General features: G+C 60.5%; 108 protein-coding genes. 45 read left to right on the forward strand and 63 right to left on the reverse strand.

Translation table 11 applies throughout. The features are described 5' to 3' along the window. Both C8K63_RS17440 and C8K63_RS17445 read left to right on the forward strand, forming a co-directional pair. Positions 1 to 1,050 (forward strand): PAAR domain-containing protein (locus C8K63_RS17440; protein ID WP_256594968.1); only part of this gene is annotated, 1,050 nt, incomplete at its 5' end. Beyond that, positions 1,047 to 1,436 carry a hypothetical protein gene (locus tag C8K63_RS17445; protein ID WP_108217842.1) on the forward strand — a complete coding sequence of 130 codons (390 nt, stop codon included), beginning with the start codon at positions 1,047 to 1,049 and terminating at the stop codon, positions 1,434 to 1,436. The genes C8K63_RS17440 and C8K63_RS17445, both read left to right, overlap by 4 nt. Positions 1,437 to 1,510: 74 nt before the next feature. Here the strand turns inward: C8K63_RS17445 and nuoN are convergent, their stop codons facing one another. The 23 genes from nuoN to C8K63_RS30495 all read right to left on the reverse strand — a co-directional run bounded on the left by nuoN (position 1,511) and on the right by C8K63_RS30495 (position 28,291). Beyond that, positions 1,511 to 2,974 carry an NADH-quinone oxidoreductase subunit NuoN gene (nuoN, locus tag C8K63_RS17450; RefSeq protein ID WP_108217843.1) on the reverse strand — a complete coding sequence of 488 codons (1,464 nt, stop codon included), beginning with the start codon at positions 2,972 to 2,974 and terminating at the stop codon, positions 1,511 to 1,513. A 7-nt stretch (positions 2,975 to 2,981) separates the two neighbouring features. Further along, positions 2,982 to 4,514 carry an NADH-quinone oxidoreductase subunit M gene (nuoM, locus tag C8K63_RS17455; protein ID WP_108217844.1) on the reverse strand — a complete coding sequence of 511 codons (1,533 nt, stop codon included), beginning with the start codon at positions 4,512 to 4,514 and terminating at the stop codon, positions 2,982 to 2,984. Positions 4,515 to 4,553: 39 nt separating this feature from the next. Next, complete coding sequence (gene nuoL, locus C8K63_RS17460) at positions 4,554 to 6,407, reverse strand: NADH-quinone oxidoreductase subunit L (RefSeq protein ID WP_108217845.1); 1,854 nt, start codon at positions 6,405 to 6,407, stop codon at positions 4,554 to 4,556. Next, positions 6,404 to 6,712: an NADH-quinone oxidoreductase subunit NuoK gene (gene nuoK / locus C8K63_RS17465; RefSeq protein WP_007946416.1), complete on the reverse strand. Its 309-nt coding sequence runs from the start codon at positions 6,710 to 6,712 to the stop codon at positions 6,404 to 6,406. The genes nuoL and nuoK overlap by 4 nt, the downstream gene beginning before the upstream one ends. A gap of 2 nt (positions 6,713 to 6,714) precedes the next feature. Continuing rightward, on the reverse strand, positions 6,715 to 7,218 hold the full coding sequence (gene nuoJ / locus C8K63_RS17470; protein WP_108217846.1) for an NADH-quinone oxidoreductase subunit J: 504 nt from the start codon (positions 7,216 to 7,218) through the stop codon (positions 6,715 to 6,717). A 9-nt stretch (positions 7,219 to 7,227) separates the two neighbouring features. Beyond that, positions 7,228 to 7,773, reverse strand: a complete 546-nt coding sequence (gene nuoI / locus C8K63_RS17475; RefSeq protein WP_015094374.1) for an NADH-quinone oxidoreductase subunit NuoI — start codon at positions 7,771 to 7,773, stop codon at positions 7,228 to 7,230. A gap of 10 nt (positions 7,774 to 7,783) precedes the next feature. Next, complete coding sequence (gene nuoH, locus C8K63_RS17480; RefSeq protein ID WP_046037838.1) at positions 7,784 to 8,791, reverse strand: NADH-quinone oxidoreductase subunit NuoH; 1,008 nt, start codon at positions 8,789 to 8,791, stop codon at positions 7,784 to 7,786. Next, positions 8,788 to 11,502: an NADH-quinone oxidoreductase subunit NuoG gene (gene nuoG, locus C8K63_RS17485; RefSeq protein ID WP_108217847.1), complete on the reverse strand. Its 2,715-nt coding sequence runs from the start codon at positions 11,500 to 11,502 to the stop codon at positions 8,788 to 8,790. The genes nuoH and nuoG overlap by 4 nt, the downstream gene beginning before the upstream one ends. Positions 11,503 to 11,639: 137 nt before the next feature. Beyond that, positions 11,640 to 12,995, reverse strand: coding sequence for an NADH-quinone oxidoreductase subunit NuoF (nuoF, locus tag C8K63_RS17490; protein ID WP_108217848.1), 1,356 nt, complete (start codon positions 12,993 to 12,995; stop codon positions 11,640 to 11,642). After that, positions 12,992 to 13,489 (reverse strand): NADH-quinone oxidoreductase subunit NuoE, encoded by a 498-nt coding sequence (nuoE, locus tag C8K63_RS17495; protein WP_108217849.1) that lies wholly within the window; start codon positions 13,487 to 13,489, stop codon positions 12,992 to 12,994. The genes nuoF and nuoE overlap by 4 nt, the downstream gene beginning before the upstream one ends. A 2-nt stretch (positions 13,490 to 13,491) precedes the next feature. Further along, a complete protein-coding gene (gene nuoC, locus C8K63_RS17500; protein ID WP_108217850.1) occupies positions 13,492 to 15,276 on the reverse strand; it encodes an NADH-quinone oxidoreductase subunit C/D in 1,785 nt (594 codons plus the stop codon). A 74-nt stretch (positions 15,277 to 15,350) separates the two neighbouring features. Beyond that, entirely contained in the window at positions 15,351 to 16,025 is a 675-nt protein-coding gene (locus C8K63_RS17505) for an NADH-quinone oxidoreductase subunit B family protein (RefSeq protein ID WP_046037844.1), read from the reverse strand. Positions 16,026 to 16,035: 10 nt separating this feature from the next. After that, positions 16,036 to 16,449: an NADH-quinone oxidoreductase subunit A gene (locus C8K63_RS17510; RefSeq protein ID WP_003223812.1), complete on the reverse strand. Its 414-nt coding sequence runs from the start codon at positions 16,447 to 16,449 to the stop codon at positions 16,036 to 16,038. A gap of 644 nt (positions 16,450 to 17,093) precedes the next feature. Further along, positions 17,094 to 18,419 (reverse strand): isocitrate lyase, encoded by a 1,326-nt coding sequence (gene aceA, locus C8K63_RS17515; RefSeq protein ID WP_007970439.1) that lies wholly within the window; start codon positions 18,417 to 18,419, stop codon positions 17,094 to 17,096. Between the two features lie 473 nt (positions 18,420 to 18,892). After that, the gene (locus tag C8K63_RS17520) at positions 18,893 to 19,654 is read right to left on the reverse strand and encodes a secretin N-terminal domain-containing protein (protein WP_108217851.1); all 762 of its coding nucleotides are present in this window, start codon (positions 19,652 to 19,654) and stop codon (positions 18,893 to 18,895) included. Between the two features lie 276 nt (positions 19,655 to 19,930). Beyond that, complete coding sequence (locus C8K63_RS17525) at positions 19,931 to 20,356, reverse strand: GNAT family N-acetyltransferase (RefSeq protein ID WP_108217852.1); 426 nt, start codon at positions 20,354 to 20,356, stop codon at positions 19,931 to 19,933. Further along, positions 20,349 to 21,518: a cupin domain-containing protein gene (locus tag C8K63_RS17530; protein WP_108217853.1), complete on the reverse strand. Its 1,170-nt coding sequence runs from the start codon at positions 21,516 to 21,518 to the stop codon at positions 20,349 to 20,351. Before C8K63_RS17530 ends, C8K63_RS17525 begins: the two co-directional genes overlap by 8 nt. Positions 21,519 to 21,604: 86 nt before the next feature. Further along, positions 21,605 to 22,975 carry an adenylosuccinate lyase gene (purB, locus tag C8K63_RS17535; protein ID WP_108217854.1) on the reverse strand — a complete coding sequence of 457 codons (1,371 nt, stop codon included), beginning with the start codon at positions 22,973 to 22,975 and terminating at the stop codon, positions 21,605 to 21,607. Between the two features lie 125 nt (positions 22,976 to 23,100). Next, the gene (gene hflD / locus C8K63_RS17540; RefSeq protein WP_108217855.1) at positions 23,101 to 23,724 is read right to left on the reverse strand and encodes a high frequency lysogenization protein HflD; all 624 of its coding nucleotides are present in this window, start codon (positions 23,722 to 23,724) and stop codon (positions 23,101 to 23,103) included. Next, entirely contained in the window at positions 23,721 to 24,854 is a 1,134-nt protein-coding gene (gene mnmA, locus C8K63_RS17545) for a tRNA 2-thiouridine(34) synthase MnmA (protein WP_108217856.1), read from the reverse strand. Before mnmA ends, hflD begins: the two co-directional genes overlap by 4 nt. A gap of 59 nt (positions 24,855 to 24,913) precedes the next feature. Beyond that, positions 24,914 to 25,360 (reverse strand): NUDIX hydrolase, encoded by a 447-nt coding sequence (locus C8K63_RS17550; protein WP_108217857.1) that lies wholly within the window; start codon positions 25,358 to 25,360, stop codon positions 24,914 to 24,916. A gap of 198 nt (positions 25,361 to 25,558) precedes the next feature. Further along, positions 25,559 to 27,784 (reverse strand): NADP-dependent isocitrate dehydrogenase, encoded by a 2,226-nt coding sequence (locus tag C8K63_RS17560; protein WP_108217858.1) that lies wholly within the window; start codon positions 27,782 to 27,784, stop codon positions 25,559 to 25,561. Between the two features lie 339 nt (positions 27,785 to 28,123). Further along, on the reverse strand, positions 28,124 to 28,291 hold the full coding sequence (locus C8K63_RS30495) for a hypothetical protein (RefSeq protein ID WP_177413231.1): 168 nt from the start codon (positions 28,289 to 28,291) through the stop codon (positions 28,124 to 28,126). On the opposite strand from C8K63_RS30495, the gene icd reads away from it, so the two are divergent. Beyond that, positions 28,290 to 29,546 (forward strand): NADP-dependent isocitrate dehydrogenase, encoded by a 1,257-nt coding sequence (gene icd, locus C8K63_RS17565; RefSeq protein ID WP_057399856.1) that lies wholly within the window; start codon positions 28,290 to 28,292, stop codon positions 29,544 to 29,546. The genes C8K63_RS30495 and icd overlap by 2 nt on opposite strands. 80 nt (positions 29,547 to 29,626) lie before the next feature. On the opposite strand, the gene cspD is transcribed toward icd, so the two are convergent. Then, complete coding sequence (gene cspD / locus C8K63_RS17570; protein WP_108217859.1) at positions 29,627 to 29,881, reverse strand: cold shock domain-containing protein CspD; 255 nt, start codon at positions 29,879 to 29,881, stop codon at positions 29,627 to 29,629. 224 nt (positions 29,882 to 30,105) lie between these two features. On the opposite strand from cspD, the gene clpS reads away from it, so the two are divergent. Continuing rightward, positions 30,106 to 30,468, forward strand: a complete 363-nt coding sequence (gene clpS / locus C8K63_RS17575) for an ATP-dependent Clp protease adapter ClpS (RefSeq protein ID WP_032829596.1) — start codon at positions 30,106 to 30,108, stop codon at positions 30,466 to 30,468. Between the two features lie 30 nt (positions 30,469 to 30,498). After that, positions 30,499 to 32,769 (forward strand): ATP-dependent Clp protease ATP-binding subunit ClpA, encoded by a 2,271-nt coding sequence (gene clpA / locus C8K63_RS17580; RefSeq protein ID WP_108217860.1) that lies wholly within the window; start codon positions 30,499 to 30,501, stop codon positions 32,767 to 32,769. A gap of 329 nt (positions 32,770 to 33,098) precedes the next feature. On the opposite strand, the gene infA is transcribed toward clpA, so the two are convergent. The 4 genes from infA to trxB form a co-directional block, all read right to left on the reverse strand. Continuing rightward, entirely contained in the window at positions 33,099 to 33,317 is a 219-nt protein-coding gene (infA, locus tag C8K63_RS17590) for a translation initiation factor IF-1 (protein ID WP_002553999.1), read from the reverse strand. Between the two features lie 111 nt (positions 33,318 to 33,428). Continuing rightward, on the reverse strand, positions 33,429 to 34,136 hold the full coding sequence (locus tag C8K63_RS17595; RefSeq protein ID WP_108217861.1) for an arginyltransferase: 708 nt from the start codon (positions 34,134 to 34,136) through the stop codon (positions 33,429 to 33,431). A 57-nt stretch (positions 34,137 to 34,193) separates the two neighbouring features. After that, positions 34,194 to 34,874, reverse strand: coding sequence for a leucyl/phenylalanyl-tRNA--protein transferase (aat, locus tag C8K63_RS17600; RefSeq protein ID WP_108217862.1), 681 nt, complete (start codon positions 34,872 to 34,874; stop codon positions 34,194 to 34,196). Positions 34,875 to 34,936: 62 nt separating this feature from the next. Continuing rightward, complete coding sequence (trxB, locus tag C8K63_RS17605) at positions 34,937 to 35,896, reverse strand: thioredoxin-disulfide reductase (protein WP_108217863.1); 960 nt, start codon at positions 35,894 to 35,896, stop codon at positions 34,937 to 34,939. 306 nt (positions 35,897 to 36,202) lie between these two features. On the opposite strand from trxB, the gene C8K63_RS17610 reads away from it, so the two are divergent. The 6 genes from C8K63_RS17610 to cysG all read left to right on the forward strand — a co-directional run bounded on the left by C8K63_RS17610 (position 36,203) and on the right by cysG (position 43,845). Beyond that, positions 36,203 to 38,614, forward strand: a complete 2,412-nt coding sequence (locus tag C8K63_RS17610) for a DNA translocase FtsK (protein WP_108217864.1) — start codon at positions 36,203 to 36,205, stop codon at positions 38,612 to 38,614. A gap of 67 nt (positions 38,615 to 38,681) precedes the next feature. Beyond that, complete coding sequence (lolA, locus tag C8K63_RS17615) at positions 38,682 to 39,305, forward strand: outer membrane lipoprotein chaperone LolA (RefSeq protein WP_057399851.1); 624 nt, start codon at positions 38,682 to 38,684, stop codon at positions 39,303 to 39,305. Positions 39,306 to 39,456: 151 nt separating this feature from the next. Beyond that, a complete protein-coding gene (locus tag C8K63_RS17620) occupies positions 39,457 to 40,779 on the forward strand; it encodes a replication-associated recombination protein A (RefSeq protein ID WP_108217865.1) in 1,323 nt (440 codons plus the stop codon). Then, positions 40,779 to 41,153, forward strand: a complete 375-nt coding sequence (gene crcB / locus C8K63_RS17625; protein WP_108217866.1) for a fluoride efflux transporter CrcB — start codon at positions 40,779 to 40,781, stop codon at positions 41,151 to 41,153. Before C8K63_RS17620 ends, crcB begins: the two co-directional genes overlap by 1 nt. Positions 41,154 to 41,169: 16 nt before the next feature. After that, on the forward strand, positions 41,170 to 42,450 hold the full coding sequence (gene serS, locus C8K63_RS17630; protein WP_108217867.1) for a serine--tRNA ligase: 1,281 nt from the start codon (positions 41,170 to 41,172) through the stop codon (positions 42,448 to 42,450). Then, positions 42,451 to 43,845, forward strand: a complete 1,395-nt coding sequence (gene cysG / locus C8K63_RS17635) for a siroheme synthase CysG (protein WP_108217868.1) — start codon at positions 42,451 to 42,453, stop codon at positions 43,843 to 43,845. A gap of 115 nt (positions 43,846 to 43,960) precedes the next feature. Here the strand turns inward: cysG and C8K63_RS17640 are convergent, their stop codons facing one another. The 8 genes from C8K63_RS17640 to C8K63_RS17675 form a co-directional block, all read right to left on the reverse strand. Continuing rightward, complete coding sequence (locus C8K63_RS17640) at positions 43,961 to 44,962, reverse strand: glutathione S-transferase family protein (protein WP_108217869.1); 1,002 nt, start codon at positions 44,960 to 44,962, stop codon at positions 43,961 to 43,963. 91 nt (positions 44,963 to 45,053) lie between these two features. Then, the gene (locus tag C8K63_RS17645) at positions 45,054 to 46,055 is read right to left on the reverse strand and encodes a glycosyl transferase family protein (protein ID WP_108217870.1); all 1,002 of its coding nucleotides are present in this window, start codon (positions 46,053 to 46,055) and stop codon (positions 45,054 to 45,056) included. After that, complete coding sequence (locus C8K63_RS17650) at positions 46,052 to 46,387, reverse strand: TusE/DsrC/DsvC family sulfur relay protein (RefSeq protein ID WP_108217871.1); 336 nt, start codon at positions 46,385 to 46,387, stop codon at positions 46,052 to 46,054. The genes C8K63_RS17645 and C8K63_RS17650 overlap by 4 nt, the downstream gene beginning before the upstream one ends. Continuing rightward, a complete protein-coding gene (gene tusB / locus C8K63_RS17655) occupies positions 46,384 to 46,677 on the reverse strand; it encodes a sulfurtransferase complex subunit TusB (protein ID WP_108217872.1) in 294 nt (97 codons plus the stop codon). The genes C8K63_RS17650 and tusB overlap by 4 nt, the downstream gene beginning before the upstream one ends. Then, on the reverse strand, positions 46,677 to 47,039 hold the full coding sequence (gene tusC, locus C8K63_RS17660) for a sulfurtransferase complex subunit TusC (protein WP_108217873.1): 363 nt from the start codon (positions 47,037 to 47,039) through the stop codon (positions 46,677 to 46,679). The genes tusB and tusC overlap by 1 nt, the downstream gene beginning before the upstream one ends. 1 nt (position 47,040) lies before the next feature. Beyond that, the gene (gene tusD / locus C8K63_RS17665; protein WP_108218114.1) at positions 47,041 to 47,433 is read right to left on the reverse strand and encodes a sulfurtransferase complex subunit TusD; all 393 of its coding nucleotides are present in this window, start codon (positions 47,431 to 47,433) and stop codon (positions 47,041 to 47,043) included. Positions 47,434 to 47,660: 227 nt separating this feature from the next. After that, complete coding sequence (locus C8K63_RS17670; protein WP_108217874.1) at positions 47,661 to 47,990, reverse strand: DUF6388 family protein; 330 nt, start codon at positions 47,988 to 47,990, stop codon at positions 47,661 to 47,663. Between the two features lie 20 nt (positions 47,991 to 48,010). Next, complete coding sequence (locus tag C8K63_RS17675; RefSeq protein ID WP_008049352.1) at positions 48,011 to 48,259, reverse strand: hypothetical protein; 249 nt, start codon at positions 48,257 to 48,259, stop codon at positions 48,011 to 48,013. A 148-nt stretch (positions 48,260 to 48,407) separates the two neighbouring features. Here C8K63_RS17675 and C8K63_RS17685 point away from each other — a divergent pair, with 148 nt between their 5' ends. Beyond that, positions 48,408 to 48,758 (forward strand): hypothetical protein, encoded by a 351-nt coding sequence (locus tag C8K63_RS17685; RefSeq protein WP_108217876.1) that lies wholly within the window; start codon positions 48,408 to 48,410, stop codon positions 48,756 to 48,758. Positions 48,759 to 48,887: 129 nt separating this feature from the next. Here the strand turns inward: C8K63_RS17685 and C8K63_RS17690 are convergent, their stop codons facing one another. After that, positions 48,888 to 49,313 (reverse strand): GNAT family N-acetyltransferase, encoded by a 426-nt coding sequence (locus C8K63_RS17690; protein ID WP_108217877.1) that lies wholly within the window; start codon positions 49,311 to 49,313, stop codon positions 48,888 to 48,890. 166 nt (positions 49,314 to 49,479) lie between these two features. Here C8K63_RS17690 and C8K63_RS17695 point away from each other — a divergent pair, with 166 nt between their 5' ends. Continuing rightward, complete coding sequence (locus tag C8K63_RS17695) at positions 49,480 to 50,067, forward strand: NUDIX domain-containing protein (protein ID WP_108217878.1); 588 nt, start codon at positions 49,480 to 49,482, stop codon at positions 50,065 to 50,067. A 27-nt stretch (positions 50,068 to 50,094) separates the two neighbouring features. Here the strand turns inward: C8K63_RS17695 and C8K63_RS17700 are convergent, their stop codons facing one another. Continuing rightward, positions 50,095 to 50,607 carry a methylated-DNA--[protein]-cysteine S-methyltransferase gene (locus C8K63_RS17700; protein WP_108217879.1) on the reverse strand — a complete coding sequence of 171 codons (513 nt, stop codon included), beginning with the start codon at positions 50,605 to 50,607 and terminating at the stop codon, positions 50,095 to 50,097. Positions 50,608 to 50,743: 136 nt separating this feature from the next. Here C8K63_RS17700 and ggt point away from each other — a divergent pair, with 136 nt between their 5' ends. Together ggt and C8K63_RS17710 are read left to right on the forward strand one after the other, a co-directional pair. Then, positions 50,744 to 52,471, forward strand: a complete 1,728-nt coding sequence (gene ggt / locus C8K63_RS17705; protein WP_108217880.1) for a gamma-glutamyltransferase — start codon at positions 50,744 to 50,746, stop codon at positions 52,469 to 52,471. A 69-nt stretch (positions 52,472 to 52,540) separates the two neighbouring features. Continuing rightward, a complete protein-coding gene (locus C8K63_RS17710) occupies positions 52,541 to 53,074 on the forward strand; it encodes a cysteine hydrolase family protein (protein ID WP_108217881.1) in 534 nt (177 codons plus the stop codon). A gap of 94 nt (positions 53,075 to 53,168) precedes the next feature. Here C8K63_RS17710 and C8K63_RS17715 read toward each other — a convergent pair whose 3' ends face one another. After that, entirely contained in the window at positions 53,169 to 54,071 is a 903-nt protein-coding gene (locus C8K63_RS17715) for a LysR family transcriptional regulator (protein ID WP_108217882.1), read from the reverse strand. Positions 54,072 to 54,270: 199 nt separating this feature from the next. Between C8K63_RS17715 and C8K63_RS17720 the strand changes: the two genes are divergently transcribed. The 7 genes from C8K63_RS17720 to C8K63_RS17750 all read left to right on the forward strand — a co-directional run bounded on the left by C8K63_RS17720 (position 54,271) and on the right by C8K63_RS17750 (position 63,756). After that, on the forward strand, positions 54,271 to 55,770 hold the full coding sequence (locus C8K63_RS17720; protein ID WP_108217883.1) for a cytosine permease: 1,500 nt from the start codon (positions 54,271 to 54,273) through the stop codon (positions 55,768 to 55,770). Beyond that, positions 55,767 to 56,609, forward strand: coding sequence for a nitrilase family protein (locus tag C8K63_RS17725; protein WP_108217884.1), 843 nt, complete (start codon positions 55,767 to 55,769; stop codon positions 56,607 to 56,609). Before C8K63_RS17720 ends, C8K63_RS17725 begins: the two co-directional genes overlap by 4 nt. An 87-nt stretch (positions 56,610 to 56,696) precedes the next feature. Then, positions 56,697 to 57,716 carry a helix-turn-helix transcriptional regulator gene (locus C8K63_RS17730; RefSeq protein ID WP_371920777.1) on the forward strand — a complete coding sequence of 340 codons (1,020 nt, stop codon included), beginning with the start codon at positions 56,697 to 56,699 and terminating at the stop codon, positions 57,714 to 57,716. 201 nt (positions 57,717 to 57,917) lie between these two features. Then, a complete protein-coding gene (locus C8K63_RS17735) occupies positions 57,918 to 59,714 on the forward strand; it encodes an amidohydrolase (RefSeq protein ID WP_108217886.1) in 1,797 nt (598 codons plus the stop codon). Positions 59,715 to 59,732: 18 nt separating this feature from the next. Then, the gene (locus tag C8K63_RS17740; protein WP_108217887.1) at positions 59,733 to 61,472 is read left to right on the forward strand and encodes an amidohydrolase; all 1,740 of its coding nucleotides are present in this window, start codon (positions 59,733 to 59,735) and stop codon (positions 61,470 to 61,472) included. 108 nt (positions 61,473 to 61,580) lie between these two features. Then, positions 61,581 to 62,321 carry a TorF family putative porin gene (locus tag C8K63_RS17745; RefSeq protein WP_108217888.1) on the forward strand — a complete coding sequence of 247 codons (741 nt, stop codon included), beginning with the start codon at positions 61,581 to 61,583 and terminating at the stop codon, positions 62,319 to 62,321. Positions 62,322 to 62,367: 46 nt separating this feature from the next. Beyond that, positions 62,368 to 63,756 carry a cytosine permease gene (locus C8K63_RS17750; protein WP_108217889.1) on the forward strand — a complete coding sequence of 463 codons (1,389 nt, stop codon included), beginning with the start codon at positions 62,368 to 62,370 and terminating at the stop codon, positions 63,754 to 63,756. A gap of 120 nt (positions 63,757 to 63,876) precedes the next feature. Here C8K63_RS17750 and C8K63_RS17755 read toward each other — a convergent pair whose 3' ends face one another. The 7 genes from C8K63_RS17755 to C8K63_RS17790 all read right to left on the reverse strand — a co-directional run bounded on the left by C8K63_RS17755 (position 63,877) and on the right by C8K63_RS17790 (position 71,065). Then, on the reverse strand, positions 63,877 to 64,593 hold the full coding sequence (locus C8K63_RS17755) for a L,D-transpeptidase (protein WP_108217890.1): 717 nt from the start codon (positions 64,591 to 64,593) through the stop codon (positions 63,877 to 63,879). Then, positions 64,590 to 65,348 (reverse strand): M15 family metallopeptidase, encoded by a 759-nt coding sequence (locus tag C8K63_RS17760; protein ID WP_108217891.1) that lies wholly within the window; start codon positions 65,346 to 65,348, stop codon positions 64,590 to 64,592. The genes C8K63_RS17755 and C8K63_RS17760 overlap by 4 nt, the downstream gene beginning before the upstream one ends. A gap of 33 nt (positions 65,349 to 65,381) precedes the next feature. Further along, a complete protein-coding gene (gene lipA / locus C8K63_RS17765) occupies positions 65,382 to 66,371 on the reverse strand; it encodes a lipoyl synthase (RefSeq protein ID WP_108217892.1) in 990 nt (329 codons plus the stop codon). A 144-nt stretch (positions 66,372 to 66,515) separates the two neighbouring features. Continuing rightward, complete coding sequence (gene glyA / locus C8K63_RS17770; RefSeq protein WP_108217893.1) at positions 66,516 to 67,772, reverse strand: serine hydroxymethyltransferase; 1,257 nt, start codon at positions 67,770 to 67,772, stop codon at positions 66,516 to 66,518. Between the two features lie 30 nt (positions 67,773 to 67,802). Further along, positions 67,803 to 68,186 (reverse strand): glycine cleavage system protein GcvH, encoded by a 384-nt coding sequence (gene gcvH / locus C8K63_RS17775; RefSeq protein ID WP_108217894.1) that lies wholly within the window; start codon positions 68,184 to 68,186, stop codon positions 67,803 to 67,805. Positions 68,187 to 68,573: 387 nt separating this feature from the next. Continuing rightward, a complete protein-coding gene (locus C8K63_RS17785; RefSeq protein WP_108217896.1) occupies positions 68,574 to 70,082 on the reverse strand; it encodes a sigma-54-dependent transcriptional regulator in 1,509 nt (502 codons plus the stop codon). Between the two features lie 68 nt (positions 70,083 to 70,150). Continuing rightward, positions 70,151 to 71,065, reverse strand: coding sequence for a LysR family transcriptional regulator (locus C8K63_RS17790; protein WP_008049321.1), 915 nt, complete (start codon positions 71,063 to 71,065; stop codon positions 70,151 to 70,153). A 151-nt stretch (positions 71,066 to 71,216) separates the two neighbouring features. Here C8K63_RS17790 and speB point away from each other — a divergent pair, with 151 nt between their 5' ends. The 5 genes from speB to C8K63_RS17815 all read left to right on the forward strand — a co-directional run bounded on the left by speB (position 71,217) and on the right by C8K63_RS17815 (position 78,018). Beyond that, positions 71,217 to 72,218, forward strand: coding sequence for an agmatinase (speB, locus tag C8K63_RS17795; protein ID WP_108217897.1), 1,002 nt, complete (start codon positions 71,217 to 71,219; stop codon positions 72,216 to 72,218). A 53-nt stretch (positions 72,219 to 72,271) separates the two neighbouring features. Beyond that, positions 72,272 to 73,783 carry an aldehyde dehydrogenase gene (locus C8K63_RS17800; protein WP_108217898.1) on the forward strand — a complete coding sequence of 504 codons (1,512 nt, stop codon included), beginning with the start codon at positions 72,272 to 72,274 and terminating at the stop codon, positions 73,781 to 73,783. Positions 73,784 to 74,113: 330 nt separating this feature from the next. Then, the gene (locus C8K63_RS17805) at positions 74,114 to 75,688 is read left to right on the forward strand and encodes a cytosine permease (RefSeq protein ID WP_108217899.1); all 1,575 of its coding nucleotides are present in this window, start codon (positions 74,114 to 74,116) and stop codon (positions 75,686 to 75,688) included. Positions 75,689 to 75,705: 17 nt separating this feature from the next. Next, a complete protein-coding gene (betA, locus tag C8K63_RS17810) occupies positions 75,706 to 77,394 on the forward strand; it encodes a choline dehydrogenase (RefSeq protein WP_108218115.1) in 1,689 nt (562 codons plus the stop codon). Positions 77,395 to 77,559: 165 nt separating this feature from the next. After that, the gene (locus C8K63_RS17815; RefSeq protein ID WP_108217900.1) at positions 77,560 to 78,018 is read left to right on the forward strand and encodes a GNAT family N-acetyltransferase; all 459 of its coding nucleotides are present in this window, start codon (positions 77,560 to 77,562) and stop codon (positions 78,016 to 78,018) included. A gap of 1 nt (position 78,019) precedes the next feature. Here C8K63_RS17815 and C8K63_RS17820 read toward each other — a convergent pair whose 3' ends face one another. Then, positions 78,020 to 78,337: an NIPSNAP family protein gene (locus tag C8K63_RS17820; protein ID WP_108217901.1), complete on the reverse strand. Its 318-nt coding sequence runs from the start codon at positions 78,335 to 78,337 to the stop codon at positions 78,020 to 78,022. A 230-nt stretch (positions 78,338 to 78,567) separates the two neighbouring features. Between C8K63_RS17820 and C8K63_RS17825 the strand changes: the two genes are divergently transcribed. Further along, positions 78,568 to 79,230 carry an ATPase gene (locus C8K63_RS17825; protein ID WP_108217902.1) on the forward strand — a complete coding sequence of 221 codons (663 nt, stop codon included), beginning with the start codon at positions 78,568 to 78,570 and terminating at the stop codon, positions 79,228 to 79,230. 67 nt (positions 79,231 to 79,297) lie between these two features. Then, a complete protein-coding gene (locus tag C8K63_RS17830; protein WP_108217903.1) occupies positions 79,298 to 79,636 on the forward strand; it encodes a hypothetical protein in 339 nt (112 codons plus the stop codon). A gap of 317 nt (positions 79,637 to 79,953) precedes the next feature. Here C8K63_RS17830 and ppk2 read toward each other — a convergent pair whose 3' ends face one another. After that, positions 79,954 to 80,871: a polyphosphate kinase 2 gene (gene ppk2, locus C8K63_RS17835; RefSeq protein ID WP_108217904.1), complete on the reverse strand. Its 918-nt coding sequence runs from the start codon at positions 80,869 to 80,871 to the stop codon at positions 79,954 to 79,956. Between the two features lie 177 nt (positions 80,872 to 81,048). Between ppk2 and C8K63_RS17840 the strand changes: the two genes are divergently transcribed. From C8K63_RS17840 to C8K63_RS17855, 4 genes are all read left to right on the forward strand, one after another. After that, positions 81,049 to 81,978 (forward strand): Ppx/GppA family phosphatase, encoded by a 930-nt coding sequence (locus C8K63_RS17840; RefSeq protein ID WP_108217905.1) that lies wholly within the window; start codon positions 81,049 to 81,051, stop codon positions 81,976 to 81,978. Positions 81,979 to 82,001: 23 nt separating this feature from the next. After that, positions 82,002 to 82,445, forward strand: coding sequence for an arsenate reductase ArsC (locus C8K63_RS17845; RefSeq protein ID WP_108217906.1), 444 nt, complete (start codon positions 82,002 to 82,004; stop codon positions 82,443 to 82,445). A 62-nt stretch (positions 82,446 to 82,507) separates the two neighbouring features. Next, positions 82,508 to 82,909 (forward strand): DUF1801 domain-containing protein, encoded by a 402-nt coding sequence (locus tag C8K63_RS17850; protein ID WP_108218116.1) that lies wholly within the window; start codon positions 82,508 to 82,510, stop codon positions 82,907 to 82,909. A gap of 191 nt (positions 82,910 to 83,100) precedes the next feature. After that, positions 83,101 to 83,490, forward strand: coding sequence for a cytochrome c family protein (locus C8K63_RS17855; protein ID WP_108217907.1), 390 nt, complete (start codon positions 83,101 to 83,103; stop codon positions 83,488 to 83,490). Positions 83,491 to 83,740: 250 nt separating this feature from the next. Here the strand turns inward: C8K63_RS17855 and C8K63_RS17860 are convergent, their stop codons facing one another. The 8 genes from C8K63_RS17860 to C8K63_RS17900 form a co-directional block, all read right to left on the reverse strand. Then, positions 83,741 to 84,169, reverse strand: a complete 429-nt coding sequence (locus C8K63_RS17860; protein ID WP_108217908.1) for a nuclear transport factor 2 family protein — start codon at positions 84,167 to 84,169, stop codon at positions 83,741 to 83,743. 76 nt (positions 84,170 to 84,245) lie between these two features. Continuing rightward, the gene (locus C8K63_RS17870; protein ID WP_108217909.1) at positions 84,246 to 84,818 is read right to left on the reverse strand and encodes a chorismate mutase; all 573 of its coding nucleotides are present in this window, start codon (positions 84,816 to 84,818) and stop codon (positions 84,246 to 84,248) included. A gap of 81 nt (positions 84,819 to 84,899) precedes the next feature. Continuing rightward, positions 84,900 to 85,184: a hypothetical protein gene (locus tag C8K63_RS17875; RefSeq protein WP_108217910.1), complete on the reverse strand. Its 285-nt coding sequence runs from the start codon at positions 85,182 to 85,184 to the stop codon at positions 84,900 to 84,902. A gap of 199 nt (positions 85,185 to 85,383) precedes the next feature. Beyond that, positions 85,384 to 86,937 (reverse strand): amino acid permease, encoded by a 1,554-nt coding sequence (locus C8K63_RS17880; protein ID WP_108217911.1) that lies wholly within the window; start codon positions 86,935 to 86,937, stop codon positions 85,384 to 85,386. Positions 86,938 to 87,098: 161 nt separating this feature from the next. After that, positions 87,099 to 88,259 (reverse strand): iron-containing alcohol dehydrogenase, encoded by a 1,161-nt coding sequence (locus C8K63_RS17885; protein ID WP_108217912.1) that lies wholly within the window; start codon positions 88,257 to 88,259, stop codon positions 87,099 to 87,101. 3 nt (positions 88,260 to 88,262) lie between these two features. Beyond that, positions 88,263 to 89,654, reverse strand: a complete 1,392-nt coding sequence (locus tag C8K63_RS17890; protein ID WP_108217913.1) for an aldehyde dehydrogenase family protein — start codon at positions 89,652 to 89,654, stop codon at positions 88,263 to 88,265. Positions 89,655 to 89,661: 7 nt separating this feature from the next. Further along, positions 89,662 to 91,035: a glutamine synthetase family protein gene (locus C8K63_RS17895; protein WP_108217914.1), complete on the reverse strand. Its 1,374-nt coding sequence runs from the start codon at positions 91,033 to 91,035 to the stop codon at positions 89,662 to 89,664. Between the two features lie 244 nt (positions 91,036 to 91,279). Beyond that, the gene (locus C8K63_RS17900; protein ID WP_108218117.1) at positions 91,280 to 92,869 is read right to left on the reverse strand and encodes a winged helix-turn-helix domain-containing tetratricopeptide repeat protein; all 1,590 of its coding nucleotides are present in this window, start codon (positions 92,867 to 92,869) and stop codon (positions 91,280 to 91,282) included. Between the two features lie 261 nt (positions 92,870 to 93,130). Here C8K63_RS17900 and C8K63_RS17905 point away from each other — a divergent pair, with 261 nt between their 5' ends. From C8K63_RS17905 to C8K63_RS17920, 4 genes are all read left to right on the forward strand, one after another. Further along, positions 93,131 to 93,883, forward strand: coding sequence for an SDR family oxidoreductase (locus C8K63_RS17905; RefSeq protein ID WP_108217915.1), 753 nt, complete (start codon positions 93,131 to 93,133; stop codon positions 93,881 to 93,883). Between the two features lie 44 nt (positions 93,884 to 93,927). Further along, positions 93,928 to 94,341: a cupin domain-containing protein gene (locus C8K63_RS17910; protein ID WP_108217916.1), complete on the forward strand. Its 414-nt coding sequence runs from the start codon at positions 93,928 to 93,930 to the stop codon at positions 94,339 to 94,341. 92 nt (positions 94,342 to 94,433) lie between these two features. Then, complete coding sequence (locus C8K63_RS17915; RefSeq protein WP_108217917.1) at positions 94,434 to 95,531, forward strand: HlyD family secretion protein; 1,098 nt, start codon at positions 94,434 to 94,436, stop codon at positions 95,529 to 95,531. Beyond that, complete coding sequence (locus tag C8K63_RS17920) at positions 95,528 to 97,111, forward strand: MFS transporter (protein ID WP_108217918.1); 1,584 nt, start codon at positions 95,528 to 95,530, stop codon at positions 97,109 to 97,111. The genes C8K63_RS17915 and C8K63_RS17920 overlap by 4 nt, the downstream gene beginning before the upstream one ends. Positions 97,112 to 97,180: 69 nt before the next feature. Here C8K63_RS17920 and C8K63_RS17925 read toward each other — a convergent pair whose 3' ends face one another. From C8K63_RS17925 to C8K63_RS30500, 4 genes are all read right to left on the reverse strand, one after another. After that, positions 97,181 to 97,699 carry a phage infection protein gene (locus tag C8K63_RS17925; protein WP_108217919.1) on the reverse strand — a complete coding sequence of 173 codons (519 nt, stop codon included), beginning with the start codon at positions 97,697 to 97,699 and terminating at the stop codon, positions 97,181 to 97,183. A gap of 248 nt (positions 97,700 to 97,947) precedes the next feature. Further along, positions 97,948 to 98,640, reverse strand: coding sequence for an RES family NAD+ phosphorylase (locus tag C8K63_RS17930; protein ID WP_108217920.1), 693 nt, complete (start codon positions 98,638 to 98,640; stop codon positions 97,948 to 97,950). Beyond that, positions 98,634 to 99,038 carry an antitoxin Xre-like helix-turn-helix domain-containing protein gene (locus tag C8K63_RS17935; protein WP_108217921.1) on the reverse strand — a complete coding sequence of 135 codons (405 nt, stop codon included), beginning with the start codon at positions 99,036 to 99,038 and terminating at the stop codon, positions 98,634 to 98,636. Before C8K63_RS17935 ends, C8K63_RS17930 begins: the two co-directional genes overlap by 7 nt. Positions 99,039 to 99,940: 902 nt before the next feature. Beyond that, positions 99,941 to 100,078, reverse strand: a complete 138-nt coding sequence (locus C8K63_RS30500) for a hypothetical protein (protein ID WP_177413232.1) — start codon at positions 100,076 to 100,078, stop codon at positions 99,941 to 99,943. A 294-nt stretch (positions 100,079 to 100,372) separates the two neighbouring features. Between C8K63_RS30500 and C8K63_RS17945 the strand changes: the two genes are divergently transcribed. From C8K63_RS17945 to C8K63_RS17960, 4 genes are all read left to right on the forward strand, one after another. Continuing rightward, positions 100,373 to 100,567 (forward strand): hypothetical protein, encoded by a 195-nt coding sequence (locus C8K63_RS17945; RefSeq protein ID WP_108217923.1) that lies wholly within the window; start codon positions 100,373 to 100,375, stop codon positions 100,565 to 100,567. Between the two features lie 55 nt (positions 100,568 to 100,622). Further along, positions 100,623 to 100,808, forward strand: a complete 186-nt coding sequence (locus C8K63_RS17950; RefSeq protein ID WP_108217924.1) for a hypothetical protein — start codon at positions 100,623 to 100,625, stop codon at positions 100,806 to 100,808. Between the two features lie 259 nt (positions 100,809 to 101,067). Next, entirely contained in the window at positions 101,068 to 102,840 is a 1,773-nt protein-coding gene (locus C8K63_RS17955) for an S-type pyocin domain-containing protein (RefSeq protein WP_108217925.1), read from the forward strand. Further along, a complete protein-coding gene (locus C8K63_RS17960) occupies positions 102,840 to 103,112 on the forward strand; it encodes a hypothetical protein (RefSeq protein WP_108217926.1) in 273 nt (90 codons plus the stop codon). The genes C8K63_RS17955 and C8K63_RS17960 overlap by 1 nt, the downstream gene beginning before the upstream one ends. Before the next feature lie 257 nt (positions 103,113 to 103,369). On the opposite strand, the gene C8K63_RS17965 is transcribed toward C8K63_RS17960, so the two are convergent. Then, the gene (locus tag C8K63_RS17965; protein ID WP_108217927.1) at positions 103,370 to 103,642 is read right to left on the reverse strand and encodes a hypothetical protein; all 273 of its coding nucleotides are present in this window, start codon (positions 103,640 to 103,642) and stop codon (positions 103,370 to 103,372) included. 296 nt (positions 103,643 to 103,938) lie between these two features. On the opposite strand from C8K63_RS17965, the gene C8K63_RS17970 reads away from it, so the two are divergent. The 3 genes from C8K63_RS17970 (at position 103,939) to C8K63_RS17980 (ending at position 106,874) form a co-directional block, all read left to right on the forward strand. After that, positions 103,939 to 105,297 carry an MATE family efflux transporter gene (locus C8K63_RS17970; protein WP_108217928.1) on the forward strand — a complete coding sequence of 453 codons (1,359 nt, stop codon included), beginning with the start codon at positions 103,939 to 103,941 and terminating at the stop codon, positions 105,295 to 105,297. Positions 105,298 to 105,489: 192 nt separating this feature from the next. Then, on the forward strand, positions 105,490 to 106,158 hold the full coding sequence (locus tag C8K63_RS17975; protein WP_108217929.1) for a phosphoribosyltransferase: 669 nt from the start codon (positions 105,490 to 105,492) through the stop codon (positions 106,156 to 106,158). A 131-nt stretch (positions 106,159 to 106,289) separates the two neighbouring features. Next, a complete protein-coding gene (locus C8K63_RS17980) occupies positions 106,290 to 106,874 on the forward strand; it encodes a YceI family protein (RefSeq protein WP_108217930.1) in 585 nt (194 codons plus the stop codon). Between the two features lie 162 nt (positions 106,875 to 107,036). Here the strand turns inward: C8K63_RS17980 and C8K63_RS17985 are convergent, their stop codons facing one another. Next, positions 107,037 to 110,435 (reverse strand): Ig-like domain-containing protein, encoded by a 3,399-nt coding sequence (locus C8K63_RS17985; RefSeq protein ID WP_108217931.1) that lies wholly within the window; start codon positions 110,433 to 110,435, stop codon positions 107,037 to 107,039. Positions 110,436 to 110,945: 510 nt separating this feature from the next. Here C8K63_RS17985 and C8K63_RS17990 point away from each other — a divergent pair. Next, entirely contained in the window at positions 110,946 to 111,668 is a 723-nt protein-coding gene (locus C8K63_RS17990; RefSeq protein ID WP_108217932.1) for a GNAT family N-acetyltransferase, read from the forward strand. 324 nt (positions 111,669 to 111,992) lie between these two features. On the opposite strand, the gene C8K63_RS17995 is transcribed toward C8K63_RS17990, so the two are convergent. Next, positions 111,993 to 113,123, reverse strand: coding sequence for a P1 family peptidase (locus C8K63_RS17995; protein WP_108217933.1), 1,131 nt, complete (start codon positions 113,121 to 113,123; stop codon positions 111,993 to 111,995). Positions 113,124 to 113,249 lie beyond the last annotated feature (126 nt).

The following is a 113,249-nucleotide window of genomic DNA, read 5'->3' on the forward strand; positions in this document are numbered from 1 at the left end:
GGTTTCGCCCCTTCGTACCCACCGGCGCCTGTCATATTCGCCCGCGTAGACCCTCAAGAACCGGGCTTCTATGTGGTGCCCAAACGCATGACCCGGGAGGCATTGGAGGCCACGCTGTTTGCCACGCCCGATGCCGCCGTGATGCGCAAGTTTCGGGCACTCAATCCTGAGCAAGGTGATATCAAGGCCGGCTCGTTGATCGTGCTGAGCGACCCGAACAACACCTCCTGCACCTATCAGGAAGCGCAGCTGATGCAGGCCGCGCAGCAGGTCAAGGCAGCCCTTGATCCCCTGACGCCGGTGGAGGCCGAATTTATGCACCGCCACGGCGCTGAAATCGCCAGTTTTACCGGTGAGACTTCGACCTGGCTCGGCGTCAGCGCGGCGGTAATGGAAAAGCACCTGACCCGACTGCGTGACACCCTGCAAGCCATGGAACGCCTGCATCAGGACAGCTATCGCCAACACGGCCACCTCAAATCACCGCAGTTCTTCGCCGAGCGCGCACGCCTGCTCGCGCAACTGGATGCCCACCTACTGAATTCCACTCGACTGCGTGGCTCCACGACCTTGGGTGATCATCCCAAGCTAAAAACGGCGCTCGGCATTTCCAGTCGCAGTCTGGTGCACCACTGGGACAAGGCTGGTGCGCCTGGACAGATACCGGGGTATTCCACTCATGTGAATGCGGTCAGTCGGGCGGCGAAGTACATGGGCGCTGGTGGTTACATCGGCATTGGCATTGGCGGAGTTTCTTCGTTGCTGGCTATTCAAGAAGTTTGTGTTGGTGACTCTGGAACGGCTTGTGAGAAGGTTAAATTTACTGAAGGAGGGAAATTTTTCGGATCCACAGCAGGTGGGATGGCGGGCGGGGTGGGCGTGCCTTGGGCTGGTCGTTCTGTTTGCTTGGCGCTAGGGGCTAGCACGGCAGTAGGTGGAGTGATCTGCTTTGCGGCCTTGGTAGGGATTGGCACATGGGTGGGGACAGAAGAGGGGGGTAGGGGGGGCGAATACGTAGGTGAGAAAATATTTGAAGTAAAGCAGCCATGACCAGCATCGACACATGGTCTCCGTGGATTGCAATTACTGTTGCCGGCGGCCCAATTCTGGTGGGCGTTGTGAACATCGCTTACTGCTTCTACCTGAGCCGCCGTCATCTGGATGCCATGATGGAAGCCTTGAAAAACAGTCGCCACATCCTCATTTGGGGGCCAGTATGGCGGCGCCAGGGCTGGTTTGGAGGGTATGCGCTGGTCTCTACAATTGCCGGTATGGTGGTGTGGCCGAAAGCGTACATCCGCTATGGCCAAGTGGCCTCTGAAGATATCGAGAATTTTCCGCCTCACCTGAAACGTCTTCTGGTCATTTATGCAGTGGGTGTGACCGTCACTCTAATTGGGATGACGATTACATACGTGCTACTGGAACTCAGATAACTCGATGGACCCATAACGCAAAAACGGCACCCGAAGGTGCCGTTTCCATTTTCTACCGAGTGTCGCTCAAACGATCAACCTGCCAACCCCGACTGTTGAACCAGGTTCAACAACGGTTGTGGGTACAGGCCGAGGAAGAACGCCAGTACCGCGATGGCCAGCAGCATCACGCCGCCTGCACGTTGTTCCCAGTGCAGCTGGGCGTCGACGCGACGCAGGTTCGGTTCGATCAGGTACAGGGTGACCATGACGCGCAGGTAGTAGAACACGCCGATGGCGCTGCCCAGAACCAGCGAGCCGACCAGCCACCACTGATGGGACTCGACGCCGGTGGCGATGATGTAGAACTTGCCGATGAAGCCCGCGGTCAGCGGGATACCGGCCAGGGACAGCATCATCACGGTCAGCACAGCGGTCAGGTACGGACGGCGCCAGAACAGGCCGCGGTATTCGTACAGGGCGTCTGCGTCACGGCCTTTGTACGGCGAGGACATCAGGGTGATCACACCGAAAGCACCGAGGCTGGTGATCACGTAGGTGACCAGGTACACGCCGATGGCTTCCACGGCCAGACCCTTGCTCGCCACCAGGGCGATCAGCAGGTAGCCGAAGTGGGCGATGGACGAGTAACCCAGCAGACGCTTGAGGTTGCTCTGAGTCAGGGCCAGCAGGTTACCGAACAGGATCGACGCGATGGCGATGATGGTCAGCACGTTGCTCAGCACGCCGCTGCTCGCCGCTGGCGAGATCTGGAACAGACGCACCATCACCGCGAACACAGCCACTTTGGAAGCGGTAGCGAGGAACGCTGCAACCGGTGCCGGAGCACCTTCGTACACGTCTGGAGTCCAGAGGTGGAAGGGTACCAGCGACAGCTTGAACGCCAGGCCGATCAGCATCATGCCCAGGCCCAGCTGTGCCAGCGAGCTTGGCAGTCCGGTGGCCGCCAGGGCCTGGCCGATGCCGACGAAGCTCAGGGAACCGGCGTCAGCGTAGAGCAGGGCCATACCGAACAACAGGAACGCCGAACCGGCCGCCGACAGCACCATGTACTTGATACCGGCTTCCAGCGAGCGCTTGTTGAAGAAGGCATAGGCCACCAGACCGTAGACCGGCACCGACAGCAGTTCAAGGCCTACGAACAAGCCGGCCAGGTGCTGCGCGCTGACCAGAACCAGGCCACCGGCGGCGGCCATCAGGATCAGCAGGTACAGTTCTTCACGGTTGCCCGGGTAACCCGTACCGCCATCGCCGAGGTAGGCGTGGGCGAGGGTCACACAAGCGAGGGTGGCGACCAGGATCAGCGCCATGTACAGGCAAGCGAAGCTGTCGATCTGCAGCAGTGGGGTCACGGCCAATGGCGCGACTTTCAAGGCAGGCAGGATCGAAAGCAGTGCCAGGTTCAGACCCGCCACGGACAGCAGGAAGGTCTGGGAGTGGTTGCGGCGCCAGGCGATCGCCAGCATCACCACGATGATCGTGGCGCTGGTGATCAACAACGGCGCAAGCGCGATAAAGTGTTGAGTCGTGAATTCCATAGCGCTCTTACCGGGCCGAAGCGAGTTGAGTGAAGGCGGTGCCGAGCCACTGCTGCACGCCATGCATCGTAGCGGCAGAGGTATCGAGGAACGGTTGTGGGTACACGCCGATGTAAATCAGCAGTGCGGCCAGACCGACCACCATGATCATTTCGCGACCGTCCATGCCATGCAACACCGCGTCCGATTTCGACGGGCCGAAGTAGGCACGGTGGATCATGATCAGCGAGTAGACCGAACCGAACACCAGGCCGGACGTCGCGATGATGGTGACCCATGGAGCGATCGGGAAGGTGCCGATCAGGATCAGGAACTCACCGACGAAGTTACCGGTCGCCGGCAAGCCCAGGGACGCGGCGGCGAAGAACAGGCTGAGGGCCGGCAGGTAGGCGATCTTCGACCACAGGCCGCCCATTTCACGCATGTCGCGGGTGTGGGTGCGCTCGTACAACTGGCCACTCAGGATAAAGAGTGCCGCCGCCGACAGGCCGTGGGCCAGCATCTGCATCACTGCACCCTGCAGCGCCAGTTGGCTGCCGGAGTAGATGCCGATCAGTACGAAGCCCATGTGGGAGACGGACGAGAAGGCAATCAGACGCTTGATGTCGGTTTGCGCGAACGCCAGGAACGCACCGTAGAAGATCCCGATCAGACCCAGGGTCATCGCAAACGGCGCGAACTCGGCCGAGGCATTCGGGAACAACGGCAGGGCGAAACGCAGCAGGCCGTAGGCCGCCGTTTTCAGCAAGATACCGGCGAGGTCGACGGAACCTGCGGTCGGTGCCTGGGCGTGAGCGTCAGGCAACCAGGAGTGGAACGGCACCACGGGCAGCTTGACCGCGAAGGCGATGAAGAAACCGAGCATCAGGATGTACTCGGTGGTCGTCGACATCCTGGTTTTCAACAGATCGGCGTAGTTGAAAGTAATCACGCCGGTGTCGTTGAAGTTGACCAGCACCAGACCCAGGATCGCCACCAGCATGATCAGGCCGGAAGCCTGAGTGAAGATGAAGAACTTGGTCGCCGCGTAGATCCGGGTTTTCTTGCCGTCCGAAGAACTGTGACCCCAGAGCGCGATGAGGAAGTACATCGGCACCAGCATCATTTCCCAGAAGAAGAAGAACATGAACAGGTCGAGGGCGAGGAACACGCCGACGACACCGCCCAGGATCCACATCAGGTTCAGGTGGAAGAAGCCCACGTGACGCTGGATCTCTTTCCACGAGCAGAGTACCGAGAGGACACCCAGCAGGCCGGTCAGCAGGATCATCAACAGCGACAGGCCGTCGAGGGCCAGGTGCACGTTGATGCCGAAGCGCTGGATCCAGACGTGTTTGTACTCAAGCGCCCAGGTCGGATCGGCGCCAGGCTTTGGTGCAAATGAATAGTCACCGTTGGCCCACAGCCAGAGGCCGAGGGAGAGCAGCAGGGACATGGTGATCAGCGCAATCCAGCGCGGGAGGGTGGCGCCGAAGCGCTCACCCATCCAGCACAGCAGGCCGCCGATGAAGGGGATCAGGATTAGCCAAGGCAGAATCATGACGGGTTCGTTTCCTTTCGCAAATTCGCAAGGTTCATATCAGACCGCTACCAGCACGACGGCGCCGATGACCAGCACGGCACCAGCAGCCATCGAGGCGGCATACCAACGCAGTTGACCGGTCTCGGTACGGCTCAGGGCGGTGTGACCGCCTTTGGCCATGCGCGGGATCAGACCGATGGTCTGGTCGAGCGGGTCTTTGCGCAGGATGTGGCTGATCGCCAGGTACGGCTTGACGAACAGTTTGTCGTAGATCCAGTCGAAGCCCCAGGCAGCGAACCACCAGGCCGAGAGGACACGGCCGATGCCGCTGTTGGCGACGGCGGTGACGAAGCGACGCTTGCCGAGGAACAGCAGTGCGGCCAGCAGGATACCGGACAGGGCGATGGCGCCCGAAGCGATTTCCAGGCTGTGCTTGGCTTCGCCGCCGGCATGGCCGGCGCTTTCCGGCAGCACACCATGCAGCGGTGGAACGATCATCGCGCCGATGGCGGTGGACAATACGATCAGTACCGACAGTGGCAGCCAGTGGGCAATGCCGTGACCGGCGTGGGCTTCGGTCTTCACTTCACCGTGGAACGCGATGAAGATCAGGCGGAAGGTGTAGAGCGAAGTCATGAACGCGCCGACCAGACCTGCATAGAGCAGACCGTGGTTGCCGCTGGCGAACGCTTCCCAGAGGATTTCGTCCTTGGAGTAGAAGCCTGCGGTCACCAGAGGCAGGGCCGCCAGGGCCGCGCCGCCGACGATGAAGCTGGCGTAGGCCAGTGGCAGTTTCTTCCACAGACCGCCCATCTTGAAGATGTTCTGCTCGTGGTGGCAGGCAACGATCACCGAACCGGACGCAAGGAACAGCAGGGCCTTGAAGAAGGCGTGGGTCATCAGGTGGAAGATCGCGCCATCCCAGGCACCGACGCCCAGGGCCAGGAACATGTAGCCGATCTGGCTCATGGTCGAGTAGGCGAGGATACGCTTGATGTCGGTCTGAACCAGGGCTGCGAAACCTGCGAGAACCAGGGTCACACCACCGACGATTCCTACCAGATGCAGGATTTCCGGCGCCAGGGTGAACAGGCCGTGGGTACGGGCGATCAGGTAGACGCCAGCGGTCACCATGGTTGCGGCGTGGATCAGTGCCGAAACTGGAGTCGGGCCGGCCATCGCATCCGCCAGCCAGGTTTGCAGTGGCAGTTGCGCGGATTTACCGACAGCGCCGCCCAGCAGCATCAGGGTGGCCATGACCATCCAGAAATCGCCGGACTGGAATTTCTGCGGCGCCAGCACCAGCAGTTCCTGGATGTTCAGGGTGCCCAGTTGGGCAAACAGAATGAACAGGCCGATGGCCATGAACACGTCGCCGATACGGGTCACGATGAAGGCCTTGAGTGCGGCGTTACCGTTGTTGCGGTTGCTGTAGTAGAAACCGATCAACAGGTACGAGCACAGGCCCACGCCTTCCCAACCGAAGTACACGAACAGCAGGTTATCGGCCAGGACCAGGAACAGCATGCTGGCGATAAACAGGTTGGTGTAGGCGAAGAAACGCGAGTAGCCGTCTTCACCGCGCATGTACCAGGAGGCGAACAGGTGGATCAGGAAGCCGACGCCGACGACCACACCGAGCATGGTTACGGACAGGCCATCCAGGTGCAGGGCGAAGTTCGGCGTGAAGCCTTCCACCGCCATCCATTGCCACAGCACCTGGGTGTAGTGGCCGCCTTCCGGCGGGGCGACGTTGAATTGCCAGATCACGTAGGACGCGACGATCGCAGACAGGCCAATGGAGCCGACGCCGATCAGCGCCGAGAGGTTTTCCGAGAGGCGTCCCCGGGAGAACGCCAGCAGCACAAAACCGATCAGAGGGAACAGGAAAGTCAGATAGAGAAGGTTCATCCGCGCATCTCACTGGCAGCGTCGATATCGAGCGTGTGGAAGCGGCGATACAGTTGCAGCAGGATCGCCAGGCCAATACTGGCCTCGGCGGCTGCCAGGCTGATCACCAGGATGAACATGATCTGTCCATCCGGCTGCGCCCAGCGGCTACCGGCAACGATGAACGCCAAAGCGGAGGCATTCATCATGACCTCCAGGCTCATCAGCACGAAGAGGATGTTGCGGCGGACCATCAGGCCGACCAGACCGAGGCAGAACAGGATGCCGGCGACCGCCAGACCATGCTCCATAGGGATAGCAGGCATCGTCATTGCTCCTTGGCTTCGTTACGGCCCAGATGGAACGCCGTGACGGCTGCGGCGAGCAGCAGCATCGAGGCGAGTTCGACCACCAGCAGGTAAGGACCGAACAGGCTGATGCCCACGGCCTTGGCGTCTACGGTGGCGTGGCCGACGGCCTGGCCGCTTTGCTGGGAGAACAGCACATACAGCAGTTCCACCAGCAGCAGCGCGGCGAGGGCGACCGGGCCGCCCCAGATACCGGGCTTGAGCCAGGCGCGTTCTTGCTGAGCCGAGGCTGGCCCCAGGTTCAGCATCATCACCACGAACACGAACAGCACCATGATGGCGCCAGCGTAGGCGATCACTTCCAGGACACCGGCGAACGGTGCGCCGAGGGCGAAGAACGTCATCGCCACGGCGATCAGCGAAATGATCAGGTAGAGCAGGGCGTGCACAGGGTTGGTGTTGGTGATCACGCGAAGCGTGGACACCACAGCGATACCCGATGCGAAATAGAAAGCGAATTCCATCTTTCTTCCTTAAGGCAGCAAGCTCTTCACGTTGATCGGCTGGGCTTCATTCTGCGCGGAGCCTTTCGGCTTACCGGCAATCGCCATACCTGCAACACGATAGAAGTTGTAATCAGGGTTTTTGCCGGGGCCGGAGATCAAAAGATCTTCTTTCTCGTACACCAGGTCCTGACGTTTGAACTCGGCCATTTCGAAATCCGGCGTCAGCTGGATCGCGGTGGTCGGGCAGGCTTCCTCGCAGAGGCCGCAAAAGATGCAGCGCGAGAAGTTGATGCGGAAGAAGTCCGGGTACCAGCGACCGTCTTCGGTTTCAGCTTTCTGCAGCGAGATGCAACCGACCGGGCACGCCACGGCGCACAGGTTGCACGCTACGCAACGCTCTTCACCGTCGGGGTCGCGGGTCAGCACGATACGCCCACGGTAGCGCGGCGGCAGGTAGACCGGTTCTTCCGGGTACTGCAGCGTGTCGCGCTTGCGGAAGGCGTGGCCGAAAATCATCACCAGGCTGCGAAGCTGGGTGTAGAAGCCATGCACGATGTCAAAAATGTACTTCATGATTCTATCCTCACTGAGCCGCGACGGCGGGCGTGTTGAGCAACACGATCGCAGCGGTCACCAGCATGTTGACGAGGGTCAGCGGCAGGCAGAACTTCCAGCTGAAATCCATCACTTGGTCATACCGTGGGCGCGGAATCGAGGCGCGCAGCAGGATGAAGAACATGATGAAGAACGCGGTTTTCAACGCGAACCAGATGAACGGGATCTGCGGCAGAATGCCGAACGGACCGTGCCAGCCACCGAAGAACAAGGTCACCAGCAGCGCCGAAATCAACACGATGCCGATGTACTCGCCGACGAAGAACATGCCCCATTTCATGCCGGCGTATTCAATGTGGTAACCGTCGGCCAGTTCCTGTTCCGCTTCCGGCTGGTCGAACGGGTGACGGTGAGTCACGGCGACGCCAGCGATGAAGAAGGTCAGGAAACCGAAGATCTGCGGAATGACGAACCACAGATTCTGCGCCTGGTATTCGACGATGTCGCGCATGTTGAACGAGCCAACCTGGATCACGATGCCCATCAGCGACAGGCCCATGAACACTTCGTACGACACGGTTTGTGCCGAGGCCCGCAAGCTGCCCAGCAGGGCGAACTTGTTGTTGCTCGACCAGCCGGCGAACAGCACCGCGTAGACCGACAGGCCAGCCATGGCGAAGAAGAACAGGATGCCGATGTTGATGTCCGCGACACCCCAGGTCGGGGTGATCGGGATGATCGCGAAGGCAATCAGCAAGGCGCTCATGGCCACGACCGGCGCCAAAGTGAAGATCACTTTGTCGGCGAACGGCGGGGTCCAGTCTTCCTTGAAGAACATCTTGATCATGTCGGCGGCGATCTGGAACGCGCCGAACGGGCCGACGCGGTTCGGACCGTAACGGTCCTGCCAGAGGGCGAGCAGGCGACGCTCGACCCAGCTCAGCAGGGCGCCGCAAACCACCACGGCGAGCAGAATCACCACGGCCTTGAGGACCGCGATGATGATGTCGATCACTTCAGGAGTGAACAAGGTCATTGCGCTGCCTCCTGCAGACCGTCGACGGATTGGCCAAAGATGGCTGGCGGAATGCCGGCAATGCCCGCAGGCAATGCCACCAGACCGGCGCCCAGCTCTTCATTGATACGCAGTGGCAGACGCAGGGTCTGGCCGGCCACGTTCAGGCTCAGCATGGCGCCGTCATTGACACCCAGACGGTCGGCTTCGGACTTGGCCAGAGCAACATAAGCAGCCGGGATGCGTTCCTGCACTGGAGCGGCTTTCGAAGAGTTCTCTTCGCTGCCGAACAGGTGGAAGAACGGCACGACCTGCCAGGTGCCCTGGGCCGGGTTGAACGCGCGCGGAACGCTGGCGAACCAGTTCAGCGAGTCACCGCTGGTTTCGATCAGACGGGTGCCTGGGTCACCAGCGCGGATGTGACCACCGACTTCGTCCTGGAACTTGTTCCAGGCTTGCGGCGAGTTCCAGCCCGGAGACCAGGCGAACGGCACTTGCTGACGCGGTTCGGCCGAGCCCGAGTAACCTTCCATGGAGAAGGCGAACGCGGTGTCCTTGTCCTGCGGGGTGCGCGGTTCGTGCACGTTGATGTCGGCGCGCATGGCGGTACGACCGGAGTAACGCAGCGGTTCGCGGGCCAGTTTCATGCCCTTGATGCGGAACGCGGCGGACGGTGCGGCATCAACGATGCGGTTCAGGATCGAGGTGCTGGAAGCGACGGCGGCGGTGGCGTGGTCCAGTTGGGTCCAGTCGATCGGCTGGTTCAGCAGGGTCGCGCGCAGGGCATGCAGCCAGCGCCAGCCTTCATGAACCAGGATGCTCGCATCCATGTACTTCGGATCGAACACCTGGAAGAAGCGCTGGGCGCGGCCTTCCTGGCTGACCAGGGTACCGTCGCCTTCAGCGAAGCTGGCGGCTGGCAGAACCAGGTGCGCGCGATCGCTGGTGGCTGTCTTCTGATGGTCGGCGACGATCAGCACTTTGGCGGCGCTCAGGGCGGCATCGACCTTGGCCTTGTCGGTACGGGTGTACAGATCGTTTTCCAGCACGACGATGGCGTCGGCACGGCCAGAGATCACCGCTTGCAGCGCGGCATCAACCGATTCGCCACCGAGCATGGCCAGGCCGAGGCTGTTGGCCTCTGGCACGATCAGGCTGATGGAACCGTTCTTCTCGCGCAGCTTCAACGCTTTCGCAATGTTGGCAGCAGCTTCAATCAGCGCTTTGGAGCCCAGGGAAGTACCGGCGATGATCAGCGGGCGCTTGGCTGCGAGCAGAGCGTCGGCGATGCGCTTGGCCAGTTCAAGGGCTTCAGCGTCCAGGCCTTCAACGGCCGGTGCGCTGGCGTCGAGGGCGTGAGCCACGGCGAAACCGATGCGGGCCAGGTCGTCGGGAGCTGCGTGAACGCATTCTTCGGCGATGTCGTCGAGCTTGGTTTCAGCCAGGCTTGCGATGAACAGCGGGTTCAGCGCGTGCTGGCCGATGTTCTTCACGGCGGCGTCGAGCCAAGGCTGGACGCGCATGGCGTCGGCCATGTCTTCGGCCTTGCCCTTGACCGATTGACGCAGGGACAGGGCCATGCGCGCAGCAGTCTGGGTCAGGTCTTCACCGAGAACGAACACGGCGTCGTGGTCTTCGATGTCGCGCATGTTCGGCACCGGCAGCGGGCTGTCTTTCAGCACTTGCAGGACCAGGCGGATGCGCTCCAGCTCGGCAGCTTCGATACCCGAGTAGAAGTGCTCGGCGCCCACCAGTTCGCGCAACGCGTAGTTGCTTTCGAGGCTGGCGCGTGGCGAACCGATACCGACGATGTTGCGACCGCGCAGCAGGTCAGCGGCTTTGTCCAGCGCTTCGTCGAGGCTCAGCTTGGCGCCGTTGGCCAGCAGCGGCTGACGCGGGCGGTCTTCGCGGTTGACGTAGCCATAGCCGAAACGGCCACGGTCGCACAGGAAGTACTGGTTTACCGAACCGTTGTAGCGGTTTTCGATGCGACGCAGTTCGCCGTAACGCTCGCCCGGGGAGATGTTACAGCCGCTGGAGCAGCCATGGCAGATGCTCGGCGAGAACTGCATGTCCCACTTGCGGTTGTAGCGCTCGGAGTGAGTCTTGTCGGTGAACACACCGGTCGGGCAGACCTCGGTGAGGTTGCCGGAGAACTCGCTTTCCAGGGTGCCGTCTTCAACGCGACCGAAGTACACGTTGTCGTGGGCGCCGAATACACCGAGGTCGGTGCCGCCGGCGTAGTCTTTATAGAAGCGCACGCAGCGGTAGCAAGCGATGCAGCGGTTCATCTCGTGAGAAATGAACGGGCCAAGTTGCTGGTTCTGGTGGGTACGCTTGGTGAAGCGGTAACGGCGCTCGTTGTGGCCGGTCATTACCGTCATGTCTTGCAGGTGGCAGTGACCGCCTTCTTCACAGACCGGGCAGTCGTGAGGGTGGTTGGTCATCAGCCATTCGACAACACTGGCGCGGAAGGCCTTGGATTCTTCATCTTCGATGGAGATCCAGGTGCCGTCGGTGGCAGGGGTCATGCACGACATCACGATACGACCACGGGTGTCGTTCTCGTCGGTGTACTGCTTGACCGCGCACTGGCGGCAAGCTCCAACGCTGCCAAGGGCAGGGTGCCAGCAGAAATAAGGGATATCGAGGCCTAGCGACAGACATGCCTGTAACAGGTTGTCTGCCCCATCGACTTCGAGCTCTTTGCCGTCTACGTGGATAGTGGCCATGGTTCAAAGTTCTTCGTTGGCCCGGTGTCAGCGGGCGTGGCTAATGGAATCTTGTTATCCGCGTGAATCAACACAGCCGTTAAAGGCGTCATCACACGAAAAGCGAAGGGCACGGACCCTTCGCCTTTTTTAAGCGTTTACGCGCCGACCAGGATCGGCCTTGCCAGAGGCGGGACGGCGGCGCTGACAGGCGCGATACCGGCTTCGAACTCTGGACGGAAGTATTTGATTGCGCTGCCCAATGGCTCCACGGCACCCGGTGCGTGTGCACAGAAGGTCTTGCCAGGGCCGAGGAAACCGACCAGACCCAGCAGGGTCTCGATGTCGCCGGCTTGCCCTTCACCGTTCTCGATCGCGCGCAGCAGCTTGACGCTCCATGGCAGACCGTCACGGCACGGAGTGCAGAAGCCACAGGACTCGCGGGAGAAGAACTCTTCCATGTTGCGCAGCAAAGACACCATGTTGACGCTGTCGTCCACCGCCATGGCCAGGCCGGTACCCATACGGGTGCCGACTTTGGCGATGCCGCCGGCGTACATTTGTGCGTCCAGGTGTTCCGGCAACAGGAAGCCGGTACCGGCGCCGCCAGGCTGCCAGCACTTGAGCTTGTAACCGTCGCGCATGCCGCCGGCGTAGTCTTCGAACAGCTCGCGACCGGTGACGCCGAACGGCAGTTCCCACAGGCCCGGATTCTTGACCTTGCCGGAGAAGCCCATGAGCTTGGTGCCCATGTCTTCGCTGCCTTCGCGAGCCAACGACTTGTACCAGTCCACGCCGTCGGCAATGATCGCCGGCACGTTGCACAGGGTTTCGACGTTGTTCACGCAAGTCGGCTTGCCCCACACGCCAACGGCGGCCGGGAACGGCGGCTTGGAGCGCGGGTTGGCGCGGCGGCCTTCGAGGGAGTTGATCAGTGCGGTTTCTTCACCGCAGATGTAACGCCCGGCGCCGGTGTGGACGAACAGCTCGAAATCAAAACCCGAACCCAGGATGTTCTTGCCCAGCAGGCCAGCAGCCTTGGCTTCTTCCACGGCACGATTGAGGTGCCTGGCGGCGGTGGTGTACTCGCCACGCAGGAAGATGTAGCCGCGGTAGGTTTTCAGGGCGCGGGCACTGATCAGCATGCCTTCGATCAGCAGATGGGGCAATTGCTCCATCAGCATGCGGTCTTTCCAGGTGTTCGGCTCCATTTCATCCGCGTTGCACAGCAGGTAGCGGATGTTGATGGATTCGTCCTTGGGCATCAGGCCCCACTTAACGCCAGTGGGGAAGCCTGCACCGCCGCGACCCTTGAGGCCGGAGTCTTTCACGGTCTGGACGATGTCGTCCTGGGCCATGTCGGCGAAGGCCTTGCGCGCAGCGGCGTAACCGTTCTTGGCCTGGTACTCGTCGAGCCAGACGGCTTCGCCGTCGTCACGCAGACGCCAGGTAAGCGGGTGAGTCTCGGCCGAACGCTTGATGCGGTTGGCAGGACCGAAAGAAGTCAGGGTCATACGTAGCCCTCGAGCAATTTGGCAACGCCGGCTGGCTGCACATCACCGAAGGTGTCGTCGTCGATCATCAACGCCGGCGCCTTGTCGCAGTTGCCGAGGCAGCAGACCGGCAGCAGGGTGAAACGACCATCGGTGGTGGTCTGGCCCAGGCTGATGCCCAGCTTGCTCTGGATTTCGCTGACCACGGACTCGTGGCCGCCGATGTAGCAGACCATGCTGTCGCAGACGCGAATGATGTGACGACCCACTGGCTGACGGAAGATCTGGCTATAGAAAGTGGCCACGCCTTCAACGTCGCTGGCCGGGATGCCGAGGATCTCGCCGATGGCGTACAAGGCGCCGTCCGGCACCCAGCCACGTTCCTTCTGGACGATCTTCAGGGCTTCGATCGACGCCGCGCGCGGGTCTTCGTAGTGATGCAGCTCGTGCTCGATGGCCGAGCGCTCGGTTTCACTCAAGGTGAAACGGTCTGTCTGGATAAGCGTGCTATTCATGCTTAGCGGTCCACGTCGGCCATAACGAAATCGATACTACCCAGGTACGCAATCAAGTCCGCGACCATGCTGCCTTTGATCACCGAAGGGATCTGCTGCAGGTGCGGGAAGCTTGGGGTACGAATCCGGGTGCGGTAGCTCATGGTGCCGCCATCGCTCGTCAGGTAATAACTGTTGATGCCCTTGGTCGCTTCGATCATCTGGAAGGATTCGTTGGCCGGCATGACCGGGCCCCACGAAACTTGCAGGAAGTGCGTGATCAAGGTTTCGATGTGCTGCAGGGTGCGCTCTTTCGGCGGCGGCGTGGTCAGCGGGTGATCCGCTTTGTACGGGCCTTCCGGCATGTTGCGCAGGCACTGGTCGATGATCCTGATGCTCTGGCGCATCTCCTCGACACGCACGATGCAGCGGTCGTAGGCATCGCCATTGGCGGCCAGCGGCACTTCGAACTCGAAGTTCTCGTAGCCCGAGTACGGACGCGCTTTACGCAGGTCGAAATCGCAACCGGTCGAACGCAGGCCGGCACCGGTGACACCCCATTCCAGGGCCTCTTTGGTGTTGTAGTCGGCGACGCCGATGGTCCGGCCACGCAGGATGCTGTTGTCCAGTGCGGCTTTCTGGTATTCGTCCAGACGCTTGGGCATCCACTCGACGAAATCCTTGACCAGTTTTTCCCAGCCGCGCGGCAGGTCGTGGGCGACGCCACCGATGCGGTACCAGGCCGGGTGCAGGCGGAAACCGGTAATGGCTTCGATCACCGTGTACGCGCGTTGACGGTCGGTGAAAGTGAAGAACACCGGGGTCATGGCGCCGACGTCCTGGATGTAGGTACCCAGGAACAGCAGGTGGCTGGTGATCCGGAAGAACTCGGCCATCATGATGCGGATGACGTCGACCTTCTCCGGCACCTTGATGCCGGCCAGCTTCTCGACAGAGAGCACGTACGGCAGGTTGTTCATCACGCCGCCGAGGTAGTCGATACGGTCGGTGTACGGGATGAAGCTGTGCCAGGACTGACGCTCGGCCATTTTCTCGGCACCACGGTGGTGGTAGCCGACGTCCGGTACGCAGTCGACGATCTCTTCGCCGTCCAGCTGCAGGATGATGCGGAACGCACCGTGCGCGGAAGGGTGGTTCGGGCCGAGGTTGAGGAACATGTAGTCCTCGTTCGGGCCGGAACGCTTCATGCCCCAGTCTTCCGGCTTGAAGCGCGCGGACTCTTCCTCGAGCTGCTGCTTGGCCAGGTTCAGGGTGAACGGGTCGAACTCGGTGGCGCGGGCCGGGAAGTCCTTGCGCAGCGGGTGACCTTCCCAGGTCGGTGGCATCATGATGCGCGACAGGTGAGGGTGGCCGGTGAAGTGGATGCCGTACATGTCCCAGACTTCACGTTCGTACCAGTTGGCGTTTGGCCAGATGCTGGTGATGGAAGGCAGGTTGAGGTCGCTCTCGGACAAGGCGACCTTGATCATCACGTCACTATTACGTTCGATCGACATCAAGTGATAGAACACGGAGAAGTCGACGCCGTTCGGCAGCCCTTGACGCTTGGTACGCAGACGCTCGTCCACGCCGTGCAGGTCATAGAGCATGACGTACGGCTTGGGCAGGTTACGCAGGAAGGTCAGGACTTCGACGAGTTTGGCGCGGGCAACCCAAAGCACCGGCATGCCGGTGCGGGTAGCCTGGGCGGTGAACGCCTCCGGGCCAAAACGGTTGTTCAGTTCGACGACCACATCCTGGTCGTCTGCCTTGTAAGGCGGGATGTACAGAGCACTGCCTGTAGTCATGGTTATTTTATCGCTTTCGGTCAACGTAAAGAATGAAGCCAGGTTCTCGTTCCATGGAAAGAGGCAGATCTGGATCAGACTTCGTCGGGGCTGCGCAGGTTGGTGACTGCGATTCGCTGTTCGCGGCGCTTTTCCTTCTCGGAAGGCATCTCGGCGCGGTATACGCCTTGATCGCCGACGACCCAGGAAAGCGGGCGACGCTCCTGTCCAATCGACTCTTGCAAAAGCATCAAGCCTTGCAGGAAAGCTTCAGGACGGGGCGGGCAGCCAGGCACGTAGACGTCCACGGGCAGGAACTTGTCCACCCCTTGAACGACGGAGTAGATGTCGTACATGCCACCGGAGTTGGCGCACGAACCCATGGAAATAACCCATTTAGGTTCGAGCATTTGCTCGTAGAGACGCTGAATGATCGGCGCCATCTTGATGAAGCAGGTACCGGCGATAACCATGAAATCCGCCTGGCGCGGCGATGCCCGGATAACCTCGGCGCCAAAGCGCGCGATGTCGTGGGGCGCCGTGAAGGCGGTGGTCATTTCCACGTAGCAGCACGAAAGACCGAAGTTATACGGCCACAGGGAGTTCTTGCGCCCCCAGTTGATCGTGCCGTTAAGCACGTCTTCGAGCTTGCCCATGAAAATGTTTTTGTGGACTTGATCTTCTAACGGATCGGAAACGGTTTCCCGCTGGCCAATCGGATACTGCTCGTTAGGAGCATCGGGGTCGATCCTGGTGAGATTGTATTGCATTGCCAAAGCCTCATTGTTTCAGCTTCGCTTGCCGCTTGCGCCGAGCTTCCGGAGCCCAGTCAAGGGCGCCCACTCGGAATAGGTAGACAAGGCCTGCCAACAGAATTGCTATGAAAACGAGAGCTTCGACGAATCCGGTCCAGCCGCTTTCGCGGACGGACACAGACCAGGCAAAGAGAAAGAGGGCTTCGATATCGAAGATCACGAAGAGCATCGCGACCAGATAGAATTTGGCTGAGAGCCGCAAGCGGGCGCCACCTGTAGGTAGCATGCCGGACTCGAACGGTTCGTTTTTGCTGCGGCCCCAGGCTTTTGACCCAAGGAGGCTGGAGACGCCCAGCATGAAGGCACAGAGGCCGACGACGCCTAGAAGGAAAATGGCAAAGCCCCAGTTATGGGCCATGAGTCCTGTCGCTTCGGGCATGCTGGTAATCCTTAACAGAGAGCAAAGGTCTCTGAGCTTGAAAAGAAACAAAAGCAGTGACGATATGTCGCAGCAATCAATCCAGCTGATTTTATGGCTAAACACCCGGCAAGTAAAATTCCTGTAGCGAAATTTATTATAGGAATAAGGACATGGCGGGCCCTCAAGGCCCTGTAGCCCTTGACCTGTGGGCATTAGCCGGCATTTCGCCAATTATGTTTTGTAAGGAATGTAACGAACATAGTTGCAGCTAAATGATAATCAATACTGTTTGGCTTGGTTTTTAAACTGTTTGTTCGATGGCGAGTTGGGAAGTTGTCTTATATGGGCGTTACTGCATGTAGCGGCAGGGTGCGTTTTAGCGGATTTTCGGACGGTGGATGACGCGCTGGATCAATGATTTTCCGGATCACCACCATCCCCTGTAGGAGCGAGCCTGCTCGCGATGGTCGCGAACGATAACGCGAAAATCCTGATTCCCATCGGCGCTCTTGAGTTTTTCGCGAGCAAGCTCGCTCCTACAGAAGGGCGGGCATTGAATCGCAGGCAAAAAAACGCCCCGAACCAGTCGGGGCGTCAGATGTGCAGCGCTGCGGTTAGCTTTCTATCAGGCCCGCAACGGCTGTTGACTCAAGCGAAGCAGATCAGTGGAACTGTTCTTCTTCAGTCGAACCGGTCAGTGCGGTTACCGAAGACGAGCCACCCTGGATCACGGTGGTCATGTCGTCGAAGTAGCCGGTGCCCACTTCCTGCTGGTGCGCCACGAAGGTGTAACCCTTGGCGGCGTCAGCGAATTCCTGCTCTTGCAGCTTCACGTAGGCAGTCATGTCGTTGCGGGCGTAGTCGTGCGCCAGGTTGAACATGCTGTGCCACATGTTGTGAATGCCGGCCAGGGTGATGAACTGGTGCTTGTAGCCCATGGCGGACAGTTCGCGCTGGAACTTGGCGATGGTCGCGTCGTCCAGGTTTTTCTTCCAGTTGAAGGAAGGCGAGCAGTTGTACGACAGCAGTTGGTCCGGGTATTCCTTCTTGATCGCTTCAGCGAAGCGACGAGCCTCGTCCAGGTCTGGCTTGGCGGTTTCGCACCAGATCAGGTCGGCGTACGGAGCGTAGGCCAGGCCACGGGCGATCGCTTGATCCAGGCCAGCGCGAACCTTGTAGAAACCTTCCTGAGTGCGCTCGCCAGTCACGAATGGCTGGTCGTACGGGTCGCAGTCCGAAGTCAGCAGGTCAGCGGCGTTAGCGTCGGTACGGGCCAGGATGATGGTCGGAGTACCGGCAACGTCAGCAGCCAGGCGAGCAGCGGTCAGCTTCTGTACGGCTTCCTGGGTAGGAACCAGTACCTTGCCGCCCATGTGGCCGCATTTTTTCACGGAAGCCAACTGGTCTTCGAAGTGAACGCCGGCGGCGCCTGCTTCGATCATGCTCTTCATCAGCTCGTAAGCGTTCAGTACGCCGCCGAAACCGGCTTCGGCGTCAGCCACGATTGGCGCGAAGTAGTCGATGTAGCCAGCGTCGCCCGGGTTCTTGCCGGCTTTCCACTGGATCTGGTCGGCACGACGGAACGAGTTGTTGATGCGCTTGACCACGGTTGGAACCGAGTCCACCGGGTACAGCGACTGGTCCGGGTACATCGATTCGGCGGAGTTGTTGTCCGCAGCCACTTGCCAGCCAGACAGGTAGATCGCCTGGATGCCGGCCTTGACTTGTTGAACAGCCTGGCCGCCGGTCAGGGCGCCCATGCAGTTGACGAAATCTTTCTCGGGACGGAAGGCTGGCTTGGCACCCTGGGTCACCAGGTTCCACAGCTTCTCGGCGCCCATTTTTGCAAAGGTGTGCTCAGGTTGAACCGAGCCACGCAGGCGGACGACGTCAGCAGCGGAGTAAGTGCGTGTCACGCCTTTCCAGCGCGGGTTTTCAGCCCAGTCTTTTTCGAGGGCTGCAATTTGCTGTTCGCGTGTCAGTGCCATGGGAGATAAACCTCGTCGCGTCTTTATGAAAAGTTGTTCTGCGGTGGAAAATTCCTGCGCTCGCTGACCAGAAGCTTAAGCGGTCAAGTCGGATTCGGCGGGGAGGGCGACGGGATGAACGATGGGCTCGAGGGGAAGTGAGCAGGTAAAGGCGAACTGCGGGCGCATTCGGGCGTCGTGGGCCTTGGTGCGAACATCAGTGTGGTGCCGGGTTACCTATTACGCTTCCGTCCCTCGGGACAACTTCGTTCCAGTCGACAACCTCGTCAAACACACCTTGTGGGCGGTACAGACACGAAGCGGTTCGCGGGGTAGGTGCGAACATCGCTTCGAAGGCCCTTGCCAGGGCCTCTGATTAGCGGGAGCGAGGCCATCATGCCTTCGCTTTTTTGGCTCGTCAAACGTTTTGTAGTGCTTTTTTTAAGGCACTACATCTTTAGTCTAATACGACTCGTCAGTCAGTTTTTGGTGCTTTAGTCCAGGGTGTCGACTTTCACCCGCAAGGTCATGTCGTTGCGGCTCTGGGTCGAGTAACTGCGGGCCTGGCCCTGTTTGTCGGCCTGGGTCTGGCCGTTGATCCCGGCCAGCAGGATCCACTCACCGAGGTGGCCGGTGACGGTTGTGTCGGTGCTTTGTACGTTCACTACATCGGGACGTTCCTGGCTCATGCGGTCACGGTTGGTGCTGATCGACAGGTGAACGATGTCGCCGGTGACGTTTGCGGTGACGTAGAAACCCTGAGTGACGTTGCGGTATTCGGTCTGGCTGCGCAGATCGCCGTAGGAATCGGTCTGCGAGCTGGTCAGCGGCACGCTCTGGCCGACCTGGATCAGTGCCGGTGCGCCTTCGCTGGCCTGCACTTGCTGAATGCCGCCGTCGCGACTGTCGGTGCTGTAGTTGATGATGCGTGTCTGGTTTGGCTTAGCGCCGTTCACCGAATAACCCTGGTCACCCTGGAAGTTGTTGTCGCTGGTATCGACGGTGATCAGCAGGCGCTTGGGAGCTGTGTCGAGTTGCGAAAGAAGGGCTTTAAGTTCGTCGATCTTGCGCTGATCGGCGTTGACGATCAGCTGATTGCCGTAGGCGCTGACCTGGCCGTCCTTGCCGACGAAATCCTGCGCCACGGGTAGCATATCTGCGCTGGTGCGGTAGTTCAGTGGCACGATTTCAGTGGCTGCCAAGACCGAAAAACTGCAGGTCACCAGCAGCGTGGTGAGCAGGGTGCGTAGGGACATGTCCGTTATCTCCGGCATTGTGATTTGTGTAGGAGCGAGCTTGCTCGCGATGGTCGTCAACGATAATGCGTGACGTCTGACGCCCCGCGGCGCTCTCAAGTCCATCGCGAGCAAGCTCGCTCCTACAAGTGTTGATATTGTCAGTTTGTCGGCCCGGGATGGGGCAAGTTGAATGGTAGACAGCAAAACGCCCCGGCATCCGGAGATGGCGGGGCGTTTTGTGGTGTAGTCGAGTGCATTTGTGGCGAGGGAGCAAGCTCCCTCGCCACAAAGGTATCAGGCCGAATGCCGCACCATGTCCACATGCGGAATCCCGGCTTCCAGGAACTCCTCACTGACCATGTGAAAGCCCAGGCGCTCATAGAACGCCGTGGCTTGCACTTGAGCGCTGAGCATCTGCTGCTTCAAACCGCGCTCTTCGGCTTCACCAATCACCGCTTGCATCAGCGCGTCGCCGACTTTCAGGCCGCGCCAGTCCTTGAGTACCGACACCCGGCCGACGTGCCCATCGGGCAGCAAGCGGGCGGTGCCAATCGGAAAGTCGCCTTCGAACGCGAGGAAATGCACTGCATCGATGTCATCGGCATCCCATTCCAATTCTGGCGGAACGGATTGCTCTGCGACGAACACCGCTTCACGAATGCGCCGGATCTCGGCGTTGTCCTTTTGCCAGTCTGCGACACGTACGTGAATTTTATTCATCGGCAAACCCCAGGCTTCCTTGCTTGAGCAGTTCGCACAGCAGGCCGCGGCCGTCTTCGTCGCTCAGCCATTCGCCAAGGTTATCGGCGTGCAGCGAGTCGGCGGCGCAGATCATCTTCAACAGTTCGCGCAGCTTGCCTGGCAGGTAACGGCTCTGACCACTGGCGAACAGCAGCAGGTCGTCATCGACTTCAGACCACGCCAGGCGTGCGCTCGGGTTGCGAATCAGGATCGCGCCTTGCTCCAGGGCAGACATGAAGTCGTCTTCTTCGACGTCTTCCGGGCCCACCACCAGTTCCGGGTAGCGTGGCTCGGTCATGAACTGGCCGAACCAGGTCAGCAGCAGGCGCTCGTCGCTCATGTGCTCGGCCAGCAGGCCTTTCAGGCGGTCGAGTGCGTCGCGCTGGATCTGGTGAGGGTCGGCAGTCGGCACGGCGTCGGCGTCGGTGTAGCGTTCCTCGTCCGACAGGAACTGGCTGAGGAAGTCGGTGAAGTGGGTTAGCACTTCAGCGGCGCTTGGTGCGCGGAAACCGACGGAGTAGGTCATGCACTCATCAACGGCGACGCCGCAATGGGCCAGGCGCGGTGGCAGGTAGAGCATGTCGCCCGGTTCCAGCACCCATTCATCGGTGGCTTCGAATTCGGAGAGGATGCGCAGGTCGGCGTGGGCCAGCATCGGGCTCTCGGTGTTGCACATCTGGCCGATCTTCCAGTTGCGCTTGCCGTGGCCTTGCAGCAGGAACACGTCGTAGTTGTCGAAGTGCGGCCCAACGCTGCCGCCCGGCGCGGCGTAGCTGATCATCACGTCGTCGATGCGCCAGCTCGGCAGAAAGCGGAAGTTTTCCAGCAGTTCGCTGACTTCCGGGACGAACTGATCCACGGCTTGCACCAGCAGGGTCCAGTCACGTTCAGGCAGCTTGCTGAATTCATCTTCGGCGAACGGGCCGCGACGCAGTTCCCACGGACGCTCGCCATTCTCGATGATCAGTCGCGATTCGACTTCTTCTTCCAGCGCCAGGCCGGCCAGTTCGTCGGCGTCGATCGGGCTTTCGAAATCAGGAATTGCCTGACGGATCAACAGCGGCTTTTTCTGCCAGTAGTCGCGCAGGAATTCCCGTGCCGTGATGCCGCCCAGAAGTTGAAGAGGAATATCAGGATTCATGTGTAACCTATTGAAAAAATGCACTTTTCAGACGGGAATAAAAACGCCCGGCGCGGCCGGGCGTCTTAAAAGGGTCTAGCGGTCGATCAGATGCGTCTGGCTTGTTCTACAGCGTTGCCGATGTAGTTGGCCGGGGTGAGCAATTTCAGCTCGGCCTTGGCGGCGGCTGGCATGTCCAGGCCGTCGATGAAAGTCTGCAGCGCTTCTGGGCTGATGCCCTTGCCGCGGGTCAGTTCTTTCAGCTTTTCGTACGGGTTTTCGATGTTGTAGCGACGCATCACGGTCTGGATCGGCTCGGCCAATACTTCCCAGCAGGCGTTCAGGTCAGCGGCAATCTTCTGCTCGTTGAGCTCCAGTTTGCTGATGCCTTTCAGGCTGGCTTCGTACGCGATCACGCTGTGGGCGAAGCCGACACCGAGGTTGCGCAGTACGGTGGAGTCGGTCAGGTCGCGCTGCCAGCGAGAGATCGGCAGCTTGCTCGCCAGGTGCTGGAACAGTGCGTTGGCGATACCCAGGTTGCCTTCGGAGTTTTCGAAGTCGATCGGGTTGACCTTGTGCGGCATGGTCGACGAACCGATTTCGCCAGCAATGGTGCGCTGTTTGAAATAACCCAGGGAGATATAGCCCCAGATGTCGCGGTCGAAGTCGATCAGGATGGTGTTGAAGCGCGCGATCGCGTCGAACAGCTCGGCAATGTAGTCGTGCGGTTCGATCTGCGTGGTGTAGGGGTTGAAGCCCAGGCCCAGCTCGTCTTCGATGAAGGCGCGGGCGTTGGCTTCCCAGTCGATCTCCGGGTAGGCCGACAGGTGGGCGTTGTAGTTGCCGACAGCGCCGTTGATCTTGCCCAGCAGCGGAACGGCAGCGACTTGAGCGATCTGGCGCTCAAGACGGTAAACCACGTTCGCCAGTTCTTTGCCCAGGGTGGTCGGCGAGGCCGGTTGACCGTGGGTGCGCGACAGCATCGGTACGTCGGCGAAGCGGATCGCCAGTTCGCGGATGGCGTTGGCGGTCTGGCGCATCAGCGGCAGCATCACGTCATCACGGCCTTCGCGCAGCATCAGGGCGTGGGACAGGTTGTTGATGTCTTCGCTGGTGCAGGCAAAGTGGATGAACTCGCTGACCTTGGCCAGTTCCGGCAGCTTGGCCGCTTGCTCTTTGAGCAGGTATTCAATGGCCTTGACGTCGTGGTTGGTGGTGCGCTCGATCTCTTTGACGCGCTCGGCGTGCTCCAGAGAGAAATTTTCCGCCAGGGTGTTGAGTACAGCGTTGGCTTCGGCGGAGAACGCCGGCACTTCGCTGATGGCAGGGTGAGCGGCCAGGCGCTGGAGCCAGCGCACTTCAACCAGAACGCGGGCACGGATCAGGCCGTACTCGCTGAAAATCGGGCGCAGGGCCTGGGTTTTGCCGGCGTAGCGGCCGTCAACAGGGGAAACCGCAGTGAGCGAAGAGAGCTGCATGGGGTGTTCTCGGACAGTCGGGCAACGAAATGGGGCGCGTATCATACATGAAAAAATCCGCCGGTCCGTCGCCAACTGACCGGCGTATTACGCGTATTGCTATGTTCGGTATCTGTCGATACGGGTTATTCGTTACGCATCAACGGGTAAAGCTCTTTGAGCAATTTGCGGCGGCTGATCACCAGTTGCCAGCGATGACCGCCCAATTGCCGCCACAGGCGGGCCGAACGGATGCCGGCCAGCAGCAGGGCACGAATTTTCGAGGCATTGCTCGGTTGTTGCAGGTTGCGCATGTCGCCGTGCACCTGGATGCGTTGGCGCAGGGTGCTCAGGGTGTCCTGATACAGCGCGCCGCAGGCGGCGATCACGTTTTCGTGGGCCGGGCCGAAGTGTTCGACCTGGGACTGGATCTGCGGCAGACGCTTGCCGATCACGTCGAGCATGTCGTTGCGCTTTGCCAGCTGACGCTCAAGGCCGAGCATGGCCAGGGCATAACGCAGCGGTTCGCGCTGCAGGGCGCTTGGGTCGCGTTCGAGGGCGCCGATCAGCGCGCGGTAGCCTTCACGCAGGTTGATGTCGTCGCCGCCGTAGACTTCCAGAGTGTCCTTGGGGTCGCGGATCAGCAGGCTACCGAGCATGCAGGTCAGTCCGGCTTCGTTGGTCTGGCCGGACTTGGCAATCCTGTCCACCAGCACGGCGGCGAGAAACACGCCGCCCAGTGCTGTCAGTTGCTCCTGAATCGGGTTCATAGGGCCTGGCCCTTGCTCGTCCACGGCTGCGCTACTTCAATCACGCCGCCGCCGAGGCAGATTTCACCGTCGTAGAACACCACGGACTGGCCCGGAGTGACCGCGCGTTGCGGATCATCGAAGGTTGCGCGATAACCCGTGGCGGTTTTTTCAAGGGTGCACGGCTGGTCGCTCTGGCGATAACGAACCTTGGCGGTCAGCTTGCGTGGCTGGCTCAGATCGATCGGGTTGACCCAGTAGATATCGGAAGCGAGCAGGGCGCGGGAGAACAGCCACGGGTGATCGTTGCCCTGGCCAACGATCAGTTCGTTGTGTTCCAGGTCCTTGACCAGCACGTACCACGGCTCATCGCTGGCATCTTTCAGCCCGCCAATGCCCAGGCCCTGGCGCTGGCCGATGGTGTGGTACATCAGGCCGTGGTGACGGCCGATGACTTCACCTTCGGTGGTCTTGATCTCGCCCGGTTGCGCTGGCAGGTACTGCTTGAGGAAGTCGCTGAAGCGGCGCTCGCCGATAAAGCAGATCCCGGTGGAATCCTTTTTCTTCGCGGTCGCCAGCTCGTATTTCTCGGCAATGGCGCGCACTTGCGGTTTTTCCAGCTCGCCAACCGGGAACAGGGTCTTGGCGATCTGTTCACCGCCGACGGCGTGCAGGAAGTAGCTCTGGTCCTTGTTCGGGTCCAGGCCCTTGAGCAGTTCGGTGCGGCCGTCGATGTCGCGGCGACGCACGTAGTGGCCGGTGGCGATCAGGTCGGCACCGAGCATCATGGCGTAGTCGAGGAACGCCTTGAACTTGATTTCACGGTTGCACAGGATGTCCGGGTTTGGCGTGCGTCCGGCCTTGTATTCGGCCAGGAAATGCTCGAACACGTTGTCCCAGTACTCGGCGGCGAAGTTGGCGGTGTGCAGCTTGATGCCAATCTTGTCACACACGGCCTGAGCATCCGCCAGGTCATCCATGGCGGTGCAGTATTCGGTTCCATCGTCTTCTTCCCAGTTCTTCATGAACAGGCCTTCCACCTCATAGCCCTGCTCGATCAGCAGGAGGGCGGAAACGGAAGAGTCCACGCCGCCGGACATACCGACAATGACGCGCTTCTTTTGTGTGTCAGAAGGGGCTGGGTCACGCATAGGGATTCAATGAGTGTCTTGAAAAAGGACGCGATTCTATCAGGCTGGAGCCTGCATGGCTAAAGAGAAGGACGGATCAATTCGAGGCCGAAGTTCTGGCCTGCCAGATAGTCGTCGATGCAGCGGATGATCAGCTCGCTGCGCCAGTTGTCGCGCTGCTCGATTAATTCCTCGCGGGTCAACCACTTGGCGCCGACGATGCCGTCGTCCAGTTGATAATCCGCGTGGTGTTTCAGTGGTTTGGCGATAAAGCAGACCCGCTGGTAGGTCACGCCGTTGCTCGGGGCGGTGTAGAGGTAAATGCCCAGTACGCCGGTCGGTTGGACGTCCCAGCCGGTTTCCTCGAGGGTTTCGCGAATGGCGGCTTCGGTCAGGGTTTCGTTCGGGTCCAGGTGGCCGGCGGGCTGGTTGAGCACCACACGCCCGTGCTTGAGTTCTTCGACCATCAGGAAGCGACCGTTGTCTTCGACGATGGTGGCGACGGTGATGTGGGGTTTCCAGTCCATGAGATGTCCTCAAATTCCAAAGTTGAAACACAGTCCAATGTAGGAGTGAGCCTGCTCGCGATGGCGGTATGTCAGTGACATCAATATTGGCTGACATGACGCTATCGCGAGCAGGCTCACTCCTACAATGGGTTTGTGTGAATTCTGAAAACACAAACCCCGGCACGGGGCCGGGGTTTGTGGTGCTTCCTTACAACCTTACACCAGCGCAGCTACCGCCGCGTTGAAGGTTGCGCTTGGGCGCATGGCCTTGCTGATCAGCTCGGCGTCGGCGTGGTAGTAACCGCCGATGTCCACTGGCTTTCCCTGAACGGCGTTGAGTTCGGCAACGATGGTCGCCTCGTTCTCGGTCAGGGTCTTGGCCAGGGTCGCGAACTGCGCTTGCAGTGCAGCGTCTTCGGTCTGGGCAGCCAGGGCTTGAGCCCAGTACAGCGCCAGGTAGAAGTGGCTGCCGCGGTTGTCGATGTTGCCGACTTTGCGCGATGGCGACTTGTTGTTGTCCAGGAACTGGCCGGTGGCCTGGTCCAGGGTCTTGGCCAGCACCAGCGCCTTAGGGTTGTTGTAGGTCACGCCCAGGTGTTCCAGGGACGCGGCCAGGGCCAGGAATTCACCCAGCGAATCCCAACGCAGGAAGTTTTCTTCCAGCAGCTGCTGAACGTGCTTCGGAGCCGAACCACCGGCGCCGGTTTCGAACAGGCCACCGCCGTTCATCAACGGCACGATCGACAGCATCTTGGCGCTGGTGCCCAGTTCCATGATCGGGAACAGGTCGGTCAGGTAGTCGCGCAGTACGTTGCCGGTCACCGAAATGGTGTCCTTGCCTTCGCGGGTGCGCTGCAGGGTGTACTTCATCGCATCGACCGGCGCCATGATCTGGATGTCCAGGCCGGCAGTGTCGTGATCCTTCAGGTAAGCCTGAACTTTCTCGATCACTACGCCGTCGTGGGCGCGCATCGGGTCCAGCCAGAAGATCGCCGGGGTCGCGCTTGCGCGAGCACGGTTGACGGCCAGTTTGACCCAGTCCTGGATCGGAGCGTCTTTGGTCTGGCACATGCGGAAGATGTCGCCGGCCTCGACAGCCTGTTCCATCAGCAGGGTGCCCTTGCTGTCGGTGACGCGAACAACGCCGTCAGCCTTGATCTGGAAAGTCTTGTCGTGGGAGCCGTATTCTTCGGCTTTCTTCGCCATCAGGCCAACGTTCGGCACGCTGCCCATGGTGGTCGGATCGAACGCGCCGTTGGCCTTGCAGTCTTCGATCACAGCCTGGTAGATGGTCGCGTAGCAGCGATCCGGGATCACGGCCTTGGTGTCGTGCAGCAGGCCGTCGGTGCCCCACATCTTGCCGGAGTCACGGATCATCGCCGGCATCGAGGCGTCGACGATCACGTCGCTCGGCACGTGCAGGTTGGTGATGCCTTTGTCGGAGTTGACCATCGCCAGGGAAGGGCGAGCGGCGTAGACCGCCTGGATGTCAGCTTCGATGGCCGCTTGCTGTTCAGCAGGCAGGGCCTTGATGCGAGCGTACAGGTCGCCGATGCCGTTGTTCAGGTTGAAGCCGATCTGTGCCAGTACGTCAGCGTGCTTGGTCAGTGCGTCTTTATAGAACTCGGCAACGATCTGGCCGAACATGATCGGGTCGGAGACCTTCATCATGGTGGCTTTCAAGTGAACCGACAGCAGCACGCCTTGTGCCTTGGCGTCTTCGATTTCGGCCGCGATGAAGCTGCGCAGGGCGTTTTTGCTCAATACCGCGCAATCGAGGATCTCACCGGCTTGTACGCTGGTCTTTTCTTTCAGGACGGTGGCGGTGCCGTCTTGAGCGATCAGTTCGATTTTCACGGCGTCAGCGGCGTCGATCAGGGCGGCTTTTTCGCTGCCGTAGAAATCGCCGGTGTTCATGTGCGCGATGTGGGACTTGGAGTCCTTGGCCCACGCGCCCATTTTGTGCGGGTGCTTGCGTGCGTAGTTCTTGACCGACAGCGGCGCGCGACGGTCGGAGTTGCCTTCACGCAGAACCGGGTTCACGGCGCTGCCCTTGATCTTGTCGTAACGCGCCTTGGCTTCTTTGTCGGCGTCGCTGGTGACGGTCTCAGGGTAGTCCGGCAGTGCGAAGCCCTGGGCTTGCAGCTCTTTGATCGCGGCTTGCAATTGCGGAACCGAGGCACTGATGTTCGGCAATTTGATGATGTTGGCTTCAGGCGTAACGGCCAGGGCGCCCAGTTCGGCGAGGTGGTCGGCTACGGCTTTGTCGCCCAGTTGCTCGGGGAAGCTGGCCAGGATGCGCCCTGCAAGAGAGATATCGCGGGTTTCAACGGCGATATCAGCCGAGGCGGTGAACGCCTCTACGATAGGCAACAGTGAATAGGTGGCGAGGGCAGGAGCTTCGTCGGTGAAGGTATAGATGATCTTCGAGCGGGTGGGCATATTCGGATTAACTCTCTCTTCTTTGCTAAAGCGTGCGCAGAAACTCGAGGGCGCCGGGTAAGCGCGTTCGTTCAAAGTCATCCATGAGCCGAATATCGAGGTTTCGTTGCTGTGATGTTGGGTGCATCAGTAGGGCGTCAAGTGGCCGGACTGCGATAACAGACCGGCTTTGGGCGCAAACGCTCGTCGCTTTTCATCAAGCGGCAGGCTGTTTTACCCGTCGTGACCCTTTGGTCAGCGGCGGCATTATACATAGGTAGCTGGCAATCTGCCGATGGTTCATACGCAACGAATGTCGTCCATTGGTCTAAAGGTCGCAGGGGCAAGTCGGGCGTAGAGTCATTCGTCGTGCTTGGTTTTGGCGCTTTTCCCTTTGCTTTCAGGCTTGTAGCTCGCCAGATGCAAGGCTTTGCCGCCGATGGGCGGAACATAGGGTTTGCGCGCCGATTCAACTGGGTTACGCTCGAACCAAGCCAGATGTTCAATCCAATCAATGGAGTTCAGCATGGGTTACAAGAAGATTCAGGTTCCAGCCGTCGGCGACAAAATCACCGTCAATGCAGACCATTCTCTCAATGTTCCTAATAACCCGATCATCCCCTTCATCGAAGGCGACGGCATTGGCGTCGACATCAGCCCGGTCATGATCAAGGTTGTCGATGCTGCTGTTAAGAAGGCTTACGGTGGCGAGCGCAAGATTTCCTGGATGGAGGTGTACGCCGGGGAGAAAGCGACTCAGGTTTACGATCAGGACACCTGGCTGCCTCAGGAAACCCTGGACGCGGTCAAGGACTACGTGGTTTCCATCAAGGGCCCGCTGACCACCCCGGTCGGTGGCGGCATCCGTTCCCTGAACGTGGCCCTGCGTCAGCAACTCGACCTGTACGTCTGCCTGCGCCCGGTGCGCTGGTTCGAAGGCGTGCCTAGCCCGGTCAAGAAGCCGGGCGATGTCGACATGACCATCTTCCGCGAGAACTCCGAAGACATCTACGCCGGCATCGAGTGGAAGGCCGGTACGCCGGAAGCCACCAAAGTCATCAAGTTCCTCAAAGAAGAAATGGGCGTGACCAAGATCCGTTTCGACGAGAACTGCGGCATCGGCGTCAAGCCGGTATCCCTGCAAGGCACCAAGCGTCTGGCGCGCAAGGCCCTGCAATATGTGGTCGACAACGACCGCGACTCGCTGACCATCGTGCACAAAGGCAACATCATGAAGTTCACCGAAGGTGCCTTCAAGGAGTGGGCCTACGAAGTGGCGGCTGAAGAGTTCGGCGCGACCCTGCTCGACGGCGGTCCGTGGATGCAGTTCAAGAACCCGAAAACCGGCAAGAACGTTGTCGTCAAGGATGCCATTGCCGACGCCATGCTCCAGCAAATCCTGCTGCGTCCGGCCGAGTACGATGTGATCGCGACCCTGAACCTGAACGGCGACTACCTCTCCGACGCCCTGGCGGCGGAAGTGGGTGGTATCGGTATCGCGCCGGGTGCCAACCTGTCCGACACCGTGGCCATGTTCGAAGCCACCCACGGTACGGCACCGAAGTACGCCGGCAAGGACCAGGTCAACCCGGGCTCGCTGATTCTCTCCGCTGAGATGATGCTGCGCCACATGGGTTGGACCGAAGCGGCCGACCTGATCATCAAGGGCACCAACGGCGCGATTTCCGCCAAGACCGTGACCTATGACTTCGAACGTCTGATGGAAGGTGCGAAGCTGGTGTCGTCTTCCGGTTTTGGTGATGCGCTGATCTCGCACATGTAAGAAAACGCAGGCACACAAAAACCGCCTGATTCAAGTATTTGAGTCAGGCGGTTTTTTTATGGCTGGTTGACGGTGCGGCGTTAAACCGTAACGGTCTGTTCAATGATGGGGGTGGTGGCCTTCGAAGCATCCACCGGGTTGCCGATGTTGACCGCGTGCAGGCCTTTGGGGCCCTGGATGATGTCGAATACGACAGCTTGCCCGGCTTTCAGGGTTTTATAGCCATCCATTTTAATGGCTGAGTAGTGGGCAAACAGGTCTTCTGTCTTGCCTTCCTCGTTGATGAATCCGTAACCCTTGGCGTTGTTGAACCACTTCACCTTGCCGACAGCCATACCCAACTCCCTCTGCAACAGACTCCATCACTGGAGTATCATCCAGTACATCCGCAGTCGAATCTGTAAATAAGATTGACTCCGCGGACCTTTTTTACCCACTGTGGGCTCTATTGTTTGTAACACCGTTTTGCCGATAGTCAAGCTGACCGGGCAGTCGGAGTTGAAAACGCTGATAGCCGCCCCCACCACTGTATTTGAACAACTGACGAACCTTTCTTTCCATGCATGCAATCAGCCAGATTCGACTAACATTCAATCAGGATCGCCCTGATTTACACGACGACGATTCCACGGGCATTGCTGTTCAGGAGGCAAAGCCTGCACTACAGGCGCCGCCGATGTACAAGGTGGTTTTGTTCAACGATGACTACACACCGATGGATTTCGTCGTCGAAGTGCTCGAGGTGTTTTTTAACCTGAATCGCGAGCTGGCGACCAAGGTCATGCTGGCCGTCCACACAGAAGGACGGGCAGTATGTGGAGTGTTTACCCGCGACATCGCCGAGACCAAGGCCATGCAGGTCAACCAGTACGCCAGGGAAAGCCAGCATCCGCTACTCTGTGAAATCGAGAAGGACGGTTAATCGCCGACCACTTGGGTATGAGGTGAAGCTATGTTAAACCGCGAGCTCGAAGTCACCCTCAATCTTGCCTTCAAGGAAGCCCGTTCGAAGCGTCATGAGTTCATGACCGTCGAGCACCTCTTGCTGGCCCTATTGGACAATGAGGCTGCCGCCACCGTTTTGCGTGCGTGCGGCGCAAACCTCGACAAACTCAAGCATGACCTGCAGGAGTTCATCGACTCCACCACGCCATTGATCCCCGTGCATGACGAGGATCGCGAAACCCAGCCAACCCTGGGCTTTCAGCGTGTCCTGCAGCGTGCTGTGTTTCACGTACAGAGCTCGGGCAAACGCGAAGTGACTGGTGCCAACGTGCTGGTCGCGATCTTCAGTGAGCAAGAGAGTCAGGCGGTGTTCCTGCTGAAACAGCAGAGCGTCGCCCGTATAGATGTCGTCAACTACATTGCCCACGGCATTTCCAAGGTGCCGGGGCATGGCGATCACTCTGAAGGTGAGCAAGATATGCAGGACGACGAGGGCGGTGAATCTTCTTCCTCGGGTAATCCCCTGGATGCTTATGCCAGCAACCTCAATGAGTTGGCGCGCCAGGGTCGTATCGATCCGTTGGTGGGGCGTGAGCTGGAAGTCGAGCGTGTCGCGCAGATCCTCGCGCGTCGGCGTAAAAACAATCCGCTGCTGGTGGGCGAGGCGGGCGTGGGTAAAACCGCGATTGCCGAAGGCCTGGCCAAGCGCATTGTCGACAACCAGGTGCCGGATCTGCTGGCCAACAGCGTGGTTTACTCCCTTGACCTGGGTGCCTTGCTGGCCGGTACCAAGTACCGTGGCGATTTCGAGAAGCGCTTCAAGGCGTTGCTCAATGAGCTGAAAAAACGTCCACAGGCGATCCTGTTCATCGACGAGATCCACACCATTATTGGTGCGGGTGCCGCGTCCGGTGGTGTCATGGATGCCTCGAACCTGCTCAAGCCGCTGCTGTCATCCGGTGATATCCGTTGCATCGGTTCGACCACCTTCCAGGAGTTCCGCGGCATCTTCGAGAAGGACCGTGCCTTGGCCCGGCGCTTCCAGAAGGTCGATGTGTCGGAGCCTTCCGTGGAAGACACCATTGGCATTCTGCGTGGCCTGAAGGGGCGTTTCGAGCTTCATCACAATATCGAATACAGTGATGAAGCCCTGCGCGCGGCTGCCGAACTGGCTTCGCGTTACATCAATGATCGTCACATGCCGGACAAGGCCATTGATGTCATTGATGAGGCGGGTGCCTATCAGCGTCTGCAGCCGGTGGAAATGCGCGTTAAACGCATCGAAGTGCCTCAGGTCGAGGACATCGTTGCGAAGATTGCGCGGATTCCACCAAAACACGTCACCAGCTCCGATAAAGAGCTGCTGCGTAACCTCGAGCGTGACCTGAAATTGACCGTGTTCGGTCAGGATGCCGCGATCGATTCGCTGGCAACCGCGATCAAGCTGTCCCGTGCCGGCCTCAAATCCCCTGACAAGCCTGTCGGTTCGTTCCTGTTCGCAGGGCCGACCGGTGTCGGTAAAACCGAAGCGGCACGTCAGTTGGCCAAGGCGTTGGGTGTCGAGCTGATTCGCTTCGACATGTCCGAATACATGGAGCGCCACACCGTATCGCGTCTGATCGGTGCGCCTCCAGGGTATGTCGGGTTCGATCAGGGTGGTCTGCTGACCGAAGCCATCACCAAGCAGCCACACTGCGTGCTGTTGCTCGATGAGATCGAGAAGGCGCATCCGGAAGTCTTCAACCTGCTGTTGCAGGTCATGGATCACGGTACGTTGACCGATAACAATGGGCGCAAGGCGGATTTCCGTAACGTGATCGTCATCATGACGACCAACGCCGGTGCCGAGACTGCAGCTCGCGCTTCAATCGGTTTCACCTATCAGGATCACTCTTCCGATGCGATGGAGGTGATCAAGAAGAGCTTCACGCCGGAATTCCGCAACCGTCTGGACACCATCATCCAGTTTGGTCGCCTCAGCCATGAGGTCATCAAGAGTGTGGTGGACAAGTTCCTTACCGAGCTTCAGGCGCAGTTGGAAGACAAGCGTGTGTTGCTGGAAGTCACCGATGCAGCCCGCAGCTGGCTGGCCGAAAGTGGTTACGACGCGGCGATGGGTGCTCGCCCAATGGCTCGCCTGATCCAAGACAAGATCAAGCGTCCGCTGGCGGAGGAGATTCTCTTTGGCGAACTGGCCGAACATGGCGGCGTGGTGCACATCGACATCAAGGACGGCGAGCTGACCTTCGAGTTCGAGACCACGGCCGAGATGGCCTGACGTTCAGAAGCAAAACAAAAAGGCGCCGAGAGGCGCCTTTTTGCTGCCTGCACGCGAATCCCCTGTAGGAGCTGCCGCAGGCTGCGATCTTTTGATTTTGTTTTTTAAGATCAAAAGATCGCAGCCTGCGGCAGCTCCTACAGGGATGTTCTTCAAATCCCAGGCAAACAAAAACGCCCGGCATGAGCCGGGCGTTTTGTGTTGACTTGATTAGCGAGGGCTCTATCTCTGTAGGAGCGAGCTTGCTCGCGATGGTCGTCAACGATGTTGCGGGGAATCTGACTTGGCGCGGTGCTCTCAGGTTTTTCGCGAGCAAGCTCGCTCCTACCTTAGCGAGCGCGGTAAGTGATGCGCCCTTTGCTCAAGTCATAGGGCGTCAGCTCGACGCGCACTTTGTCGCCGGTAAGAATGCGGATGTAGTTCTTGCGCATCTTGCCGGAGATGTGCGCGGTTACGACGTGCCCATTTTCCAACTCCACACGAAACATGGTGTTGGGCAGGGTGTCGACGACAGTGCCTTCCATTTCGAAGCTGTCTTCTTTCGACATGCAGTAAAGCCCTCGGTGTCCAATGAATGGCCCGGTGCAACTGCGCCAGGCAAAAGCGGCGTGCATTGTGCCCGAAAAGTGGGGTTTAAGCCAAGGGGTTTAGGGCTGGCTCTAGTTTAGAACCACCCAGCGCTGATTAATCAGCAACTCAATGGGGCGATATTGAGTCTTGTAGTTCATCTTTTTGCAGTTTTTGATCCAGTAGCCCAGGTAGACCGCCTCCAGCCCCAGCCGGCCGGCCTCGGCGATTTGCCAGAGGATTGCGTAGCGCCCAAGGCTGCGACGCTCTTCGGCGGGCTCGTAGAAGGTGTAGACCGCCGAAAGACCGTTCGGCAGTAAATCGGTGACGGCGACGGCCAGCAGCCGGCCGTTCAGGCGAAATTCATAAAAGCGTGAAAACGGCAGGTCCCGCACCAGGAATGTCGAAAACTGGTCGCGACTTGGCGGGTACATGTCGCCATCGGCGTGACGCTGTTCGATATAGCGCTGGTAAAGGTCGAAGTACTCTTCGTTGAAGCGGGGCTTGGCGGGGCGCACCTGCAAATCCGCGTTGCGCTTGAAGATGCGTTTCTGTTGCCGGTTGGGCGTGAACTGTCCCACGGGAATACGCGCCGGAACGCATGCATTGCAATTCTGGCAATGCGGTCGGTAGAGATGGTCGCCACTGCGACGAAACCCCATCTCCGACAGGTCTGCATAGACATGCACATCCATGGGCTGACTAGGGTCGAGGAACAGGGTTGTGGCCTGTTCCCCGGGCAGATAACTGCAAGAGTGCGGCTGAGTGGCATAGAACTTCAAACGCGCCAACTCGGTCATGATCAACCCTCGGGATAATGCTTTTGAATAAGTGTAAGCCACACGGGCAAAAGTCGCTCAGCAAACCCAGGTGGCATGGTTGGGTTGGTCAAGGTGCCTGGCCAGATAATCGGCAAACTCGCGGCGCGCAATCGCCCGGGCGCCCAGGCTGTGCAAATGATCGGTGGGCATCTGGCAATCGATCAGTACGAAGCCTGAGTCTTTCAGATGCCTGACCAGTGTGGCAAAACCGAATTTCGAGGCGTTGTCAGCGAGGCTGAACATGGACTCGCCGAAAAACAGCTGGCCCATTGCCAGGCCATACAACCCGCCGACCAGTTCATCCCCGTCCCACACTTCCACCGAGTGCGCGTGTCCACGCCTGTGCAGCTCGATGTAGGCGTCCTGCATGGCTTCGGTGATCCAGGTGCCGTCGGCGTAATCCCGGGGGGCTGCACAGGCGCGGATGACGGCGGCGAAGTCCTGGTCAAAGGTCACTTGATAGCGTTGCTGGCGCAGCAGTTTGTTCAGGCTGCGCGAGACGTGCAATTCGTCGGGAAACAGAACCGTGCGCGGATCCGGCGACCACCAGAGAATCGGCTGGCCTTCAGAAAACCAGGGGAAGCAGCCGTGGCGATAAGCCGAGATCAGCCGATCGGCGGACAGATCGCCACCGGCAGCCAGAAGCCCGTTGGGGTCGCGCATGGCCTTTTCCAGCGGTGGGAAATGCAGGGTATTGCGTTGTAACCAAGTCAGCATGGCATCCGGGCTTGCAGAAGGGGAGGGCAGTGGCGGGTGTTGACCCGCCGTAAAGTTTGCCTTCAAACGGCAGGAATGTCGTCGAGGTATTTTTCGGCGTCCAGCGCCGCCATGCAACCAGCCCCGGCAGACGTAACGGCCTGGCGATAAACGTGGTCGGCTACGTCGCCGGCGGCAAACACGCCTGCAATCGCCGTAGCGGTGGCATCGCCTTCGCTGCCACCCTTGACCAGCAGATACCCGTTGCGCATCTCCAGTTGGCCCGTGAACAGGTCGGTGTTGGGTTTATGGCCGATGGCGATAAACACCCCGGCCAGCGGCAGTTCTCTGGTTTCGCCGGTGTGGCTGTCCCGCAGGCGGGCACCGGTCACGCCGCTGGCATCGCCGAGCACTTCATCCAGATTCTGGTTCCAGTGCAGGCGGATATTGCCGTTGGCGGCCTTTTCGGAGAGTTTGTCCTGGAGGATCTTCTCCGAGCGCAGCTTGTCGCGCCGATGGATCAGGTGCACTTCCTTGGCGATGTTCGACAGGTACAAAGCTTCCTCGACCGCAGTGTTACCGCCACCGACCACCGCAACCACCTGATTGCGATAGAAAAATCCATCACAGGTCGCGCATGCCGAAACCCCTTTGCCAGCAAATTTTTCTTCCGACGGCAGACCCAGGTATTGCGCAGAAGCGCCGGTGGCAATGATCAGTGCGTCGCAGGTGTAAGTCGCGCCATCGCCGATCAGTTCGAACGGCCGTTGTTGCAACTTGGCGGTGTGGATGTGGTCGTAAACGATCTCGGTGGCAAAGCGCTCGGCGTGTTTTTGCATGCGGTCCATCAGGACCGGTCCGGTCAGGCCTTCGACGTCGCCTGGCCAGTTATCCACCTCGACGGTGGTGGTGAGCTGGCCACCTGCCTGTATGCCGGTAATGACAACGGGATTGAGGTTGGCGCGGGCGGCATAAACGGCTGCGCTGTAACCGGCAGGACCGGAGCCCAGGATAATCAGGCGTGAATGCTTCGCTTCGCTCATAAAAACACCTCATAAGCCTTTGTCACAAAAGAGAATGCATGCTCAAATTGAACGGCATGTCATGTGCTGTTGACTATGCTACACCCTAGGGGCTCAAGCATGGCGTCGTGCGTACAAACCCGTACAATGCCCTGCGTGTTACCTATATTCAGTGCGCGCCGTGTTTATAAAAACCTGGGCGTAGTGTTAAAAGTAGTCCCGGTAACACGTGTTAACTTTTTTACCTGCCTGGATTGGGCAGTTTTTTGGCAGTTTTTATAGTCTTTCAACAGATGGACGCGCCCATGGCGCAGGAAAAGAAGCGTTTTGAAGAAATCCACCGCAGCACCTAAACCAGCCGTCGTTCCGCTCTGGCGCCAGCACTTGCACTACCGACTCAAGGAAGGTGCGCTGATCGCCATCGGTGCCTTGTGCCTGTTCCTGATGATGGCCTTGTTGACCTATGGCAAGGATGATCCGGGCTGGAGTCATAACAGCAAGATCGACGACGTGCAGAACTTCGGCGGTCCAGCGGGCTCCTACAGCGCCGATATCCTGTTCATGGTGCTGGGTTACTTCGCCTACATCTTCCCGTTGCTGCTGGCCATCAAGGCGTACCAGATCTTCCGCCAACGTCACGAACCGTGGCAGTGGAGCGGCTGGCTGTTCTCCTGGCGCCTGATCGGCCTGGTGTTCCTGGTGCTGTCGGGTGCCGCTCTGGCCCATATCCATTTCCATGCCGCGACCGGTTTGCCGGCCGGTGCGGGCGGTGCGCTGGGTGAAAGCCTCGGCGACCTGGCCAGGAACGCCCTGAATATCCAGGGCAGCACGCTGTTGTTCATCGCGCTGTTCCTGTTCGGCCTGACCGTGTTTACCGACCTGTCGTGGTTCAAGGTCATGGACATCACGGGCAAGATCACCCTTGATCTGTTCGAGCTGTTCCAGGGCGCGGCCAATCGCTGGTGGGCGGCCCGTACCGAGCGCAAGCAACTGGTCGCCCAATTGCGTGAAGTCGACGACCGCATGGATGAGGTGGTTGCGCCGACCGTCACTGACAAACGCGAGCAGGCCAAGGTCAAGGAACGCCTGATCGAACGTGAGCAAGCCCTGAGCAAGCACATGTCCGAGCGCGAGAAACAGGTGCCGCCGGTGATTGCGCCCGCGCCGCCAAAGCCCGTCGCACCGAGCAAACGCGTCGAGAAAGAGAAACAGGCGCCGCTGTTCGTCGACAGCGCCGTGGAAGGCACCTTGCCGCCAATCTCGATTCTCGATCCCGCGGAAAAGAAACAACTCAATTACTCGCCTGAATCCCTGGCGGCGGTTGGCCACCTGCTGGAAATCAAGCTCAAAGAATTCGGCGTTGAAGTTACGGTGGATTCGATTCACCCGGGTCCGGTGATTACCCGTTACGAAATCCAGCCGGCGGCTGGCGTCAAGGTCAGCCGCATCTCCAACCTGGCCAAAGACCTGGCCCGTTCCCTGGCCGTGACCAGCGTGCGCGTGGTGGAAGTGATTCCGGGCAAGACCACGGTCGGTATCGAGATTCCCAACGAAGACCGGCAGATCGTGCGTTTCTCCGAGGTGTTGTCGACCCCCGAGTACGACAACTTCAAATCCCCGGTCACCCTGGCCCTGGGTCACGACATCGGCGGCAAGCCGGTCATCACCGACCTTGCGAAAATGCCGCACTTGCTGGTGGCCGGTACCACCGGTTCCGGTAAGTCGGTGGGTGTGAACGCGATGATCCTGTCGATCCTGTTCAAATCCGGCCCGGAAGACGCCAAGCTGATCATGATCGACCCGAAAATGTTGGAACTGTCGATCTACGAAGGCATTCCGCACCTGCTGTGCCCAGTGGTCACCGACATGAAGGACGCCGCCAACGCCCTGCGCTGGAGCGTCGCCGAAATGGAGCGACGCTACAAGCTGATGGCCAAGATGGGCGTGCGAAACCTGTCGGGCTTCAACGCCAAGGTCAAGGAAGCCCAGGACGCCGGCGAGCCGTTGAGCGATCCGCTGTACAAGCGCGAAAGCATCCACGACGAAGCGCCGCTCCTGCAAAAACTGCCGACCATCGTGGTGGTGGTCGACGAATTCGCCGACATGATGATGATCGTCGGCAAGAAGGTTGAAGAACTGATCGCCCGTATCGCGCAAAAGGCTCGTGCGGCCGGTATCCACCTGATCCTCGCGACCCAGCGTCCGTCGGTGGACGTGATCACCGGTCTGATCAAGGCCAACATCCCGACTCGTATGGCGTTCCAGGTATCGAGCAAGATCGACTCGCGGACAATCATCGACCAGGGCGGTGCCGAACAGCTGCTGGGCCACGGTGACATGTTGTACATGCCGCCGGGCACCAGCCTGCCGATTCGTGTTCACGGTGCATTCGTGTCCGACGATGAGGTTCACCGCGTGGTGGAAGCCTGGAAGCTGCGGGGCGCGCCGGAATACAACGACGACATCCTCAATGGTGTCGAAGAGGCGGGCAGCGGCTTCGAAGGCAGCAGCGGTGGCGGCGACGGTGACGATCCCGAGGCCGACGCGCTGTACGATGAAGCCGTGCAGTTCGTGCTGGAAAGCCGTCGCGCTTCCATTTCCGCGGTTCAGCGCAAGCTGAAGATCGGCTACAACCGCGCCGCGCGCATGATCGAAGCCATGGAAATGGCCGGGGTCGTGACGTCCATGAACACCAACGGTTCGCGTGAAGTCCTGGCTCCGGGCCCGGTGCGCGACTGACCCGAGCATGAAAGGGGGGGCGCCCATTGGCGTCGCCCGCACTCCCACGAATGTTATGAGGACTCCCATGCGTCTGATCCGCATGCTGTTGCTGCCGGTACTGGCTTTGACCACGCTCCAGGCTAACGCCGATGACAAGGACGTGGCGCGCTTGACCCAACTGCTGGAAAAATCCCAGACCCTGACTGCACGTTTCTCGCAACTGACCCTCGATGGCACCGGCACCCAGTTGCAGGAAACCGCCGGCGACATGTCCCTGCAGCGTCCAGGCCTGTTCTACTGGCACACCGACGCGCCGGCCGAGCAGACCATGATCTCCGATGGCAAGAAGGTCACCCTGTGGGACCCGGACCTGGAACAGGCCACCATCAAGAAGCTCGACCAGCGCCTGACCCAGACCCCAGCGTTGCTGCTGTCCGGTGACGTGTCCAAGATTAGCCAGAGCTTCGACATCAGCGCCAAGGAAGCCGGCGGCGTGATCGACTTCACCTTGAAGCCGAAAACCAAGGACACCCTGTTCGACAGCCTGCGCCTGTCGTTCCGCAATGGCCTGGTCAACGACATGCAGTTGATCGACAGCGTTGGTCAGCGCACCAATATCCTGTTCACCGGGGTGAAGGCCAACGAGCCGATCCCGGCCTCCAGGTTCAAGTTCGATATCCCTAAAGGGGCGGACGTAATTCAGGAATAACTCACATAACCTTTGTAGGAGCGAGCGTGCTCGCGATAAACCCGAGCACGCCGCGGGGTGTCAGGTTTACAGCGTTATCGTTGGCAACCATCGCGAGCGAGCTCGCTCCTACAGGATCGGCATCGGACCCAGTGAGGTTTCAGAGGTAGTGATGGACCTGTTTCGCAGCACCCCCATCGCCCAGCCCTTGGCCGCCCGCCTGCGCGCGGCCAACCTGGACGAGTACGTCGGTCAGGAACACGTGCTCGCTCGCGGCAAGCCCTTGCGCGAAGTGCTGGAGCAGGGTGCCCTGCATTCGATGATTTTCTGGGGCCCGCCGGGCGTGGGCAAAACCACCCTGGCGCGGTTGCTCGCGGAAGTTTCGGATGCGCACTTCGAAACGGTCTCGGCGGTGCTGGCCGGGGTCAAGGAGATCCGCCAGTCGGTGGAAATCGCCAAGCAGCAGGCCGCGCAATACGGCCGCCGCACCATCCTGTTCGTCGACGAAGTGCATCGCTTCAACAAGTCCCAGCAGGATGCGTTCCTGCCGTACGTTGAAGACGGCACGCTGATTTTCATCGGCGCGACCACGGAAAACCCCTCGTTCGAACTCAACAACGCCTTGCTCTCCCGGGCACGCGTCTATGTGCTGAAAAGCCTCGACGAAGCAGCCCTGCGCAAACTGGTGCACCGCGCGCTGACCGAAGAGCGTGGCCTGGGCAAACGGAACCTGACCCTCAGCGACGAAGGCTTCCAGATGCTGCTGTCGGCCGCCGATGGCGATGGTCGGCGCCTGCTCAACCTCCTGGAAAACGCTTCGGACCTGGCGGAAGACAACAGCGAAATCGGCACCGAGCTCCTGCAAAGCCTGCTCGGCGATACCCGCCGGCGGTTCGACAAGGGCGGCGAAGCGTTCTATGACCAGATCTCCGCGCTGCATAAATCGGTGCGCGGCTCCAACCCCGATGGCGCGCTGTACTGGTTCGCGCGAATGATCGACGGCGGTTGCGACCCCTTGTACCTGGCCCGGCGCGTGGTGCGCATGGCCAGCGAAGACATCGGCAATGCCGACCCGCGCGCCCTGAGCCTGTGTCTGGCGGCGTGGGAGGTGCAGGAACGCCTTGGCAGCCCCGAAGGCGAACTTGCGGTGGCCCAGGCCATCACCTATCTGGCCTGCGCGCCGAAAAGCAACGCGGTTTACATGGGCTTCAAGACCGCACTGCGCGCCGCCGCCGAGCACGGTTCGCTGGAAGTGCCGCTGCACCTGCGCAACGCGCCGACCAAGCTTATGAAGCAGCTGGGCTACGGCGATGAATACCGCTATGCCCACGATGAGCCGGACGCCTATGCCGCTGGCGAAGACTATTTTCCGGAAGAACTCGACCCGATCCCGTTCTATCAACCGGTGCCCCGTGGCCTGGAGCTGAAAATCGGCGAGAAGCTCAATCACCTGGCAAAACTCGACCGTTTAAGCCCAAGGCAGCGGAGAAAATAGTGCTTCCACTGATTGTTGCGGTTTCCGTCGGCGGGATGGCCGGTACGTTATTGCGCTTTGCCACGGGCAACTGGATCAACGCGAATTGGCCGCGGCACTTCTATACCGCGACGCTGGCCGTTAATATCGTGGGCTGTTTGCTGATCGGCGTTCTATACGGTCTGTTTTTGATACGCCCGGAGGTGCCCATCGAGGTGCGTGCCGGGTTGGTCGTCGGCTTCCTCGGAGGGCTGACGACTTTTTCATCCTTTTCACTGGATACGGTGCGCCTGCTGGAAAGCGGGCAAGTGCCGCTGGCCCTGGGCTATGCGGCGCTCAGCGTATTCGGCGGGCTGCTTGCCACCTGGGCCGGCCTGTCCTTGACCAAACTTTGATAAACGAGAAACCGACATGCTCGATTCCAAACTGTTACGTAGCAACCTTCAGGACGTAGCGGACCGCCTGGCATCCCGTGGCTATGCCCTGGATGTTGCGCGCATCGAAGCGCTGGAAGAACAGCGCAAGACCGTCCAGACCCGCACCGAAGCACTGCAGGCTGAACGTAATGCGCGTTCCAAATCCATCGGTCAGGCCAAGCAGCGCGGTGAAGACATCGCGCCGCTGATGGCGGACGTCGAGCGCATGGCGGGCGAATTGAGCGCCGGTAAAGTCGAACTGGACGCGATCCAGACCGACCTGGACTCGATCCTGCTGGGTATCCCCAACCTGCCGCACGAATCCGTGCCGGTCGGCGAAGACGAAGACGGCAACGTCGAAGTGCGCCGCTGGGGCACGCCGACGGCCTTCGATTTCCCGGTTCAGGACCACGTGGCCCTGGGCGAGAAGTTCGGCTGGCTGGACTTTGAAACCGCCGCCAAACTGTCCGGCGCCCGTTTCGCCCTGCTGCGCGGCCCGATCGCCCGTCTGCACCGCGCCCTGGCGCAGTTCATGATCAACCTGCACGTCACCGAGCACGGCTACGAAGAGGCCTATACGCCTTATCTGGTCCAGGCACCGGCGCTGCAAGGCACCGGTCAACTGCCGAAGTTCGAAGAAGACCTGTTCAAGATCGCGCGCGAAGGCGAAGCCGACCTGTATCTGATCCCGACCGCTGAAGTGTCGCTGACCAACATCGTCGCCGGCGAAATCGTCGATTCGAAACTGCTGCCGATCAAATTCGTTGCCCACACCCCGTGCTTTCGCAGCGAAGCCGGCGCGTCGGGTCGCGATACCCGCGGCATGATCCGCCAGCACCAGTTCGACAAGGTCGAGATGGTGCAGATTGTCGAGCCATCGAAATCCATGGAAGCGCTGGAAGGCCTGACCGCCAACGCCGAGAAAGTCCTGCAACTGCTGGAACTGCCTTACCGCACCCTGGCCCTGTGCACCGGCGATATGGGCTTCAGCGCGGTCAAGACCTACGACCTGGAAGTGTGGATCCCGAGCCAGGACAAGTACCGTGAAATCTCGTCGTGCTCCAACTGTGGCGACTTCCAGGCCCGTCGCATGCAAGCGCGTTTCCGCAACCCGGAAACCGGCAAGCCGGAACTGGTGCACACCCTGAACGGCTCCGGCCTGGCAGTGGGTCGTACCCTGGTCGCGGTGCTGGAAAACTACCAGCAGGCTGACGGTTCGATCCGCGTACCCGACGTGCTGAAGCCGTACATGGGCGGCCTTGAGGTCATTGGCTAAATGAACTATCTGCCGCTGTTTCACAACCTGCGCGGCAGTCGTGTGTTGGTCGTCGGTGGGGGGGAAATTGCCTTGCGCAAATCCCGCCTGTTGGCCGATGCCGGTGCGCTGCTGCGGGTGGTTGCACCTGAAATCGAAGCACAACTGCGCGAACTGGTTGCCGGCAGCGGTGGCGAGTGCCTGTTGCGTGGTTACGCCGAAACGGACCTGGAAGGTTGCGGGCTGATCATTGCCGCCACCGACGACGAGGCGCTGAACGCACAAGTCTCCGCCGATGCCCATCGGCGTTGCGTGCCGGTCAACGTGGTGGACGCGCCGGCCCTGTGCAGCGTGATCTTCCCGGCCATCGTCGACCGTTCTCCGTTGATCATTGCAGTGTCCAGCGGCGGCGATGCGCCGGTGCTGGCACGCTTGATCCGTGCCAGGATCGAAACCTGGATTCCTTCCACCTACGGTCACCTGGCTGGTTTGGCGGCGCGTTTCCGTCATCAGGTCAAAGGCCTGTTTCCCGATGTGCAGCAGCGTCGGGCGTTCTGGGAAGATGTTTTCCAGGGCCCGATTGCCGACCGGCAACTGGCTGGGCAGGGCGCTGAAGCCGAGCGGTTGCTCCAGGCGAAAATCGATGGCGAAGCGCCAGTGGCGACCGGTGAGGTCTATCTGGTGGGCGCAGGCCCGGGCGATCCCGACCTGCTGACCTTCCGCGCCTTGCGTTTGATGCAGCAAGCCGACGTAGTGCTATACGACCGCCTGGTGGCGCCGGCGATCATCGAGTTGTGCCGCCGCGACGCCGAGCGGGTTTACGTCGGCAAGCGCCGTGCCGATCACGCGGTGCCACAGGATCAGATCAACCAGCAATTGGTGGATCTGGCCAGGCAAGGCAAGCGCGTGGTGCGATTGAAGGGCGGTGATCCGTTCATCTTCGGTCGTGGTGGTGAAGAGATCGAAGAACTGGCGGCCCAGGGCATCCCGTTCCAGGTCGTGCCGGGGATCACGGCGGCCAGCGGTTGCGCGGCCTACGCCGGGATTCCGCTGACTCACCGCGATTATGCGCAGTCGGTACGCTTTGTCACCGGGCACCTGAAGGACGGTTCCACCGATTTGCCCTGGGCCGATCTGGTGGCCCCGGCGCAAACCCTGGTGTTCTACATGGGGCTGGTGGGCTTGCCGATCATCTGCGAACAGTTGATCAAGCATGGTCGCGGTGCCGATACCCCGGCAGCGTTGATCCAGCAGGGCACCACGGTCAACCAGCGGGTGTTTACCGGCACCCTGGCAGACCTGCCACGCCTGGTAGCGGAGCATGAAGTGCATGCGCCGACATTGGTGATCGTGGGTGAAGTGGTGCAACTGCGCGAGAAACTGGCGTGGTTCGAAGGGGCTCAGGGGCAGGTCTGAAGATCGAGTTGCCCCCATCGCGAGCAGGCTCGCTCCCACAGGGATTTGTGTGCGACACAGATCCAATGTGGGAGCGAGCCTGCTCGCGATGGGGCCTTCAATGACACCGAAGTGCTCAGGCCTTGCGCCAAACCCCTTTCCCGCTCAACCGCTCCCGATCATGGGCCGCGGTGAAGTCCTGGGTCGGCCCTTTGGGCACCACACCCGTCGGGTTGATGGTGCGGTGGCTGGCGTAGTAGTGGTTCTTGATGTGGGTGAAGTCCACCGTCTCGGCCACCCCCGGCCACTGATAGATCTCGCGCAGCCAGTTCGACAGATTCGGATAATCGGCAATCCGCCGCAGATTGCACTTGAAGTGCCCGTAGTACACCGCATCGAAGCGAATCAGCGTGGTGAACAGGCGGATGTCTGCTTCGGTCAGGTACTCACCCGCCAGGTAACGGTTGGCACCCAGCAGCAGCTCCAGTCGGTCCAGCTCGGCAAACACATCATCGAACGCTTCTTCATAAGCCTGCTGTGACGTGGCAAACCCGGCGCGGTACACGCCATTGTTCACCGCCGGATAAATCCGCTCGTTCAACGCATCGATCTCACCGCGTAGCGGCGCCGGGTAGAAGTCCAGGTCGTTACCGGTCAAATCGTCGAAGGCACTATTGAACATGCGGATGATTTCCGATGATTCATTGCTGACGATGCGCTTTTGCTGTTTGTCCCACAGTACCGGTACGGTGACGCGGCCGGTGTAGTCGGCGGTGTCGGCGGTGTAGCGCTGGTGCATGAAGTCGAAGTGATCGAGCTTGTCGCCGGTCGAACCCAGGTGCTGGTCGAAGGTCCAGCCGTTTTCCAGCATCAACCAACTGACCACCGAAACGTCGATCAGCTTTTCGAGGCCTTTGAGTTTGCGCAGGATCAGTGTGCGATGAGCCCACGGACAGGCCAGGGAAACGTACAGGTGATAGCGCCCGGGTTCGGCCGCAAAACCGCCGACGCCGGTCGGTCCCGGCTTGCCGTCAGCGGTCAACCAGTTGCGACGCTGCGCCTGTTCACGCTGGAACGCGCCGTCCTTGCTGCTTTCGTACCACTTGTCCTGCCAGCGGCCATCCACTAACAATCCCATGTTAAAGACTCCCGAAACCCATAATCGTTGGGGTTGAGTCTATTCCGATGAGTTCGAACAAAAAGCGCAAAGATCGGGCGTAAATGATCGATTAAATCGATTTGTCCCGCGCAGCCCAGTATTTTTCAGCGGTTTCGAAGGCCTGTTCGCGGGTCTGTCCGAGGCCACGCAGGGACAGGGCCATGGTCGAGATCAAGGCCATTTGTGGGTAGCTGTCGACCTCATCGCCACGCCAGACCGCTTTCAAGTGCTCGGGATCGAGCGATACAGGTTTGACGTGACGCTGCGCCGACAACCGGGGCCATTCCTCATCCCAGCTCTCGCCGCCGGTGGTGCCGTACAGATGGCTGTCTGCGTCCGGGTTGACCTCGATTTCGCCGCCATCGCCCTTGATCACGATGGTGGTATCGCCGAGCAGTCCGCTGGCATCGCGATGCACGGCCTGATAACCCGGGTGGAAAATGCTCTGCAGGCCGCAACGCGCGCCCAGCGGATTGAGAATCCGCGCCAGCGAGTGGATCGGCGAGCGCAGGCCCAGGGTGTTGCGCAGGTCGATCATCCGTTGCAACTGTGGCGCCCAGTCCATCAAAGGCATGAACGCCAGGCCGCCGTTATCCAGTGCCGAGCCGACCTGTTGCCAGTTGCGGCACAGGGGGATGTTCAATTCGCCCAGCAGTTGCTCGCTGTACAAGCGGCCGGCCGTGTGGGCACCGCCGCCGTGCATGAAAATCCGCACGCCGTTTTGTGCCAGGCACTTGGCCGCCAACAGATACCACGGCAAGTGCCGCTTCTTGCCGGCGTAGGTCGGCCAATCCAGATCCACCGCCAGCGCCGGAGGATTCAGGCGTTCGCGCAATGCCTCGGTGAAGCCCGCCATCTCTTCCGCGCTTTCTTCCTTGTGCCGCAACAGCATCAGGAATGCGCCGAGTTGGGTTTGCTCGATCTTTTCATCGAGCACCATACCCATGGCCTCGCGGGCCTCGACCCGGGTCAGGTCACGGGCGCCGCGTTTGCCTTTGCCAAGGATCCGCACGAATTGGGCGAACGGATGTTCGGCAGGCGTTTCGAGGGTCAATGCTGGGTAATTGGTCATAAGCAATTCGTCGGTTTGGGCAGGCCCGCCAGTTTCGCGGCGAGTTTGGCGGGAGTGCCTTTGAACAGTCGGTTCAGGTGCAGGCTGTTGCCTTTTTCCGGGCCGAGTTTCAGGGCGGTGTACTTGATCAGCGGACGGGTGGCCGGCGACAGCTGGAATTCGGCGTAGAAACTGCGCAGCAGTTCAAGGACTTCCCAGTGATCGGGCGTCAACTCGATGTCTTCGGCAGCCGCCAGGGCACTGGCCACATCGGCGGACCAGTCACTCAGTTCGACCAGGAAACCGTCCTTGTCCAGCTCGATGGCGCGGGCGCCGACCGTCAATGCATTCATAGCCAACTGTTGACCTTGTCGTAGTGAATCGACAGTTCGACGAAGGCCGGGTAATCGATGGCGCGGGCCCAGTCTGGAACCGCAAGCGCACGGGCCTGGGCGTCTTCAGCCAGGACGAACAGCTTCAGGCCGCGTGCGCTGAGCGCCGTGAACGGTGCGGTGCCTGGCTGCAACGCATAGGCGGCATCTCCGGACAGCAGCAACCCGTCGTTGGCCCCGATCACGCGCAGGCAACTGGTCAGGCGTCCGTCGCCGAACGGGGATTGAGACAACACATGCAAAGTCGACATCAGAGGGTGATCACCTGGTCGTAACGGTCAATGAGGGCGGTGATTTCAGGGGCGGCCAACACCTGGGCTTCTTCCAGCGACAGGCCGCTGGGGTCCAGGCCGCGCTGGGTGATGCTGTCGCCGCAGGCGAACAGTTCCTCGACACCGAACATCGGCAGGGCTTGCAGATTGGCGCTCAGGTCTTTCTGTTGCAAGGCCTTGGCGTCCTGACCGGCGGCCAGCTGGAATACGCCGTCATCGAGAAACAACAGGCCAATCGGCAGATCGAAGGCACCCCCGGCCAGCACGATATCCAGTGCTTCCCGCGCGCCCGGGCCGGACCAGGGCGACTGGCGGCTGATGATCAACAAGGATTTGGCCATGTCATGCGCCTCCGAAACAGATCAGGCGGTCGGCATCCTGCGTCGCATCATGCAATTGGCCCAGGCCGGACAATTCCCACGGTGCACCGACGGCAACCGCCTCGCGCTGATAGCGCCTGGCTTCTTCCTCGTTCAACACGCCACGACGCAGCGCGGCGGCGATGCACACCACGCCATCGAGTCGATGGTCGCTGACAAAGGTGCGCCATTGCCTGGGCAAGTCCAGTTCATCCTGGGGCGTGACCACGCTGCCGGACGCGTTGTAGACGCCGTCCTGGTAGAAAAACAGCCGGACAATCTCATGCCCGCCGGCCAGCGCCGCTTGGGCGAACAGCAAGGCGCGGCGCGAGGAGGGCGCATGGGCGGCGGAAAACACGGCGATGGCGAACTTCATGACGGACTCGATCAGCGAAACTGCGGCCATGATAATGCTTTATCGACGGGGCGGCTAAAGTGATGTTGTCTGGGCGGCCGCCTTCGCGAGCAGGTTCGCTCCCACAAGGGGTTTGCGAGGTGCCAACGATTAGCGTTTCACCACAAAACCTGTGGGAGCGAGCCTGCTCGCGATGGCGGCCGAATAGTCGGTACAAAAATCTAAAGCGGATTGCCCAGAAACGAGGGTTACGGCTCTATTCCATACAAATCACAGTATTCCAGCCAATCCATACCGGCCATCTCCGCCACTTCCCGGTGCACTTCCCGGCGCTGCGTTTCGTAGTCTTCGGCCGTGGCAGCCGTCAGTTGCAGCGTCAGCTCCCAGGCGAACAATCCTAGCCGTTCTGCCTCGGCTTCGAAGGCCTCATGCAAGCGTTCGTCACGGTACTGCGCCGGGGTTTCGCCCTTGACCTGGGCCAGCAACGGGTTGAGATGATCGAGGTCGTGGCGCAACTCGGGGCGTTCGTCGAGAAACCGCTTCAGTGCCTGTTCATATTGTTGCTCGGTTGCCGCCATGGTCACTCCTTGAGTGGGGATTACGAAGACTGCTTCTTGCCGGCCTTGGCCGCTGCTGCCAGGCATTCGAGGGCAAACTGTTCGGTGTAGGTCATCTGGATCGGCGTGGTTTCGCCTTTGACGGTTCTTTCGCCGTCGAGGATGTAGCGAATCCGCTTGTCGGTGACACCGATTCGCTTGGCTATCCAGGAAGGCGTCTGACCGATCTGGCTGATCAGCTTGTCGGCATATTCAGTGCTCGGTTTGTAGAACTCGGCATTAGGTGTCATCAGATTTCCAGTCAGGGGTGCGATGGGGCGTTATTGGCGCGACAGGGTGCGCGAATCGTTGCGTGCTGTCGCGGTATAAATGCAGTAAAGCAGAACGATAGGGGCTGCCCGGGTGATAAAGTCCGCTTTTTCCTGATGAGTGAATGCAATGCGAATACTGATGGTGGCGCTGGCCGTGACGTTGCTGGCGGGATGCGCCGGCTCGGCGATGAACGATGCCCGCACCAAGGCCCCGTACAAGACCCTGAACTCGGAAAAACCGGCCAAAGACGTCGCCCAGTGCGTGCAGTTTTCCTGGCAGGACGAGGCCGTGTTCGGTGTCGATGCCGCTGCGTATCTGGAGCCTGGCGAGAAGGGTGGCACGACCGTTTATACCCGTTCGGCGGAGTCGTTCGTTGACGTGACCACTGATGCCTCGGGCACGACGTTGAGCTACTACGTCCAGAAGGATGATTTCGTGGCCAAACGCCGGTTGGCGGCGTTGGCGACTTGCCTGTGATTTGAAGGTTTATTGCATACCCTGTAGGAACGAGCCTGCTCGCGATAGCGGTAAGTCAGTCGACATCAATGTTGAATGACAGTCCGCCATCGCGAGCAGGCTCGCTCCTACAGTGGTTTTGTGTGCTGATCAGTAATTCAGGCGCTTCTGGAAGAAGAAGTGCTTGTGCCCCGGCGGGTAGTCGGCAATGTGTCCGATCTCGCTGTAGCCGCATTTCTTGTAGAACTCCGGGGCCTGGAATTCAAAGGTGTCGAGCCACAGCCCGACGCAGCGTCGTTCCCGCGCCAGGTCCTCGGCCATCTGCATCAGTTTCGAACCCAGGCCCTGTCCCCGGGCCTGTTCCGGCACCACCAGCAAGTCGATGTACAGCCACTGGTAAAACAATCGGCCATGCAGACCGCCGAGAATCTCGTCGTTGTCGTTGCGCACCAGCAAGGCGATGTGCTCAGGCACGTTACCTTCGGCCTTCGAGCCGTTGTAGGCGCGCAGCGGTTTGAGGATGGCCAGGCGTTGTTCTTCCGTGGGGTTTTGCGACAGTTCGATACGCAGGTTCATGGCTATATCCATATGGCATTGAAGCCGCAGCCTATCCCGGTCGCAGCGATTGTTCCATCTCCGGAAAAGTTGAACCGTCGCCAACGCGCAGTTTGCCTGGGGGGGCAAAGGCTGTCCGTTTTCACTTAACATGTGCACCCTCAGACAAATAACAGGACGCGTTGTCATGTCGAACACAGCCGAGCGGGTGAACATCCTTGAGTCTCAGGTGTTGTCCCAAGACTGGTACCTGCTCAGGAAAATCACCTTCGATTACCAACGCAACAACGGCGAGTGGCAACGCCAGACCCGGGAGGTATACGACCGGGGCAATGGCGCGGCGATTCTCTTGTACAACCGCGAAAAGAGAACCGTGGTACTGACCCGGCAGTTTCGCTTGCCGGTGTTCGTCAACGGCCACGATGGGTTGTTGATCGAAGTGGCGGCGGGGCTGCTGGAAGGCGCGGCGCCTGAAGACCGCATCCGTGATGAAGCCGAGGAAGAAACGGGTTACCGCGTGCACCATGTGCAGAAGGTGTTCGAGGCGTACATGAGCCCCGGCTCGGTGACGGAAAAATTGCACTTCTTCATTGCCGAATACGACGCGAAGTCGAAAGTCAGCGACGGTGGTGGGCTGGAGGCGGAAACCGAAGAGCTGGAAGTGCTTGAGTGGGCGTTCGAGGACGCGCTCGAAGCGTTTTACCGTGGCGAAATCTGCGACGCCAAGACCATCATGCTGTTGCAGTATGCCGCGATGAAAAACCTCTTCAATTAAACGCAATCTCCCTACAAAATCAAAAGATCAAAAGCCTGGCAGGCGTGCCGTGCCGGGCCATTGCCCGCCCTCCAGTGTCAGCAACAACTCCTTCGCCTCAAGTCCCCCGGCAAACCCGGTGAGCTTGCCCGACGCACCAATCACCCGGTGACACGGCGCCACGATCGAAATCGGGTTCTTGCCATTCGCCGCACCCACCGCCCTGACCGCCGCCGGGTTGCCGATCTGCTCGGCGATCTGGCTGTAGCTGCGGGTCTCGCCGAACGGGATGGTCAGCAGCGCCGCCCAGACCTTCTTCTGAAATTCCGTGCCGGCAAAATCCAGATCCAGTTCGAAGCGATCGCGGGTGCCGGAAAAATATTCGCGCAACTGCGCAGCCGTGCGCATCAGGATCGGATTGTCCGGCGCTTCGCTCATCGGGCCGAGGCGCACCCGGCCGGGTTTGTCGTTTTCCCAGAGGATGGCCGCCAGTCGTGAACCGTTCGCCACCAGCTTCAACAGGCCCACGGGTGAAGCCACGGTGGTGCAGGTATAGGTCATGCCAAGGCTCGCGCAAAATTGCTGAACAGGCGTTAAGGATACTGTCTCGACGGGGAGGCGCAATACGTAATCCCGACCATACTTGGCAACGGCTTTTGAAATGTTTCCCTGTTTAATGACAAGAAGAGACCGACTGATGAAGTACGAACCTTTTGCCAAATCGCTGATTGCGACCTCGTTGGCGCTCAGCTGTCTGATCGCCCATGCCGCCTCCGTGGCCCCGGCTACCGGGGAAAACGGCATGGTGGTCACGGCCCAGCACCTGGCCAGCCACGTGGGCGTGGATGTACTGAAGAAAGGCGGGAATGCCGTGGATGCGGCGGTCGCGGTCGGCTATGCGCTGGCGGTGGTGTACCCCGCGGCAGGCAACCTCGGCGGTGGCGGTTTCATGACCATTCAACTGGCGGACGGGCGCAAGACCTTCCTCGACTTCCGTGAAAAAGCCCCGCTGGCCGCTACCGCCAACATGTACCTGGACAAAGAGGGCAACGTCGTTCCCGATTTGAGTACCCGTGGCCACCTGGCCGTGGGCGTGCCGGGCACCGTTTCGGGCATGGAACTGGCGCTGTCCAAATACGGTACCAAACCGCGCAAGGAAATCATCGCCCCGGCCATCAAGCTGGCCGAAGACGGTTTCGTGCTGGAGCAGGGTGATGTCGATCTGCTGGACTACGCCACTGACATGTTCAAAAAGGACATGAAGGATTCCGGCTCGATCTTCTTGAGCAAAGGCGAGCCGATGCAGGTCGGGCAGAAACTGGTGCAAAAGGACCTGAGCAAAACCCTGCGGGAGATCTCCGAGAAAGGCGCCGATGGTTTCTATAAAGGTTGGGTGGCCGACGCCATCGTCACCTCCAGCCAGGCCAACAAGGGCATCATCACCCAGGCCGACCTCGACAAATACAAGACCCGCGAACTGGCGCCCATCGAATGCGACTACCGTGGCTACCACGTGGTCTCGGCACCGCCGCCGAGCTCCGGCGGCGTGGTGATCTGCGAGATCATGAACATCCTTGAAGGCTATCCGATGAAGGACCTGGGCTACCACTCGGCCCAGGGCATGCACTATCAGATCGAGGCGATGCGCCACGCCTATGTGGACCGCAACAGCTACCTGGGTGACCCGGATTTCGTGAAGAACCCGATCGCCCATCTGCTGGATAAAAACTACGCAACCAAGCTGCGCGAAGCGATAAAGCCACAAAAAGCCGCGGTATCCAGCGAACTCAAGCCCGGTGTAGCGCCCCATGAAGGCAACAACACCACCCATTACTCCATCGTCGACAAGTGGGGCAACGCGGTGTCGGTGACCTATACCCTCAACGACTGGTTCGGTGCCGGCGTGATGGCGAGCAAGACCGGGGTCATCCTCAACGATGAAATGGACGACTTCACCTCGAAAATCGGCGTGCCGAACATGTACGGCCTGGTGCAGGGCGAGGCCAATGCCATCGCCCCCGGCAAGGCGCCGTTGTCGTCCATGAGCCCGACCATCGTCACCAAGGACGGCAAAGTGGTGATGGTGGTCGGTACGCCGGGTGGCAGCCGGATCATCACCGCGACCTTGCAGACCATGCTCAACGTGATCGACTACGGCATGAACATCCAGGAAGCGGTGGATGCACCGCGGTTCCACCAGCAATGGCTGCCGGAGGAAACCAACCTGGAAGCCTTCACCACCAGCCCGGACACGGTGAAAATCCTCGAAAGCTGGGGGCACAAGTTCGCAGGTCCACAGGATCCCAACCACCTGGCGGCGATCCTGGTCGGCGCGCCGTCCCTGGGCGGCAAACCGGTCGGCAAGAACCGTTTCTACGGGGCGAACGACCCGCGGCGTAACACCGGGTTGTCGCTGGGTTACTGAGGGTTGTGTCTGGAGGGGGACGGGATTATGTTCGTCCCCTGATCACTCGGCATATCAAGGAAGGAAATCATGACCACTGCGTTGTTAATCATCGACGTTCAACAGGCTTTGTGTTCCGGTGAATACGAGTGTTTCGAGATCGGACGGGTTATCGACACCATCAATGACCTTTCTGCCCGGGCGCGCAAGGCGGGAGCGCCCGTGGTACTGATCCAGCACGAAGAAACCGGCAGTCCGCTGGCGCATGGCGCTGCCGGCTGGCAACTGGCCGAAGGGCTGCAAACCTCGCCCAAGGACCATCGCGTGCGCAAGACCACCGGGGATTCGTTCTACCAGACCAATCTGCAAAAACTGTTACCGGAAGAGGACTTCGAGCGCCTGGTCATCTGCGGCCTGCAGACCGACTATTGCGTCAATGCCACCGTGCGCCAGGCGCTGAAACTGGGCTACGACGTGGTGCTGGCGGGCGACGCCCATTCCACCGTCGACAACGGCAACCTCAGCGCCGAAGACATCATCGCCGAGCACAACAAGGACCTGGCGCACCTGACCGGTTCCGTGGCGCGGATCGATGTGATCCCGGCCAAAGACATCCATTTCTGAACCCACAACATCCCCCCCTGTGGGAGCGAGCCTGCTCGCGATGGCGTCATTACAGTCAGCATTGATGTCGGCTGACCCACCGCTCCCACAGGATCTACGGCGCTCCGAAAATCTCCATCAGCTCATTGAGAAACGCACTCACCAGGTCCCGCTGGCGCGATGAATGCCTTACGGCCGCATGGAAGCTCACCTCATAGCGCAACAGGTCCGGGTTCAGCGGGTGTAACTGCCCCAGCTGTTCATGGCGGGTTGCGTAGTGCTGCGGCAGAAACCCCAGGTGTTGGCCGGACAGAATCAGCAGGGCCGCGCCGTCCATGCTGTCGGTGAGTACGGTCAGGCGTTCGATGGACGTGGGGGCCGGCATTTCCGGCAGCGGATGGCTCGGCCAGACCCAGTCAAACCCGCTGACATCCTCCCGGGTCAGTGCGCCGACTTGCCCGAACAGCGGATGCGAGGGCGCGCAGTAGGCGATCTGGGTTTCCGGGAACAGCGGGAAATAATCGATGCCGGGCAAGCGATGCCAGAAGTAACCGATGGCCAGGTCGATATGGCCGTTGATGATTTTTTCTTCCAGCAGCGACGACGACAGTTCGGTGAAATGGAAGTACAGCCCCTCGTGCCGCGCCCGCAAACGGGCAATGGCCTGGCCGATTTTCTTGTTCGCCACCGGATCGATTTGCCCCAGCAGGCCGATGTTGATGCTGCCCGAGACTTTGCGGTTGATGTGTTGCACCTCGACCCGGAAACCTTCGGCTGCCGCCAGCAAGCGCCGGGCCGCCTCGATGAACTGAGTGCCTTTGGGCGTTACCGAAAACCCGCCGCGCCCGCGTTCGCACAGACGGAAACCGACCCGCGCTTCCAGCGTCGCCAACTGCGCGCTGATCGTGGGTTGCGTAGTGTTGAGGGCGGTTTGCGCCGCCGAGATGCCGCCCGCCTCGACGACGGTCAGAAATACCCGGATCAGACGCAGATCCAGCTCCGTTACAGTTCCCAGCATAGGGGCTCCCGATTCTCGCTTACATAGATACTGATCTATGTGAACAGTGTGCCTGCGATATTTTATTGCCGGAACTCACGCCCTACATTGCTGTGAAACCAGCGTCATCGTCAGCTTATTCTGGAGTTTCACCTGATCTGGACGTCGTAGCGAGCGCTGTACCCACAAAAATAACAATCAACAGCATAGGAACAATCGTATGTCAGATTCCCCAGTGTCTGCGCACGCCACCGAGGCGAGCGGCGGGTTGGCCATCGAAGGCCACTCCATCGACTACATCCCGGAAAACGAACGTCACGCCAAACTCGGCAGCCAGGGGCCATTCTGGTTCCTCGGCAATTTCCACTTCTTCACCATCTCCATCGGCTTTGTCGGCCCGAGCCTCGGCTTGTCGGCGCTGTGGACCCTGCTCGCCGGTGCCCTGGGCATCATGTTCGGCACCATCTTCATGGCGTTCCACGGCTCCCAGGGCCCGGAAATGGGCCTGCCGCAGATGATCCAGTCCCGTGCCCAGTTCGGCTATCGCGGGGTGATCCTGGCGTTGATGGCGACGATGTTTGTGTTCGTCGGTTTTAACGTGGTGAACATCTCGCTGATCATGAACGGCCTTGAACATGTGTTCGGCATTGACCCGACCATCGTCGCCGTGGCCGTGGTGCTGATCGGCGCGCTGTTGTCGATCTACGGCCACGACCTGATGCACAAGGCCTTCAAGTGGGCCTTGCTGGCGACCTTGCCGTTGTACGCACTGGTGACCATTGCCCTGATGTTCGGCGCGGGCCAGGAAGGCGTTACGCCGGCGGCCGATCTGGGCTTCAACTGGGTGGCCTTCGCCACGTTGTTCGCCATCGGCGCCAGCTACAACATTTCCTACGCACCCTACGTCTCCGACTATTCCCGTTACCTGCCGAAAAATACCAGCCGGGCGAAACTGATCGCGGCGGTGTTCATCGGCGCCTCGTTGTCCGGCAGCTGGATGATCGGCCTCGGTGCCTGGCTGGCCCAGGAGCTGAAAGCCGCGGATGCGCTGGTGGCGTTGAACCAGGTTGGCTCATCGATGGTGCCGGGGCTGGGCAACCTGTTGGTGGTCGTCTCGGTGGCGGGCTTCCTGCCGATCATCGCCCTCAACACCTATAGCGCCATGCTGACGCTGCTGACCGGTGTCGACTCGATCAAAAAAATCACCCCGACCCCCCGTGCCCGGGTGCTATCGATCAGTGTGATCAGCGTCATTCTGCTGACCTGCGTGCTGTCGATCAAAGGTGACGGCATCGCGCTGTTGAACACCTTCCTGGTGTTGTTGCTGTACTTCCTCGTGCCGTGGACCGCCGTCAACCTGGTGGACTACTTCTTCGTGCGCAAGGGCCGTTATGCGATCCCGCATTTCTTCACGCCAAAAGGCATCTACGGCGCCTGGCAATTTCGCGGCATCGTTTCGTACCTGATCGGTTTCGCCGCCATGGTGCCGTTCTTCTACATCTTCGATGCGGCCGCCGGCAAAGAGGTTTTCGTCGGCCCGCTGGCACGGGTGCTGGAAGGCGTGGACATCGCCTGGCTGGTGGGCCTGGTGGTTTCGGGCCTGACCTATTACCTGCTCAGTCGCTCGCTTGATCTGGCCGCCGAACGCCGGGTGATCGATGCGCTGAGTGAAAGCGACATCGTCGCCATGACCCATTCATCTGCGGAGGCAGGGCGTTGAGCAGTGTAAAAAATACCGTGGTCGCCTGTTGCCAACTGGCACCGAAAATCGGCGACCTGGCCTACAACCGCACGCTCACCGAACGTGCGATTCGCCAGGCAGCCTTACAGGGCGCCCAGGTCGTGGTGCTGCCCGAGCTGGTGCAGAGCGGTTACCTGTTCACCGACCGCTTTGAGGCGCTGTTGCTGGCGGAAACCAGGGATGGCCCGATATTGCAGCTTTGGCAGGCCCTGGCCCGTGAACTGAACCTGGTGATCGTCGGCGGATTCTGCGAGCGCCTGCCCGGTGATGAGCTGGCCAACAGCGCGGCGATGATCGACGCCAATGGCCTGCGCGCGGTGTACCGCAAGGCGCATCTGTGGGATGCCGAGAAGGACATCTTCACGGCCGGCGATGCGCCACCGCCGGTGGTCGAAACGCTGCATGGACGCTTCGGCATGCTGATTTGCTACGACCTGGAATTCCCCGAGTGGGTGCGTCTACCGGCGCTGGCCGGGGCCGATCTGTTGTGCGCGCCGGTCAATTGGCCCGACGGTCCGCGGCCGCAGACCGAGCGCCCGGCCGAAGTGCTGCGGGTGCAGGCCAACGCCTCGGTCAACCGCATGTTCATCGCCGCCTGCGATCGTTATGGCCATGAGCGTGGGGTCGGCTGGGTCCAGGGCTCGGTCATCGTCGATGCCGACGGTTATCCGTTGGCCGGGCCGGCGGAGCAGGGCGGCGAGCAGATGTTGCTGGCCACGCTGAACCTCGCAGAAGCGCGCAACAAGCGCATCAGCGCGCGTAATGACCTGCATCTGGACCGCAGGCCGCAGTTGTACGGGTTGCACAGCGCTTTGTAACTGTTGATGTCACGGCAGGCTGGACGCCATTCCCGGCCCTATGGCATCGTCGAAGCAACAGACCATGCAGTGAACGGGATCGCCATGATGGGGGAGGGAAAGAAGGTCGACGATACGTCGCTGGTCACGCTGAAGGCGTTCAATCATTGCGTATTGCACCTTGGCCGGCTGGCGCGGGAGAGCGGGGCGTCGCGGTTCATCGCCGATGGCCTGCGGGCATTCGGTCCTCTGGTGCCCTTCGCGTCTGCCTGGTGGGGCGAGATGTCTTCGCCAGGTCCTGATGTTCCCCCCCAGAGTTGGATGCATGGCAGCATCAATCTCCCCGAGTCCTTTGCCGCCGAATGGCATCCGGTGGCGGCCAACGATCAGTTCTCCCACACCACGCTCAACCGTCCCGGTGAGGTGGTGCGCGACAAGGGTTTCAACGACCCGTGCGAGGCGGTCAACGATTTCGCCCGGCGCTACGATCTCTACCACTTGATGAGCATCACCTATGAGTTGCCCGAAAGCGGCTTGATGTTTTTTGTCTGCCTCTACCGTGGCCAGGATGAACAGGCGTTCGAGGAGAACGAAGCCGAGCTGTTTTCGGCATTCTGCGATCACCTGTTCCAGCTGTGGCGGTTCCAGGTGCAAGACATGATTCGCTTCGACAGCGAAAACGGTGCGAGTGATTTTGGCGTCGCGCGCATGGACGGCAGTCTGCTGTATATCGGGGCCAGGTTGTGCACCGCCATTCAACGCGAACTGCCCGGCTGGAGCGGTTCAATGCTGCCGGGCGAGGTGATCGCGCAATTGCCAAAGGCGCCCTGTGTGATTCGTCTGGGCCGCTGCGCCCTGACCCTGAGCCCCAACGCCGGACACGTCATCCTGTCCCTCGATGCGCCATCAGGCGGAGATGGCCTGGCACCACGGGAACGCACCGCGGCGATGCTGTTCGCCGCCGGTCATTCCTACAAAGAAATCGCCAAATTGCTCGCCTTGAGCCCCGCGACCGTGCGCACCTATTTGCGTAACTGCTACTTGCAACTGGGTGTGAAAAGCAAGGTGGAGCTGGGTTCTGTCCTGCGTTCGCCAGGTGCACTGGCGGAGTCCGTGCGCCGGGATTAACCCCAGCCGTTTCAACTATTTGCCTGACCCCTCCTCATTTGCAGAGGTCCATTCGAACGCTGCACCCTATAGGGTAGGCCCTGTCTATCAGGGGCTGGCGCAATCGCTTCGGGCCGCTTCAAAACAATAAGAACAGGGGTGAGGCATTTGAGACTTTCCAGGCTTTTTGTCGCCGTTGCGGCGACGACGGCATTTTCCGGCATGGCGTTGGCGGCGACACCCGCCGACACGGTCATGCGCAATGGCTACGTCTACACCGTCGATGGCCAGAATTCCGTGCAACAGGCCATTGCCATTTCGGGCGGCAGGATCGTCTATGTCGGCAGCGATGCCGGGGTCGACGGCTACATCGGCAAGCAAACACAACTGATCGACCTGGCCGGGCGCATGCTGATGCCGGGCTTCGTCGATGCGCACATGCACCCGGGGGATGGCGGTCGCGCCATGACCTTGTGCGACCTGAAATACCAGACCCTGACCCGCGCGCAGTTTCAGGCAAGCATCCAGGCCTGCCTCGATGCCGACAAGGACAAGGGACCGGATGTGTGGCTGGAAGTGGGCAGCTGGGATCGCATCGGCATGACCGGGCTCGATGGCGACGCCGACAAATCGACCCTGGACGCGCTCAATACGAAGCGCCCGATCCAGGTGCGCTCCACCGACTTCCACACCGTGCTGACCAACTCTCGCGGCCTGGAGCTGGCCGGGATCAACAAAAACACTGCCGACCCCGAAGACGGCAAATACCGACGTGACAGCGCCGGCAATCCAAACGGCATCTGTGAAGACGGCGCCGCCGAATCGTTGGCCACCGTGGTGCCGGCGGCGACCGACGCGGAAAAACTCAATCAGGTTCGCGCAGCCCTCGACGCCATGCGCCAGCAAGGCATCACCAGTTTCTTCGATGCGCTGTCGGGACCTGAAAACGGCAAGGCCTTCACCCGCCTGCAAAAGTCCGGCGAACTGACCGCCCGGGCCTTGCTGGCGATCAAACTGGACCCGGCCGCCGCGGCCGCCGACCCGGTGAAAACCATCGCCGAGGCCAAGGCCCTGGCCAGCACCTACGACCAGGGCGACGTGAAAGTCGCGCCGGGCGTGAGCATGCGCCACGTCAAACTGTTCATGGATGGCATCATCAATGCCCCGGCGGATACCGGCGCCATGTTGACCCCGTACCTGCACAACAGCGGTACCGACAAGGCGCCGAAATGGACGCCGGGCCAGAACCTGGGCGAACTGTACTTCCCGCCGCAAGTGCTCAATCCGCTGTTGCTGCAAGCGGTCAAGGCCGGTTTCGACCCGCACCTGCACGCCACCGGCGAGCGCGCGGTACGGGACGCTCTGGACAGCGTCGCCTACGTACGCAAGGAACTGCCCGGTACTGATTTCCGCCCGGCCATCGCGCACGCCGAGTCGGTCGACCCTGCCGACTATTCACGTTTCAAGGCACTGGACGTGACCGCGACCATGTCGTTCCAGTGGGCGCAGCAGGCACCGTCCACGGTAGACGGCACCCGTGATCACCTTGGCGCCGCGCGTTTTGCGCGCATGGAACCCTCGGGCAGCATCGCCCATGCCGGCGGCCGAGTAGCGTTTGGTAGCGACTGGCCGGTCGATCCCCTCGATGAGTTCCTGGCGTTGAAAGTCGGTGTCACCCGTTCCGGCGACCCCACCAATCCGCACAGCTATGGCCCCAAGTATGCCGGGCGACTCAACACCGATCCGGCGCTGTCACGAGCTGAAGCGCTGCGCAGCATCACCCTCAGTTCCGCCGAACAGTTGAAGCTGGACGCGGTGCTGGGTTCGGTCGAAGTCGGCAAGTTCGCTGACCTGATCGTGCTCGACAAGAACTTCATGCAGGTGCCCGAGGAGGAACTGGGCCGCAACGACGTGCTGCTGACGCTGGTCGGCGGCAAGGTCGTGTGGGCCAAGGCGCCGTTCCTTGGGCTGGCGCCGCAGGTTGCTTCCCAAGTCGTCACTTCCCGATCCGCCCAATAAAAACCAGAGAGCGTTCCGATGCGATTCATTCCAAACCTGTTAGCCGCCGCGCTGGCTTTGTCCTCGGTACAAGCGATGGCCGCCGCTGACCTTGTGTTGTTCAACGGCAAGGTCTTTACCGCCGAACCCGGCCAGGCGCTGGTGCAGGCTGTTGCGGTGCAAGACGGCAAGATTCTGAAAGTGGGCAGCGATGCCGAAATCAATGCCCTGGCCGACGGCAAGACCCAGCGCATCGATCTGGCCGGCAAGGTGTTGATGCCAGGCATGATCGACACCCACAGCCACCCGGTGGTGGCGGCGTTCGACAGCATGAAGGCCAACCTGCTGGACGAGGTCAAACCCTTGCCGGAACTGGAGCAATGGTTGATCGAAGAAGACAAGGCCGGACGTGCCCGGTCCGGTGATGTGATCAGCGTCGCCGGGGTCAGTTCGGCCTACTGGGAGAAAAGCCGCGAACTGGGCAAGATGTTCAATCAGGGACGCTGGGCCGATCAGCCCATCGTCTTCAGCGGCATCGACGGCCACACCGGTTGGGCCAACAACGCGATGCTCAAGCGCTTGAACATCGACGCGACATTGGTAAAAAGCCTGCCGGAAAAAGAACGCGGCTACATAGGCCATGAAGCGGACTTCACCCCTAACGGCTACTTCGCCGAATCCCGCTGGGACGTGGTGCGCAACGGTATTCCGGCGCCCAGCCCGGAAGCCATGCTCAAGGCCGCTCGCGAGGCGGTGAAGATCAACAATCAATACGGCGTCACGGCCTGGATGGACGCGGCGGCGAACGGCGGCAGTGAAGATTCGCTGTTCGATTTCCATGCCACCGCAGAAAGTGTCGGCGTGCTGCCGCTGTACAAGGAACTGGCGCAGAACGGTGAACTCAGCGCCCACGTTGCCGCGTTGATGGTCACCAACCCGAAGAGCAAACCTGCCGACCTGGAAGTGATCGCCACGGTGATGAAGCAATTCGAGGGCGTGCCTAACCTGACGTTCCCCGGCATCAAGGTGTTTGTCGACGGCATTCTCGAATTCCCGGGGCAAACCGCCGCGGTCATCGTGCCGTTCAAGAACAGCCACAAAAACGGTCAGTTGCTGACCGACCCGGCGCATTTCGGCGAACTGGTGGTGGCGGCGGAAAAGCGTGGCTGGATCGTGCACATGCATGCCGTCGGCGACCGCGCGGTGCGTGAAGCGCTCAATGGCGTGGCCTATGCGCGCAAGCTCAGCCCGACGCCCGTGCCCCACAGCATCGCGCACCTGCAACTGGTCAACCCCAAGGAGTTTCCACGCTTCAAAGAACTGGGCGTGATCGCCTCGATGCAACTGCTGTGGGCCACCGGCGAGTCCTATACCGTCGAACTGGTCAAGCCTTACATCAGCGCCTTTGCCTACGGCTACCAGTATCCCGCGCGGTCCCTGCATAACGCCGGCGCGACGATTGCCGGTGGCAGCGACTGGCCGGTGTCGAGCGCCAATCCGTTCAACGCCATTGCCCAGGCCAGTACGCGCAAAGGGCCGTTGGGCGTACTCAATGCCAAGGAAAGCATCGACCGCCAGACCATGTTCTATGCCTACACCCTCAACGCGGCGAAAACCCTGCGCCTGGAGCAGCAGATCGGTTCGCTGGCACCGGGCAAGCAGGCCGACCTGATCATCCTCGACCGCGATGTGTTCAAGGTCAGCGATGACGACCTGTTCGAAACCAAAGTCCTGAACACCTTCTTCGCCGGCAAGCAGGTCTACGCCCCCGCGTCCTGACCTGCGTACACCCGACATACGCAAAAAACCGCCGGCCCCTCGTAGCGCGAGGGGTCGGGCATCGCCATGCCTGAAATTCACCGTACGCCATAACAACAAGAGAACTGTATGAACGCATTTTCAGCATTGACCCTCGCGACACTGGCATTGATCCCCCTGACCAGCCAGGCCCTGACCCTCAACGATGATTTCAGCCTGGACATGACCCTGGGCGTCGTCAGCGACTACCGTACCCGGGGTATCTCGCAAACCCAGGGCGATCCGGCGGTGCAGGGCGGCGCGACGCTGCTGCACAGCAGCGGCCTGTATATCGGCGCCTGGACCTCCAACGTCGATTTCGGCGGTGGTTTCGACACCCGCCAGGAGCGTGAGTACTACGCCGGTTACTACTGGCAGGCGACCGACGCAATCAGCCTCGATCTGGGCTACATCAAGTACGACTACCCGAAGAACTCCGAATTCAACCTCAGCGAGGTCTACGCCGTCCTCGACCTGTACGGCGTGAAGCTGGGTGCCTATTACTCCAAGGACACGCCGAACTTCTTCGGCGAGGACCAGGACACCCTTTACACCTACCTGGGCTACAAAATCGATTTGCCGGCCGAAGTCGGCCTGGACTTGCGCTTTGGGCGCAACGATGTCAATGACCCTGCGTTCTGGTCCGCCAATGGCGATAGCCGTGAGTCTTACTACGAGTGGGAAGCCAAGCTGACCCGCGATTTCGTCGGCGTGACCTGGGGGCTGAGCTATGTCGACACCGACTTGTCGAAAAGCGAGTGCAGCAGTTGGTACGGCTATGACGACCTCTGCTCGGCGACGGTTGTAGCCAGCGCAACCAAAGCCTTTTGAATTTCGTCCCTGACAACAAAAACAGTTCCTCAAAGGAAACACCGTCATGAGTGCGCAACGCAGTCCCCTGATCGAGACCCGCTCGATCGATTTCATTCCCGAGGCTGAGCGACACGGCAGTCTCTACAGCCAGTTCACCCTGTGGCTTGGCGCCAACCTGCAGATCACCGCCGTCGTCACCGGCGCCCTGGCCGTGGTGCTGGGCGGCGATGTGTTCTGGTCGTTGATCGGCTTGCTGATCGGGCAAGTGCTCGGCGGCGCCGTAGTGGCGTTGCACGCGGCGCAAGGGCCGAAGCTCGGGCTGCCGCAGATGATCTCCAGCCGAGTGCAGTTCGGGGTGTATGGCGCGGCGATCCCGATTGTCCTGGTGTGCCTGATGTACCTGGGTTTCAGTGCCACCGGCGCGGTGTTGTCGGGGCAGGCGATCGCGCAATTGATCAGTGTCAGCGACAGCGCCGGCATCCTCATTTTCGCCGCGTGCATCGCGTTCCTGACGATCTTCGGTTATCGGGTGATTCACCTGGTCGGGCGGGTGGCCAGCGTGCTGGGCATCATCGCCTTCGCCTACCTGTTCACCCGGTTGATGACCCTCAACGACATCGGCCTGCTGCTCGACAATCGTCATTTCGGCTGGAGCACCTTCCTGCTGGCGGTGTCGCTCTCGGCGTCCTGGCAGATCGCTTTCGGCCCCTATGTGGCGGACTACTCGCGCTACCTGCCGAGCAAGACTTCGTCATGGAAAACCTTCGCCGCTGTCGGCCTCGGCACGGTGTTGGGAGCGCAGACTTCGATGGTGCTGGGGGTGTTCGCCGCCGCACTGGCCGGGGTGAATTTTCGTGGGCACGAAGTGGCGACCATTGTCGGCCTGGGCAGCACCGGGGTGATCGCGTCCTTGCTGTACCTGAGTATTGTCTTCGGCAAGGTCACGGTGTCCACCCTCAACGCCTACGGCAGTTTCATGTGCATCGCCACCATCATCAGTGGCTTTTGTCGTCGCCTGGAAATCACCGCCCGCCAGCGCATGCTGTTCGTGCTGCTGATTGTCGCGGCATCCACCACGCTGGCATTGCTGGGGCAGTACTCGTTCCTCAGCTCGTTCAAGTACTTCATCCTGTTTTTGCTGACGTTCTTCACCCCGTGGAGCGCGATCAACCTGGTGGATTACTACTTCATCAACAAGGAGCGTTACGACATCCCGGCGCTGTCCGACCCGAACGGGCGCTATGGTCGCTGGAACGTGCTGGGGATCAGCGTCTATGTGATCGGCGTGTTGATCCAGCTGCCCTTTGTCGATACCCATTTCTACTCCGGGCCGATGGTTGCGCAACTGGGCGGGGTGGATATTTCCTGGATCGTCGGGCTGTTGGTGCCGGGGATTATCTATTACGCGCTGGCCAAGCCGTCGATGAGTGCGGTGGTGGTTGAGCGGGGTTAATACCGGCTTTTATGGCGAGGGAGCTTGCTCCCGTTGGACTGCGCAGCAGTCCCATTTTTTGGGGCCGCTTCGCGCCCCAGCGGGAGCAAGCTCCCTCGCCACAGGTTCAGCATTTACCAGTTAGCGCTTCGGCAGTTTCCAGCGCTCACGCAACTTTTCGTACTGCGCTTGCGGCAGTTGCACCAGCACCGGGGATTTGCCCGGGTCCAGCCAGTTGAACAACCGCGCGATATCCGCCGGGTCCATGGCCGTACAGCCACGGGTCGGCGCCGTGGGGCCGCGCCAGATGTGGAAGAAAATGCATGACCCGGCAGCGGGCGTGGCCGGGGTGTTGTGCTGGATGACGATGCCTTGGCGGTACAGCTCATCCGAGCGGCGCATCCGTTCGGAGCTGCTCCAGTTTTTTTCCACGACCGCTGCGTCGACCAGTTCGTTGTAACGCGTGGACTGGCTGTCATCCACGCATTCGATGGTCGGCGTCAACGGGAGATAAGGCAGACGGGTTTCGGCCGAAGGCTCGTAGCCGAACGCCGTGCCCAGCTTGAACATTCCAGCCGGCGCCTTGCCGTCGCCTTCATGTTTGACCGGCCCTTCAGGCTGCCCGATATCGAGCAGCCCCTTGCCCCAGCCCATGCCGTTCTTGCCTAGCACCACTGCAAACGGCGCTTCGAACTTTTCAAAGGTCTTGCCGCGCCGTTCATAGCGCTGGGCAGTACCCTGGATGTCATCCCAGCCTTTACTGGTGACCACGATCAGTTGATCGCTGCCATCGAGTCCCTGGGCCATTGCGGCCAGCGGAAAAAACGCCAACCACAGGGCCTTGAGCAGAATGTTCATGGTGCAAGCGGCGTGATGGGGAAGTCCATGACGTCCGGCTTCGGCGGATTCCCGCTGTACGTGAAGTGCCACCACTCGGCCGAATAACCCACAAAGCCTTCCTTGGCCATGGCACTGGTCAGGCGCTGGCGATTGGCTTTGGCCGTGGCGTTTATCAGCGCCGAGTCGGTATGCGCCCGCTCATCGAAGCAATCGAAACCGGTGCCCATGTCGAGCGCGCCGTCGTGCCAGCGCTCGCCATAAGGCGCCGTGCAATCCATCGGTTTGACGGAAGGCGTCCAGGTATCGGCAGGCAGGGCGTCGGGACCGATCAGGGTCAGGTCGACGGTGTTGCCTCGGGAATGATTGGACACCCGGGCGACATAACCCAGGCGCCAGAAGTCCTGCTTGTCTACTCGTGGATAGAACTCGGTTTTCAGCGGGTCGCCAGGTTCGTTGGCGAAACGACCCATGTCCGCCACCGCACGCTTGGGTCGATAGCAATCGAATACTTTCAAACCGTAGCCCTCGGCTTCAAGGGCCGTTTGCACCCGGGCCAGAGCGTTGGCTGCATCCGCCGACAGCAGGCACTCCGCCGCCTGATAACCGTCGAGCGGGTGCCCGGTGAAATTGTGCGCGCTGGCGTAGCGGATGTCCTGCTCGATGCCCGGAGCGACACTGCGCACATACACCATGTGCCCGGGTTTCGACTCGTCGGCCAGGCACGGCGTTGCAAGGCTCAGGCACAGCAACAACAGACAGGGTGAACGCGACATCGGAAACGGCTCCATGCATGACCAGTCATTCCATCATGGCTTGAAACCGTCCGTACCTCCATGAAGTTGTTGATCGGCGTGATAGGACGAACGCACCAGCGGCCCGGACGCCACGTTCCTGAAACCCATGCGCGTACCTTCCTCGGCGAACCAGGCAAAGGTGTCGGGATGCACGAAACGCTGCACCGGCAAGTGACTGCGCGAGGGTTGCAGGTATTGGCCGAGGGTCAGCATGTCGATGTCGTGCTCGCGCATGCGTTGCATGACCTCGATGACTTCCTCATCGGTTTCGCCCAGGCCCAGCATCAGGCCGGATTTGGTCGGCACATGGGGCACCGCTTGCTTGAACTTTTGCAGCAAGTCCAGCGACCACTCGAAGTCCGAACCCGGCCGCGCAGCCTTGTACAGGCGCGGTACGGTTTCCAGGTTGTGATTGAACACATCCGGCGGCTCGTTGGCGGTGATCGCCAGGGCCACGTCCATGCGTCCACGATAATCCGGCACCAGGGTTTCCAGTTGCACGCCGGGCGACAGCTTGCGGATTTCCCGCAGGCAATCGACGAAGTGTTGGGCGCCGCCATCACGCAAATCGTCGCGGTCCACCGAGGTGATCACCACGTACTTCAGGCGCAGTTCGGCGATGGCCACGGCCAGGTTCATTGGCTCGTTGGTGTCCAGTGGTTTGGGCCGGCCATGGCCGACATCGCAGAACGGGCAGCGACGGGTGCAGATGTCGCCCATGATCATGAAGGTCGCGGTGCCACCGGAGAAACATTCACCGAGGTTCGGGCACGAAGCTTCTTCGCAGACGCTGTGCAGCTTGTGCTTGCGCAGCAGCTGCTTGATCCGGTCGACCTCGGGAGAGATCGGCATGCGCACGCGGATCCAGTCGGGCTTGCGCGGGAATTCATCCGTGGGAATGATCTTCACCGGGATCCGCGCGACCTTTTGCGCACCGCGCAGTTTGGTGCCGACCTCCACTTTGGCCGGGCTGTTGCCGGCCGATTCGACAATGGCATTCATCGTTATTTCCTTGTGCACAGAACCTGTAGGAGCGAGCTTGCTCGCGAAGCACCCAAAGGCACCGCGTTAATCCTGAATGCGCGCGTAATCGTTGGCGACCATCGCGAGCAAGCTCGCTCCTACAGGGGGGGGGGTGTGGTGTGCTTAGTCGCGGTAGACCGGGAAGTCCGCGCACAGGGCGGCCGCTTGCCGTGCGACATTGGCCTCAATATGGGCATCGCCCAGGTGATCGAGGATGTCGCAGATCCAGCCGGCCAACGCAATGCTCTGCGCTTCCTTGAAGCCACGGCTGGTGATCGCTGGCGTACCGATGCGCAGACCGGACGTCACGAATGGCGATTGCGGATCGTTGGGCACGGCGTTCTTGTTCACGGTGATGCCGGCACGGCCGAGGGCGGCGTCGGCGTCCTTGCCGGTCAGGCCCTGGCGGATCAGGCTGACCAGGAACAGGTGGTTATCCGTGCCACCGGACACCACGTCGTAACCGCGCTCGATAAACACCTGCGCCATGGCCTGGGCGTTACGGATCACTTGCGCCTGATAGGTCTTGAATGCCGGCTCCAGCGCTTCCTTGAAGCACACGGCCTTGGCGGCGATCACGTGCATCAGTGGGCCACCCTGACCGCCGGGGAACACCGCGGCGTTGAGCTTTTTCTCCAATTCGGGATTGGCCTTGGCCAGAATCAGACCGCCACGCGGGCCGCGCAGGGTCTTGTGCGTGGTGGTGGTGACCACATCGGCGAAGGGCAGCGGGTTCGGGTACAGACCGGTCGCCACCAGACCGGCGACGTGGGCCATGTCGACGAAGAAGTAGGCGCCGACCTTGTCGGCGATCTGGCGGAAACGCGGGAAGTCCAGAGTCTTCGAATAGGCCGAGAACCCGGCGATTATCATCTTCGGCTGGTGCTCGACCGCCAGGCGCTCGACTTCGTCGTAGTCGATCAGGCCGGTGCTGGTGTCGATGCCGTACTGCACGGCGTTGTACAGCTTGCCGGAGAAACTCACCTTGGCGCCGTGGGTCAGGTGGCCGCCATGGGCCAGGCTCATGCCCAGCACGGTGTCGCCGGCTTGCAGCAGGGCCAGATAAACCGCCGCGTTGGCCTGGCTGCCGGAGTGCGGCTGGACGTTGGCGTAATCGGCGCCGAACAGTTGCCTGGCGCGGTCGATGGCCAGTTGCTCGACCACGTCGACGTGCTCGCAACCGCCGTAGTAACGCTTGCCCGGATACCCTTCGGCGTACTTGTTGGTCAGGCCGCTGCCTTGTGCCTCCATCACCCGCTGGCTGGTGTAGTTTTCCGAGGCGATCAGTTCGATGTGGTGTTCCTGCCGCGCATCCTCGGCGTTCATCGCCGCCAGCAGTTCGTCGTCGTAGCCTTGGATCTGGTCGTGCTTGCTGAACATGGTGTGGTCCTTGTGTGGAAGGGTTGGGCTTCAAGCGTCGGCGTGTTCTGCGGTCAGGCGTTCGTAGGCGTCTTGATCCAGCAGATCGCTCAACGCCAAGGCATCGACCGGTTTGAAGCGAAAGAACCAGCCTTCGCCCAATGGGTCTTCGTTGACCAGTTCCGGGGTGCTCTCCAGTGTCGTGTTGATCTCGACCACTTCACCGTCCAGCGGCATGCCGATACTGCTGGCGGCTTTCACCGATTCCAGCACCGACACTTCAGCGCCTGCGTCGAAAGTGCCCAATTCAGGTACCTGAACAAACACCACATCCCCCAGCGCCTGCTGGGCAAACTCGGTGATGCCGACGGTGACCAGGTCGTTGCTCTCAAGGCGCAACCATTCGTGATCGACGGTGAAACGCAATTCGCTCATATCAACTCCTTATTGTTTTAAGGCTCGTGGCGGGGCGACGAGCGGGGTTGCAGGAGTGATAGCAAGGGCGGTGCCAAGGTTGATTAGTTGTTTTAAATCAATGGTTTGGCGTGATTTTTTGAAGTGCGAGAGATTTCATCCGTATTGAAATCAGTACAGACAAGCAGGGCTGTGGGCGCAGACGCTGTAAATGCAGGGTGGGAAAGGTTTTGTCTTGATTTCGCTACGCTGTATCGATTTGCAGACGAAAAATGCAGACGCAACACAGTCCACTGTAGGAGCGAGCCTGCTCGCGATAGCGGCCTGACAGTCAACATACATTTCGACCGACACGCCCTCATCGCGAGCAGGCTCGCTCCTACAGGGGAATGTGTTCCGACAGATCACTCAGGCCTTGCCGGGAATGCCGTATTTGCGCAATCGAATCGCAATGGCGCTATGGGAAGTCTGCAACCGCGCCGCCAGCAAACGGCTGGACGGATAGCTGCGATAAAGCTGTTCCAGCAAGTTCTTCTCAAAGTCGCCCACAGCCTCTTCCAGGCTGCCGACTTCGCCGTCGTTTTGCCGCTCTACCGCCGTGCGCGCAATGTCGAGGTCATCGATGTCCACCAGCGGGTTTTCGCAAATCGCCGCCGCGCGAAAGATCACGTTTTGCAGTTGCCGCACGTTGCCCGGCCAGCGGTTGCCGAGCAGGGCGCTGAAGGTGCTCGGTGCCAAACGACACGCCGGCCGCTGGATCTGCGCGCAGGCCTGTTGCATGAAGTGATTGGCCATCAGCAGGATGTCGTGACCGCGCTCGCGCAGCGGTGGCACTTGCAGGTTGAGCACGTTGAGGCGATAGAACAGGTCTTCGCGAAAACGCCCTTCGGCGACCATTTTTTCCAGGTCACGGTGGGTGGCGCTGAGCACCCGCACATTGACCCGCACTTCCTTGTCGCCACCGACCCGACGGAAGCAGCCATCGCTCAAAAAACGCAGCAATTTGGCTTGCAGGTACGGCGACATTTCCCCCACTTCATCGAGGAACACCGTGCCCTGATCGGCCAGCTCCAGCAGGCCGAGCTTGCCGCCCCGTTGCGCGCCGGTGAAGGCGCCAGGGGCGTAGCCGAACAATTCACTTTCGGCCAGGCTCTCCGGCAGCGCCGCGCAGTTCAGGGCCAGGAACGGCGCATCGTGCCGTGGGCTGATGGCATGGCAGGCGCGGGCCACCAGCTCCTTGCCGGTGCCGGTTTCACCCTGGATCAGCAGCGGCGCATCGAGGGCCGCCACCCGTTGCGCACGGGCCTTGAGCGCACGGATCGGCGGCGATTCGCCGAGCAGCGCATCAAAGCCTTCGGCATGGTCATGGTGCAGCGCCGACAGGCGTTCGCCAATGCGATTGGGTTGATACAGGGTGAGCAGGGCGCCAGCGTCGGTGATGGGCATCGCGTCGAGCAGCAGCGTCTGGCCGCCGAGGCTGACCTCGTGCATCGGCAGGCGGAAATGCTGAGCGATCAGGGTGCGCTGCAAATCGGCATCGTCGAACAGCGTGGTCAGCGATTCACCGGCCGGTTCGCGCCCGCAGAGGGCGATCAGCGCCGGGTTGGCCAGCAGCACATGGCCGCGATCATCCACCGCCAGCACCGGATCGGAACTGGCCGCCAGCAAGGCGTCCAGTTGCAGGCGCCGGCGTTGCCCCGGAAGGATGTCGACCAGGGTCACTGCTTGCACGCCGCGCACATCGAAAAGGGCTTCGCGCAATTCTTCGAGCACCTCGGCGCCGAGGGTCGGCGCATCGATGTAGACGTTCGGCGGCACCATCTCCACGGCGTCCAGATTGAAACTGCGTCCACCGAGCAGGGCCAGCACTTCCTGGGTGATGCCGACGCGGTCGATGAAGGTGACGTGGATGCGCATGACGGGCCTGCAAGGTTGGCGAACCGAATCAGTATGCCCGGCAAAATTTGAATTTGGCGAGTGTCACATTACGGCTGACCGGTTTTACGGGCGCTGGCGGCCAGGTCCTCGAGGAACGCTTGCAAGATCGGCGGCGGTGCCGTGCCGCGCCGGGTGATCACGTCGAACGGCGATTTCAGGCGCAGGCTCGCGGGTGCCAACTGGTGCATCTCGCCGCTCTTGACCCACTGGGCGGCGAAGTGCTCAGGCAGAAAACCCAGGTAGGCACCGGAAATGATCAGGATCGCGGTGGCTTCGATGTTGTCCACGGTGGCGGCCGCCTTGCTCACGCCCAGGTGTTCGAGGTCGTATTGCTGCATGTAGCCGCGTACGACGATCCGCCCCGCAGCGACTTCTTCAAGCAGTTCTTCACCTTCGGCGTGGCTGCCGTACAACGGGTGACGCCGCCCGCAATACAAGCCCAGGGCTTCCTGGTACAGCGGCGATTGCAGCAACCCCGGCACATGGATCGGGAAGTGCCCGATGGCGAGATGAAGACGACCGTCGAGCACCCGCTCTTCAAGTTCTGCCGGGGTACCGACATACACGTTCAGGTGCACGTCATGCCCGCGGGAGACGAAGCGCTGGGTGGTGCGTGGAATCGGCGAATCCGGGTCGGTGATCGTGGTGTCGATGATCCCCAGGTTGAGCTTGCCGCTGATGTGCTGCTTGAGCACGTCGGCGTCCATGCAGAAATTTTCCACCGCCGACAGCAGGCGCTGGGTGGCTTCATGAATCGCCACCCCTTGTTCGGTCAGGCGGAAGCCACTGCGCCCGCGCTGGCAGAGTTTGACCCCCAGGCGGGTTTCAAGGTGGGTCATCTGTTCGCTGATGGTCGATTGCCCGGCATTGAGCGCCGCCTGCGCGGCCGAGAAACCGCCGCAGCGGACAATCGTGGCGAACACCCTGAGCAGTTTCAGGTCGACATCGTGCAGCTGGATCATCTTGAACCTCCGGCCTGTGGATGCATCGGGAATGCCGATATGAGTATCTGATGTTTAGCATTTTTTCCACGAAAACCTGCGCCCATAGTCTTTCCAACGGCGGTCGCCTTGCAGTCCGTCAAGCCGATAACAAGAAGTGGAGAGGCTAGAAATGTCGAACAACGGTTATGAATCCGGTCGCCTGAACCTGCCATTCGTGGGTCATTGCACCTTTGGCAAATCCCCGGTGTGCACCGATTGGGATGCCCTGGACGCCGACGTCGCGGTGCTCGGCGTGCCCAACGACATGGGTACCCAGTGGCGCTCCGGCGCACGCTTCGGACCACGCGGGATTCGCGAAGCATCGACGCTGTTTTCCTTCGGCCACGCCGGCGCCTACGACCACGAAGATGACGTGATGTACCTCACCGCATCGGACGTGCGCATGGTCGACGTCGGTGATGCCGACATCGTCCACACCGACATGGCCACCAGCAACAAGAACACCGAATACGCCGTGCGCAAGATCCTCGATGCCGGCGTGATGCCGGTGGTGCTCGGCGGCGACCACTCGGTGCACGCGCCAGTGATCAAGGCCTTCGAAGGCCGCGGCCCGATCCACATCATTCACTTCGATGCGCACCTGGATTTCGTCGACGAGCGCCACGGCGTGCGCTACGGCCACGGTAACCCGCTACGCCGCGCATCCGAAATGAACCACATTGTCGGCATGACCCAGATGGGCATTCGTAATGTGTCGTCGTCCAACCGCGACGACTACGAAGCGGCCCACGAAGCCGGCTCGAAAATCCTCTCGGTGCGCGACGTGCGTCGCCTTGGCGTCGAGGGTGTGCTGGCGCTGATCCCGCAGAACATCAACTACTACATCACCATCGACATCGACGGTTTCGACCCGTCCATCGCCCCCGGCACTGGCACCCCGAGCCACGGCGGCTTCCTCTACTACGAAGTGCTGGAAATCATCCAGGCCCTGGCCAAGCGCAGCAAAGGCAACATCGTCGGCATGGACCTGGTGGAAGTGGCACCGGTCTACGACCCGACCGGCATGACCTCGATCCTCGCGGCGCAACTGCTGCTCAACAGCATCGGTTTCATCTTCCACGAGCGTGGCAAGGTGCGGGCGGCCGCCGAGAGCGAAACCACTTCAGCCTGATCATCGAAACCAGTGACCCGGCAGGCTCTGACTGCCGGGCAGAGAGAACAAAAATGGACACGATCGTCAAAAGTTACCTGCAAAAATTCGGCGTCAGCGAAGCCACCCAGACCTTCCTCAGCAAGGTCCAGAAAATGTTCATCGGCGGCGCCTGGGTCGAAGCCAGCGACGGCCAGACTTCCGATGTGATCGAACCCTCGACCGAAGGCCTGATCACCCGCATTCCCATGGGCACCACCGATGACCTGGACCGTGCCGTGCAAGCCGCCCGCGCCCAGTTCGACGGTGGCGCCTGGCGTCAGGCCAAACCGGCGGAACGTGAGCGCATGATGCAGCGCCTGGCCGACCTGATTGAGCAGAACGCCGCCGAGCTCGCGGAAATCGAATCGATCGACATGGGCAAATCGGTTGCCTTCGCCAAGGACGTGGACATCCAGGGCACCGTCGATACCCTGCGTTACTTCGCCGGCTGGGCCACCAAGCTCCACGGCCGTACCGTCGAGCCTTCGCTGCCGGGCAATTACCTGGCCTATACCCGCAAGGAAGCGGTCGGCGTGGTCGGCGCCATCGTGCCGTGGAACTTCCCACTGCAAACCATGGCCTGGAAGCTCGGCGCGGCGCTGGCGACCGGTTGCACCGTGGTGGTCAAGCCCGCCGAACTGACTTCGTTGTCGGCCCTGCGTTTCGCTGAACTGGTGCAGGAAGCGGGCATTCCCGACGGCGTGATCAACATCGTCACCGGGCGCGGCAGCGTGGTCGGTGCGGCCATGGCCACCCACCCCGGCATCGACAAACTGACCTTCACCGGTTCGACCCCGGTCGGCCAGACTGTCGGCCGCGCCGCGCTGGATGACATGAAGCGCCTGACCCTCGAACTCGGAGGTAAATCACCGGTCATCGTCTGCGCCGACGCCGACATCCCGGCCGCCGCCCAAGCGGTCGCCAACGGCGTGTTTTTCAACTCCGGACAGGTATGCGACGCCGGTACACGGGCCTATATTCATAGCAGTGTCTACGACGAATTCCTGCGTGAGCTGATCGTCTACACGCGCACCTTGAAAATGGCCCCGGGCCTGGACCCCGACTGCTTCATCGGCCCGCTGGTCTCGGCCCTGCAAAAGCAGCGCGTGACCGAGTACATCGAAACGGGCAAGGCCGAAGGCGCCGAACTGGTCTACGGTGGCCAACCGATCGATGGCCCTGGCTTCTTCGTCGAGCCGACCATCTTCGCCAATTGCCGCAACGACATGCGTATTGTCCAGGAAGAGATCTTCGGCCCGGTGCTGGTCACCGCACCGTTCGACGACGAGGAAGAAGCACTGGCACTGGCCAACGACTCGCCTTACGGCTTGGCGGCGGCCCTGTATTCCAACGACCTGGGCAAGGTGCACAGCCTGATTCCACGTTTGAAGGCAGGCTCGGTCTACGTCAACGCCCACGGCACCCTCGATCCGTCGATGCCGTTCGGTGGCTACAAACAGTCCGGATTCGGCAAGGACCTGGGCGCCGAGCAGCTCGACTACCTGCTCGAAACCAAGGCGGTGTGGATCACGCTGCCAAGCTGACGCTGACCTTGTGTAGGAGCGAGCTTGCTCGCGATGGTCGTTAACGAATACGCGTGCTTGCTGGTTAAACGCGGCGCACTCGAGTTCATCGCGAGCAAGCTCGCTCCTACAGTCCTGTTCGGTTTCAGCAACAACGCCAGGTAGGCACGCGTGAGCTCAGCTCTTGTAGGAGCGAGCTCGCTCGCGAAAGACGTCAGAGCGCCGCGCTCACCCAGGCAGCCCTCGTCATCGTTAACGTTTTTTCGCGAGCAGGCTCGCTCCCACAGGGGAGTCGTTCACCCGAAAGAACGCGGTTATCTCGTCATGATCTTCCAACAATAAGAGTCCATCATGAACACTAACGCCAAGTCCGCCACGAGCGTGTCCAGCCTCGACGAAAAATCCGTCGTCGAGGGGCATTCGATTGACTTCATCCCCGAGAACGAGCGCACCGACAAACTGGCCAGTCAGGGCCCGTTCTGGTTCCTCGGCAATTTCACCTTCTTCACCATGACCATCGGCTTCGTTGGCCCAAGCGTCGGCCTGACCGCGCTCTGGACTACGCTCGCCGGTACGCTGGGCATCATGTTCGGCACATTGTTCATGGCCTTTCACGGTTCCCAGGGCCCGCACCTTGGCCTGCCGCAAATGATCCAGTCCCGCGCGCAGTTCGGCTATCGCGGGGTGATTTTGGTACTGCTCGCAACGCTGTTCGTGTTCGCCGGCTTCAACATCGTCAACCTGGTGCTGATGATGCAGGGGTTGCACACGCTATTCGGGTTCAACCCCGCGGTGATCGCGGTGGCGGTGACCATACCGGCGGCGGTGCTGGCGATTCTCGGCCATGACTGGATGCACCGCAGCTTCAAATGGGCGCTGTACCTGTCGTTGCCGCTGTATGGCTTGGTGACCGTGGCGGTGGTGATGGGCTGGGTGCCGGATGCAGTGCTGCCGGCACTCGCGGAGGGCGAAGTGGCCCGGGAGCCGCTGGGTTTCAACTGGACCGGTTTCATCGCGCAGTTTGCGGCGGCCGCAAGCTACAACATCGCCTATGCGCCTTATGTGTCGGACTACTCGCGCTACCTGCCGAAAAACACCTCCAGCGGCAAGCTGATCGCCGTGGTGTTCCTCGGGGCGTCGCTGTCCGGTGCGTGGATGATTTCCGTGGGTGGCTGGCTGGCCGATCACCTGCACTCCACTGACGTGCTCGTGGCCCTGGGGCAAGTCGGCAACACCGTGTCGCCGCTGGTGGGCACGGCGGTAGTGGTGGTCACCATCCTGGCGTTCCTGCCGGTGATCGCGATGAACATCTACAGCGCCAAGCTGACCACGCTGACCTGCGTCGACTCGATCAAGCACATCGAACCCACCCGCAAGGCACGCATCCTGGCCATCGGCTTCGTGATCCTGCTGCAACTGGGCGTGGCCCTGAGCATCCAGAGTTCCGGCAAAGGCCTGTCGGTGCTGGGGATCTACCTGGTGGTGATGCTGTACTTCCTGGTGCCCTGGACTTCGGTCAACCTCACCGACTACTTCTTCGTGCGCAAGGGCCGATACGCCATCCCGCACTTCTTCATGCCCCACGGCAACATCTACGGCAGCTGGGGGCTGCGCGGTATCGCCGCCTACGCCATCGGTTTTGTCTCGATGATCCCGTTCTTCTACATCTTCGACGGCGTTGAACAACGCGAGGTGTATGTCGGCCCGCTCGCCAAGGCGCTGGGCAGCATCGACATCGCCTGGCTGGTCGGGCTGATCGTGTCGGGCCTGGCGTACTACTGGCTTAGCCGCTCGATCGATCTGAAACGCGAAGAAGCGGTGATCCAGCAGATCGAGAAGAACTCCCCGCAATACACCACCGGCGACACGCTGACCCACAAACAGCAGCCACCGCGGGTATTCACTGAATCGACGGTCGGGAGATAACTATGACCACGCAAAGAATGACCACGCAAAAATACGACTACATCATCATTGGCGCAGGCTCGGCGGGTTGTGTGTTGGCCAACCGTCTGAGTGAAGACCCGGCCACCTCGGTACTGGTCCTGGAATTCGGCGGCAGTGACAAGAGCGTAGTGATCCAGATGCCGAGCGCATTCTCGATCCCGATGAACACCAAGAAGTACAACTGGCGCTACGAAACCGAGCCGGAGACCCACCTCAACGGCCGACGCATTCACTGCCCACGGGGCAAGGTGCTGGGCGGTTCGTCGTCGATCAACGGCCTGGTGTACATCCGTGGTCACGCGCTGGATTTCGACGAGTGGGAATCCCTGGGTGCCGAAGGCTGGGGCTATCGCAACTGCCTGCCGTACTTCAAGCGCGCCGAAAGCTACGAGTCGGGTGGCGACAGCTATCGCGGGCAAACCGGGCCGCTGCATACCACCAACGGCAACCACATGAAAAACCCGCTGTACGGCGCCTGGGTCGAAGCCGGCGCGGAGGCGGGCTACATCAAGACCGAAGACTGCAACGGCTACATGCAGGAAGGTTTCGGTGCCATGCACATGACCGTGAAGAACGGCGTGCGCTGCTCCACGGCCAACGCCTATCTGCGCCCGGCCATGGGCCGTCCGAACCTGACGGTGGTCACCCACGCGATGACTCGCCAGATCATTCTTGAAGGCAAGCGTGCGGTGGGGGTCATGTATGACCACGGCGGCCAGACCCACCAGGTGTATTGCAACCGCGAAGTGCTCATCTCGTCCGGCCCGATCGGTTCGCCGCACCTGCTGCAACGCTCCGGCATCGGCCCGGCGGACGTGCTGCGCAAGGCCGGGATCGGCGTACGCCATGACCTGCCGGGCGTCGGGGAGAACCTGCAGGATCACGCCGAGGTGTACATCCAGTTCGGCTGCAAGGAGCCGGTGACCCTCAACAGCAAGATGGACCCGTTGAGCAAGCTGATGATCGGTCTGCGCTGGCTGCTGTTCAAGGACGGCCTGGGCGCCACCAACCATTTCGAGGCCGGTGGCTTCATCCGCTCGGAGAAGGGCCTGCGCTGGCCGGACATCCAGTTCCACTTCCTGCCGGCAGCGATGCGCTACGACGGCAACAAGCCGATCAAGGGCCACGGTTTCATGGTGCTGACCGGTCCCAACAAGCCGAAAAGTCGCGGCTATGTGCGCGTGCGCTCGGCCGACCCCTACGAGCATCCGGAAATCCGCTTCAACTACCTGGAGCGGGAAGAGGACCGCGAAGGCTTCCGCCGCTGCATTCGCCTGACCCGCGAGATCATCGGCCAGAAAGCCATGGACCGCTTCCGCGACGGCGAAATTGCCCCGGGCGCGCAGGTGACCAGCGATGAAGACCTCGACGCCTTCGTGCGCGACAACCTGGAAAGCACCTACCATCCCTGCGGTTCGTGCCGCATGGGCGAGGATGACATGGCGGTGGTCGATTCCGAATTGCGCGTGCGCGGCATCGCCGGTCTGCGGGTGATCGATTCGTCGGTGTTCCCGACCGAGCCGAACGGCAACCTCAATGCACCGACCATCATGCTCGCCGAGCGTGCGTCCGATCTGGTGCGTGGGGTGAACATGCTGCCGTCAGCGAATGTGCCGGTGGGTCTGGTCGAGGGTTGGGAGAGCAGCCAGCGGACCTCCTTGCCAGGGCGTAACGTCCGCGTCTGATCCAAAAGCAAAGATCGCAGCCTGCGGCAGCTCCTACAGGGAAACACATTCCAATGTAGGAGCTGCCGCAGGCTGCGATCTTTTGATCTTGCCTGGAAAAATATCCCTTCCTATTCCACACCATTGCTAGTCTGTCATTCCTTGAGACCGCAATGGAGCACCCTCATGGCTATTCAGGCCCTGCGCGCCGACGCATCGCACATCGACCAGATCACCCCTTTGTTTGACGCCTACCGGATGTTCTACAAGCAGCCGTCAAACCTCTCGCAATCGCGCGCCTTTATCGCCGAGCGACTCGCCCGGGATGAATCGGTGATTTTTCTTGCCCGGGACACCGACGGTGAAAACCTCGGCTTCGTCCAGCTGTTCCCGACTTTTTCCTCGATCGATGCCCATCGCACCTGGCTGCTCGGTGATCTGTTCACCACGCCCGCCGCCCGGGGCAAAGGCGTCGGCACACTGCTGATGAACACCGCCCGGGATTTTGCGAAGCTGGCCGGCGGCAAAGGCATGACCCTGGAAACCGCCACCGACAACTTCACTGCCCAACGCCTGTATGAATCCCAGGGCTGGGTGCGCGACACCGGCTACTACACCTACTGCCTGGATCTGAAAAAAGACTGACTCAGCGATCCTGCTCGCCAAATACCGGCCGCATGAATGAACGCTCGTAGCTGAGGATGAACTTCCTCTCTTCGGCGTACTTGAACGCCGCGATGCACTGCGGATCGCTCATCGATTGCTGCCGGTAATGTTCGTACGCCGCCAGGCTCGGAAAGGTGAACAGCGCCAGGGCGATATTGTTGGCGCCCTCCGACGGCAAAAAGTAGCCGTGGTGCTGGCCGCCGAATTTTTCCACCAGGGGCATCCACAGCTTGCCGTAGTGCTCGAAGGCGTCGAGCTGGTAGGGGTCGAGTACGTATTTCAGGTAGCAGGTCACCATTGTTTCGTTCCTTGATCAGGTTTGGAGTGCAGGCGCCACTGTAATCAACCGTGGGCGCCCGGCACAGTCGCTTGTTCGACATTGACCGGTAAGTTTGCGCCAGAGGCATGCACTGGCGGCCCCGCACTATCGGTTCAGTCAATAGTCACCATCAAGAATCGCAAGTTCTGTTTTTGGCGCAAAGGCGGAAAATCGCCTGCATTGAACACGCTGCTCAAGGAACCTGCGCGATGAAAATCTTGACCCGACTGGCTGTGATTGCCCTGTTGCTGGGCAGTGTTGCATCCACCGCATCGGCCTACGCCGAGGACGCACGCGCCTGCCATCTGCCGCCCATCACCGGGAGCCAGGGCGGGTTGCAATACGGGCAGACGGTCGGGGTGCTCTACAGCGAAAACACCGTGGAAAACTTGCAATACCTTGAGCAATACCACTCGGTGGCCGTGAATGGCGCGAAAAACGCACTGGATGCGCGGATTCGCCAGGCGTTCGTCAACAGCTCCGATCCGGACCTGGCCATCGACTGGCTGATGACTTCGTTGCACCACACCTTTGTGTCGGTAACGGTCTACGACAACCTCGATGCCCTGGTGCAGGCCCACCCGGATGTAGTGGTGATGCTCGATACCCACAACCAGTTGCTGACCCAGCGTAACGATCGGGTCGAGGCGCGTTTCGCCGCGCGGTTCTACGACGCCAGCCTGCAGTACATCGGCAAGGCCGAAGGCACGGTGGAAAAACAACTGCCGTCGGTGTGGGTGCATGACAAGACCGCCCCCGAGATCGCCGCGCAAATCGAACAGCAACGCGACCTGCAACTGACCGCGCTGAAACAGTTCGATGCGTCGTTGAAGGCGCTGGTAACCGCCGGATTGACCGCAGCAACCAATTAATCAGCCCTGCGTCCATTGAACGGTGGGCAACCCAATTCACTGTTGATTTCTTTTCAGGACCTGATTCATGCGCACTTTTCTTGCCCCGACCCTGGCCTTCGCTTCGATGTTGCTGGCCGGTTGTGCCACGCCGAACGATCCGACGCTGACCTTGCAGACGTCAAAGTCGCCCGAGGAGTACACCCATTGCGTGGTGCCGAAGTTGCAGCACGATGCGCTGGTGCCCACGGTGTCACAGACTCAGCGCAGCTACCGGATCGTCGTACCGAGCAAAGTGGCGGCGGACAACGTGCTGGAAACCTACAAAGCCTCGAACGGCGGCAAGGTGTTCCTGTACGAGCGCAAGCTGCTGGCGTCGGCGTTCGTGCCGTCGACGTTCGAGCGAGTGGCGCAGGAGTGTTTGTAAGCAGAATTTCAGGCAAAAAAAAGCCACCAGAATTGGCAGCAGAAAGTTAAAGCACGCATTGAATGGCTTGAGTATGACGCCCGGTTCATGACGATTCGATGACGGCTTGATGGCCATTCATCAGGATGCCGGTAATTCGCTGACTGCCGACCAATTGTGGCGAGGGAGCTTGCTCCCGCTGGGTTGCGAAGCGACCCCAAAATCAGGCAGTGCGATTTGCCAGACAAACTGCACTGAATGATTTTACGACTGCTGCGCAGCCGAACGGGACGGTGCGGCGATCCGACAAGCCCCCTCGCCACAGGTCTTGTGTTGAGTCAGTAAATCTCCGGCACGATGATTTCCTGCGGCACAGGCCCCCGCGAATAGTCTTTCTGACGCACCCGTTGGGGCAATTCGATCACCGGCAGCTCGACTTCTTCATAAGGCATCTGGCTGAGCAGGTGATGAATGCAGTTGAGTCGGGCCTTCTTCTTGTCGTCGGCCTGCACCACCCACCAGGGCGCTTCGTCGATGTGGGTGCGCTCGAGCATGATTTCCTTGGCCTTGGTATAGGCCTCCCAGCGGCGGCGCGACTCCAGGTCCATGGGGCTGAGCTTCCACTGCTTGAGCGGGTCGTGAATGCGGCTGAGAAAGCGCAGGTTCTGCTCCTGGTCGGAAATCGAGAACCAGTACTTGATCAGCTGGATGCCGGAACGGGCGAGCATGCGCTCGAATTCCGGCACGGTGCGGAAGAACTCTTCGTACTGGTCGTCATTGCAGAACCCCATGACCTTCTCGACCCCGGCGCGGTTGTACCAGCTGCGGTCGAACAGCACGATTTCCCCGGCGGCGGGCAAGTGCGAAACGTAGCGCTGGAAATACCACTGCGTACGCTCGCGGTCGTTGGGCGCGGGCAGGGCGGCCACCCGGCAAACCCGGGGGTTGAGGCGCTGGGTAATGCGCTTGATTACACCACCCTTGCCGGCGGCATCGCGGCCTTCGAACAGGATCACCACCTTGTGCCCGGTTTTCACCACCCAGCTCTGCAATTTCACCAGTTCGCCTTGCAGGCGAAACAGTTCGGCGAAGTAACGGCGCCGGGCTTCTTTCTCGCTGCCATCCTCGATGTGTTCATCGAACAGTGCGTCCAGGTTGTGTCCGTCTTCCGATAATTCCAGTTCCAGCTCCTCGTCACTGATATCGAGCAGCTCGCGGTGGATGCGCTGGATCAAGGTGTCCTGATTGGAAAGCATGGTGAGACACTCGCGTCATGGGTGGTACGGCCGATCCTGGTCACAGTTTGTTACGAAGTGGTGATGCCAGGCGGTGTCATCTGGGTGTCATCGAAGCCATGGCAAGATCCTCGCAATCCGTCTTGAGTGCCCGACGGCCGCCAGTCCGCCGGTAGATGAATGTGCAAGGAACCCCCTATGAAAGACGCCCCGCTGTTTGCCGCCATCGACCTGGGTTCCAATGCGTTTCGCCTGATGATTGGCCAGTCGGTGAGACGGAACCAGCAGATGGTCATCCAGGAAGTGAAGACCCTGCGTGAGCCGGTGCGTCTGGCCGAAGGCCTGCAGGGCGGGGCGCTCGATGAGTTGGCGCTGGACCGTGGCTGGCAGGCGATGGCGCGATTCGGCAAGAAGTTGCGTGGTTTCGAGGCCGGGCGCGTGCGGGCGGTGGCCACCAGCGCCGTGCGCGAAGCGGACAACGCGCCGCTGTTCCTGGCCAGTGCCGAACGCCACTTGGGCTTTCGCATCGACGTCATTTCCGGTCACGAAGAGGCGCAACTGGTTTACGCCGGCGTGGCCCACACCTTGCCGGCGCAAACCACGCGGCTGGTGGTGGATATCGGCGGTGGCTCCACGGAAATGATCATCGGTCGTGGCGACCAATTGCTGGTCACCGAGAGTATTGCCATCGGCAGCGGCACCTTCGGTGCGCATTACTTCCACGGCGGGCGGATCATGGCCGAAGCGCTATTGGAAGCCGAACGCGCGGCTACCGTGCAATTCGAACGCATTGCCCGCCGTTATCGCGCCATGGGCTGGCAGCAGGCGGTCGGCTCCTCCGGGACGGCGCGGATGCTGGCCAAGGTGCTCAAGGCCAATGACCTCAATGATGACGGCCAAAGCGGCATCACCTACGGCGGCCTGTTGCGCCTGTCGCTGCGCCTGCTGGAAGTCAAACATGTAAAACACCTCAAGCTGGCCGGTTTGCCCACCCATCGCCTGAGCATTTTGCCCGGCGGCCTGGTGGTGATGCTGGCGGCGTTCAAGGTGTTCGGGATCACGCACATGATTGCGTCTGAACCGGGTTTGCGGTTCGGCGTGCTGCATGGATTGATGAGCAAACACTAAAGTCCGCCAGCCGAGGTAAACCCATGACCGACCCCCGTCGCGTGCTGTTTGTCTGCGCCCGAAACGATGTCCGTTCACCTATGGCCGAAGCCCTGTTGCGTCACATTGATCCTGCCGACTTCCAGGCCTTCAGCGCCGGGCTCGAGGCCAGCGAGATCGATCCACGCACGTTCGAATCCCTCGATCACATCGGAGTCGATGCCAGCGGCTTGCGCAGCAAGTCCCTCGAAGACTTCGAAGGCCAGGCATTCGACTACGTCATCACCCTGTGCGACAAGTCATCCGAAGAGGCCTCACGCATGCCGTTTACCGGTGAAGTGATGGTCTGGAGCTTCGAAGACCCGACCACCAGCGAAAGACACGACCCGTTCCGCCATACCCTCCAGGAAATCGGCGACCGCATCAAAATGTTCGTCACCGTGAAAACCCGCCCCGTGCCCCAGGCGCCGTCAGTCAGCGATTCCTGAAAACTTTGGAGCACCGTCTACCCTCATCGGTCACAACCATCATGATGAGGGTCGAAACGGTGATGAAAACGGAAAAGGTTGAAACAAACGAAGCCTCGGCGCTGATCGACGAACGAATCCGGGAACTGGCCGACTGGCGCGGCGAAACCCTGGCCCACGTCCGCAAGATCATCCGCCAGGCCGACCCGCAGGTGATTGAAGAGTGGAAGTGGCGCGGCGTGCCGGTGTGGTCCCATGCCGGCATCATTTGCACCGGCGAGACCTACAAGCAGGTGGTGAAGATGACCTTCGCCAAGGGCGCTTCGCTTGATGATCCGTCGAAACTGTTCAATGCAAGCCTTGAAGGCAATACCCGGCGTGCCATCGATATTCGCGAGGGCGAGCAGGTCGATGAAGCGGCGCTGAAGGCATTGATTCAGGCGGCCATGGCGCTCAATACCTCGCGCAACAAGTCAAAAAAATAAGCCACTACACAGAACCTGTGGGAGCGGGCTTGCCCGCGAAGAGGCCATCACATCCAACAGAGAAGGTGATTGATACATCGCTATCGCGAGCACGCTCGCTCCCACAGGGATTGCGTCCATTTGACCACTTGGGATATCCCCGACCACCGTGTTCCAATAGCCATCCAGCAACACCCAACTGGAAACGGAACATGAAGAAAATCGCCGCCCTGACCCTCGCCCTGGCGCTCACCGCTGGCCTGCTCAGCACTTCCACCCTTGCTGCGGGCGATGTCCAGGCCGGGGAGAAAGTGTTCAAGCGCCTCTGCAGCGGCTGCCACCAGATCGGCGAATCGGCTCGCGCCTTCTTCGGCCCGCAGCTCAATGGCGTGATCGGTCGTCACTCCGCCGTCACCACGGACTACGTGTATTCCGACGCGATGAAGTCCGCCAACCTGGTCTGGGACCGCGAAACCCTGATCGCCTACCTCGAAGCGCCGAAGAAAGTCGTGCCCGGCACCCGCATGATTTTCTGGGGCCTCAGCGACCCGGAAAAAATCGAAGACCTGCTGGCCTACCTGCAAACCTTCCCGGCGCAATGATCGACCGGCTGTCTGAACTCTACCCGTAGTGCAAGGGGGGCAGTTCGACATCGACGCAATCTCCGCGGGCGGAGGCGGTATTCACTGCGTGACCAGTCATCAGCCGATGGTGTGAAGTTTCCAGGTTGTACACAAAATCTGTAGGAGCGAGCCTGCTCGCGATGGCGATGGGTCAGTGAACAACATATTGACTGACACTCCGCCATCGCGAGCAGGCTCGCTCCTACAGGGATTTTGGTGAATCAGGAAGTCAGGCCTTGCTGTCCTTCAGATAAGCACCGAGGCGCCGCCCCATTTCCTCACCCAACGCCTGCAAGCCACTGAGCGGCCGCACCATCACTTCAAACTCGACAATCTTGCCCTGTTCGTTGAAGCGGATCATGTCGATGCCCTTGAGCTCTTTCCCGCCGACCCTGGCGCTGAATTCGAGAATCACGTTCAAGCCATCCGCCGTCGTCAGCTCGCGGTGGTAGGCAAAATCCTCGAACACGCTCATGACCGTGTTGAGGATCATCGACACCACTGGCGCCCCGGGATAGGGCGTGTGTGCCATTGGCGAACGGAACACCGCCTGCGGATCGAGCAATTCAGGCAAGCCGCTCAAGTCGCGGTTGCCGATCATCGCGTGCCACTGTTTCAGGGACGCTGCGACATTGGGGTTCAGGTTCAGCTCAGACATCTTCAACTCCTGTTTTTATTGTTGTGGTGCGAAAGCGTTGGTCGATCACCCAGGCGGCATCGTCGGCCCATTGACGTTATCGCCCAGCAATACACAGCTCCCCAGTCGCACGAATCATCGCCTGGCCATGCAGGTAATCCTTGATCAGCGCGGAGCGTTCGGTGGCCAGCCATTGCGGGCAGTTCGGGTCTTTGCGGTAGGGCAGGAACGCGGCGTACTGTTGGAGCAGCAGGTTTTGCAATTTGTCGAGCTTGGGCCGGATGTCGTTAATGAGGTCCGGCCGTGGCGTGTCCGGTGCCTTGTGCGCCGCTTGCCATTGTGCGAGCCGGCCGTATTGCACCAGTTTGCTGGCTTCGATCTGGGCGGCGATGAGGTCGGCGACATCGTCGGGGTCGAGCTTGCGCTGGGTGGCCTGCTGGCGGGCGTTGGCGATGACTTGCGCTTCCCGGGCGTTGTCCTGGACCGGTTTGCCGCTGTCCCACTTGGTCAGCGCCACCAGCTCGCTGATGTACAACCGCTCATTCATCGTTGCCAGCAAAGGTTGCAAGGCATCGGGCGCCGGGGGCGGCGTGCTGGCCAGGGCACCGCCAGCGAACAAGCCGAACAGGGCACAGGTCAGCCAGTGCGGCAGGCGAGGGGAACGGGGCATGGGTGGAATCTCCTTGGGCGCAAAAATCACTCCGGCTTGTGTATCACAAGTGCAGCCAGGGAACGATAGGGTGCGAAGGATTCAGCCCAGCAGTCGTTCAATCTGCGCCAGTTCCCAGGTGCTGAGCAAACTCACCGGGTCGGTACCGAAGCGCTGTCCGCTGTCGAACGCATACTCGCGGCCATCGGGGCTTTGGCCGTGCAGGCAGTGGCGCAAGTGGCCGGCGTCGACGTCGAGCGTCAGGCGCCAGCCGTCGATGTCGACCCGTACTGACTCGCAAGCGTCGTCGACTCGCTTGAAGGTGCAAATGCCTTGGGCGGCGTCGCGCAACGGCTGGTAAACCTCGCGGGCGGTGAGGGTGGGCATAGTGGCCTCGGGTGTGAAATCAGGGAGGCACAGGATAGATCATCGGCGTGCATAAAAGCCTGGCTGATAAGGCCCGGACTCTGTAGGAGCGAGCTTGCTCGCGATGGACTTAAGAGCGCCGCGTTTAGCCAGTAAACACGCGTTATCGTTAACGACCATCGCGAGCCAGCTCGCTCCTACAGGGTACTCATTGCTCGCTCTATTTGCGGTTCAACGCCGCCTCCGCCGCAGCAATTTCAGCCTGGCGCTTGACGATCATGTCGCCCACCGGCGGCCCCTGGAACCGCCGGGCTTCAAAACCGAACCAGACGATGGCGGTCAGCACCAGGAAGCTGATGGTGATGTACAACGCCCAATCGTTCGGTGGCTGAATGCCGATGACGAAAATGATGATCATCGACAGGATCGAGAGAATGGCGAACACCGAGTACCAGAAACGGCCCATGTTCCATGGCCCCATGGTCGGCCACTTCGAAGTCCCAAAGGTAAACAGGCCGAGCACGATGGGAATGGCGAAGGAAAAAAACAGGAAGATCACCGTGCAGGACACCACGATCGTATAGACCGGTGTTGCCCCGACCGAGATCACCGACGAGCCCCAGTCGAACAACACCGCGAGGGTGGCACCGGTCCAGATCGCCGCGACCGGGCTGCGATGGGTCGATGAGACCGAGGCCAGGGCTTTGGAGCAGGGCAGGCCGCCGTCCCGGGAGAAGGCGAAGATCATGCGCGAAACCGAGGTGACCGTGGCCAGCCCGCAGAGCACCTGCGAGATGAAAATCGCCACGTAAAGCGCGAGCTTCAATGTCGGGTTGACCTGGGTGTTCATCGCCCAGAAAAACACGTTCCAGCCTTGCCTGGCCGCCTCGTCCATGTTCGGCAGCATCAGCACGAACGCGCTGAGCATCAGCCAGCCGAACAGCAACGACCAGACCACCGACATGACCATGCCGCGCGGCACCGACATGGCTGCATTGCGGGTTTCCTCGGAGGTATGCGCAGAGGCGTCGTAGCCGGTGATGGTGTAGATCGGCAACAGCAGGCCGAGCATGAAAATCCAGCCGTTGGAGACCTGCGGCCAGACGCTGCCGCCCACCTCGCCGGAATAGTTGTTGAAGGTCCACAACCGCGCGAATTCGTAGCTGGGCGCCGACATCAGGCAGACGATGGTCAGGGCCAGCGCCGTGGCGAAGATCAGGTAACCGGAGAAGTCGGTGAGCTTGGCCGTCAGGCCGATCCCCAGGTGGTTACACAAGGCCTGCAGGCCGGTGAGGATCGCCAGGAAAATCACCCGGACCGTGGTCGTGTCCTCCATGCCCAGAGCCGGTCCGAAGGCGCCGAAAAAGAAGTAATAGGTGCCGACGTTGATTGCGCCCAGCACCGTGACCAGCCCCAGCAGGTTGAACCACGCGGTCAGCCAGCCTGTGAAGCGGTTACCGAGAATCGAGCCCCAGTGGTACAGGCCGCCAGCGGTGGGGTAGGCCGAGGAAATCTGCGCCATGGCCATGGCGAACACCCCGGAGATCAGGCAGCCGATCGGCCAGCCGATGCCGATGGAGATACCCCCCGCGCCCGAGGTGCACTGGGCCAGCGAGTTGATGCCACCCGAGAGGATGCAGATGATCGAAAAGGAAATCGCAAAGTTGGAGAAAACTCCCATTCGTCGTGAGAGTTGCTGGGCATAGCCCATGCTGTGCAGCACCTTGACGTCATTGTCTTGCGCTTCGGTGCCCGGCTGGCTTGCTGGGTTCATGATGTGTGCCCCTTCAGGTTTTGGACAGGCCGAACTGAGCCGCCGTAGGCTCGACCTTGGTTTTCTGTAGGAGCGAGCCTGCTCGCGATGGACTTGAGGATGACGCGGGGTGTCAGGCTCCCCCGCGTCATCGTTGACGTTCATCGCGAGCAGGCTCGCTCCTACAGACGGCCGTGAAATGCCGCGTCGAAAATCCTTGCCACACCGTCCCGGGTCAATGGCAGCGGGTTGCCGCCGGCGCAGGGGTCGACAATCGCCATGTCCGCGATCAGGTCGGCCTGCCGGTCATCCACGCCCAGTTCCACCAGGGTATGGGGTACGCCGATGTCCTTGCGCAGCTTGAGCACGAAGGCCATGAAACTGTCGAAGCCGGGGGAGGGCAGGCGCAGGTACGCCGCCAGGCGGGTGATGCGCTCCTCGATGGCCGTACGATTGAACTGCAGGACATAGGGCATGAAGGTGGCATTGGTCATGCCGTGATGGGTGTCGTATAGCGCGCCCACCGGATGCGAGAGCGCATGCATCCCGCCCAGGCCTTTCTGGAAGGCCGTGGCGCCCATCGCCGCCGCCGCGAGCATTTGCGCGCGCGCCTCGAGGTCCGACGGCGTGTGTACCGCCTTCACCAGCGAATTGGCCACCAGGCGCATGCCTTCCACGGCAATGCCGTCGGCCAGGGGGTGAAAGCCGGGGGCGCAGTAGGCTTCCAGGCAATGGGATAACGCATCCATGCCAGTGCCGGCGGTGACCTTGGCGGGCATGCCGACCGTGAGGGCCGGATCGCTGATCACCACGCGCGGCATCATTTTCGGGTGGAAGATGATGCGTTTGGTGTGGGTGCTCTCGTCGATGATCACCGCCGCACGACCGACTTCGGAACCGGTTCCCGCCGTAGTCGGCACGGCAATGATCGGGGCGATGCGGCTGTCGTCGGCGCGGGTCCAGTAGTCGCCGATGTCCTCGAAATCCCAGACCGGGCGGGTCTGGCCGCTCATGAAGGCAATCAGCTTGCCCATGTCCAGGCCACTGCCGCCGCCGAACGCGATCACGCCGTCGTGCTGGCCGGCACGCCAGGCGTCGAGCCCACCGGCCAGGTTGGCTTCCACCGGGTTGGGTTTGAGATCACAGAACAGCGCCACGCCAAGACCGGCGGCGCGCAACGCATCCAGTGCCGCCGCGGTGATCGGCGCACGCGCCAGGCCGCTGTCGGTCACCAGCAAGGGGCGCTGGATGCCCTGGCTGCGACAGACGTCGGCCAGCTCGGCGATGCGCCCGACACCGAACCGAACGCTCGTGGGGTAGTTCCAGTTTCCTGTCAGGTTCATGGTCTACACCTCGTGACGCAGATGAAAGGATTTGGCCCGGGTCAGGTGCTCGTAGCCCAATGGCGACAGGGTGACGCCGCGCCCGCTGTTTTTCACGCCGGTCCAGGCCAGAGCCGGGTCCAGATAATCGCAGCGGTTCATGAAAACCGTGCCGGTGGCGATCTCGTTGCCCAGGCGTTCGGCCGCCGCGAGGTCCCGGGTCCAGATGGAAGCGCTGAGCCCGAACTCGCTGTCGTTCATCAAGGCGATGGCTTCTTCATCGCTGGTCACCGGCATGATGCCGACCACCGGGCCAAAGCTTTCGTCGCGCATGACCGACATTTGATGGGTGACATCGACCAGGACCTGCGGCGCGAGGTAGGCGCTGCCCGGTACGTCGGCGGGAAATGCCTGCGGATCGATCAGCGCCGTCGCGCCCTGGGCCAGCGCTTCGGCGATCTGGCCACGAACGAAGAAGGCGGCGCCCGGTGTCACCAGCGGGCCGAGGGTGGTGGCTTCGTCCAGCGGGTTGCCCAGCACGTATTGGCGGGTCAATTCGGCGAAGCGCTCGACAAACACCGGGAAGATTTTCTGGTCGACATAAATGCGTTCCACGGCACAGCAACTCTGCCCGGAATTGAAGAAGCTGCCGTCCACCAGATTTTCCACCGCCTGTTCAAGGTTGGCGTCTGCCCGGACATAGGCCGGGTCTTTTCCGCCGAGCTCCAGGCCCATGCCGAGAAATTGTCCGCTGGCGACGCTTTCCATGACTTTGCCAGCCTCCACGGAACCGGTGAAGTTCACTTGCTGCACGCGCCCGCAAGCAATGATCGCCCCGGTCGACACATGGTTGAGCAGCAGATTCTGGAACAGCCCTTCGGGCAGTTTTGCGCGACGCATGGCCTCGGCGAAACGCTCGCCCACCAGCAGGGTTTGCGACGCGTGCTTGAGGATCACGCTGTTGCCGGCCATCAGCGCCGGGATGATCGTGTTCACCGCCGTCAGGTAGGGGTAGTTCCACGGGGCGACCACCAGCACCGTGCCCAGCGGCTCGCGTTTGATGTAGCGTCGAAAACCCGCCTTGGGCGCAGGCTCTACAGCGGCCAGGGCCTGTGGAGCGATGGCGATCATGTGTCGGGCGCGTTCGGCAAAACCGCGCAGCTCGCCGGCGCCGTAACGCACCGGGCGGCCCATCTGCCAGGCCAGCTCCGGCACGATGTCCGCCTGCATCGACAGCATCGCGTCCACCGCGGCACTGCAATAAGCCGCACGCTCGCTCAGTGAGCGGCGTTGCCATGACGCCTGTGCATTGGCAGCGGCCGTCAGTGCCTGCTCGACCTGCTGCGCATCGGCCACCTCGCGTTCGACATACACCCGGCCATCGACCGGGGAGATCAGTTGTACCTTCTCAGTCATGATGTTCTCAGTAGCGCTCGAAACCGCGCTGCAATTCCCAGTCGGTGATTCGCCGGTCGTACTCCTTCTGCTCCCACTCGGCGGTGTGCACGTAATGGTCGACCACCTCATCGCCGAACGCCTTGCGCAACATGCCGGAGGTTTTGAGTGCGACGCTCGCCTCGCGCAGGGTCTTGGACACTTCCGGCAAATGCTCATCGAGGTAGGCATCGCCTTCGAACGGTGGCGCCAGGTCGAGCTTCTCGTCGATACCGGCAAGGCCTGCCGCGATCAACGCGGCGAAGGCCAGGTAGGGATTGAGGTCGGCACCGCCGATGCGGCATTCGATGCGGATGGCCTTGCTGCCTTCGGCACACAAACGGAAGCCGGCGGTGCGATTGTCGCGGCTCCACACTGCCCGCGTCGGCGCAAAGGTGCCAGCCTGGAAGCGCTTGTAGGAGTTGATATAAGGCGCGAGAAAACAGGTGATGTCGTTGGCGTACTTGAGCTGCCCGGCGACCCAGGCCCGCATCAGTTTTGACATGCCGAACTCGGCTTTTGCGTCGAAGAACAGCGGCTTTTTGGCGTTCTTGTCCCACAACGAATTATGGATGTGACTGCTGGAACCGGCGGCGTCGTAGCGCCACTTGGCCATGAACGTGATCGCCTTGCCCTGCAACTGCGCGATCTCCTTGCAGGCGTGCTTGATGATGACGTGGTGGTCGGCCATGGTCATGGCATCGGCGTAGCGGATGTTGATCTCTTCCTGCCCCGGGCCCCATTCACCCTTGGAGTTTTCCACGGGAATGCCCGAGGCCTGCAAATGCTTGCGAATCGCCCGCAGCACCGGCTCTTCGCGGGTGGTCTGGAGGATGTTGTAGTCCTCGATGTAATGGCCGGCGGTTTTCGGTTTGTGATAGTTGCGCTGGTGGATCGCCTCGTAACTCTCGTCGAACAGGTAGAACTCGAGTTCCGAGGCAAACATGCCGGTATAGCCACGCTCGCGCAGGCGCTCGACCTGCTTTTTCAGAATCGCCCGCGGGCTGTGGGGCAGGTCCTGGCGATGGTGATGATCGAGCACGTCGCACAGCACCAGTGCCGTGCATTCAAGCCAGGGCACGCGCCGCAGGGTAGACATGTCGGGCTTGAGCACGAAATCGCCGTAACCCTTGCTCCAACTGGCCGCGGCGTAACCCGGCACCGGCTCCATGTCGATGTCATCGGCCAGCAGGTAGTTGCAGCAGTGGGTTTCTTCGTGGCCGCTGTCGATGAAAAACTCGACCTGGAAGCGCTTGCCGACCAGGCGCCCCTGCATGTCGACCATGCAGACCAGCACGGTATCGATTTCGCCGGCAGCCGCGGCGCGCTTGAGTGCATCAAAGCTGAGGAGGGGCTCGGTCATCACGGCAATCCTGCGTGAAAGGTTGGGGCCTGTCTGGGATAGCTGTTGCAGACGCTCTCCAGAAAAACCCAAAACCTGCAGAACCGAGCATCGTGAGCAACAAGTTGCTCAAAGCTTAGCCTACCCTGTAGGAGCGAGCTTGCTCGCGATGGACTTGAAGACACCGCGTTTAATCAGAAAACCCGCGTCATCGTTGACGACCATCGCGAGCAAGCTCGCTCCTACAGGGTAAGGCTGGTCGTCTTCACTCGGGCAATCCCGCCAGCCGCAGTCCATCGACGAAACGGGTGAAGTCCTCAGGCCGTTGAATGGGCAGCCAGTCCTTGAGGGTGCCCAGGCGCAAAGACGAATCCAGCTTTTGCAGACGCTGCATCGCCGACTTCGCTTTTTCCATTTGACCGCCGAGCGCATGACTGGCCGCCACCAGCGCTGCCGCGACCAGCAGGCTGGGCAGGTTGCCCAGGGCCTTTTCCGCCCAGTCCGCAGCGGTATCGAAGTGCCCGGCGAAGAAATGCGCGAGCGCCATCCCGACCTGCATCCTGAACATTTCCGGATCCAGCGGACTCAAGCGAACGGCATGCTGCAAATGCTCGATGGCAGCGTCCGTTTCACCGTGCAGCGCCCGCAGGATACCGCCCAGGAACCAGGCGGGGGCGAGGTTGGGATTGAGCAGGCGCGCCCGGTCGAGCAGCGCAATGCCGCCGTCGACTTCGCCAGCGAGATGAGCAAGGGCATGTCCGCCGCGCGTCAGTGCAACCGCATCATCGCGGCCAAGGGCTACCGCCAGACGCGCCAGCCGTATGCCCTCGGCGATTTCTGCAGGCCGGTCGGTCATCCAGCCATTGAGCTTGCGCCAGAAATGGCACCAGGCGGCCATGCCATAGGCCGAGGCAAACTCCGGATCGAGTTCGATGGCCTGGTAGAACATCGGCAGCGCCTGCTCGATGGCTTCCCGGGTGCCGCTGTGCAGTTTGGCCATGGCGCGCAGGTAATAGTCGTAGGCGTCCAGGCTTTCCGTCGGCTTGCGCTTGGCGCGTTCGATTTCCGCCCGTTCCAGTTGCGGCGCGATCGCGCCGACGACGCTTTCGGCGATCTGGTCCTGCAGTTCGAAGATATCGTCGAGCAGGCCTTCGAAGCGCTCTGCCCAGATGTGCGCCCCGCTTGTCGCGTCGATCAGTTGTCCGGTAATGCGCACCTTGTTCCCGCACTTGCGCACGCTGCCTTCGAGCACGTAGCGAACGCCCAGCTCCAGGCCAACGCCCTGGGCGTCCACGGCCTGGCCCTTGTAGGTAAAACTGGAATTACGCGCGATGACGAACAGCCAGCGAATACGCGACAGGGCGGCGATGATGTCCTCCACGACGCCATCGGCGAAGTATTCCTGCTCCGGATCGCCGCTCAGGTTCTGGAAGGGCAGGACGGTAATCGAGGGTTTTTCCGGCAGGACGAGCGTAGAGGAGGGGATTTGTTTCGTGTCAGCGCTCGAGCGTTCATCGATGTCAGGCTGTCGCGCTTGCCCGGTCATGTTGCCGTTGATCTGGCCAACGAAGCGGTAGCCCTTGCGGGCGACGGTGCGCACCAGGCGCTGCTCTTCACCGGTGTCACCGATGGCCTTGCGCACCGCATTGATGTGGCTGGTGATCGTCGATTCGGAAACGATCCGGCCGCTCCACACCGCCTTGAGCAATTCGTCCTTGCTGAGGACCCGATCGGGATTGCTGACGAACAGCAGCAACAGGTCGAAGACCTGCGGGCCGACGGCCACGACCTGCCCGCGCAAGGTCAGCTCCCGGCGCTCCTGATCGAGTACGTAGTCTTCAAACGCGAATGACAAGATGAGCATCCCCTGGCGCAGCGCCCTCAACGCCGTGTCCCAGGCGGCTGGCGGTTGGTAACTGGGGAGGATGATACGGCAGCTCGACACCCGCTGCACCGTCCGCGCCAGGGCGTGCTGGACGATCAGCCTCTTCTTTGGACATAAATCCAAGCGTTCGCCAAGGTAAACCCAAGCCCGGCGCAAGGACTTGCCTCACCCGTGCAGGCAATCTTTCTCTACACCGACGCAATGGTTGCAGTCGACAAGTGGAGAAAAGTCATGAAGATCGTCGTCATCGGAGGCTCCGGCCTCATCGGATCGAAACTTGTGAACACCCTGCGCGAGCGCGGCCATGATGCGCTCGCCGCCAGTCCCAGCACGGGCGTGAACAGCATCACCCGCGAAGGCCTGGCCGCAGCGATGGATGGTGCTGATGTGGTGGTCGACGTGGCGAACGCGCCGTCGTGGGAGGACCAGGCCGTTCTCGATTTCTTTGAAACGTCGAGCCGTAACCTGCTGGCCGCCGAAGCCGCTGCCGGGGTTCGTCATCATGTTGCCCTGTCGATTGTCGGCAGCGAACGGCTTCCCGATACCGGCTATTTCCGGGCCAAGGTCGCACAGGAAGCCCTTATCAAGGCGTCCGGCATGCCTTACACCATTCTACGTGCCACGCAGTTCTCCGAGTTTGCCGGTGGCATTGTCCAGTCGTTCGCCGTTGGCGATGAGATTCATGCTTCGCCGGCGCTGATCCAGCCGATTGCGTCTGACGACGTGGTGGCGGCGTTGGCCGATGTCGTACTGGCTGCACCGGTCAATGGCACGGTTGAAGTCGGCGGCCCGGAAACCATGCCGATCGACGAGATGGCCAGGCGCTTTCTGCGAGCGACCCAGGACAACCGCAAGGTCGTACCGGACGTGCATGCGCGTTACTTCGGTGCCGTGCTCAACGATCAATCGCTGGTCACCGGCAAGAACGCACGCCTGGGCGCGATCCGCTTCGACGACTGGCTGGCCCGGTCGACAGCGCAGTAACGGATCTCACCCTCGCATTCCCCTACGAATCCAGGAGAAATCCCATGGTTACCCGATTGCTAATGGCCGCTGTCTTTGCAGCACTCTCGATCAGCGCCGCATCGGCCGCCGAGCCACCCCCCGGCAAGGTGACGGTGGTGTTCGACCGTCCCATTCCCAACATCCCTGGCAAGAGCATGAGGGGCGTGGTCGTCGAGTATGGGCCGGGTGCCGCGTCGCCGGCCCACACCCATCCGAAAACCGCCTTCATCTATGCAACGGTGCTGGAGGGCGCGTTTCGCATCGAGGTCAAAGGTCAGCCGGAAAAGGTCTACAAAGTCGGCGAAAACTTCGTAGAGGAGCCGGGTTCCGTGCACCTGGTCAGCGCCAACGCCAGCGACACCCAACCGGCGCGCCTGTTGGCGGTGTTCGTCCTCGACACCGAAGAAAAGGTACTCGTGACACCCATCAAACAGTGAGCCGATCAACGCGCTCATGAAGGCTCGACAGCCGGGCGGCAGATCCTGCCGCCCGGCTGTCTGGTTCTTGGCACTGAACAGGAAATCAAAAAATGAACTCGCTCCAGGACAAGGCCGCCATTGCCACCGGCGCAAGTAGCGCAACGCCTGTGGTCGTGGTGCGGCGCAGCAAGCGCAAGACCATCGGCCTGTTGCTGTGCGTCGCGGCCTTGATGGTCGTGGCGGTTTGGGGAGCCATGGCGTTTTCCAGTGGCGTGACCTCGACCGACAACGCCTATGTCCGTGGTGACGTCACCTCACTGGCCGCGAAAGTCGCCGGCTATGTCACGGCGGTCGAGGTCGAAGACAACCAGGCCGTGCGTGCCGGTGATGTGCTGTTTCGTATCGATGACCGCGACTATCGCGCCAAACTCGCGCAAGCCGAGGCCAATGTCAGCGCCGCCCAGGCGCGACTGACCCATGTCGATGCGCAGATCCAGCTTCAGCATGCGCTGATCAGGCAGGCCGAAGCACAAAGGCGCTCGGCCACCGCCGACATGAGCCTGGCGGCCAAGACCCACGACCGCAGCCGCAAACTGATCATCAGCAACGCGGTGAGCCAGGCCCTGGTCGATGAAACCGGCACAGCGCAATCCAGAGCCGTGGCCTCGGTGTCGGCCGCCTCGGCCACGGTCGAGGCGCAACAGCAACGCATCGCGGTGTTTGTCGCCGAGCGCGAGGCCGCCGTGGCCGCCGTGACCCAGGCACAGGCCGCGCGCGATCTTGCCCGGATCGATCTCGATCACACCGTGGTACACGCGCCGGTGGATGGCGTGGTCGGTAACCGTCAGGTTCGCCTCGGCCGTTTCGTCACACCGGGCGTATCCCTGCTCGATATCGTGCCGGTCAACGATGTGTGGGTGGTGGCGAACTTCAAGGAAACCCAGCTTGAACATATTCGCCCCGGTCAGTCCGTGCGCGTCACGGTCGATGGCTACCCCGATGCGGCACTCGATGGCGTGGTCGACAGCTTTGCACCGGGCAGTGGCTCGGCGTTCAGCCTGCTGCCACCCGACAACGCCACCGGGAACTTTGTGCGTGTCGTGCAGCGCGTGCCGGTGAAGATCCGCCTGGCCCACAATCCGCTGCCGGGTCGCATCGTGCCGGGCCTGTCCGCGCGGGTGGAGGTTGCGCAAGGGGCCGGTTCATGAAAAGCGCCAGACTGAGCCGCGTCAGGGCAACGAATGGCGTGCTGCTCATGGTGGGCATCGTGCTGGCGACGTTGACGGAAGCGATCGCCAGCACCGTGCTGGCCCTCGGCCGCAGCGACATCATCGGCGACACCTATGCCACGCCTGACGAGTTCGCCTGGCTGGATGTCGGCTACATCGCGTTCAAACTGATCGGGTTCATGCTTGCCCCTTGGCTGATGCAGCGATTTTCCGCGCGCAACGTGATCATCGGCGCCACCCTGGTCATGGGCCTGGCGTGCTGCGCGGCCGCCATTACCGCCTGGCTGGAGCTGCTGATCGCACTGCGCATCCTGCAAGGCTTCGCTGGCGGTACTTTGTTGGTGGCGGGTCAGGCGCTCATTTTTCGCGGTTATCCACGCGCCCTTCAGCCGATCCTGCAAGCCCTGTTCGCCATGGCGGCCGTGGTCGCGTCGGCGACCCTCGCACCGGCCCTGCAAGGGTGGTTGATCGACAGCCAGTCCTGGACCTGGATTTTCTTCAGCGTGGTACCGCTGGCCCTGGCGGCGACGGGGCTCTTGCTCATCACCGACCACCCCATGTCCGCCAAGGTCCGGCAACGTTCGTTTGACTGGCTCGGCTGTGCACTGATCGGTGCTGCGCTGTTGTGTTTCACCTACGTGCTCAGCCAGGGCAGCCGCTGGGATTGGTTCGAGGAGCCGCGGATCCTGATACTGACGGTGCTCGGCGGCGCCGCGCTGCTGGCCTTTCTCGGCCAACAGATCTTGGCCAATGGCCAGGGGCTGCTCGACTTCAGCCTGTTCAAAACAAGCGATTTCACCTTTGCTTTTTGCGTCAGTTTCGTCGCCGGAGCCGCGCTGTTCGGCAGCGCCTACCTGATCCCGGCGTTCGCCCTGTCGGTACTCGCGTTCACACCGACCGATGCCGGCTGGCTCCTGTTGCCCAGTGGCGGTTTTTTTGTCGGCTCGTTGCTCATCGCTGCCTGGTTGATCAAAGTCCGCCGCCTGCCGCCGGTGGCGACCGTGCCCTTGGGCATCCTGCTGATCATGGCGGCGATGTGGATGCTGTCCGGCTCCACCAGCGAAAGCGGCACCGGCGACATGATGGCGGCCATCCTGTTGCGCGGCCTGGGCCTTGGCTTCCTGTTTCTGTCGATCACCCTGATCGCCTTCAGTCACCTCAACAGCCGCAACCTGGCCAGCGGCATCGGCCTGTTCAATACGGGGCGGCAACTGGGTGGCTTGATGGGCGTCGCTGGGCTGCAGACCTTGATCGACCATCAGGTTGTCAGCAATGGCGTGGTCCTCGGCGCCAACGTCACCCCGGGAGGAAACGCGCTCATCGAACAGCTGATGACCACAACCGCGATGCTGGCGGGGAAGGGCATGGATCAGGTGGCCGCTGGCCGGGCAGCCACCAGCCTGCTGGGCAAAGCGGTGTCAGGTCAGGCCACGGTGATTGCCTTCGATACGGCGTTCTTCGCCGTGGCCGTGCTGTTCGTCTTTGCCGCGCCCATTCTGGTCGCCATCAAGATCGGTCTCTCGCGACACGCGAAAGTGCACGAACAACCGACGAATTGATGACCCGCACGAAAAAGCCCGGCGGGTGAGGCCGGGCTTCTCGTTGAGTCCTGCGGTAAAGCACTGCATTCAGACAGCGCGGCTTTCGATCAGACGGTCGGAGCCACCTTCGGCGACGCGGTTTTGCAGAAGTTTGTCGGAACCGCCTTCGGCAACGCGGTTTTCCAGCAGTTTGTCGGAACCGCCTTCAGCGACGCGGTTTTGCAGCAGTTTGTCGGAACCGCCTTCGGCAACGCGGTTTTGCAGAAGTTTGTCGGAACCGCCTTCGGCGACGCGGTTTTGCAGCAGTTTGTCGGAACCGCCTTCGGCGACGCGGTTTTCCAGCAGTTTGTCGGAACCGCCTTCGGCGACGCGGTTTTGCAGGAGCTTGTCGGAACCGCCTTCAGCGACGCGGTTTTGCAGCAGTTTGTCGGAGCCACCTTCAGCCACACGATTCTCGATCAGGCGATCGGAACCACCCTCGGCCACACGGCTTTCAATCAGACGATCCGAGCCGCCTTCAGCGACCACAGGTTGAGCAGAAGTTGCGGCGAAAGCGTTAACTGCGAAAACCGAGAAAGCGATGCTGAGGAGGGTCTGGCGTTTCATGATGGTGTGCTCCGGGGTGCTTATGGGTTGGTATGGAGCAGATGTTACGCCGGGGATTTTTTAAGAGAACTTCATTGAAGTGATGGTGACTATCGATGCAGTCAATGGATCGAACACCGTGTGTGCAAACACTGCTTTTTGTGGCGAGGGAGCTTGCTCCCGCTGGGTCGCGCAGCGGCCCCAAATCGAGGACTGCTACGCAGTCCAGCGGGAGCAAGCTCTCTCGCCACAAAGTTATCGCAAGGCAATCAGGCTTCGCTGATCTGGCTCACGCTGGTGATTTGCCCATTCCAGACCATCTCGTAATGCGCCGCCTGCACAATCGACGAAACCGGCCTCGGCGTCATCAACGCCCAACAATGACTGCCCGGCATGCGCACTGAGTGATAACGCAACCCGGGACAACCGGCATTCCGCACCGCCCGCCCCAGCACACGGGAATGGCTGTAGTCGTTCGGCGCATACACCGGATCACTTATCGGCAGAGCCGCAGCGTCCTTCATCCCCCCATCATCAAACGAGCACGCCAACCCCCGAAACACAAACCGCTCATAGTTCAGGCTCGGCACCTTCGACCAATACAGCGCCTGGTGATGCCGGACCTCGGCCAGTGCCGCTTCCATCGAATCCGCCAGGTACAACACGCCAAAACTGCCGTCACTGAAGCGCGAACCCGCCGGGTTGACGTGGGTAAAGGGTGCAATCGCGTAAGAGCAGCCCGCAATCCCGAACGGAATCTCGCTGCGCGCAATCAACTCAAGCTGTCCCAGCTCATTCTTCAGCCGCGGATTGGTCAGCGCCTGAATCTCGAACAACAGCTCGAACTCATCCGCGTCCGCCACATCATCAAACAACGCAATCGGCGGAAACTTCGAATTGACCAGGCGATAAGCCTGCAACGACTGACCGGCAAACACCGCCAGCTCACTCGCCATCACCATTGCGCACCCCGCAGCATGTCGATGCGGCGGAAAGTTTCATACAGCGAAATCATGTCGCCCTGGGCCATGATCGCCAGCGGCGAACGCCCGTTGAAAAACTCGTTGTCATTGGCCATCGAGGCAAAGCCGTAGACGTTGTCCGGGTTGTCGAACACCAGCCGCAACGTCGCGTGAATGTTCAGCACAAAACTGATGCGCTGCATCTGGTCTGCATCCAGCGCCACCGCCCAATCCGGGTCACGCTGACGAGCGCGGGTGTAGGTGCTGCGGGAAATACGCAGGATGCGACAGGCCTGGTCGCTGGTGGCTTTCCACTTTTCCAGAATACCCACGGCGGCACGCAGGCCGGTGACGCACTGGTTTTTGCTGAAGGATTGGGGTTGCAGGGGGACGGCCATGTTTGTGTCCTTAGGTTGAATCTGTAGATTCAAATGTAGATTTATTGAGTCTGTAGAGCAATATTGGTGCGACGGATGGGCTTAACATGCCAATGCAATTGGGCCGCGATCTTGCTGAAGCTATGTGTTACTGAAACCGACGATGCAGGTCTGGAAAGACATCCTGGGCAAACCAGGCGGGCAGGCCGGGGGGGAACCGGGTCCAGCCAGGATTTCGAGGTGAATAAGGACATGGCAGTTTGTATCGCCAGAATTGTCTTCACATTTTATTTCATATAAAAAATCGTTTAAAAAGCTTTATTTTGTTGGTTTTTATATGGCTTTGTGGAGCTTTTTAACTGAGCTGCCTTCACGTTTTATTTCACAATTTTATTTAAAGAACTCCAGGATTCTGGAATGCCAATCGCCAGCAAATACAAATCAGGCGCCCGTATTCAATTACTTCGCTGCGACGCCCTCAAGTAGCGCCTGCACTTGCCTGGCCTGCGGGTTGCCCGCCGTTTTTCCATTGGGAATAAACGCCGCGCCCACGACTGCATCACTGATGAAACGTCCGCCCCAGTGCATCCAGCCGAGTCGCAATAGGCGGCAAGCGCCGACTGCTCAACGCCAGCGTCCGCACATCATCCGCCGTGCTCTGCGCGATGCTCTGCACCGACTGCAAGCGCCCGACAAGCTCCCTCGCCACAGGTCTTTTAACGCTGAGCCATTTAAGCAAATCGATTGCCGGCGTGGTCGAGGTGTATTTGAGAAACCGTGGAGAGCGTAGCCCTTGGCCGTCATTCCAGGCGGGTACGACGTCGCTTGTGGAAAAACAATGTCCGATATAGAGGCAAGTAATACCGAAGTGATGGGGGAGTACGACAGACTCCATTGCAAAGTCTGTCGTACACCCGAGGCAATTACGATTTCTTCGGCGGATAGTTGCTGCGCAAGCGACCGGACTTTTTGCCGGTGGTTTTGCTCGGCAGGTTCGGCACCAACGGACGGGATCTGGGTTGGGGGTTGGAGCGGCTTTGGGGTTGAGGTTGTTTGCTCATGGTTCGCCTCCTGAATTTTCAGGGATTCGCGAAGTGGTTTACTGATGAAGTTTAGCTAATTGACTGTGGGTTGGGTCGATTGGCTCTTGGGGCGTGTGTTGTGAGCGATCGGCTTTTGTTTTCAGCCCCATTGATAGACCCCCTTACGCAATCCTCGGATTTTGCCTACAACTTCGGCAGGAGTATCCCGCTATTCCAAAGATGAAAAACGGGAAATATTGACGGCGTAGAAAGGGGGGATCACCGGCTGTTCGGAGAGAACCTTTTGAACAGCAAAGCGCGAAGGGATGAACCATGCTACAAAACGACCGCGACAATCTGGAACTCGATAAACTGCAACTCGAAATCCGAAGGTCCATGGCCGAAACCCGAAAACTCACGGCAGAAGAGCGCAAGTTCAGGCAAGAGACCTTCTGGTACCCGATTGCGGTGGGGGCTGGTAGGGTGACCGCTATCGTCGCTGCTGTCAGCCTATGGGCGAAGTTTTGAGCATTCGTACCCGCCACAACAGATACGACTCGTGACCCACACAGGAAGTAGCAGCATGTCCACACAACCTACGAATCAAGCCAGCATTGAACAACTGCACCGCGACGTTGCAGCTTTTGTCGAGGAGATGCGTAGTCCCGCCCCGAACGCGATCCGCTCTACTGTGGTGCCGTTCGGCATCGGTGCCGCCCTGGCACTGACAATCTTTGTTGTCGCCGCCCTGGTAGTCCGACTGGTCTAGTCTTTTACCCTTGCGCCGATGGTTGGGGCGTTTGGGTGAAACAGGTGTAAATCTGTTTCAGGACTAGACCAAAAGAAGAATACAGGCGCCCTCGGCGCCCATATGTAGTCACTCTCCCACCTGCGCCCGCAACTGCCGCCCATCATCTTTCGTGCGCGACGTATACAGTAAATATTGAAGTATTGAAAATGCTACGTTGTTGCGGCATAACTTTTGCTCTGTCTATTTTATGGAATTGATATTGTGCATGGAGCGCTATATGCAAGAACCAATTACACATTATTCACCTGTAATAACGCCTGAGTCTCGACAGGTTCAAGCTACAGAAGCCCAAGTTTTTCCTTCAAGCTTCGATAGTGTTTTGTTTTGGGATGGGGCTGTCCCGGCAGTTACTACGCCCCATAGTATTGAGAGTACCAAAAACCCCAGTAACGCATACCAAAAGTTGGAGGCGATAGGACTTTCGGTGCACGATCAGATAACGAGTGTTTTTTCTGGTGCTACACCGAATGTTCGAGATTATCTAGAAAGACGCATAGTCGCAGCCATTGACGGGCAGGGGTTCAATGCGTTGGAAGCTGCCTTGAAAAAGAAAGCGATCATTGTAGAACTTCTGCAAAGGGCCAGAATCCATAGATGTTGGCTCGATGCACTACTATATAATGGTTTAGACGCATTGTCGCTAGACAGAGAAATGAGTGCCGCGGTATTTGCATCGAATGCTGATGCAGAAGACGATATGGCAGTGCGACAAAGCTTTTATGAAGAATATCTATTATCGCTAACTGCCGCCTACGTTAAACGAATCCTTGTCGAAGCCATCTCCATTCTGGAGGACGCTTCCACAACTGCAGACGCGGCAATCCATAGCGCCTTGGCAAGGGGCGAAGTCGCTTACACCTACAGGTTACACATTGGTAATGGCATAGAGGCGGGCACTGTGGCGGGTGCCATTGCCATCCATGTCGCCGAAGGTTGGACCTTCGGGGCAGTGATCCATGAAGGCATTAAGTTGTTGGCAGGGTTGGGGGAGGCACTTATCAGTCGGGCCACTGCTGTTGGGATCGGAGCCTTGTTCTATTCACCTGCTCTTGCTAACGGCGAACGCTTTCCTCAAACAGCTCTCAAACTACCCGGTACCACTTTTTTACCAAAGCTGCCGTCAAACCTGAATGAAATCGCCGCTGCCGAAGGAACCATTGACCTTCCTTATCGGATTTATGGCGACCTTAACCAATACACACTCGTTGCAACCCCGGCTGGAGGGAGCGTCTCGGAAAAAGTGCCAGTGCGAGCATTGGCATTCGATCCAGCGACCAGCGCCTACAGTTTCACGTCAAACGATACACCGCCCATTATCCTCAGTTTTCCAATTATTCACTTGGGAAACGGCTCGACAACTTCGCCTGCCCGCCCTGCGCAAGTACCGACTTACACTGGAGTTACGCTGTCGCCATTGCTTGTGCAGCCTGAAACCTTGCCCGCGGTCGAATTGCCTGATTTCAGGGATTGCATTTACTGCTTTCCGATTGAAAGCGGTCTGCCGCCAATCTACGTTGTTTTTAATAGTCCTTATGAAGGAGCAACCACAAGGGGAAAATACAGCGGTCGACTTTTCAATCCCGCCAAAGCTGGAGGCCCAATCCTCGATCTCGATTGGACAAGTGCTACCGTGAGCCAAGCGGGTATTGACCTGGTAAAATTACATACGGGACGCTTTGGGCCTTCGGACGCCAATGCCATTATGATTTTTCGCTTGAAAAAAATTCTGCTGGGTGAATTGGTAATCACAGATGTGGACAAACGCTTCTATACTCATGAAATCAGAGAGCTGGAACGTTTCAGAGCATTAGGTGTGGTTGACGGTGTAGACCCGAATGACGACGGTATTATTTGGAATAACACTCACGCCGCGACGCTGGAGGACTACAAGGTCAAGGATGCTTTTGAACTGCTCTATACACCTGATGCTTTAGAAGCGGATGAAAAACAAAGGGGACGAGAGTACAAGAAACTTGGAGGGGTAAAATAATGAGCGTCATTGCAACCATCGTACTTAACGAAAAACCTGAAGAGGTAATTCTGTTTGTAACCAAAAATCAATTAGGTATTTCCTTTCCTCAGCTTGATGGTCTTTATAATCGGGCTAACTGGGCGCATGTGGAGAACAACATTGGTCTATTGAAACTTGTCAAAAAAATGTGTGATGCCGGTTTTATAAAAAATAATGGGATCAGAGTTGTGAGAGGGCCCAACTGGAGAGAGCCGGCATTCATGCTCGAAGGCAAATATACCTTTGATTGACAACACCAAGTGCCTGAACGCAGGCGCCAGAGAACGGTGACAGTAGCTATCATTTCGTAGTCGTCCGGTTCCCTTGTCCAGTCGTTTAGATCATCGAAGGTTTCCCGGGTTGAGCCGCTGCTGCAGCGGCTCTTCTCTTTGTTTCGGGCATATTGAGTATCTTCGCCTGATTGGTTTTTCGCGGTCTCGAATCAAGCTGACGGGTAACCCCTTTTCTGGACCAGCATTAAAACGGGTGCCGAGACACCCGTTTTCATTTACTCCGCAGCCTGCGCCCGCAGCCGGCGACCAATCACATCCATCAAATCACAACCATCGCACAACGGAATGACCAGCAGTTTGCAGAAGTCCTCCAGCACCACCGTGTCGCAACCGAGTTCGGAGCGATAGGCGATGTTTTCCAACACCTGCGTAACCGCCCGAATACGGTAGTCGGCCATGGCTTGCAGGACGTCGAGTGGGGCTTGGGTGTCGATGAGCAGGGAGGCCGGAACCATGTTGATTCCGGTGAGGGGCATGTATCGGTTCATTTTGAATGATCTCTGTTTGTTGGGCTCAAGGCCGTCAGTCGGTCATTCTCTGTTGTCAGGTCGCCAAACCCGAATCGCCATATTGGGCGACGGCGCCGACTATAAGCCGCACGGGATCAGCGCGTAAGGTGAGACATTCTGAGCTTCATGTAGGACCCGCGACGATGAAACTTCAGACCTTTCCCCTCACGTCGCTGGAAATATAAACACAGACCTGAGATGTTCACCGCCCCTTGGTTTCAGCCACCAACGCTATCCTTAATCATCGCTCCTGCCGTCAAGATGGACCTTCCCGAATGCAAACCCCAACCCCCCAACGCCCCCTCTGGAAAACCTACCTGCTGTTCCTCGCCCCAATGGTCCTGTCGAACTTCCTGCAATCCATGTCCGGCACGGTCAACAGCATCTACATCGGCCAGATGCTCGGCACCCAGGCCTTGGCCGCCGTGTCGGGGATGTTCCCCATCGTGTTTTTCTTCATCGCCCTGGTCATCGGCCTCGGCGCCGGCGCGGGTGTGTTGATCGGGCAGGCGTGGGGTGCGCGGGAGACGCATCTGGTGAAGGCGATTGCCGGGGCGACGTTGTTGTTGGGGGTGTTGATCGGGTTGGTGGCGGCGGTGGTGGGCAGTGTGTTTGCGCGGTCGGCGTTGGTGGGGTTGGGGACGCCGGCGGATGTGCTGGACGATGCGGTGGCGTATGCCCATGTGATGTTGTGGATCATGCCGTCGCTGTTGGTGTTTGTGCTGTTCACGCAGTTGCTGCGCGGGGTCAGCGATACGTTGTCGCCGTTGTTGGCGCTGGTGGTGTCGACCATGGTGGGGTTGGCGTTGACGCCGGCGTTGATTCGCGGCTGGTTGGGTTTTGCGCCGATGGGGATTCAGAGTGCGGCGGTTGCCGGGTTGGTGGGTAACCTGGTGGCGATGGGGTTATTGGCGTGGCGCTTGCTTGGCAAGGGCCATCCACTGGCGCCGGACCGCGAGTTCTTTGCGGCGATGAAGCTGGACGTGGCGATTCTCGGCAAGGTGCTGCGCATCGGTTTGCCCACCGGGTTGCAGATGGTGGTGTTGTCGCTGTCGGAGCTGGTGATTCTGGCGCTGGTGAACCAGCACGGCTCCCAGGCGACGGCGGCTTACGGAGCGGTGACGCAGATCGTCAATTACGTGCAGTTCCCGGCGCTGTCGATTGCAATCACCGCGTCGATCCTCGGGGCGCAGGCGATCGGGGCGGGGCGCATCGAGCGCATCGGGCCGATTTTGAAGACCGGGCTGATGATCAATGTGTGTTTGACCGGTGGCCTGGTGGTGCTCGGGTACTTGTTGTCGAGCTGGTTGCTGGCGTCGTTCCTCACCGAAGAGGCGACGCGGACCATGGCCCGGCACCTGTTGCACATCATGCTCTGGAGCCTGTTGGTGTTCGGCTTCCAGGCGATCATCGGCGGCATCATGCGTGCCAGCGGCACGGTGATGGTGCCGGTGGCGATTTCGATTGTGTGCGTGGTGGGCGTGCAGTTGCCGGCGGCGTATCTGCTGGATGCGAAGTTCGGGTTGCAAGGGGTGTGGATGGCGTTTCCGGTGGCGTATCTGGGGATGCTGGTGTTGCAGACGCTGTATTACAAACTGGTGTGGCAGCATCAGAAGATTGAGCGGTTGGTTTAGTTGGTTTTTTGATTGCCTGTTCGCGATTGTGGTGGTTCAGTGGTGTAGATGTTGATTGTGCTGACGTCTTCGCGGGCAAGCCCGCTCCCACAGGGACTGTGTTGTTTGTAATCTTGTGCACACTGAAAATCAGGTACTTCATCAGTGGGAGCAGGATTCACCGATAGGCCTGATCGCCTGGGGAGGTTTCCGATGAGCCCCTTGTCCCATTCCATCCTGCAAGACCGGCCAGCGGCCGGACGACGTTTGGTAGAGCCGCTGCTGCCTTACGCCAACCGCCCCGATGTGATCGTTCTGGCCTTGCCCCGTGGTGGCGTGCCGGTGGCTTATGAGGTGGCCACGGCGCTGAAGGTTCGCCTGGACCTGATGCTGGTGCGCAAGCTCGGTGTGCCGTCACACCCGGAGTACGCCATGGGCGCAATTGCCAGCGGCGGTATCCAGATTCGTAATGAAGAGGCACTGCGCGTGCACCCGATCGATCGCGCCGCTTTCGACGCCGTGGTCGAACGGGAACGCCGCGAACTGCTGCGCCGCGAGAAGGTCTACCGCGGTACGCGGCCGGCGGTGCTGCTCAAGGATCAGGTGGTGATCCTGATCGACGACGGCCTGGCCACCGGCGCTTCAATGAGGGCGGCGATCCAGGCGCTGCGGGTACAGGCGCCTTCGCGCATCGTGGTGGCGGTGCCGGTGGCGCCGATCGAGACGGTGCAGGCCCTGCGCAGCGAGGTGGATGAACTGGTCTGCCCGCTGATGCCCGAGTGGTTCACGTCGATTGGGTATTGGTATATGGATTTTACCCAGACCTCGGATGCCGAGGTGATCGAGCTGTTGCAGCGGGCGTGGCAGCGCGAGGAGTGCTGACGGCCATCTGCAGGTGGTCGCAAATCACCGCGTGAGGTGGAATAAACGCCGGTTGTTTGCTTAAGTCATTTTGATGCCACCCGACCTGTGCGGCACCCCAATTCAAGACGGGAGCCCTCCCGGAGAGTGCCATGAACCTTCGATCCGCGCGTTGCATCGCTCTGGCCGGAACGTTGGTGTTCGGCCTGGTGCAGTTCAGCCTGGCGCCGTTCGCTGAAGCCGTGGAATACAAGAAAGTGAACGCCAAGGCCAGCACCTTGAGTTTCACCTATCAGCAGATGGGTTCGCGAAGCTACGGCACTTTCGGCAAGTTCGAGGCCAATCTCGATTTCGACACCGATAACCCTGGTGCCGCCCACGCCACGCTGACCATCGACCTCAACAGCATCGACGCCGGCAGCAGCGACGCCAACACCGAGCTGCAAAAACCGGCGTGGTTCGATACGGCGACTTATCCGGTGGCGACCTTCGAGTCGACGTCCATCAACGCCCTGGGCAATAACCGCTACACCATCACCGGCAAGCTGTCCCTGCGGGGGCTCACTCGGGAGGTGACTGTGCCGGTGCAACTGAGATCAGAGAGCGCCATCGGCATCTTTGAGGGCCAACTGGTGCTCAAGCGTGACGACTTCAAGATCGGCGAGGGCGAGTGGGCGGACAGTGTGGTGTCCAACGAGATCAATATCCGCTTTCGGATGGTGGCGCCGCAGCGGTGACTCGGGCTGAACGTTAACTTCCGGTCGACGACATTCCTCCCACATTTGATCCTTGGTGAATGCCAAATCTGTGTACGACGCCGATTCAATGGTGGGAGCGAGTACGCCGCACAAAAAAGCGCCCGATCCACATTGCATGGACCGGGCGCCGATCAAACCGCTCTACTGCGCCACTATTGGCACCGTCACGGTTTTGCCGAAGGCTGATTTGACGGTCGCCGTCGGGTTGGGCGCCGGGCCACTGCCGACGGTCGTCACCGCTATATTCCAGCGCGCGCCTGTCGCTGTTGGCGTCAGGGTGGCGGTGCCAAGGTTCGCCGTACCGGTTGTGACCGTGGCAGTCGCCGTGATGGTGTTGCCCGTGCCACGCGAGGTGGTGCCGGACAGGACCCAATACCAGCGGCTGTTGCTGCGGGCGGTGACGGTAGCGCTGGTGACGATCAGGTTCTCGACGACCGCTGCCGAGACCGCCACGGACACCGTCGCCGATGCCGACTCCGCGCCCTTGGCATCGGCTGCCTTATAGGTAAAGGTCGCGGTGAACGGCGCGGCGACCGTGGCCGGTGGTGTGTAGGTCACGCGCGTACCATCGGTGCTGACCACGCCCGTTCCGGAGTTCGGTTGCTCCAGCCCCACCACTCTAAGTGGCACGTTGCCGTCCGGGTCGGTGTCGTTGGCCAGGACGTTGATGATCACCGGTTGGCCGGTGCTGCTGATGGCGCTATCGGGGTTGGCGATCGGTTTTTGGTTATTGCCATCGTTATTGGCACGGGTATCGCCAGTGCGGAAGGTCGGCAACGCAGAGGAATTGACGTAGGTGACGCCGTCCCAGCCGGGCAGGGGCGCTGGCATCAACTGGAACTGGCCCGGATGCTCGATATCCCAGCGCAGCAACATGGACGTGTCCTCGTGCTGGGTGTTGTGGCAGTGCTCCATGTAGGTCCCGGCGAATTCACGGAAGTGGATGGCCATTTCCACGTCCACCGAGCTGTCGATGCCTTCGCCGATGCGATAGACGTCCTTGCGTGCCCATTTTTCCCATTCCGGCGGTGGGTTGCCATCGCGGTGGAGGATGATCCCCTCTTCGAAGTGCACGTGCACCGGGTGGTTCCAGCCGTTGCCGCCGCTCTTGATTCGCCACACTTCCAGGGTGCCGTCGCCGGAGAAGCCGGCAGGGGTCGGGCCGTTGGCCAGTTGCGGAGCGGCGCTGATGATTCGAGGGTCCATGGGGAAGCCGAATTGACCACCGTCGGTCTTGATCGTCCAGGGGGCTTCGTCGGTGCCGTCGGAGCGGCCGAAGATGAACTCGCGATGCCGCGCCACATTGAGTTTGGCCTGCATTGCTGGGTCGTCGCGGTTGATGGTCAGCGGGATCATGACCTTGCCGGCTGGCTTGCCCGGTTTGGCGGGTTCGTAGTCGGCGGGGTTCATGCTCACGTCCTGGCCGGCATAAGGCTGGACTACCATTTGCATGAACTTGCCCACCCCCGGGTCGCCCCCGGTCCATTCCAGTCCTTTGCTGCCCAGCTTGAGCACCGGCTTGTACGTCCCGGACAGCACGTCGGCCAGGCTCAGCACTGTAGCCTCCGGCCCCTTGCCGTCGTGGTGCTCCATCAGGTTGACGAAGTACAGCTTGTCGCCGGTGTTGATCCCGTTTTTCGCGAAATTGACGATGATGTCGAAACGCTCGGCGATCCCTATGGTGGGCAGGATGGCGTTGTGGTTCTGCACATCGCCGTTGCCGTCCAGGTCCATGCTGCCGTCGAACGGCACAGCATGTTCCATCAGGTTGCCGTCGTTGGCGATCATGTGGAACGGCACGCGGCTATAAGACACGCCGGAACCGGCCGGGCCGGGGAATTCGCCGCCGGTGCCGGCGACCTCACGCACCAGCGCGATCCTGAAGTAGCGCGATACCGAGCCATTGAGGATGCGAAAGCGATAGCTGCGCGCCCGCACATTCAGGCGCGGCTGGTACTGCCAGTTGACCAGGACCTGATCGCCGAGAAAGCCGTCGGTGTTGAACGGGTTGAACCACAACTGGCCATTAGCGTCCCAGGCCTTGTCGGCCACCATCAGGTTGACGTCATAGTCGCGGTTGCCCCAAGGCAACGCCGAACCGCTGGGCAGGCGCAGGTTGACGCCGTCTTCGAAGGCTTCGTTACCGCGATCCAGGGCGCTGTAGTAGTTCATCATCACCGCGTTGCCCTTGTAGACGTTCTGCGCGGTGAAATCGACCATGTGGTCATGAAACCAGTGGGTGCTCATGGTTTCGCGCCAGTCGCCACGGATCTTGATGCTGCCGTTGTTGCACGTTTTGAGGCCCGGCGCGGCATCGTTGACGAACAGGGTTTCGTCCGGGGCGCAGGGGAACGCCGCGCGCGGATCCTGGGCGCTGGTGTTGATGGTGTCGTAACCGGCCAACTGGATCGGCCAGCGATAGTCGTAGTACTGCCCCGGAAAGAAAAACGCACCGGAAAAGCCATCGCTTTCGGCCGGGGAGTGGCCGTTGTGTTCGTGGGTGGTGAGGGTGTGCAGGCCAAACCCCATGTTGGCCGCCGGATCGATCGGCAGGGCGTTGTAGTGGCGCATCAACGCGGCTTGACCGTAACGCACCATCAACAGTTTTGGCGGAAAGGTGCCGTCGAAGGTCCAGAGCGCCTTGTGGTTCTGAATCGGCATGTTGGGGTGAAAACGAACATTGATGCCTTTGGTGGTGCCGGCCAGGACCGGGGCGTTCGAAGTCTGGTTGTACAGCCCGCCCGGCCCGAACTCACCGACGGCGTAGTTGTGCAACTGTCGGCGGTCGCGCATGCCGCTGTTGATCTGGGCACCCGCTTGTACGGTTTTGAAGCCGACCTGCGGGAAGAACTCGTTCCAGCGCTGGTGCGACCAGCCTTTTCCTGGCGGCCGACCTTCGGCCGGCGAGCCGACCGGATGGCGGTTGAGGAAGGCTTCGATCTGCGCTTTCCACGGGTTGCGGTCCAGCACGTTGGAAAATTGCGACGGAAACGGGAACAGCCCCGGCTGGCGCATGAAGGCTACCAGCGCCGTGGGCGAAGGGCCGCTGCGGGCGATGCTGTTCGGGTCCTGCGTGGGCGCCGGGCCGACGAGCGGAACCGGGAAGGTCAGGGGCGGTGCAGGCAGTGTCGGGTCGAGTTTTTCCGTGCCGAATTCTTCGAACAGCAACAGTTGCTGCGTGTACGGCTGGGCCCCGAACAATGGGCTGGGTTTGCCATTGGTGGGGATTTTGAAGGATGTCTGCAGGGCTGGCGGCAGCACGTTGTCGGTCGTTGGCGTGGTGAGGCGGGCACCAAAAGCGCCATTGGGCAGGGCGATGGCGCCCTGGTAGACGGGTGGCATGGCCCGCAAGGCAGCCGACGCGGCATCGAGGTCGGCCGGCGGGTTGCTAAACGCCGAGGGGTCCGTCGGGGGGGGCGGGCCGAAATCATCCAGCGGTACGGCATTGGCGGTGCCGAGGCTGATGTTGATCAGCATCACAGCGGCGATACTCGGTTTCAGGAAAAAGCCGAGCGACTTGAGGTTAGGTGGGTTTTTCATCTTGTTTCCCTTGGCGCGCGCCGGTGTGACTGATATTCGCAATTCGCCCGTTGCAAGAGGTGCGCCAAAAGCGGGGGGACCAGGGGGGAGAAAAATAGCTGTTTGATATCAAACGCTTGATGGATTCGACTTTGGTCGTGGTGGCGCAGTGGGTGGGAATCCTCAACGTTGGGGGGGGCTTCACCCACCCATTTCCCCCCCACTCACACCACAGGCCGGTGTGAGGGTGGACGCTCTCGCGAGCAGGCTCGATCCCACAGAAAAACCAGTTGTGGGCAAACCGCTTTCCCCTGGGAGATCGAGCCGGTTCGCGAAGACGCCTGTTCATCAAGCACAAAATGTGCCGGACTCCGCTGCCAGCCTCGAAAACGCAATGCCTCCAGCCATAAAGCAAACGCCGGCGATGCACATGGCGCATGAATGGGGAATGTCTGTCCATCCCCCTTCGGACCGCAGGTGTCAGGCGCGCTATGATAGGCGGCCCTTGCCCCCCCGGAGCCTGTCACCGCAATGCCCCTGATCAGCCACTTCAAGACCCCGTGCCCCGAGCACATCAATAGCCAGATCCTGCAGATGGTGGTCGACAACCTGACCGACATCAGCATGGTCGCGATCCCGCCCAGCAACCTGCTGTACAACCTCTATCAATACGCGATCGGCTATGAGGTGCACCTGTATCTGGAAGCGCTGAACGGTGAAAAAGGCATTGCCGTGGAGTTGATCGTTGCCACTGATGAAGACGCCCCGGACAAGGTGATCGGCTTTTTGTTGTACCTGCCGGTGCAGGACGACCCCGAGGCGTGTGGCGTGGCGTACATGGCGGTGCAGGCTGAGCATCGGCGCCAGGGCGTGGCCCGGCGGATGCTGCGGGAAATGGTCGGCCGCTATCCCCATGCCGAGCTGACCTGCGCGGTGGCCAAGGTGCCGTATTTCGAGGCGATGGGCTTCGAGGTGGTGGGTGTGCGTGCGACCCAGGTGTTGATGAACACCCGCGACCACGCCACCGATGGCTTGATGGCGCTGCTGGATGTGGCGTCGATCTATAGCTCGCTGGAAGTGCGGCAGATTCACACCTATCTGCTGCAAAAGCATGGCAAACGGGCCATGACCGACGCGGAAAAACAGCGCGACCGGCATCTGGACCAATTGATGCGCAAGGCCAATGAATTTGTGCGGGGGCGGTTGGGTGAAGATGCCGTACCGGCCGCCGGCCCTCGGTTGCGCCTGGTCTGACCGCACTCGCCCAAACACCAAAAATCCCCTGTAGGAGCTGGCTTGTCGGGTCGCCGCATCGCAGCGAAGGCAGCCTCAAGTCATGCGCTGTTGCTGCAGACGCCTTCGCTGGCAAGCCAGCTCCTACAGGAGAAATGTGTGGTTTTCAGAGGTAAAAAAAGAGCCTCAAAGCTCTTGATGGGGAGGAAGTGGAGCCGAGAGGCTCAAGATGCGCGTGAAGCAGGCGGTGAGCTTGGTAGGGGTTCAGTGCACTCACCACCTACGCAGCGGCTTGAGCAAGCAAGCGGCTGCGCAAGTTCATCCTAGAAAGACCAAGTGTTGCACTCAAGTACCGCTAGTCGCATCCCCCGGCCAACCGGCGCGACGCAACGCCTTGAGCAAGGTTTCGACATCCAGCCCCGGTACCCCATGCCCGTTGCCTTCGGCGGTGTCGGCGGCGAGCAAGGCATTGATGATGGCTTCTTCCACGGCTTCGGTGGCGGCCAGGAACAGCTCGCTGATGTGATCGTTGTTGACCATGCTCAGGTTGTCGGTGGTCGGTGCTTTCTTGCTCTCATAGGCGGCCGGCGGCACGTGTTCATTGCCGGTGGCGAAGGCGATGAAGATGTCGCCGCTGTGGTCTTCATTGCCGCCGCCGGTGCGGGCCAGGCCGAGGCTGGCGCGCTGGGCCAGGCGGGTGCACTGGTGCGGCAGCAACGGCGCATCGGTGGCCAGGCAGACCACGATCGAGCCTATCCCCGGGTGGGGCAACGAGGCCTTGAGGAACGGCGAATCGACCTGTTCCATGTAGCGCCCGACCGGATACCCGTCAACGCGCAGTTCATTGCGAATGCCATGGTTGGCCTGGACAATCGCGCCGACCGTCCAGCCGCCCTGGGTGCTGTTCAAGCGTCGCGACGCGGTGCCGATGCCGCCCTTGAATTCGTGGCAGATCATGCCGCTGCCACCGCCGACATTACCTTCGGTCACTGGACCGCCCGCCGCCGAACGCAAGGCCTGGGCCACGTGTTCCGGCTTCACGTGAAAGCCGTTGATGTCGTTGAGCAGGCCGTCGAAGGTTTCCAGTACCACCGGCATGTTCCAGTAGAGGCGCCCGTCATCCGGTTGCTGCTCGCGGTCGAGCACGATCAGCGCATCGCGCACCACGCCCAGGCTGTGGGTGTTGGTGAAGGCAATGGGGCTGGTCAGCAAGCCCGCTTCGCGAATCCACTCCAGCCCCGTGGCATCGCCGTTGCCGTTGAGCACATGCACGCCGGCAAAGCACGGCTGCTGGCTGGTGGAGCCGGCACGCGGTTCGATAACGGTGACGCCGGTGAGAATGTCGCGGCCGGTGGCAGTGCGTCCTCGCACATTGCTGTGGCCGACCCGAACGCCGGGGACGTCAGTGATGGCGTTGAGCGGGCCGGGCTGCAGTTGGCCGAACTGGATGTTCAGGTCGCGGGCACGTGGTTTCATGGGTTTCTCATCTTCGATTCGTGGCAGAAAAAAGGGATGTTCCGGGCACCACAATCCCAATGTGGGAGCGGGCTTGCTCGCGAAGACGTAGTGTCAGTCGCTATAAATTTTTGCTGATCCACCGCT

Origin of the sequence: Pseudomonas sp. GV085 (assembly GCF_003050925.1) — a bacterium.
Lineage (GTDB): Bacteria > Pseudomonadota > Gammaproteobacteria > Pseudomonadales > Pseudomonadaceae > Aquipseudomonas.

Coding starts and splice junctions, on each gene's coding strand:
- C8K63_RS17720 (WP_108217883.1), top strand. CDS start 54,271: ATGTCAGATTCCCCAGTGTCTGCGCACGCCACCGAGGCGAGCGGCGGG.
- C8K63_RS17905 (WP_108217915.1), top strand. CDS start 93,131: ATGAAGATCGTCGTCATCGGAGGCTCCGGCCTCATCGGATCGAAACTT.
- nuoN (WP_108217843.1), bottom strand. CDS start 2,974: ATGGAATTCACGACTCAACACTTTATCGCGCTTGCGCCGTTGTTGATC.
- C8K63_RS17685 (WP_108217876.1), top strand. CDS start 48,408: ATGCGAATACTGATGGTGGCGCTGGCCGTGACGTTGCTGGCGGGATGC.
- C8K63_RS17755 (WP_108217890.1), bottom strand. CDS start 64,593: ATGAACATTCTGCTCAAGGCCCTGTGGTTGGCGTTTTTTCCGCTGGCC.
- C8K63_RS17525 (WP_108217852.1), bottom strand. CDS start 20,356: ATGAATAAAATTCACGTACGTGTCGCAGACTGGCAAAAGGACAACGCC.
- C8K63_RS17750 (WP_108217889.1), top strand. CDS start 62,368: ATGAGTGCGCAACGCAGTCCCCTGATCGAGACCCGCTCGATCGATTTC.
- C8K63_RS17730 (WP_371920777.1), top strand. CDS start 56,697: ATGGGGGAGGGAAAGAAGGTCGACGATACGTCGCTGGTCACGCTGAAG.
- C8K63_RS17805 (WP_108217899.1), top strand. CDS start 74,114: ATGAACACTAACGCCAAGTCCGCCACGAGCGTGTCCAGCCTCGACGAA.
- C8K63_RS30495 (WP_177413231.1), bottom strand. CDS start 28,291: ATGCTGAACTCCATTGATTGGATTGAACATCTGGCTTGGTTCGAGCGT.
- nuoM (WP_108217844.1), bottom strand. CDS start 4,514: ATGATTCTGCCTTGGCTAATCCTGATCCCCTTCATCGGCGGCCTGCTG.
- lipA (WP_108217892.1), bottom strand. CDS start 66,371: ATGAATGCCATTGTCGAATCGGCCGGCAACAGCCCGGCCAAAGTGGAG.
- C8K63_RS17700 (WP_108217879.1), bottom strand. CDS start 50,607: ATGACCTATACCTGCACCACCGTGGCTTCACCCGTGGGCCTGTTGAAG.
- glyA (WP_108217893.1), bottom strand. CDS start 67,772: ATGTTCAGCAAGCACGACCAGATCCAAGGCTACGACGACGAACTGCTG.
- C8K63_RS17975 (WP_108217929.1), top strand. CDS start 105,490: ATGAGCCCCTTGTCCCATTCCATCCTGCAAGACCGGCCAGCGGCCGGA.
- C8K63_RS17945 (WP_108217923.1), top strand. CDS start 100,373: ATGCTACAAAACGACCGCGACAATCTGGAACTCGATAAACTGCAACTC.
- nuoK (WP_007946416.1), bottom strand. CDS start 6,712: ATGCCTGCTATCCCTATGGAGCATGGTCTGGCGGTCGCCGGCATCCTG.
- gcvH (WP_108217894.1), bottom strand. CDS start 68,186: ATGAGCGAATTGCGTTTCACCGTCGATCACGAATGGTTGCGCCTTGAG.
- C8K63_RS17510 (WP_003223812.1), bottom strand. CDS start 16,449: ATGCCCGAAGCGACAGGACTCATGGCCCATAACTGGGGCTTTGCCATT.
- C8K63_RS17550 (WP_108217857.1), bottom strand. CDS start 25,360: ATGGACTGGAAACCCCACATCACCGTCGCCACCATCGTCGAAGACAAC.
- C8K63_RS17840 (WP_108217905.1), top strand. CDS start 81,049: ATGAAAGACGCCCCGCTGTTTGCCGCCATCGACCTGGGTTCCAATGCG.
- C8K63_RS17740 (WP_108217887.1), top strand. CDS start 59,733: ATGCGATTCATTCCAAACCTGTTAGCCGCCGCGCTGGCTTTGTCCTCG.
- C8K63_RS17965 (WP_108217927.1), bottom strand. CDS start 103,642: ATGAACCGATACATGCCCCTCACCGGAATCAACATGGTTCCGGCCTCC.
- C8K63_RS17650 (WP_108217871.1), bottom strand. CDS start 46,387: ATGAATGCATTGACGGTCGGCGCCCGCGCCATCGAGCTGGACAAGGAC.
- C8K63_RS17855 (WP_108217907.1), top strand. CDS start 83,101: ATGAAGAAAATCGCCGCCCTGACCCTCGCCCTGGCGCTCACCGCTGGC.
- nuoJ (WP_108217846.1), bottom strand. CDS start 7,218: ATGGAATTCGCTTTCTATTTCGCATCGGGTATCGCTGTGGTGTCCACG.
- C8K63_RS17445 (WP_108217842.1), top strand. CDS start 1,047: ATGACCAGCATCGACACATGGTCTCCGTGGATTGCAATTACTGTTGCC.
- C8K63_RS17830 (WP_108217903.1), top strand. CDS start 79,298: ATGCGCACTTTTCTTGCCCCGACCCTGGCCTTCGCTTCGATGTTGCTG.
- icd (WP_057399856.1), top strand. CDS start 28,290: ATGGGTTACAAGAAGATTCAGGTTCCAGCCGTCGGCGACAAAATCACC.
- C8K63_RS17955 (WP_108217925.1), top strand. CDS start 101,068: ATGCAAGAACCAATTACACATTATTCACCTGTAATAACGCCTGAGTCT.
- C8K63_RS17815 (WP_108217900.1), top strand. CDS start 77,560: ATGGCTATTCAGGCCCTGCGCGCCGACGCATCGCACATCGACCAGATC.
- C8K63_RS17850 (WP_108218116.1), top strand. CDS start 82,508: ATGAAAACGGAAAAGGTTGAAACAAACGAAGCCTCGGCGCTGATCGAC.
- C8K63_RS17675 (WP_008049352.1), bottom strand. CDS start 48,259: ATGACACCTAATGCCGAGTTCTACAAACCGAGCACTGAATATGCCGAC.
- tusC (WP_108217873.1), bottom strand. CDS start 47,039: ATGGCCAAATCCTTGTTGATCATCAGCCGCCAGTCGCCCTGGTCCGGC.
- clpA (WP_108217860.1), top strand. CDS start 30,499: ATGTTAAACCGCGAGCTCGAAGTCACCCTCAATCTTGCCTTCAAGGAA.
- C8K63_RS17980 (WP_108217930.1), top strand. CDS start 106,290: ATGAACCTTCGATCCGCGCGTTGCATCGCTCTGGCCGGAACGTTGGTG.
- C8K63_RS17960 (WP_108217926.1), top strand. CDS start 102,840: ATGAGCGTCATTGCAACCATCGTACTTAACGAAAAACCTGAAGAGGTA.
- C8K63_RS30500 (WP_177413232.1), bottom strand. CDS start 100,078: ATGAGCAAACAACCTCAACCCCAAAGCCGCTCCAACCCCCAACCCAGA.
- speB (WP_108217897.1), top strand. CDS start 71,217: ATGTCGAACAACGGTTATGAATCCGGTCGCCTGAACCTGCCATTCGTG.
- lolA (WP_057399851.1), top strand. CDS start 38,682: ATGCGTCTGATCCGCATGCTGTTGCTGCCGGTACTGGCTTTGACCACG.
- nuoI (WP_015094374.1), bottom strand. CDS start 7,773: ATGAAGTACATTTTTGACATCGTGCATGGCTTCTACACCCAGCTTCGC.
- clpS (WP_032829596.1), top strand. CDS start 30,106: ATGCATGCAATCAGCCAGATTCGACTAACATTCAATCAGGATCGCCCT.
- C8K63_RS17895 (WP_108217914.1), bottom strand. CDS start 91,035: ATGACCGAGCCCCTCCTCAGCTTTGATGCACTCAAGCGCGCCGCGGCT.
- C8K63_RS17690 (WP_108217877.1), bottom strand. CDS start 49,313: ATGAACCTGCGTATCGAACTGTCGCAAAACCCCACGGAAGAACAACGC.
- C8K63_RS17710 (WP_108217881.1), top strand. CDS start 52,541: ATGACCACTGCGTTGTTAATCATCGACGTTCAACAGGCTTTGTGTTCC.
- C8K63_RS17640 (WP_108217869.1), bottom strand. CDS start 44,962: ATGGGATTGTTAGTGGATGGCCGCTGGCAGGACAAGTGGTACGAAAGC.
- cysG (WP_108217868.1), top strand. CDS start 42,451: ATGAACTATCTGCCGCTGTTTCACAACCTGCGCGGCAGTCGTGTGTTG.
- C8K63_RS17880 (WP_108217911.1), bottom strand. CDS start 86,937: ATGAACCCAGCAAGCCAGCCGGGCACCGAAGCGCAAGACAATGACGTC.
- C8K63_RS17715 (WP_108217882.1), bottom strand. CDS start 54,071: ATGCTGGGAACTGTAACGGAGCTGGATCTGCGTCTGATCCGGGTATTT.
- purB (WP_108217854.1), bottom strand. CDS start 22,975: ATGCAGCTCTCTTCGCTCACTGCGGTTTCCCCTGTTGACGGCCGCTAC.
- C8K63_RS17825 (WP_108217902.1), top strand. CDS start 78,568: ATGAAAATCTTGACCCGACTGGCTGTGATTGCCCTGTTGCTGGGCAGT.
- nuoG (WP_108217847.1), bottom strand. CDS start 11,502: ATGGCCACTATCCACGTAGACGGCAAAGAGCTCGAAGTCGATGGGGCA.
- C8K63_RS17935 (WP_108217921.1), bottom strand. CDS start 99,038: ATGGCCGTCCCCCTGCAACCCCAATCCTTCAGCAAAAACCAGTGCGTC.
- C8K63_RS17845 (WP_108217906.1), top strand. CDS start 82,002: ATGACCGACCCCCGTCGCGTGCTGTTTGTCTGCGCCCGAAACGATGTC.
- C8K63_RS17645 (WP_108217870.1), bottom strand. CDS start 46,055: ATGACCAATTACCCAGCATTGACCCTCGAAACGCCTGCCGAACATCCG.
- C8K63_RS17800 (WP_108217898.1), top strand. CDS start 72,272: ATGGACACGATCGTCAAAAGTTACCTGCAAAAATTCGGCGTCAGCGAA.
- infA (WP_002553999.1), bottom strand. CDS start 33,317: ATGTCGAAAGAAGACAGCTTCGAAATGGAAGGCACTGTCGTCGACACC.
- C8K63_RS17520 (WP_108217851.1), bottom strand. CDS start 19,654: ATGTCCCTACGCACCCTGCTCACCACGCTGCTGGTGACCTGCAGTTTT.
- hflD (WP_108217855.1), bottom strand. CDS start 23,724: ATGAACCCGATTCAGGAGCAACTGACAGCACTGGGCGGCGTGTTTCTC.
- C8K63_RS17990 (WP_108217932.1), top strand. CDS start 110,946: ATGCCCCTGATCAGCCACTTCAAGACCCCGTGCCCCGAGCACATCAAT.
- serS (WP_108217867.1), top strand. CDS start 41,170: ATGCTCGATTCCAAACTGTTACGTAGCAACCTTCAGGACGTAGCGGAC.
- tusD (WP_108218114.1), bottom strand. CDS start 47,433: ATGAAGTTCGCCATCGCCGTGTTTTCCGCCGCCCATGCGCCCTCCTCG.
- C8K63_RS17760 (WP_108217891.1), bottom strand. CDS start 65,348: ATGTCGCGTTCACCCTGTCTGTTGTTGCTGTGCCTGAGCCTTGCAACG.
- C8K63_RS17745 (WP_108217888.1), top strand. CDS start 61,581: ATGAACGCATTTTCAGCATTGACCCTCGCGACACTGGCATTGATCCCC.
- C8K63_RS17790 (WP_008049321.1), bottom strand. CDS start 71,065: ATGATCCAGCTGCACGATGTCGACCTGAAACTGCTCAGGGTGTTCGCC.
- C8K63_RS17820 (WP_108217901.1), bottom strand. CDS start 78,337: ATGGTGACCTGCTACCTGAAATACGTACTCGACCCCTACCAGCTCGAC.
- aceA (WP_007970439.1), bottom strand. CDS start 18,419: ATGGCACTGACACGCGAACAGCAAATTGCAGCCCTCGAAAAAGACTGG.
- nuoH (WP_046037838.1), bottom strand. CDS start 8,791: ATGACCTTGTTCACTCCTGAAGTGATCGACATCATCATCGCGGTCCTC.
- betA (WP_108218115.1), top strand. CDS start 75,706: ATGACCACGCAAAAATACGACTACATCATCATTGGCGCAGGCTCGGCG.
- C8K63_RS17920 (WP_108217918.1), top strand. CDS start 95,528: ATGAAAAGCGCCAGACTGAGCCGCGTCAGGGCAACGAATGGCGTGCTG.
- C8K63_RS17530 (WP_108217853.1), bottom strand. CDS start 21,518: ATGAATCCTGATATTCCTCTTCAACTTCTGGGCGGCATCACGGCACGG.
- ggt (WP_108217880.1), top strand. CDS start 50,744: ATGAAGTACGAACCTTTTGCCAAATCGCTGATTGCGACCTCGTTGGCG.
- C8K63_RS17970 (WP_108217928.1), top strand. CDS start 103,939: ATGCAAACCCCAACCCCCCAACGCCCCCTCTGGAAAACCTACCTGCTG.
- C8K63_RS17995 (WP_108217933.1), bottom strand. CDS start 113,123: ATGAAACCACGTGCCCGCGACCTGAACATCCAGTTCGGCCAACTGCAG.
- C8K63_RS17890 (WP_108217913.1), bottom strand. CDS start 89,654: ATGACTGAGAAGGTACAACTGATCTCCCCGGTCGATGGCCGGGTGTAT.
- cspD (WP_108217859.1), bottom strand. CDS start 29,881: ATGGCTGTCGGCAAGGTGAAGTGGTTCAACAACGCCAAGGGTTACGGA.
- C8K63_RS17620 (WP_108217865.1), top strand. CDS start 39,457: ATGGACCTGTTTCGCAGCACCCCCATCGCCCAGCCCTTGGCCGCCCGC.
- nuoC (WP_108217850.1), bottom strand. CDS start 15,276: ATGACTACAGGCAGTGCTCTGTACATCCCGCCTTACAAGGCAGACGAC.
- nuoE (WP_108217849.1), bottom strand. CDS start 13,489: ATGAATAGCACGCTTATCCAGACAGACCGTTTCACCTTGAGTGAAACC.
- tusB (WP_108217872.1), bottom strand. CDS start 46,677: ATGTCGACTTTGCATGTGTTGTCTCAATCCCCGTTCGGCGACGGACGC.
- C8K63_RS17870 (WP_108217909.1), bottom strand. CDS start 84,818: ATGCCCCGTTCCCCTCGCCTGCCGCACTGGCTGACCTGTGCCCTGTTC.
- C8K63_RS17885 (WP_108217912.1), bottom strand. CDS start 88,259: ATGAACCTGACAGGAAACTGGAACTACCCCACGAGCGTTCGGTTCGGT.
- C8K63_RS17985 (WP_108217931.1), bottom strand. CDS start 110,435: ATGAAAAACCCACCTAACCTCAAGTCGCTCGGCTTTTTCCTGAAACCG.
- nuoF (WP_108217848.1), bottom strand. CDS start 12,995: ATGACCCTGACTTCTTTCGGTCCTGCCAACCGCATCAAGCGTTCGGCC.
- C8K63_RS17595 (WP_108217861.1), bottom strand. CDS start 34,136: ATGACCGAGTTGGCGCGTTTGAAGTTCTATGCCACTCAGCCGCACTCT.
- C8K63_RS17930 (WP_108217920.1), bottom strand. CDS start 98,640: ATGGTGATGGCGAGTGAGCTGGCGGTGTTTGCCGGTCAGTCGTTGCAG.
- C8K63_RS17950 (WP_108217924.1), top strand. CDS start 100,623: ATGTCCACACAACCTACGAATCAAGCCAGCATTGAACAACTGCACCGC.
- C8K63_RS17875 (WP_108217910.1), bottom strand. CDS start 85,184: ATGCCCACCCTCACCGCCCGCGAGGTTTACCAGCCGTTGCGCGACGCC.
- C8K63_RS17910 (WP_108217916.1), top strand. CDS start 93,928: ATGGTTACCCGATTGCTAATGGCCGCTGTCTTTGCAGCACTCTCGATC.
- C8K63_RS17915 (WP_108217917.1), top strand. CDS start 94,434: ATGAACTCGCTCCAGGACAAGGCCGCCATTGCCACCGGCGCAAGTAGC.
- C8K63_RS17925 (WP_108217919.1), bottom strand. CDS start 97,699: ATGAAACGCCAGACCCTCCTCAGCATCGCTTTCTCGGTTTTCGCAGTT.
- C8K63_RS17560 (WP_108217858.1), bottom strand. CDS start 27,784: ATGCCCACCCGCTCGAAGATCATCTATACCTTCACCGACGAAGCTCCT.
- mnmA (WP_108217856.1), bottom strand. CDS start 24,854: ATGCGTGACCCAGCCCCTTCTGACACACAAAAGAAGCGCGTCATTGTC.
- ppk2 (WP_108217904.1), bottom strand. CDS start 80,871: ATGCTTTCCAATCAGGACACCTTGATCCAGCGCATCCACCGCGAGCTG.
- nuoL (WP_108217845.1), bottom strand. CDS start 6,407: ATGAACCTTCTCTATCTGACTTTCCTGTTCCCTCTGATCGGTTTTGTG.
- C8K63_RS17695 (WP_108217878.1), top strand. CDS start 49,480: ATGTCGAACACAGCCGAGCGGGTGAACATCCTTGAGTCTCAGGTGTTG.
- C8K63_RS17785 (WP_108217896.1), bottom strand. CDS start 70,082: ATGCGCATCCACGTCACCTTCATCGACCGCGTCGGCATCACCCAGGAA.
- C8K63_RS17735 (WP_108217886.1), top strand. CDS start 57,918: ATGGCGTTGGCGGCGACACCCGCCGACACGGTCATGCGCAATGGCTAC.
- C8K63_RS17505 (WP_046037844.1), bottom strand. CDS start 16,025: ATGCAATACAATCTCACCAGGATCGACCCCGATGCTCCTAACGAGCAG.
- trxB (WP_108217863.1), bottom strand. CDS start 35,896: ATGAGCGAAGCGAAGCATTCACGCCTGATTATCCTGGGCTCCGGTCCT.
- C8K63_RS17670 (WP_108217874.1), bottom strand. CDS start 47,990: ATGGCGGCAACCGAGCAACAATATGAACAGGCACTGAAGCGGTTTCTC.
- C8K63_RS17860 (WP_108217908.1), bottom strand. CDS start 84,169: ATGTCTGAGCTGAACCTGAACCCCAATGTCGCAGCGTCCCTGAAACAG.
- aat (WP_108217862.1), bottom strand. CDS start 34,874: ATGCTGACTTGGTTACAACGCAATACCCTGCATTTCCCACCGCTGGAA.